The organism is Paucihalobacter ruber (genome assembly GCF_006494535.1).
GTDB lineage: Bacteria > Bacteroidota > Bacteroidia > Flavobacteriales > Flavobacteriaceae > Paucihalobacter > Paucihalobacter ruber.
Map to the genome: position 1 here is coordinate 230,686 of NZ_VHIQ01000003.1, position 115,343 is coordinate 346,028.

116 protein-coding genes and 1 tRNA gene (1 of these 117 running past the window's edge) are annotated in these 115,343 nt (G+C 35.5%); 61 read left to right on the forward strand and 56 right to left on the reverse strand.

All coding sequences use genetic code 11. The annotated features are described in order from the left end of the window. From FJ651_RS07255 to FJ651_RS07270, 4 genes are all read left to right on the forward strand, one after another. Nucleotides 1-928: the 3' portion of a DUF4350 domain-containing protein gene (locus FJ651_RS07255; protein WP_140989845.1), read on the forward strand. 416 nt of this gene lie to the left of the window's left edge; 928 of the gene's 1,344 nt are visible here — the last part of the coding sequence; its start codon lies off the left edge, out of view; the stop codon is at nt 926-928. Further along, on the forward strand, nt 928-1,992 hold the full coding sequence (locus FJ651_RS07260; RefSeq protein WP_140989846.1) for an AAA family ATPase: 1,065 nt from the start codon (nt 928-930) through the stop codon (nt 1,990-1,992). Before FJ651_RS07255 ends, FJ651_RS07260 begins: the two co-directional genes overlap by 1 nt. Beyond that, the gene (locus FJ651_RS07265) at nt 1,992-3,323 is read left to right on the forward strand and encodes a DUF58 domain-containing protein (RefSeq protein ID WP_140989847.1); all 1,332 of its coding nucleotides are present in this window, start codon (nt 1,992-1,994) and stop codon (nt 3,321-3,323) included. The genes FJ651_RS07260 and FJ651_RS07265 overlap by 1 nt, the downstream gene beginning before the upstream one ends. A gap of 179 nt (nt 3,324-3,502) precedes the next feature. Continuing rightward, entirely contained in the window at nt 3,503-3,916 is a 414-nt protein-coding gene (locus FJ651_RS07270) for a DUF2141 domain-containing protein (protein ID WP_140989848.1), read from the forward strand. Nucleotides 3,917-4,021: 105 nt separating this feature from the next. On the opposite strand, the gene FJ651_RS07275 is transcribed toward FJ651_RS07270, so the two are convergent. Continuing rightward, on the reverse strand, nt 4,022-4,501 hold the full coding sequence (locus FJ651_RS07275; RefSeq protein ID WP_140989849.1) for a Dps family protein: 480 nt from the start codon (nt 4,499-4,501) through the stop codon (nt 4,022-4,024). Nucleotides 4,502-4,603: 102 nt separating this feature from the next. On the opposite strand from FJ651_RS07275, the gene FJ651_RS07280 reads away from it, so the two are divergent. Further along, nucleotides 4,604-5,542: a LysR substrate-binding domain-containing protein gene (locus tag FJ651_RS07280; RefSeq protein ID WP_140989850.1), complete on the forward strand. Its 939-nt coding sequence runs from the start codon at nt 4,604-4,606 to the stop codon at nt 5,540-5,542. A 27-nt stretch (nt 5,543-5,569) separates the two neighbouring features. On the opposite strand, the gene FJ651_RS07285 is transcribed toward FJ651_RS07280, so the two are convergent. The 3 genes from FJ651_RS07285 to FJ651_RS07295 all read right to left on the reverse strand — a co-directional run bounded on the left by FJ651_RS07285 (nt 5,570) and on the right by FJ651_RS07295 (nt 7,274). After that, entirely contained in the window at nt 5,570-5,767 is a 198-nt protein-coding gene (locus tag FJ651_RS07285; RefSeq protein WP_140989851.1) for a hypothetical protein, read from the reverse strand. Between the two features lie 139 nt (nt 5,768-5,906). Further along, nucleotides 5,907-6,707 (reverse strand): TIGR00266 family protein, encoded by an 801-nt coding sequence (locus tag FJ651_RS07290; protein WP_140989852.1) that lies wholly within the window; start codon nt 6,705-6,707, stop codon nt 5,907-5,909. Between the two features lie 111 nt (nt 6,708-6,818). Beyond that, nucleotides 6,819-7,274 (reverse strand): DUF4442 domain-containing protein, encoded by a 456-nt coding sequence (locus FJ651_RS07295; protein ID WP_140989853.1) that lies wholly within the window; start codon nt 7,272-7,274, stop codon nt 6,819-6,821. Nucleotides 7,275-7,414: 140 nt separating this feature from the next. Here FJ651_RS07295 and FJ651_RS07300 point away from each other — a divergent pair, with 140 nt between their 5' ends. From FJ651_RS07300 to FJ651_RS07320, 5 genes are all read left to right on the forward strand, one after another. Continuing rightward, nucleotides 7,415-7,861 carry a DUF4870 domain-containing protein gene (locus FJ651_RS07300; protein ID WP_140989854.1) on the forward strand — a complete coding sequence of 149 codons (447 nt, stop codon included), beginning with the start codon at nt 7,415-7,417 and terminating at the stop codon, nt 7,859-7,861. 53 nt (nt 7,862-7,914) lie between these two features. After that, nucleotides 7,915-8,259: a PadR family transcriptional regulator gene (locus FJ651_RS07305; protein ID WP_140989855.1), complete on the forward strand. Its 345-nt coding sequence runs from the start codon at nt 7,915-7,917 to the stop codon at nt 8,257-8,259. After that, nucleotides 8,252-10,006, forward strand: coding sequence for a PspC domain-containing protein (locus tag FJ651_RS07310; protein ID WP_140989856.1), 1,755 nt, complete (start codon nt 8,252-8,254; stop codon nt 10,004-10,006). The genes FJ651_RS07305 and FJ651_RS07310 overlap by 8 nt, the downstream gene beginning before the upstream one ends. Before the next feature lie 100 nt (nt 10,007-10,106). Beyond that, nucleotides 10,107-10,829 (forward strand): head GIN domain-containing protein, encoded by a 723-nt coding sequence (locus tag FJ651_RS07315; RefSeq protein WP_140989857.1) that lies wholly within the window; start codon nt 10,107-10,109, stop codon nt 10,827-10,829. Between the two features lie 101 nt (nt 10,830-10,930). Then, nucleotides 10,931-11,767 (forward strand): GIN domain-containing protein, encoded by an 837-nt coding sequence (locus tag FJ651_RS07320; protein WP_216746103.1) that lies wholly within the window; start codon nt 10,931-10,933, stop codon nt 11,765-11,767. Here the strand turns inward: FJ651_RS07320 and FJ651_RS07325 are convergent. From FJ651_RS07325 to trxB, 4 genes are all read right to left on the reverse strand, one after another. Then, nucleotides 11,764-12,366, reverse strand: a complete 603-nt coding sequence (locus FJ651_RS07325; protein ID WP_140989859.1) for a YceI family protein — start codon at nt 12,364-12,366, stop codon at nt 11,764-11,766. The genes FJ651_RS07320 and FJ651_RS07325 overlap by 4 nt on opposite strands. A 96-nt stretch (nt 12,367-12,462) precedes the next feature. After that, nucleotides 12,463-13,728: a TonB-dependent receptor gene (locus FJ651_RS07330; RefSeq protein WP_140989860.1), complete on the reverse strand. Its 1,266-nt coding sequence runs from the start codon at nt 13,726-13,728 to the stop codon at nt 12,463-12,465. Between the two features lie 28 nt (nt 13,729-13,756). Beyond that, complete coding sequence (locus tag FJ651_RS07335) at nt 13,757-14,344, reverse strand: YceI family protein (protein WP_140989861.1); 588 nt, start codon at nt 14,342-14,344, stop codon at nt 13,757-13,759. Between the two features lie 157 nt (nt 14,345-14,501). Continuing rightward, nucleotides 14,502-15,482, reverse strand: coding sequence for a thioredoxin-disulfide reductase (gene trxB, locus FJ651_RS07340; protein ID WP_140989862.1), 981 nt, complete (start codon nt 15,480-15,482; stop codon nt 14,502-14,504). 140 nt (nt 15,483-15,622) lie between these two features. On the opposite strand from trxB, the gene FJ651_RS07345 reads away from it, so the two are divergent. Then, the gene (locus tag FJ651_RS07345) at nt 15,623-16,096 is read left to right on the forward strand and encodes a hypothetical protein (protein WP_140989863.1); all 474 of its coding nucleotides are present in this window, start codon (nt 15,623-15,625) and stop codon (nt 16,094-16,096) included. A 452-nt stretch (nt 16,097-16,548) separates the two neighbouring features. Here the strand turns inward: FJ651_RS07345 and FJ651_RS07350 are convergent. Beyond that, nucleotides 16,549-16,626, reverse strand: a tRNA-Pro gene (locus FJ651_RS07350). 241 nt (nt 16,627-16,867) lie between these two features. On the opposite strand from FJ651_RS07350, the gene FJ651_RS07355 reads away from it, so the two are divergent. The 15 genes from FJ651_RS07355 (at nt 16,868) to FJ651_RS07425 (ending at nt 32,135) form a co-directional block, all read left to right on the forward strand. Continuing rightward, nucleotides 16,868-17,971, forward strand: coding sequence for a PQQ-dependent sugar dehydrogenase (locus FJ651_RS07355; RefSeq protein ID WP_140989864.1), 1,104 nt, complete (start codon nt 16,868-16,870; stop codon nt 17,969-17,971). A gap of 47 nt (nt 17,972-18,018) precedes the next feature. After that, on the forward strand, nt 18,019-18,387 hold the full coding sequence (locus FJ651_RS07360) for a c-type cytochrome (protein WP_246085333.1): 369 nt from the start codon (nt 18,019-18,021) through the stop codon (nt 18,385-18,387). A gap of 52 nt (nt 18,388-18,439) precedes the next feature. Continuing rightward, nucleotides 18,440-19,060, forward strand: a complete 621-nt coding sequence (gene udk, locus FJ651_RS07365) for a uridine kinase (protein WP_140989865.1) — start codon at nt 18,440-18,442, stop codon at nt 19,058-19,060. Further along, nucleotides 19,047-19,370 carry an FtsB family cell division protein gene (locus FJ651_RS07370; protein ID WP_140989866.1) on the forward strand — a complete coding sequence of 108 codons (324 nt, stop codon included), beginning with the start codon at nt 19,047-19,049 and terminating at the stop codon, nt 19,368-19,370. The genes udk and FJ651_RS07370 overlap by 14 nt, the downstream gene beginning before the upstream one ends. A gap of 2 nt (nt 19,371-19,372) precedes the next feature. Then, a complete protein-coding gene (locus tag FJ651_RS07375; protein ID WP_140989867.1) occupies nt 19,373-20,740 on the forward strand; it encodes a methylmalonyl-CoA mutase subunit beta in 1,368 nt (455 codons plus the stop codon). Further along, entirely contained in the window at nt 20,730-21,374 is a 645-nt protein-coding gene (locus FJ651_RS07380; protein ID WP_140989868.1) for a hypothetical protein, read from the forward strand. Before FJ651_RS07375 ends, FJ651_RS07380 begins: the two co-directional genes overlap by 11 nt. Then, complete coding sequence (scpA, locus tag FJ651_RS07385; protein ID WP_140989869.1) at nt 21,374-23,515, forward strand: methylmalonyl-CoA mutase; 2,142 nt, start codon at nt 21,374-21,376, stop codon at nt 23,513-23,515. The genes FJ651_RS07380 and scpA overlap by 1 nt, the downstream gene beginning before the upstream one ends. 95 nt (nt 23,516-23,610) lie before the next feature. Continuing rightward, nucleotides 23,611-26,454, forward strand: a complete 2,844-nt coding sequence (locus FJ651_RS07390; protein WP_140989870.1) for a M16 family metallopeptidase — start codon at nt 23,611-23,613, stop codon at nt 26,452-26,454. A 157-nt stretch (nt 26,455-26,611) separates the two neighbouring features. Then, complete coding sequence (locus FJ651_RS07395; protein ID WP_140989871.1) at nt 26,612-27,379, forward strand: ParA family protein; 768 nt, start codon at nt 26,612-26,614, stop codon at nt 27,377-27,379. Beyond that, nucleotides 27,379-28,278 (forward strand): ParB/RepB/Spo0J family partition protein, encoded by a 900-nt coding sequence (locus FJ651_RS07400; protein ID WP_140989872.1) that lies wholly within the window; start codon nt 27,379-27,381, stop codon nt 28,276-28,278. The genes FJ651_RS07395 and FJ651_RS07400 overlap by 1 nt, the downstream gene beginning before the upstream one ends. Next, nucleotides 28,268-28,888 (forward strand): DUF5683 domain-containing protein, encoded by a 621-nt coding sequence (locus FJ651_RS07405; RefSeq protein ID WP_246085334.1) that lies wholly within the window; start codon nt 28,268-28,270, stop codon nt 28,886-28,888. Before FJ651_RS07400 ends, FJ651_RS07405 begins: the two co-directional genes overlap by 11 nt. A gap of 1 nt (nt 28,889) precedes the next feature. Beyond that, complete coding sequence (dapB, locus tag FJ651_RS07410) at nt 28,890-29,591, forward strand: 4-hydroxy-tetrahydrodipicolinate reductase (RefSeq protein ID WP_140989873.1); 702 nt, start codon at nt 28,890-28,892, stop codon at nt 29,589-29,591. Between the two features lie 43 nt (nt 29,592-29,634). Then, nucleotides 29,635-31,197: a signal peptidase I gene (gene lepB / locus FJ651_RS07415; protein ID WP_140989874.1), complete on the forward strand. Its 1,563-nt coding sequence runs from the start codon at nt 29,635-29,637 to the stop codon at nt 31,195-31,197. Between the two features lie 12 nt (nt 31,198-31,209). Continuing rightward, nucleotides 31,210-31,830: a WbqC family protein gene (locus FJ651_RS07420; protein ID WP_140989875.1), complete on the forward strand. Its 621-nt coding sequence runs from the start codon at nt 31,210-31,212 to the stop codon at nt 31,828-31,830. After that, nucleotides 31,827-32,135, forward strand: coding sequence for a DUF6122 family protein (locus tag FJ651_RS07425; RefSeq protein WP_140989876.1), 309 nt, complete (start codon nt 31,827-31,829; stop codon nt 32,133-32,135). Before FJ651_RS07420 ends, FJ651_RS07425 begins: the two co-directional genes overlap by 4 nt. Nucleotides 32,136-32,162: 27 nt before the next feature. Here the strand turns inward: FJ651_RS07425 and FJ651_RS07430 are convergent, their stop codons facing one another. The 7 genes from FJ651_RS07430 to FJ651_RS07460 all read right to left on the reverse strand — a co-directional run bounded on the left by FJ651_RS07430 (nt 32,163) and on the right by FJ651_RS07460 (nt 37,512). Then, the gene (locus FJ651_RS07430; protein WP_140989877.1) at nt 32,163-33,038 is read right to left on the reverse strand and encodes a rhomboid family protein; all 876 of its coding nucleotides are present in this window, start codon (nt 33,036-33,038) and stop codon (nt 32,163-32,165) included. 3 nt (nt 33,039-33,041) lie between these two features. Next, nucleotides 33,042-33,821, reverse strand: a complete 780-nt coding sequence (locus FJ651_RS07435; protein ID WP_140989878.1) for a rhomboid family intramembrane serine protease — start codon at nt 33,819-33,821, stop codon at nt 33,042-33,044. Then, complete coding sequence (mutL, locus tag FJ651_RS07440) at nt 33,822-35,651, reverse strand: DNA mismatch repair endonuclease MutL (protein ID WP_140989879.1); 1,830 nt, start codon at nt 35,649-35,651, stop codon at nt 33,822-33,824. Next, entirely contained in the window at nt 35,651-35,935 is a 285-nt protein-coding gene (locus FJ651_RS07445) for a riboflavin synthase subunit beta (RefSeq protein WP_140989880.1), read from the reverse strand. Before FJ651_RS07445 ends, mutL begins: the two co-directional genes overlap by 1 nt. Continuing rightward, entirely contained in the window at nt 35,922-36,152 is a 231-nt protein-coding gene (locus FJ651_RS07450) for a hypothetical protein (RefSeq protein WP_140989881.1), read from the reverse strand. Before FJ651_RS07450 ends, FJ651_RS07445 begins: the two co-directional genes overlap by 14 nt. A 96-nt stretch (nt 36,153-36,248) precedes the next feature. Beyond that, complete coding sequence (ribH, locus tag FJ651_RS07455) at nt 36,249-36,734, reverse strand: 6,7-dimethyl-8-ribityllumazine synthase (protein ID WP_140989882.1); 486 nt, start codon at nt 36,732-36,734, stop codon at nt 36,249-36,251. Nucleotides 36,735-36,747: 13 nt separating this feature from the next. Continuing rightward, entirely contained in the window at nt 36,748-37,512 is a 765-nt protein-coding gene (locus FJ651_RS07460; RefSeq protein WP_140989883.1) for a tetratricopeptide repeat protein, read from the reverse strand. 134 nt (nt 37,513-37,646) lie between these two features. Between FJ651_RS07460 and recF the strand changes: the two genes are divergently transcribed. The 8 genes from recF (at nt 37,647) to FJ651_RS07500 (ending at nt 44,148) form a co-directional block, all read left to right on the forward strand. After that, the gene (gene recF / locus FJ651_RS07465) at nt 37,647-38,726 is read left to right on the forward strand and encodes a DNA replication/repair protein RecF (protein WP_140989884.1); all 1,080 of its coding nucleotides are present in this window, start codon (nt 37,647-37,649) and stop codon (nt 38,724-38,726) included. Further along, nucleotides 38,723-39,142: a hypothetical protein gene (locus FJ651_RS07470; protein ID WP_140989885.1), complete on the forward strand. Its 420-nt coding sequence runs from the start codon at nt 38,723-38,725 to the stop codon at nt 39,140-39,142. The genes recF and FJ651_RS07470 overlap by 4 nt, the downstream gene beginning before the upstream one ends. Further along, nucleotides 39,139-39,435, forward strand: coding sequence for a DUF721 domain-containing protein (locus tag FJ651_RS07475; protein WP_140989886.1), 297 nt, complete (start codon nt 39,139-39,141; stop codon nt 39,433-39,435). The genes FJ651_RS07470 and FJ651_RS07475 overlap by 4 nt, the downstream gene beginning before the upstream one ends. Nucleotides 39,436-39,442: 7 nt before the next feature. Further along, nucleotides 39,443-39,982 carry a CIA30 family protein gene (locus FJ651_RS07480; RefSeq protein WP_140989887.1) on the forward strand — a complete coding sequence of 180 codons (540 nt, stop codon included), beginning with the start codon at nt 39,443-39,445 and terminating at the stop codon, nt 39,980-39,982. After that, the gene (locus FJ651_RS07485; RefSeq protein WP_140989888.1) at nt 39,979-42,393 is read left to right on the forward strand and encodes a penicillin acylase family protein; all 2,415 of its coding nucleotides are present in this window, start codon (nt 39,979-39,981) and stop codon (nt 42,391-42,393) included. The genes FJ651_RS07480 and FJ651_RS07485 overlap by 4 nt, the downstream gene beginning before the upstream one ends. Continuing rightward, the gene (locus tag FJ651_RS07490; RefSeq protein ID WP_140989889.1) at nt 42,394-42,756 is read left to right on the forward strand and encodes a hypothetical protein; all 363 of its coding nucleotides are present in this window, start codon (nt 42,394-42,396) and stop codon (nt 42,754-42,756) included. It begins immediately after the preceding gene. A 2-nt stretch (nt 42,757-42,758) separates the two neighbouring features. After that, nucleotides 42,759-43,385, forward strand: coding sequence for a peptide deformylase (gene def, locus FJ651_RS07495; protein ID WP_140989890.1), 627 nt, complete (start codon nt 42,759-42,761; stop codon nt 43,383-43,385). A gap of 76 nt (nt 43,386-43,461) precedes the next feature. Further along, nucleotides 43,462-44,148, forward strand: coding sequence for a hypothetical protein (locus tag FJ651_RS07500; protein ID WP_140989891.1), 687 nt, complete (start codon nt 43,462-43,464; stop codon nt 44,146-44,148). Here the strand turns inward: FJ651_RS07500 and rimO are convergent. Next, nucleotides 44,145-45,455 (reverse strand): 30S ribosomal protein S12 methylthiotransferase RimO, encoded by a 1,311-nt coding sequence (rimO, locus tag FJ651_RS07505; protein ID WP_140989892.1) that lies wholly within the window; start codon nt 45,453-45,455, stop codon nt 44,145-44,147. The genes FJ651_RS07500 and rimO overlap by 4 nt on opposite strands. Before the next feature lie 85 nt (nt 45,456-45,540). Between rimO and FJ651_RS07510 the strand changes: the two genes are divergently transcribed. Next, nucleotides 45,541-46,617: a serine hydrolase domain-containing protein gene (locus tag FJ651_RS07510; protein ID WP_140989893.1), complete on the forward strand. Its 1,077-nt coding sequence runs from the start codon at nt 45,541-45,543 to the stop codon at nt 46,615-46,617. A gap of 201 nt (nt 46,618-46,818) precedes the next feature. Here FJ651_RS07510 and FJ651_RS07515 read toward each other — a convergent pair whose 3' ends face one another. The 14 genes from FJ651_RS07515 to FJ651_RS07580 all read right to left on the reverse strand — a co-directional run bounded on the left by FJ651_RS07515 (nt 46,819) and on the right by FJ651_RS07580 (nt 60,903). After that, on the reverse strand, nt 46,819-47,823 hold the full coding sequence (locus FJ651_RS07515; protein WP_140989894.1) for a metal-dependent hydrolase: 1,005 nt from the start codon (nt 47,821-47,823) through the stop codon (nt 46,819-46,821). Nucleotides 47,824-48,113: 290 nt separating this feature from the next. After that, on the reverse strand, nt 48,114-49,829 hold the full coding sequence (locus FJ651_RS07520) for an amidase family protein (RefSeq protein WP_140989895.1): 1,716 nt from the start codon (nt 49,827-49,829) through the stop codon (nt 48,114-48,116). Nucleotides 49,830-49,927: 98 nt separating this feature from the next. Further along, nucleotides 49,928-50,881, reverse strand: coding sequence for a signal recognition particle-docking protein FtsY (ftsY, locus tag FJ651_RS07525; protein ID WP_140989896.1), 954 nt, complete (start codon nt 50,879-50,881; stop codon nt 49,928-49,930). Between the two features lie 163 nt (nt 50,882-51,044). Further along, a complete protein-coding gene (locus FJ651_RS07530) occupies nt 51,045-51,197 on the reverse strand; it encodes a DUF4295 domain-containing protein (protein WP_140989897.1) in 153 nt (50 codons plus the stop codon). Between the two features lie 51 nt (nt 51,198-51,248). Then, on the reverse strand, nt 51,249-51,437 hold the full coding sequence (gene rpmG / locus FJ651_RS07535) for a 50S ribosomal protein L33 (protein ID WP_140989898.1): 189 nt from the start codon (nt 51,435-51,437) through the stop codon (nt 51,249-51,251). 27 nt (nt 51,438-51,464) lie between these two features. Further along, the gene (gene rpmB, locus FJ651_RS07540; protein ID WP_140989899.1) at nt 51,465-51,701 is read right to left on the reverse strand and encodes a 50S ribosomal protein L28; all 237 of its coding nucleotides are present in this window, start codon (nt 51,699-51,701) and stop codon (nt 51,465-51,467) included. Nucleotides 51,702-51,780: 79 nt separating this feature from the next. Then, nucleotides 51,781-53,028, reverse strand: a complete 1,248-nt coding sequence (locus FJ651_RS07545; RefSeq protein WP_140989900.1) for a competence/damage-inducible protein A — start codon at nt 53,026-53,028, stop codon at nt 51,781-51,783. Further along, nucleotides 53,028-53,369 (reverse strand): Hpt domain-containing protein, encoded by a 342-nt coding sequence (locus FJ651_RS07550; RefSeq protein ID WP_140989901.1) that lies wholly within the window; start codon nt 53,367-53,369, stop codon nt 53,028-53,030. The genes FJ651_RS07545 and FJ651_RS07550 overlap by 1 nt, the downstream gene beginning before the upstream one ends. Further along, on the reverse strand, nt 53,370-53,981 hold the full coding sequence (locus tag FJ651_RS07555; RefSeq protein ID WP_140989902.1) for a fumarylacetoacetate hydrolase family protein: 612 nt from the start codon (nt 53,979-53,981) through the stop codon (nt 53,370-53,372). A 283-nt stretch (nt 53,982-54,264) separates the two neighbouring features. Continuing rightward, nucleotides 54,265-55,041, reverse strand: coding sequence for a 3'-5' exonuclease (locus tag FJ651_RS07560; RefSeq protein ID WP_140989903.1), 777 nt, complete (start codon nt 55,039-55,041; stop codon nt 54,265-54,267). A 69-nt stretch (nt 55,042-55,110) separates the two neighbouring features. After that, nucleotides 55,111-56,499, reverse strand: a complete 1,389-nt coding sequence (locus FJ651_RS07565) for a dihydrolipoamide acetyltransferase family protein (protein ID WP_140989904.1) — start codon at nt 56,497-56,499, stop codon at nt 55,111-55,113. 81 nt (nt 56,500-56,580) lie between these two features. Then, nucleotides 56,581-57,684 (reverse strand): glycosyltransferase family 2 protein, encoded by a 1,104-nt coding sequence (locus tag FJ651_RS07570; RefSeq protein WP_140989905.1) that lies wholly within the window; start codon nt 57,682-57,684, stop codon nt 56,581-56,583. Nucleotides 57,685-57,688: 4 nt separating this feature from the next. Beyond that, entirely contained in the window at nt 57,689-58,306 is a 618-nt protein-coding gene (gene recR, locus FJ651_RS07575) for a recombination mediator RecR (RefSeq protein ID WP_140989906.1), read from the reverse strand. An 89-nt stretch (nt 58,307-58,395) separates the two neighbouring features. Then, a complete protein-coding gene (locus FJ651_RS07580; protein WP_140989907.1) occupies nt 58,396-60,903 on the reverse strand; it encodes a T9SS type A sorting domain-containing protein in 2,508 nt (835 codons plus the stop codon). 135 nt (nt 60,904-61,038) lie between these two features. On the opposite strand from FJ651_RS07580, the gene FJ651_RS07585 reads away from it, so the two are divergent. Continuing rightward, a complete protein-coding gene (locus tag FJ651_RS07585) occupies nt 61,039-62,481 on the forward strand; it encodes a sodium:solute symporter (protein ID WP_140989908.1) in 1,443 nt (480 codons plus the stop codon). Here the strand turns inward: FJ651_RS07585 and FJ651_RS07590 are convergent. Together FJ651_RS07590 and FJ651_RS07595 are read right to left on the reverse strand one after the other, a co-directional pair. Next, the gene (locus tag FJ651_RS07590; RefSeq protein WP_140989909.1) at nt 62,452-62,814 is read right to left on the reverse strand and encodes a CoA-binding protein; all 363 of its coding nucleotides are present in this window, start codon (nt 62,812-62,814) and stop codon (nt 62,452-62,454) included. The two genes, FJ651_RS07585 and FJ651_RS07590, sit on opposite strands and share 30 nt — an antisense overlap. A gap of 187 nt (nt 62,815-63,001) precedes the next feature. Beyond that, nucleotides 63,002-64,012 carry a 3-oxoacyl-ACP synthase III family protein gene (locus FJ651_RS07595; RefSeq protein WP_140989910.1) on the reverse strand — a complete coding sequence of 337 codons (1,011 nt, stop codon included), beginning with the start codon at nt 64,010-64,012 and terminating at the stop codon, nt 63,002-63,004. A gap of 205 nt (nt 64,013-64,217) precedes the next feature. On the opposite strand from FJ651_RS07595, the gene htpG reads away from it, so the two are divergent. Beyond that, nucleotides 64,218-66,101, forward strand: a complete 1,884-nt coding sequence (gene htpG, locus FJ651_RS07600; RefSeq protein ID WP_140989911.1) for a molecular chaperone HtpG — start codon at nt 64,218-64,220, stop codon at nt 66,099-66,101. A 110-nt stretch (nt 66,102-66,211) separates the two neighbouring features. Here the strand turns inward: htpG and FJ651_RS07605 are convergent, their stop codons facing one another. Next, complete coding sequence (locus FJ651_RS07605; RefSeq protein WP_140989912.1) at nt 66,212-67,750, reverse strand: SulP family inorganic anion transporter; 1,539 nt, start codon at nt 67,748-67,750, stop codon at nt 66,212-66,214. A 249-nt stretch (nt 67,751-67,999) separates the two neighbouring features. On the opposite strand from FJ651_RS07605, the gene FJ651_RS15845 reads away from it, so the two are divergent. Then, a complete protein-coding gene (locus FJ651_RS15845) occupies nt 68,000-68,224 on the forward strand; it encodes a 30S ribosomal protein THX (protein WP_140989913.1) in 225 nt (74 codons plus the stop codon). Between the two features lie 55 nt (nt 68,225-68,279). On the opposite strand, the gene yaaA is transcribed toward FJ651_RS15845, so the two are convergent. From yaaA to FJ651_RS07625, 3 genes are all read right to left on the reverse strand, one after another. Beyond that, nucleotides 68,280-69,038 carry a peroxide stress protein YaaA gene (yaaA, locus tag FJ651_RS07615; protein ID WP_140989914.1) on the reverse strand — a complete coding sequence of 253 codons (759 nt, stop codon included), beginning with the start codon at nt 69,036-69,038 and terminating at the stop codon, nt 68,280-68,282. Nucleotides 69,039-69,131: 93 nt separating this feature from the next. Then, nucleotides 69,132-70,175, reverse strand: coding sequence for an RluA family pseudouridine synthase (locus tag FJ651_RS07620; RefSeq protein ID WP_140989915.1), 1,044 nt, complete (start codon nt 70,173-70,175; stop codon nt 69,132-69,134). Nucleotides 70,176-70,186: 11 nt separating this feature from the next. Next, complete coding sequence (locus FJ651_RS07625) at nt 70,187-70,789, reverse strand: PASTA domain-containing protein (protein ID WP_140989916.1); 603 nt, start codon at nt 70,787-70,789, stop codon at nt 70,187-70,189. Nucleotides 70,790-71,005: 216 nt separating this feature from the next. Here FJ651_RS07625 and FJ651_RS07630 point away from each other — a divergent pair, with 216 nt between their 5' ends. Together FJ651_RS07630 and coaD are read left to right on the forward strand one after the other, a co-directional pair. Continuing rightward, complete coding sequence (locus tag FJ651_RS07630) at nt 71,006-71,992, forward strand: D-alanine--D-alanine ligase (protein WP_140989917.1); 987 nt, start codon at nt 71,006-71,008, stop codon at nt 71,990-71,992. 49 nt (nt 71,993-72,041) lie between these two features. Further along, nucleotides 72,042-72,506 (forward strand): pantetheine-phosphate adenylyltransferase, encoded by a 465-nt coding sequence (gene coaD, locus FJ651_RS07635; protein WP_140989918.1) that lies wholly within the window; start codon nt 72,042-72,044, stop codon nt 72,504-72,506. Between the two features lie 289 nt (nt 72,507-72,795). On the opposite strand, the gene FJ651_RS07640 is transcribed toward coaD, so the two are convergent. The 8 genes from FJ651_RS07640 to FJ651_RS07675 all read right to left on the reverse strand — a co-directional run bounded on the left by FJ651_RS07640 (nt 72,796) and on the right by FJ651_RS07675 (nt 79,513). After that, on the reverse strand, nt 72,796-73,743 hold the full coding sequence (locus tag FJ651_RS07640) for a GSCFA domain-containing protein (RefSeq protein WP_140989919.1): 948 nt from the start codon (nt 73,741-73,743) through the stop codon (nt 72,796-72,798). 130 nt (nt 73,744-73,873) lie between these two features. Then, entirely contained in the window at nt 73,874-74,089 is a 216-nt protein-coding gene (locus FJ651_RS07645; protein WP_140989920.1) for a VF530 family protein, read from the reverse strand. Between the two features lie 66 nt (nt 74,090-74,155). Then, nucleotides 74,156-75,445, reverse strand: coding sequence for a DEAD/DEAH box helicase (locus FJ651_RS07650; RefSeq protein WP_140989921.1), 1,290 nt, complete (start codon nt 75,443-75,445; stop codon nt 74,156-74,158). 187 nt (nt 75,446-75,632) lie between these two features. Then, a complete protein-coding gene (locus FJ651_RS07655; RefSeq protein WP_140989922.1) occupies nt 75,633-76,142 on the reverse strand; it encodes a fasciclin domain-containing protein in 510 nt (169 codons plus the stop codon). Between the two features lie 364 nt (nt 76,143-76,506). Next, on the reverse strand, nt 76,507-77,415 hold the full coding sequence (locus FJ651_RS07660) for a TIGR01777 family oxidoreductase (protein WP_140989923.1): 909 nt from the start codon (nt 77,413-77,415) through the stop codon (nt 76,507-76,509). A 496-nt stretch (nt 77,416-77,911) separates the two neighbouring features. Then, complete coding sequence (gene mnmD, locus FJ651_RS07665; RefSeq protein WP_140989924.1) at nt 77,912-78,580, reverse strand: tRNA (5-methylaminomethyl-2-thiouridine)(34)-methyltransferase MnmD; 669 nt, start codon at nt 78,578-78,580, stop codon at nt 77,912-77,914. A gap of 1 nt (nt 78,581) precedes the next feature. Beyond that, nucleotides 78,582-78,971 carry a hypothetical protein gene (locus tag FJ651_RS07670; RefSeq protein ID WP_140989925.1) on the reverse strand — a complete coding sequence of 130 codons (390 nt, stop codon included), beginning with the start codon at nt 78,969-78,971 and terminating at the stop codon, nt 78,582-78,584. A 35-nt stretch (nt 78,972-79,006) separates the two neighbouring features. Then, on the reverse strand, nt 79,007-79,513 hold the full coding sequence (locus FJ651_RS07675; RefSeq protein WP_140989926.1) for a DUF4920 domain-containing protein: 507 nt from the start codon (nt 79,511-79,513) through the stop codon (nt 79,007-79,009). A 112-nt stretch (nt 79,514-79,625) separates the two neighbouring features. Here FJ651_RS07675 and FJ651_RS07680 point away from each other — a divergent pair, with 112 nt between their 5' ends. Continuing rightward, nucleotides 79,626-80,684, forward strand: a complete 1,059-nt coding sequence (locus FJ651_RS07680; protein ID WP_140989927.1) for a branched-chain amino acid aminotransferase — start codon at nt 79,626-79,628, stop codon at nt 80,682-80,684. Nucleotides 80,685-80,834: 150 nt separating this feature from the next. Here the strand turns inward: FJ651_RS07680 and FJ651_RS07685 are convergent, their stop codons facing one another. Further along, nucleotides 80,835-81,221, reverse strand: coding sequence for a pyrophosphohydrolase domain-containing protein (locus FJ651_RS07685; RefSeq protein WP_140989928.1), 387 nt, complete (start codon nt 81,219-81,221; stop codon nt 80,835-80,837). 122 nt (nt 81,222-81,343) lie between these two features. Here FJ651_RS07685 and FJ651_RS07690 point away from each other — a divergent pair, with 122 nt between their 5' ends. Together FJ651_RS07690 and crcB are read left to right on the forward strand one after the other, a co-directional pair. Beyond that, a complete protein-coding gene (locus FJ651_RS07690; RefSeq protein ID WP_140989929.1) occupies nt 81,344-81,529 on the forward strand; it encodes a hypothetical protein in 186 nt (61 codons plus the stop codon). A 49-nt stretch (nt 81,530-81,578) separates the two neighbouring features. After that, entirely contained in the window at nt 81,579-81,944 is a 366-nt protein-coding gene (crcB, locus tag FJ651_RS07695) for a fluoride efflux transporter CrcB (protein WP_140989930.1), read from the forward strand. On the opposite strand, the gene FJ651_RS07700 is transcribed toward crcB, so the two are convergent. Next, nucleotides 81,945-82,550, reverse strand: coding sequence for a DUF1684 domain-containing protein (locus FJ651_RS07700; RefSeq protein ID WP_140989931.1), 606 nt, complete (start codon nt 82,548-82,550; stop codon nt 81,945-81,947). Nucleotides 82,551-82,672: 122 nt separating this feature from the next. Here FJ651_RS07700 and FJ651_RS07705 point away from each other — a divergent pair, with 122 nt between their 5' ends. Together FJ651_RS07705 and FJ651_RS07710 are read left to right on the forward strand one after the other, a co-directional pair. Continuing rightward, nucleotides 82,673-83,866 (forward strand): MFS transporter, encoded by a 1,194-nt coding sequence (locus FJ651_RS07705; RefSeq protein ID WP_140989932.1) that lies wholly within the window; start codon nt 82,673-82,675, stop codon nt 83,864-83,866. Nucleotide 83,867: 1 nt separating this feature from the next. Continuing rightward, nucleotides 83,868-84,842, forward strand: coding sequence for a YpdA family putative bacillithiol disulfide reductase (locus FJ651_RS07710; protein WP_140989933.1), 975 nt, complete (start codon nt 83,868-83,870; stop codon nt 84,840-84,842). A 171-nt stretch (nt 84,843-85,013) separates the two neighbouring features. Here the strand turns inward: FJ651_RS07710 and FJ651_RS07715 are convergent, their stop codons facing one another. Further along, nucleotides 85,014-85,454, reverse strand: a complete 441-nt coding sequence (locus tag FJ651_RS07715; RefSeq protein ID WP_394348085.1) for an Lrp/AsnC family transcriptional regulator — start codon at nt 85,452-85,454, stop codon at nt 85,014-85,016. Between the two features lie 98 nt (nt 85,455-85,552). On the opposite strand from FJ651_RS07715, the gene FJ651_RS07720 reads away from it, so the two are divergent. Next, nucleotides 85,553-85,966 (forward strand): hypothetical protein, encoded by a 414-nt coding sequence (locus FJ651_RS07720; protein WP_246085335.1) that lies wholly within the window; start codon nt 85,553-85,555, stop codon nt 85,964-85,966. Between the two features lies 1 nt (nt 85,967). Here FJ651_RS07720 and FJ651_RS15730 read toward each other — a convergent pair whose 3' ends face one another. From FJ651_RS15730 to FJ651_RS07730, 3 genes are all read right to left on the reverse strand, one after another. Beyond that, nucleotides 85,968-86,105 (reverse strand): hypothetical protein, encoded by a 138-nt coding sequence (locus FJ651_RS15730; protein WP_216746105.1) that lies wholly within the window; start codon nt 86,103-86,105, stop codon nt 85,968-85,970. Between the two features lie 180 nt (nt 86,106-86,285). Beyond that, the gene (locus tag FJ651_RS07725; RefSeq protein WP_140989936.1) at nt 86,286-87,728 is read right to left on the reverse strand and encodes an SLC13 family permease; all 1,443 of its coding nucleotides are present in this window, start codon (nt 87,726-87,728) and stop codon (nt 86,286-86,288) included. A 19-nt stretch (nt 87,729-87,747) separates the two neighbouring features. Beyond that, a complete protein-coding gene (locus FJ651_RS07730; protein ID WP_140989937.1) occupies nt 87,748-88,680 on the reverse strand; it encodes a hypothetical protein in 933 nt (310 codons plus the stop codon). 73 nt (nt 88,681-88,753) lie between these two features. On the opposite strand from FJ651_RS07730, the gene pdxR reads away from it, so the two are divergent. From pdxR to FJ651_RS07800, 14 genes are all read left to right on the forward strand, one after another. Next, nucleotides 88,754-90,247 carry a MocR-like pyridoxine biosynthesis transcription factor PdxR gene (pdxR, locus tag FJ651_RS07735; protein ID WP_140989938.1) on the forward strand — a complete coding sequence of 498 codons (1,494 nt, stop codon included), beginning with the start codon at nt 88,754-88,756 and terminating at the stop codon, nt 90,245-90,247. A 105-nt stretch (nt 90,248-90,352) separates the two neighbouring features. Then, a complete protein-coding gene (locus tag FJ651_RS07740; RefSeq protein WP_140989939.1) occupies nt 90,353-91,990 on the forward strand; it encodes a T9SS type A sorting domain-containing protein in 1,638 nt (545 codons plus the stop codon). A gap of 46 nt (nt 91,991-92,036) precedes the next feature. Beyond that, entirely contained in the window at nt 92,037-93,041 is a 1,005-nt protein-coding gene (locus FJ651_RS07745) for a lamin tail domain-containing protein (protein ID WP_140989940.1), read from the forward strand. Nucleotides 93,042-93,051: 10 nt separating this feature from the next. After that, nucleotides 93,052-94,413, forward strand: coding sequence for a C4-dicarboxylate transporter DcuC (gene dcuC, locus FJ651_RS07750; protein WP_140989941.1), 1,362 nt, complete (start codon nt 93,052-93,054; stop codon nt 94,411-94,413). Between the two features lie 4 nt (nt 94,414-94,417). Further along, nucleotides 94,418-95,569, forward strand: a complete 1,152-nt coding sequence (gene iadA / locus FJ651_RS07755; protein ID WP_140989942.1) for a beta-aspartyl-peptidase — start codon at nt 94,418-94,420, stop codon at nt 95,567-95,569. A 10-nt stretch (nt 95,570-95,579) separates the two neighbouring features. Next, complete coding sequence (locus FJ651_RS07760; RefSeq protein ID WP_140989943.1) at nt 95,580-96,878, forward strand: porin family protein; 1,299 nt, start codon at nt 95,580-95,582, stop codon at nt 96,876-96,878. A 1-nt stretch (nt 96,879) separates the two neighbouring features. Next, nucleotides 96,880-98,421: a M14 family metallopeptidase gene (locus FJ651_RS07765; RefSeq protein ID WP_140989944.1), complete on the forward strand. Its 1,542-nt coding sequence runs from the start codon at nt 96,880-96,882 to the stop codon at nt 98,419-98,421. 11 nt (nt 98,422-98,432) lie between these two features. Further along, a complete protein-coding gene (locus FJ651_RS07770) occupies nt 98,433-99,653 on the forward strand; it encodes a hypothetical protein (RefSeq protein ID WP_140989945.1) in 1,221 nt (406 codons plus the stop codon). A 371-nt stretch (nt 99,654-100,024) separates the two neighbouring features. After that, nucleotides 100,025-101,065: a peptidoglycan bridge formation glycyltransferase FemA/FemB family protein gene (locus tag FJ651_RS07775; protein WP_140989946.1), complete on the forward strand. Its 1,041-nt coding sequence runs from the start codon at nt 100,025-100,027 to the stop codon at nt 101,063-101,065. Nucleotides 101,066-101,075: 10 nt separating this feature from the next. After that, a complete protein-coding gene (locus FJ651_RS07780; protein ID WP_140989947.1) occupies nt 101,076-102,320 on the forward strand; it encodes a GNAT family N-acetyltransferase in 1,245 nt (414 codons plus the stop codon). Next, the gene (locus tag FJ651_RS07785) at nt 102,320-103,477 is read left to right on the forward strand and encodes a GNAT family N-acetyltransferase (RefSeq protein WP_140989948.1); all 1,158 of its coding nucleotides are present in this window, start codon (nt 102,320-102,322) and stop codon (nt 103,475-103,477) included. Before FJ651_RS07780 ends, FJ651_RS07785 begins: the two co-directional genes overlap by 1 nt. 116 nt (nt 103,478-103,593) lie before the next feature. Beyond that, entirely contained in the window at nt 103,594-104,763 is a 1,170-nt protein-coding gene (locus FJ651_RS07790) for a GNAT family N-acetyltransferase (protein ID WP_140989949.1), read from the forward strand. 199 nt (nt 104,764-104,962) lie between these two features. After that, nucleotides 104,963-106,126 carry a GNAT family N-acetyltransferase gene (locus FJ651_RS07795; RefSeq protein WP_140989950.1) on the forward strand — a complete coding sequence of 388 codons (1,164 nt, stop codon included), beginning with the start codon at nt 104,963-104,965 and terminating at the stop codon, nt 106,124-106,126. Between the two features lie 76 nt (nt 106,127-106,202). Beyond that, complete coding sequence (locus FJ651_RS07800) at nt 106,203-106,838, forward strand: hypothetical protein (RefSeq protein ID WP_140989951.1); 636 nt, start codon at nt 106,203-106,205, stop codon at nt 106,836-106,838. 63 nt (nt 106,839-106,901) lie between these two features. Here the strand turns inward: FJ651_RS07800 and FJ651_RS07805 are convergent, their stop codons facing one another. Further along, nucleotides 106,902-108,041, reverse strand: coding sequence for an ATP-grasp domain-containing protein (locus tag FJ651_RS07805; RefSeq protein ID WP_140989952.1), 1,140 nt, complete (start codon nt 108,039-108,041; stop codon nt 106,902-106,904). Between the two features lie 397 nt (nt 108,042-108,438). Here FJ651_RS07805 and FJ651_RS07810 point away from each other — a divergent pair, with 397 nt between their 5' ends. Next, entirely contained in the window at nt 108,439-109,398 is a 960-nt protein-coding gene (locus FJ651_RS07810) for an SGNH/GDSL hydrolase family protein (RefSeq protein ID WP_140989953.1), read from the forward strand. A 22-nt stretch (nt 109,399-109,420) separates the two neighbouring features. Here FJ651_RS07810 and FJ651_RS07815 read toward each other — a convergent pair whose 3' ends face one another. The 4 genes from FJ651_RS07815 to FJ651_RS07830 all read right to left on the reverse strand — a co-directional run bounded on the left by FJ651_RS07815 (nt 109,421) and on the right by FJ651_RS07830 (nt 114,668). Next, entirely contained in the window at nt 109,421-110,872 is a 1,452-nt protein-coding gene (locus FJ651_RS07815) for an MBOAT family O-acyltransferase (RefSeq protein WP_140989954.1), read from the reverse strand. Nucleotides 110,873-111,306: 434 nt separating this feature from the next. Continuing rightward, on the reverse strand, nt 111,307-112,008 hold the full coding sequence (locus FJ651_RS07820) for an acetyltransferase (RefSeq protein WP_140989955.1): 702 nt from the start codon (nt 112,006-112,008) through the stop codon (nt 111,307-111,309). 325 nt (nt 112,009-112,333) lie between these two features. Further along, nucleotides 112,334-113,614, reverse strand: a complete 1,281-nt coding sequence (locus tag FJ651_RS07825) for a phenylacetate--CoA ligase family protein (RefSeq protein ID WP_140989956.1) — start codon at nt 113,612-113,614, stop codon at nt 112,334-112,336. Nucleotides 113,615-113,624: 10 nt separating this feature from the next. Beyond that, entirely contained in the window at nt 113,625-114,668 is a 1,044-nt protein-coding gene (locus FJ651_RS07830; protein ID WP_140989957.1) for a sugar-transfer associated ATP-grasp domain-containing protein, read from the reverse strand. Nucleotides 114,669-115,343: the final 675 nt, after the last annotated feature.

Genomic DNA, 115,343 nt, shown 5'->3' on the forward strand with positions numbered 1-115,343 from the left:
ACCAACGCTTCAAAGTTTTACAAATCCGCGATTAAAACCAAATGAAAAGTTATTTGAAGATGTTATCGAAAATAGCTTTTTCACATCCATTGACACTACCAATGCTGTAGTTTTGGGAACTTTTGAATTTGCCGATGAAGAATTAGTTGAATATTTAAAGAACTTGAATGAAGACAAACAACTCTTTTTAGAAAATCCAGATGGTAAATATGACACACAAGAATTACCTGAAGATGATGATTATGAAGATGATTACGATAGCTATCATTACGACGATTTCGACTATTCAAAAAACAAAATCAACTATATAAAAATGCCGGTTGGCAATAATGGTGGTGCTTTTTTAATACATACCAATCCTTTTGCATTTACCAATTACCACATGTTAAAAGATAAAGCCGATTATGCTGCCGGTATTTTAGCTTATTTACCGCAGCAAACCATTATTTGGGATAACTATTACAAAAGTGGCAGACGCGTTATTGGGAGTCCGTTGCGTTATATACTCTCTAATCCATCATTAAAATGGGCTTTTTACATGGTCATGTTTGGGCTTTTAATGTTTGTAATCTTTAGAGGCAAACGCAAACAACGGGTGATTCCTATTATTGAACCCTTAAAAAATGCCACGGTAGATTTTACCCAAACCATTGGCGATTTGTATTACCAAAATGGCGATTTTAGCAATATTATCAATAAGAAAATTGAGTTTTTCCTAGAATTTGTAAGATCACATTACTATTTAGATACCAATATCTTAAATGAACAGTTTCAAAACAAATTGGCCATTAAATCGGCTAATACAAAAGAAGACACAAAAACACTTGTAGATTATATAATGTTTTTAAAATCCAAATCAATACATACCGAAAAAGAACTCATAGAACTTAACAAGAAAATAGAATTATTTAATAAAACCAATTTATAATGGAAGAACAACAAGATAACAACCAAGAGCTGTCGCAAGATAACAATAACCAAACTGAAAGTAATCAAGATCAAATAACAGTCGAAACCAAAGACAGTAATTTTGAAAGCAGGCTCGACCTTGGGCCTTTACAGGAAGCGGTGGCTGCAATAAAAAGTGAAGTTGGCAAACTCATTGTTGGTCAAAACGAAATGATCGAGTTTCTAATTATTTCAATTCTTACCAATGGTCACTCGCTTATTGAAGGTGTTCCCGGAGTTGCAAAAACCATTACAGCCAAGCTTCTGGCAAAAACAATGGATATTGGTTTTAGTCGTATTCAATTTACGCCCGATTTAATGCCGAGTGATATTTTAGGAACCTCCATTTTCAATATCAAAACCAACGAATTTGAATATAAAAAAGGTCCAATTTTTTCAAATTTAATCTTAATTGATGAGATCAATCGTGCGCCTGCTAAAACGCAAGCTGCCTTGTTTGAAGTGATGGCCGAACGACAAATAACCATGGACGGCACCAAATACGAGATGCAACCACCATTTTTGGTGTTTGCTACTCAAAACCCCATCGAGCAAGAAGGCACCTATCGTCTACCCGAAGCGCAATTAGACCGCTTTTTATTTAAAATAGATGTAGATTATCCAAATTTAGAAGATGAAATTCAAATTTTAATTGAAAATCACGAACGTCAGGATCAATTCGATTTTAACAGCGTTAAACCGGTGCTTTCAGCCCAGCAAATTACGCACTATCAAGAACTGGTAAAGCAGGTGATTGTAGAGTCGCACTTGCTTAATTATATTGCTGCTATTGTTCACAATACCCGTACCAACGCCAACTTGTTTTTAGGGGCTTCGCCAAGAGCTTCGATTGCAATTTTAAATGCTTCAAAAGCCAATGCAGCTATTAATGGCAGAGACTTTGTAACGCCAGACGATATTAAAAGATGTGCCCGTGCCATCTTAAAACACCGTTTGGTATTAACTCCAGAACGTGAAATGGAAGCCTTTACTGTAGATAAAGTAATAGACCAAATTTTGGAAACCATTGAAATTCCGCGTTAGTGAAGCAATTATTTAAAAATACATATTTAGAATCCAGATTCTTTTTAGCCGTTACTTTGTTTGTGGTGGCCTATATTTTGGCGTATTTGTTTCCGGGTTTATTTGTAATTGTAAACACGCTGTTTTTTGTTTTTGCAGGGTTGGTAATTTTTGATTTGTTTTTATTATTCAAGCAGAAAGGCATTGATGCCAGCCGAAATTTACCTGAAAAATTGAGTAATGGTGACGATAATCCTATTCATATTTCGGTAAAAAACAAGTACCCGTTTAAGGTTGAATTACTGCTTATAGACGAGTTGCCCTTTCAATATCAAAGGCGCGATTTTGATATTTTAACCACCTTAAACCTTCAGCAGAAAAAGAACATTCACTATACGTTAAGACCTTTGCAGCGTGGCGAATATCATTTTGGGAATCTGAATATTTATGTAACCTCACCCATTAAATTAGCGGCGAGACGATTCCAATTTGGTAATAATGCCATGGTACCAAATTACCCTTCGTTTTTACAATTGCGTAAATATATGTTACTGGCCTTTTCAAATAAAATTTTTGAAAGTGGTCTCAAAAAAATAAGACGTATCGGGCATACCATGGAGTTTGAGCAAATAAAAGATTATGTTATTGGCGACGATATTAGAAATATTAACTGGAAGGCAACCGCCAAACGCAATCAGTTAATGGTTAATCAATACCAAGACGAAAAATCTCAACCAATTTATAGCGTGATTGATACAGGCCGAGTCATGAAAATGCCTTTTGAAGGATTAAGTTTATTAGATTACGCTATCAACGCCACTTTGGTAATAAGTAATGTAGCCATTAAAAAACAGGACAAAGCCGGAATGTTTACCTTTAGCCGAAAGGTGGAAAATAAAGTACTTGCAGAGCGAAGACCAACGCAGATGAACAAGATACTGGAAACCCTTTACAACATCAATACAGACTTTGCCGAATCTGATTTTTCAAGACTTTATGTTGATGTAAAGCGCAGTATTTCTCAAAGAAGTTTATTATTGCTTTATACCAATTTTGAAACCTTAGACGCGCTACACAGACAGTTACCGTATTTACAAGCCATGGCTAAAAACCACTTGTTGGTGGTTATCTTTTTCGAAAATACCGAATTAGATAAACTTACCAAGAAAGAAGCCAAAAACACCAGAGAAATATTCGAAAAAACCATAGCAGAAAAATTTATCTACGAGAAAAAATTAATTGTCAACGAACTGCTTAAACACGGTATACAATCAATTTTAACAACCCCTGAAAATCTTACCGTAAACACCATCAATAAGTATCTTGAGATAAAAGCGAGAGGGTTGTTATAGAAATTAAAATTCCAAATAACAAATTCCAAATAACAAATTCAACATTTCCTAAACTTTCTCGAGAGTAGATAAAACTAGATAACAATTCATCTTGAATTTATAACAACTCGGTAAGAACAATTTAATTTCACGAAGATCTGAGCGCATCTTTGTACTGTCTAATTTAAAAAACAAACATTATGCGCTTATTAATTACAATTTTAGCTTTGAGTTTAGGTTTAACAGGCAATGCTCAAGACACGGGTATATCGATTACCGTAACTATAGAAAACATTAAAAATAACGACGGTAAAGTACTGCTTGGTTTGCACAACAGCGAAACTTTTATGAGAGCTGACGGACTTGACAATTTAGAAAGTACTATTGAAAACGGGAAAGTTATATTGGTCTTTAAAAACGTCAAACCCGGAGACTATGCCATACTCGCAATGCACGATGAAAACGAAAATTATATGATGGATTTTGAAGCCAGTGGCATGCCAAAAGAATCGTTTGGATTATCTAACAACCCAATGAGTTTTGGTCCGCCACAATTTAATGAAGCCAAGTTCACAGTTAATGATAAAGACTTAAATCTCACGATTAGATTTTAATTCTCGCCAAAAACATTCATTTTCTTTAAATTAAAAAACCTCACAATCCTTAAATTTTAGGACTGTGAGGTTTAATAGTACAATTGGTTTGCAAATATATTGATGTTAAACACTTTCGCCTAACCAGGCTTTCAACATCCAAACCGTTTTTTCTTGTTCGGTGATAAAATCACTCATCATGGCGTTGGTACCTTCATCATTCAACTCGTCTGATTTATCTAAAATTTGTCTTTCAATCTTAAGTAAGGCAGTTAAAGAATCAACAATTAACCTTACGGCTATTTCATCTTCAGAAACATTTTTACCAACCGGTACTTTCGCGATGGCCGAATAATCTTCAAACGTATGTAATGGCGTGGTACCTAAGGTTAAAATGCGTTCGGCAATTTCATCAACTTTAAGGTTGGCGTCTGTATAAAGCTCTTCAAACTTTGCATGTAAATCAAAAAAACGTTTTCCTTTAATATTCCAGTGTACACCTCGTAAGTTTTGATAGTAAATTTGAAAGTTTGCCAATAAGTTGTTTAAATCATTCGCTAAATCTTTAGCTTTATTTTCTTTTAATCCAATACTGTTCAGTGTCATAATAATATGTTTTTTAATTACTTAAAGATAGTGAATTTTCTCCTCAATACCTCATAGTTTTTATAAATACTTTTTATATTTTTATAGTCTAAATTAATAGTCATGACCATTACCCAACTTCAATACGTTTTAGCCATTGCTGAGCAAAAAAACTTTACAAAAGCTGCAGAGAAGTGTTTTGTAACCCAGCCAACACTAAGTACTCAAATTCAAAAACTGGAAGATGAGCTTGATGTGATTATTTTTAACAGAAATAAAAAACCCATAGAACTCACCGAGGTTGGTAAAAAAATTGTAGATCAAGCAAGAAATATTGTAAGTGAAGCCGAACGCATTCAAGATATTGTAGACCAGCAAAAAGGATTTATTGGCGGCGAGTTTAGATTGGGAATTATTCCTACCATCATGCCAACTTTATTGCCTATGTTTTTGAATAATTTCATCCATAAATATCCAAAAGTTAAATTAAAAATTGAAGAACTTACCACCGAAGAAATTATAGACAGATTAAATGAAGGACATTTAGACGCGGCCATTGTTGCTACGCCATTGGCCATAGAATCAATAAAAGAACGTGTTTTATACTACGAGCCATTTGTAGCCTATATTCCTCAAAATCATAGATTACATCAAAAAGACAAAATTAAAGCCTCCGATTTAGACATTGAAGATGTATTACTCTTGGAAGACGGCCATTGCTTTAGAGAAGGCGTTATTAACTTATGTAAGTCATTCAAGAAAAATATTGAAAATAAATTTCAAATAGAAAGTGGTAGTATTGAAACGCTCATAAAATTATCTAATGAAGGTTTGGGAATGACGCTTCTACCCTATTTACACACCTTAGATATAAAGGAAAAACTAAGTGTAAATCTCAAACATTTTGAAGAGCCAACACCGGCGAGAGAAGTGGGCATCATCTATCATAAAAGCGAACTGAAAATGCAAATTATAGAAGCATTAGAAAAAGTAATTTCAGGCGTTGTTCGCGGGGCAATTGCATTTCAAAATGTAAAAATTATCAGTCCGACGGCCCAATAAAAAAGCGACCATTTCTGGTCGCTCTTATTACTTTTTCAAATAGATTAAACATTGGTTCAATTCCGGATTTCTGAGTATGAGTGACTGAATAAATAGTCGCAACTCTTCGATTTCGTAAGGCAGTAATCGCCGCATTGCTTTTTGAACTTCTTTGCAAAACAAACTTGCATCAAAACTTACTTTTTCAAGAACCGTCTTGGTGTATTCAAACATTGCTCTGGCCATAAATATTACAATTTTAATTAGTAAAGCGTAATTCTATTGTATAAGCATTAATTTAAATTTTATCAAAAATAAACAATTTAGCGACATTATTATTGTGATATCAATAATATTTAACAGCCTATTATGTTAAATTGATAATTTAGAAACGATTATCACCATCTAATAAATTACCTAAGCCGCCTAAAATACTACCTTCCCCTTTTTGTTTACCGCCAGCCTGTGGTGCTGCGGCAAAAACCCTTCCGGCCAGTCGGCTAAATGGTAGCGACTGAATATAAATCTTTCCCGGTCCGGTGAGTCTTGCAAAAAACAAACCTTCACCACCAAACATGGCGTTCTTAATTCCACCTACAAATTGTATATCATAATTTACAGTTTGAGTAAAACCTACCAAACAGCCGGTATCAACTCTAAGACTTTCGCCAGATTGTAATTCTCTGCTGGTAATGGTACCACCGGCATGAATGAACGCCATGCCATTACCTTCTAATTTTTGCATGATAAAGCCTTCACCACCAAATAAACCTCGTCCTAATTTTCTGGAAAATTCAATACCGATGTTCACACCTTTGGCCGCGCATAAAAATGCTTCTTTCTGACAAATAAATTTACCGTTGTACTCAGTTAAATCAATCGGGATTATTTTACCGGGATACGGTGCTGCAAACGACACCTTGCGTTTGCGTAATTCGGTATTGTAAAACATGGTCATGAACAAACTTTCGCCGGTTAAAACGCGTTTTCCTGCACCAAGTAACTTACCTAATAACCCGGAATCCTTTTGAGAACCATCGCCAAAAATGGTATCCATTTGAATACCATCTTCCATCATCATAAAATTACCGGCTTCGGCAACAACAGCTTCTTGCGGATCTAATTCAATTTCCACAAATTGCATCTCTTCTCCATTGATTTGATAGTCTATATCGTGTGCAGACATAATATAAGGGTTTAATGTTTCTGGTATTTGGATTTTGGTATTTGGATTTTGGTATTTGGTAATTAATTAGATAAAAGAAGTGTGAAAATGTTACAATAAGTCGCCCAATTTTTAACTTTTCAATTTGAGCGTCCATTCAAAATTAAACTTAGACACCTCAATACCATCGGCATTGGTTCCAGTGGCCTGCATCCAAACAGTACAACCTTCACCGGTTGAAATTGTGTGGGCAATGGCCTTATCTAACTGTGAACCGTCTTCGCATATAAAGGTAATTCTACCGGTGGCCTTTTTAGTAAAGGTAGCATTATTATTTGCCACCAGCATTGAGATATTTTTTCTGCTTTGCATAATTTTCTGCATCACCAGCGCACCTGTAGTAAGTTCTGCAGCCATACCTTGAACTGCCCAGAACATAGATTTAAACGGATTTTTGTTAATCCATTTGTGTTTGACCGTAACAACGCATTTCACATCATCGAGATATCTTGTTCTTACACCACACAGGTATGCAGACGGTAAATTAAATAGCAAATACCAGTTGAGTTTGTTGGGAGAAATATTCATATGTTTTGTTTCGCTAAAATTAATGAATATTTATAGGATTCTATTTGTTAATTATATGTTAAATATTAGTACTAGGTATTGCAATGTACCTTCTTTTGGATATATATTTGCATAAGAAACTATTATATACTTTTGAAATCATGTTAGACCAACATCAAAAAAACATCGCCACGTTCATTCATTTGTCTACATTCAGCAGATTTATTGTGCCTTTTGGGAATTTTCTCGGGCCGGTAGTGATGTGGATTTTACATAAAGAAAAGTCTAAGTTTCTTGACTACCACGGTAAGCAAATTATAAATTTTCAAATTAGTCTTTTAATTTATGCACTCATATTAGGCGCCATTAGCATTCCGTTTATATTATGGAGCTTCTTTGGTGGATTTGATTTTTTCAATTTTGGAAATTTCCCAGATTTTCATTTGGTCTTTAAAAAACCTTCAGCCTTTTTAGCTTTGGCGGGCGGACTCGGAGTTTTGGGTATTATAGCCTTTATAGTAGAAATTATTTTAATCATCGTGGCCAGCCTGGCAGCCAGAGACGGCAAATACTATCAATACCCGTTTACAATCAACTTTATTAAATAATCATCAATCAATCAAAAAAAATGAACAGTAACATTTTTAAAACAAATTAACAAATGAAGATAGAAAACACAAAAGCTCAAATGCGCAAAGGTGTTCTTGAATTTTGCATCTTATCGGTTTTAAAAGACGAAGATGCCTACGTAGCCGAAATTCTTGAAACCTTGAAAGACGCAAAATTGCTTGTAGTTGAAGGCACTATCTATCCGCTTTTAACACGGTTAAAAAATGCCGGATTACTCAATTACAGGTGGGAAGAATCCACTTCGGGTCCGCCGCGCAAATACTACGGTCTTACCGAAACCGGTAAACTGTTTTTAAAAGAACTCGATAACACCTGGAGCGAACTACAACACGCAGTCAACACCGTAACACGCCATAAAAACAAAAACAATGAATAAAACAGTTAACATAAATCTTGCCGGTATATTTTTTCATATTGATGAAGATGCCTACCTTAAGTTACAAAGGTATATAGATGCTATTAAACGCTCTTTTACCGATTCGCAAGGCAGAGACGAAATCATTACCGATATTGAAGCCCGTATTGCAGAACTTTTTACCGAAAATCTTCAAACCGACAGACAAGTGGTGTCTTCTAAATTGGTTGATAAGGTGATAGGTATCATGGGACAACCCGAAGATTATCTGGTGGACGAAGAAATTTTTGAAGATGAACCACAACCCCAAAATCCAAGCAGACCCATCAAAAAATTATTTAGAGATACTGATAACTCTTATATTGGCGGCGTTTCTGCGGGATTGGCGCATTATTTAGCTATTGATGCAGTTTGGTTAAGACTGTTCTGGATTCTTTTAGCGCTGGGTTCTGGAGGTTCTTTCATTCTTATTTATATTCTATTCTGGATTTTAGTGCCTGAGGCTAAAACCACCACCGATAAACTAATGATGAAAGGTGAAGAAGTGAACATTAGCAACATAGAAAAGAAAATTAAAAAAGGTTTCGATAACGTTGCCGATTCGGTTAAAAATGTTGATTACCAAAAATATGGAAGCAAAGTCAAATCCAGCTCAAAATCGTTTTTTGATACCTTGGGAGATATTTTTATGGTATTGTTAACCATATTTGCTAAATTTATTGGGGTTATACTCATTCTAATCGGTGCCATCACCATCATTGGTTTGGTAATTGGGTTATTTGGATTTGGATTTACCAATGCCATCAATTTACCTGTATTCGACTTTATTGAAGCTTCAGCAGTGAACATTATTCCATTTTGGCTTACAGCATTAATGGCATTTTTCATCGTTGGTATTCCGTTTTTCTTTTTGTTCTATTTGGGGCTTAAGATTCTCATTAACAACTTAAAATCTATCGGAAACATCGCTAAATTTTCGTTGTTGGGCATTTGGATTATTTCACTTTTAGGTTTAATTGCCGTTGGAATATTACAGGCTAACGAAATTGCTTTCGAAGCTAATACTACAAGTAAACATGAATTAGCTGTAACCACAGGTGATACATTGTACGTAAAAATGCAAGGCAATGCCAATTTTAGTAAAAGCCTTAGAAGAAATACAGGTTTTGATATTGTTTATGATGAAAACGATACACAACAAATTTTTAGCAGGAACGTAAGACTTGTAGTAAAATCAACCAAAGATTCATTGGCCTACATAAGCATTACAAAAATTGCCGATGGCCGAAGCCACGCAGCAGCCAAAGAGCGTGCAGGAAATATAAATTATGAATATATATTAGTTGATAACATTTTAAATCTTGATGGCTATTTCTTAACCGAAATGGATAATAAGTACCGTAACCAAAAGGTTGAAGTTGAGTTATATCTTCCTGAAGGCAGCATTCTAAATGCCGATGACAACACTTATACTTATCACAGCAATACGAGCAGCTACGGTGATATTTTAGACAATGGATTTGAAAATAAACATCTTCAAATTATCAACAATGGCATTAAATGTCTGGACTGCGAAGATGACACCTATAATATAGACATCAAAATTTCAAACGAAAAAGAAGGAATTCAACTAGATAGCAGTGGTGTAAAGATAAACGCTGATGACGCTGCTTTGGAAATAAATTCGGAAGGCGTTAAAGGCGAATCTAAAAACATCAAGGTGAACATCAACGAAAAAGGAGTTGAGATCAAATCAAAAAACAATTAACAATTCAGTGAAGAAATTTGACACTTGAGTCGCAATTCTTTCTGTATAAAAATTATAATTCATCAATTTGTACCGAACAATCAATCAAAATCAATTCATTATGACAACCTTAGTAAAAATGACCGTTTCTGCCATGTTAACCCTATTATTCTTGTCTTGCAATTTCATACAGGGAGTCACCGGTGATGGCAATGTAAAAACTCAGGAAAGAGAAGTCTCATCATCATTCACAGGCATCCATACCAGTAATGGATTAGATGTAATCTTAACTCAAGATGATGTCGAATCTATAAAAGTGCAAGCCGATGAGAATTTGCACGACATTATCACTACTGAAGTTGAAAACGGTGTACTTAAAATTTCCACCACAAAAAATATTGGTTACGCAAAATCAAAAAAAGTGATGGTATCTTTTAAAGATTTAGAGACCATTAAAAGCACCAGTGGCAGCGACCTTAGAGCCAATGGCACTTTAATTTTTAATAGCGTAGATATTGAAGCTACCAGCGGCTGTGATGTTAATTTATCTATTGAAGCCGAAAATTTAAGTGGCTCAGCAACTAGCGGTGCCGATTTAAAACTTAAAGGAATTGCAACTACAATTAACCTAAAAGCCACCAGTGGTGCTGATATCAATACCATGAACTTAAGCTCCAAAAATGCGGTGGTTAGCGTGACTAGCGGTGCAGACATTAAAGTTAATGCAACCCAATCAATTGAACTCAGCGCTACTAGTGGAGGAGATATTAGGTATTACGGAAATCCAGAAAATGTTATCAAATCCGAAGCAGTTTCAGGATCAATTAAGCCAGGTAAAGAATAAATTTTAAATATTAGTTATTTCATTATCAAACCATTTCAAACTTGTTGTAAAGTTTGGGATGGTTTTTGCATATATTTGTTATAACTAATATGTGTTTACTAATGAATAAAATTACTTACACACTTATCCTTTTTCTTGCTTTGGTATTTACAACTACTGCGCAAAACAAAGAAAAAATTAAAGGCAGCAGAATTGTTACCATTGAGCAGACTTACATAGATGAGTTTAGCAAAATTATAATTGCTGATAACTTACCTGTCGAAATTGTTTTTAACAGTAAAACCTCTGTTGAAATTGAAGCTGATGACAATTTGCATGAAGTCATTAAATTTGAAGTGACTGATGGTGTTTTAAACTTTGAAACAACCCAACAAATAACCGGTTCTAAAAAATTACAAATCACTGTCAACTACAGCAGCAAGCTTGAAGAAATTGAAGTTAACGGTGATGCTGAAATAAGATCACTGTCTACCTTAGAAATTGAAAATTTAACACTCAAAACAACAGGTAATTCGAAAGCATATCTTAATATTAGAACTAAAAACTTTAACTATACTGCTGCCGATAAATCGCGCTCGAGACTTAATGTAGTGTCCGAAAATGCCGAATTGATTATAAATGACAACTCTAAAATTGAAGCACTCTACACTACTAATAATTTTAAGGCAGATTTATATCAAAGAGCAGACTTATCTATTGAGGGCTTTGTGAAGTCAGCTCAATTAAGAATAGACAACTCTTCAAGTTTTAGCGGTAAAAATTTAAATATTGATGATTGTACCTTAAGTCTGGAAGGTGGCAGTACAGCTGTTGTTAATGTAGCCAAAACAATAATAATTGAAGCTTCCGACAAAACAGAAGTCTATCTTTATGGAAATGCTGCAATAACACTTAACAAGTTTTTAGGCTCGGCGAAATTGCTTAAAAAAGAATTTTAATTTGGAAGTGAAGCAACTTTAAGATCGAATACTATTTTTATGATATTCGAAACTTTTACTGCTCCCATTAATTTTTTTGGAGCTTCAAGTTCAAAATCGTTGATATCTAAATCCATGCTGCCACTATAAGATAATTGGTTAGCACCTGAAACATTTACCGGCACCAAATATCGCTTGGTATTACCAGCTAACGAAATATCAACCTCGGCCATGGCCTGATTTTTTTGAGAAGTTTTATGCACCTCAACCAATCCCAGTTTAATATGAGGAAACTCATCAGATTTAAGCAATTTTCTCAAATCTTTATTCATCATATTATTACCGCAGTCAAAACAGTCGTTATCTAACAATAATTGAGTGTTTCTAAACTTTAAGGCATTTTCTGATTCTTGAAAATTTACTTTTAAAGGATCGTCAATATTGGTGATTTCAAAAATGCAGTTAAATTTATTAACGTTTGTTTTACCTTGAATTTCCAAGGTACTATCCGGCATTAATTTAATTAAAGCTTCTCCGGTATCATAGGCATTGCCCTTAATAAATGAACTGAGAACCGGATAAAGTAACAGCAGTGCGATTTGAATTTTAAGGGTTTTCATAATTAGCTTATTAGAGAAACTTAATAAAGTTAAGAAAAAAGTCTCAAACTATGCTCATTTAATGAGAACAAAGTTTGAGACTTGTTATGATTAGTACTAGAAACTAATAACTGTTTCGAGCATTATACCATCAAATTTACCATCGTTAAAAATGCTGTTAGCATTGTAACCATCGTGTTTTTGAGAAACATATTCAAATTTGGCAAGAATATTTTTGGTTAAGAACCAACCGGCAGATAAGTTAAATCTAGTAATTTCAATATCATCTCCATTGGCTTCTTCTGAATCTACCTTGTTATATCTGGTACCTACATAGAATTTTTCGTTTTGACCAAATCTGTATATAAGTTCACCGGCCAATTGAGTGGCAGTTCTATCTTCTAATTCGTTATTGGCTCTACCTGTTGCATTTTCAAAAGTTCCAAAAAACTCTAATCCTCTATATTTCACGAATGGGTTAATCATTACAGCTGTGATTTTATTTCTTAAATTAGGATTATAGCGTCCAGATCTAAATTGGTTTGTTGGGTTGGCATCTTCATTTTCTAAAACCAGATAATATCTTGAACCAGCTCTATCGGCACTGTATAAATAAGACGTTTGTACTGCACCTGTATTATAAAGAGAACCGGTTAATCTAAATCTCAAATCGTCATTAAGTTGTTTGTCGTAACCTAATTTAGCCAAAAATGATGCACCACCGGTATCAGGGTTTGATACAGCTTGGTTCAATTTACCATTGGTAAAGCCTACCATACCAATAAAGCCATTACGTCTATAGTAAAGTTCAGCACCAACCTCAGTTGTAAAGGCGTCCATAATAAGGTTACCTACAAATGGGTTATATAAAGCTTGAGCGTTATCGCTACGTCTAAAATGAGCATCTCCATAGTTGTTTTCCATATGTCCAACTTTTAAAGTGGCATATTTCATAAAACCACTCATAAAGCCTTCGCTTACAAAATCTAAATTATCGATTTGAATGTAGCCGCCTTTTACATAAGGTTCCGGGTGGTGACGTGAAGACAAATAAGTTCTTAGGTGCATTCTAACGCCTTTCGCCAATGCCACATCTAAATCTAAGTTAGCAGTAGCCAAGTTAAAGTTATAACCTATTTCTTTAAGTGCAACCGCACCTGAATTTTCGTGATCTAAAGCCTGAAATTGAAGAGTTGACTGTCCACCAATTCTAACGTTAATACCGTCAAAAGTACTGATCGAATCTTTTGGCGCTTCAAAGACGTTAATACCACGTTGGTCTGGTTGTCTGTAGTTATCTAAGTCTCTTTTACTTTGTCCAAAAGAGGTAAAAAACACAGACAGGGATAAAAGTAATACAGTAATTTTTAATTGTGTTTTCATAATTGTTTGATTTTAGTTATTGGTTTTTTTATTTATTAAATTTTGAGTTAAATGAAATAGTGACTTCATCGCCTGTCTTGATGGTACCAAGAAGGGCTGTTGGAGGCTCCACTTCAAAATCGGTCATTTTGATAGTTTTCTTTCCGTTAAGTGTTACTTGATTATCTGATACATTAACATCTAAGCTCATTGGAACTACTTTAGTAACACCATTAATTTTGAGTTCACCTTGAATTGACAACTTATAAGAACCGTTGCTATTTTTTTCGGTAGCAGTAGTACCGGTATACTTAAACTCGATATTTTTATGAGTTTTGGTGTTTAAGGCCTTATAAGTGTTTTTGTCCATACCGGACTTTCCGCTTTTTAACCCTTCAGCTTCAATTATAATTTGAAGATTTTTTATGCCTTGGTCTGAATTTAAAACTAAATTACCTTCTTGGTTTTCGGCTTTAACTTCCCAGTCGTGCACATTAGAAGTTCCTAACACCAGTAAACTTGAATTATTTTTATCAAGTTTAAAATTCTGTGCAGTTATTGTTTGTGCAAACATTAATACCAGCACAAAAATTGAGGTGGTATAATTTGCGATTCTTTTAAAGTTTAATTTGATCATGGTTGTAATGTTTAATTCTGCGACAAAATTCAATCAAACTATCAATTTGAATTATGATAATTATCATGACTCTTAACTTAACACTAAGAAACAAGCAATTACAAATAAAAAAAGCCGAAAGAACGACTTTCGGCTATATTAAAAAAGGTAAAAACTGTTAATTGTAGGTAGAAGTGCTCACCTCAAAAGTGCTGTCTTTGGCCGCCAAATAGCGCTCAGCGTCTAATGCCGCCATACAACCTGTTCCGGCTGCTGTAATAGCCTGTCTATAAATGTGATCGGCTGCATCACCAGAGACAAACACGCCCGGGATGTTGGTTTTGGCACTTCCCGGTTTATTAATGATGTATCCGGTTTTGTCCAGTTCTAAATAATCTTTAAAAATATCGGTATTGGGTTTGTGACCAATAGCCACGAAAAACCCGGTAGCAGGAATGTCTGTCAATGCTCCGGTAATTTTATTTTTTACCCTAACACCGGTTACTACCTGGCCGTCGCCTAAAACTTCTTCGGTTTCTGTATTGTACAGAATTTCGATGTTTTTGGTGTTTTTCACACGATCTTGCATAATTTTACTAGCTCTAAATTCATCTCTTCTTACAAGCATGGTAACTTTAGAACACAATTTTGAAAGATAGTGTGCTTCTTCACAGGCAGAATCACCTGCGCCAACAATAACTACTTCCTGATTACGATAGAAAAATCCGTCGCAAATAGCACAAGCCGAAACACCTCCGCCTAGTTTTAAATATTTTTGCTCGGATGGTAAACCAAGATACATAGCCGATGCCCCGGTAGAAATAATGATGGTGTCTGAATGAATTTCCTTCTCATTATTAATCCATGCCTTATGAATATCACCTGAAAAATCAACCTTTGTAACCCAGCCATGTCTTACATCTGCACCAAACCTTTCGGCTTGTTTTTGTAGTTCTATCATCATTTCGGGTCCTGTAATACCATCGGGATAACCTGGGAAGTTTTCAACCTCGTTGGTGGTTGTTAATTGTCCGCCCGGTTGTTCACCCTGATACAACACAGGAAACATATTTGCTCTGGCTGCGTAAATGGCCGCTGTATAACCTGCCGGTCCCGAACCTATTATTAAACATTTTACTCTTTCAATTGAATCGCTCATATCTAAAATTTTATTTCAATACAAAAGTAGAATTTTTAGAACAAAACTTACGTTAAAAGCATTAAAAGACCGCAAATCCCATTCTATCTATAATTCACTTTTTTTTTGTATCTTTTCTACTGAATTTTAAAACTTACAACATGAAACTAAAGCTATCTTTACTTATAATCTGTGCATGTTTGTTTATATCATGCCAAGATCAACAGGCAAAAACGGAAATAACAACCGATACCTCATTCGAAAACACTCCATTATCATTAGAAGGCACATGGGAATTGGTTAGCTATCACAATTACCAAGGAAATGTAGCTGTAGACACTTTTGAATCTGACGATGAGCAAACACAAATTAAATTGTACACCAAAAATCATTTTATGTGGAGTAAAAAAGTGCCCCACGGAAACGACGAATGGCACGGATTTGGAACCTACGTTCAAACCGATTCTACTTTGTCTGAAACAATAAAATACGGTTCAGCGGCTATGCAAAACCTCATCTCTAACTCAGATCAGTTTTTTTACCAATTAAAACTTGAAAAAGACAGCTACTCTCAGATTGTTACCGACGATGAAGGTTATAGAATTTATTCTGAAAATTATAGACGGATTGAGTAAATATAGACTTAATCAACTTTTTTTACTTAAGAAATACTAAGACCTAATAGGTGTCAATATTTTTTATTTGTTTAATTTTTGAAAGTTATCAGTTCTCATATTTAGGAATAAAAACCGATATACCTTTAAGAACCGCTTTATAGATTTTTATTAAAAAAATTGAGCAAGCTCATGTTTTCAATAGGAGGATTACTATCATGATCCTATAATAGGGTCGATGCTCACCAAAATCCTTTAAAGCTCGGCTTTATGGTATTTTTTGTTTTTAAACTTTTATTAGAAAGCTCAACAGTTTAATTGCAGGATTACTGCGTGATCCTGAAGGGTGGTCGGTGCTCAACAAAACCCTTTAAAAGCTCCGCTTTAAGTTATTTTTAATTTCAAAAAACATTTGAGCAAGCTCATGTTTTTTGAAATTAAAAATCCCTTCCACTACGTGAAAAGGATTTTGTTGGTCGGGGTGGCAGGATTCGAACCTGCGACCTCCTGCTCCCAAAGCAGGCGCGATAACCGGGCTACGCTACACCCCGAGTTTTTAAAGTTTCTCGGAAACTTTTATAAATTTTTCTTTCCCTTCCATCGTCTCAGTTATATATAAACCATCTAACCTGCGACCTTCACGCCTTAGGCGTGACGCGATTACCGGGCAAAGTTGTTCCCAAATTTATTCGGGACTACCCCACAAAAATTTCAGGCTGCAAATATATACCTTTTTATAGGCATTAAGACAATTATTATAATTAATTTTAAGCCTCGTAAAATAGATGTATTATGCAACTCACATTCAAATCTCCACTAGTATTATTATTAATTTTCTTTCTGTCATGTGCTCAGGATAAAAACCCTGTTAACACCAATAACACTCACGAAGTTGTTGTACCCGAACTACAAATTCCGTGGGGTATTGCATTCTTACCTGACGGTTCAATATTATACGGTGAAAAAGCCGGAAAACTATACACATACAAAAACGGCAATAAAACCGAAATAGCAGGTTTGCCTGAAATTTATGTGCGTGGTCAAGGCGGATTAATGGATATTTTACTACACCCAGACTACACCGACAATGGTTGGATTTATATAACTTATGCCTCTTCAGATAACCCTGATGACGGCGGCAATACTACAGTAATGCGTGCCAAACTGGAAGGCAATACCTTAACAAATCAAGAGGTCTTGTACAAAGCTACTCCAGACACCAAAAAAGGTCAGCATTACGGTTCAAGACTAGCATTCGACGCGCAAGGCTATCTCTATTTCAGTATTGGCGATCGCGGTGAACGCGATGTGAATCCGCAAGATATTACCAGAGACAACGGTAAAATTTACCGCATTTATGACGACGGTCGCATCCCGGAAGACAATCCGTTTTATAATGAACCCAACGCCGTTAAAGCCATCTACTCTTACGGACACAGAAATACGCAAGGCATGGCTGTACACCCTCAAACAGGAGAAATCTGGACACATGAACACGGTCCGCGAGGTGGTGACGAAATCAATATTATTGCCGCAGGTAAAAATTATGGATGGCCTGTAATTAGCTATGGCATTAACTACAATGGTACATCTTTTACCGAGTTTACAGAAATGGATGGCATGGAACAGCCTTTGCATTATTGGGATCCGTCCATCGCCCCTAGCGGTATGGCTTTTATTTCAAGTGATAAATATCCCGGATGGGAAGGCGATTTGTTGGTAGGCTCCTTAAAATTTGAATACCTAGACAAATGCACCATTGAGAACAACAAAGTGGTAAAAGAAGAACGCTTATTAGATGGTTTGGGACGCATCAGAACCGTAGTTCAAGGTCCAGATGGCTATATATATGTTGGTGTTGAAAATGTAGGTATTGTTAAATTGCTTCAAAAATGAGATTAAAATATACAATTGTCATTGGTGCAATGTTTTTAGGTTTAAACATGAATTGCCAAAACACTCCTAAAAAAGTTAGCGCTAACCTAGCCGAAAGTATGGAAGAAGGCAAACTTATTTACAACGACTTTTGCATAAGTTGCCACATGGCCGACGGCGAAGGTGCCGGAGCCATTTTTCCGCCTTTGGCAAATTCCGATTATTTAAAAAACAAACAAATTGAAAGCATTAAGGCAGTTAAATACGGCATGTCGGGCGAGATACTGGTAAATGGCAAAACCTACAATAGCGTTATGTCTCCAATGGGCTTATCAGACCAAGAAGTAGCCGATGTTATGAATTACATCAATAATTCATGGGGCAACGATTATGGCGAATTTTACGCCAAGTCCGATATTTCAAAGATCAAACCATAATTAACACAGTGCAAATCACTAAATTTGCAAAAGTGAATTTAAAGAGTTAAAAATGCTAATTATTGGAATTGCCGGCGGCACAGGATGCGGCAAAACAACGGTTGTTAATCAAATTCTAAACGAACTTCCGTCGGGCGAAGTTGGTGTTATTTCACAAGATTCTTATTACAAAGACACCTCGCATTTAAGCTTTGAGGAACGCGTTGCCATTAACTTCGACCATCCGCGATCTATTGATTTTGAATTGCTGGAACAGCACCTTATTCAGCTAAGAAACGGCCAAACTATAGAACAGCCCGTATATTCATTTATAAAACATAATCGTACCGGTGATGTTATTTTAACACACCCCAGAAAAGTTATGATTGTTGAAGGCATTTTGATTTTAACACACCCTGAATTAAGAAATCTGTTCGATATAAAAATTTATGTGCATGCCGATAGCGATGAGCGCTTAATTAGAAGACTAAAAAGAGACATTAACGAACGTGGAAGAGATATAGACGAAGTTTTAGCCCGTTACCAAAACACCCTAAAACCAATGCATCAGCAATTCATAGAACCTACTAAAGAATATGCAGACATTATTATACCAAATAATAAATATAATACCGTTGCCGTAGATATTGTTAAAACCATTATTAACGAAAGGTTAGTTTATGACCACAAATAAAAACACAACAAAATTTCTAAGCATTCTTAAGAAACCATTTGTTTTGATTTTATTGATATTTTTAATTTGGATGTTGTTTTTTGATGCCAACTCCTATCTAATTCACAGAGAATTAAACAAGGAAATTAACGAATTGGAAAAAGAGAAAAACTACTATCTCAGGGAAATGGAAGCCGATAAAAAAATCATCAAACAACTCTCAACCGATGATGGTATTGAAAAACTGGCCAGAGAAAAATATTATATGAAAAAAGAGAACGAAGATATCTACATCATAGAATACGAAGATAGCATCGTTAAAAATAAATAGTTATGACAAACCGTCTCTTTGAAATGTTTCCCGAAGTAACCGCAGCACAGTGGAAACAGCAAATACAAGTAGATTTAAAAGGTGCTGATTACAATCAGACACTTATTTGGAAAACCCTGGAAGGTATTGACGTAAAGCCTTTCTACCATCCTGACGACATTTCAAATCCCAAAAATTTAAACATACCAACGCAACCGTGGCTCATTGGCCAGCACATTTATGCCAAAACAGCCAAAAGCGCCAATAAAAAAGCATTAGAAGCTATTAATCGCGGTGCCGAAAGTATTATTTTTTCAATTGATAATTACAATGTATCGATAACCGAATTACTTGAAAACATCAATCCAAGTGATGTAAACATCATTACTAATTTTAAATTTTTAGCAGATGACTACATTAAAAACATTCCCTATGAAATTCTTAAAGAAATAATTGTTGTAAACGATGTTATACATCACTTATCGGTATCGGGTAACTGGTATACCAATTTAAAAACAGATATGGAAGCGTTTTCAGGTATTGTACAAAACAGTGAGTGCCTTACCATAGATTTAGAACATTATCAAAATGCCGGTGCCAATATTACACAACAACTAGCTTATGGTATGGCTCAAGCCTGTGAGTATCTCAATGATCTCGATTCAAAATTAGAAAAGCCTATAAAGCAGCAATTAAAAATTGTCTTTAAGGTAGCCGTAGGAAGCAATTACTTTTTTGAGATTGCAAAAATAAGAGCATTAAAATTACTTTGGAGCACGGTCGCCTCTGAGTTCAATGTGAATATAAATTGCAAAGTCATTGCAACCCCAAGTAAACGAAATAAAAGTATTTACGATTACAATAACAATATGTTGCGCACTACTACAGAATGCATGAGTGCCATATTAGGTGGTGCAGATGTTGTGTGTAATTTACCTTATGACGCCATTTATCATAAAGACAATGAATTTGGAAGCCGAATTGCCAGAAATCAACTACTCATTCTAAAACACGAAAGTTATTTTGATAAAGTTGAAAATATTGTTGAAGGTAACTACTATATTAATGACATTACGCATCAACTGGCTGAAAAAGCTTTAAATCTTTTGAAAGAAATTGAGCAAGCCGGAGGACTGTTAGAACAACTTAAAAATGGTACAATTCAGAAAAAAATAAAAGATAGCGCCAATAAAGAGCAGGCGCTATTCAATGAAGGTGCTTTGGTATTGTTGGGTGCCAACAAACAACCCAAAAAAGACGAAACTGTAAAAAACAATCTGGATATATATCCTTTTGTAAAGTACAACCCGGTAAAAACAATTATTGCACCAATCATTGAAAATAGATTGGCCGAACACCTGGAAAAAGAAAGACTTGAAAATGAAAAGTAAAAAGTTAATTTTAGTAGTGACTATCATCGCTGCCATAAGTTTTAATTCTTGTGTTGACGCTATAAAAGAGTTTAACAATTGGGGAGCCACTGAAGATATTGAAGAACTACCCGGTAAATATCACTTTCTTGAAAAAGAAGGCATTAAGGTGTTTTTACCTGAAATTTTTGAAAGAACATCCATGGCAGAATACCTCGAACTTGTAAAAACAATGGGCACAAAAGATGAATATGCCTTCGAAGTCAATCAGTTCAAATCCCGTTCAAGGATGGATGGTAATTTCTACATCTATTTCGATAAAGATTCCGGTTCTACCTATTCCATCTATACAAGACCTTATTTGCAACTGTATCAAGAAGAGGCAGCTAACTTACTTGCTGTTATTAGGGCCAATCAAGATGAAGCAGCCAAGGGACTTCCAAGAAAATTCACGAAAATTACAGCCAAATTTGACGACAGTCGTGGTCCGCAAATATTTAAAGCGGTTTACAAAATAGAAAACACCAAGAAAAAAACCGAAGTCTTTCAACACAGTTATATCGTGTCTAGCAATGATCATACGGTTTTCATCAACTTAACAACACCATTCCAAGACGTTAATTTTGATGTATTTCTTCAAAAAATGGTAATGTAATGAAACGAAAAGACCTTCAACACATTCAAATTAAAAACACTGTTGTTAGTAATAACGGTGTAACCGGTAATCCCTCCAACTTTAAAACCGCCGAAGGTATTGCCGTAAAAAGTAAATATACCGAGGCAGATATCGAAAACGCAGAACACCTTAATTATGTAGCCGGTATTGCACCATTTTTGCGTGGACCATACAGCACCATGCATGTAATAAGACCTTGGACCATTAGGCAATATGCCGGATTTTCAACAGCTGAAGAAAGCAACGCTTTTTACAGAAGAAATTTGGCCGCAGGTCAAAAAGGTTTATCGGTTGCGTTTGACTTAGCAACTCACAGAGGTTACGACTCAGACCACGAGCGTGTAGTGGGAGATGTTGGTAAAGCTGGCGTAGCCATAGATACTGTTGAAGATATGAAGGTATTATTTGATCAGATTCCCCTAGATCAAATGAGTGTTTCTATGACTATGAATGGCGCCGTTTTGCCAATATTGGCATTTTACATTGTTGCCGGCGAAGAACAAGGCGTAAAACCCGAACAGCTTTCTGGAACCATCCAAAACGATATTTTAAAAGAATTCATGGTGCGGAATACCTATATCTATCCGCCAACACCATCCATAAAAATCATTTCAGATATTTTTGAATATACCAGTAAGCACATGCCAAAGTTTAACAGTATTAGTATTTCAGGTTATCACATGCAAGAAGCCGGTGCCACCTGCGATATTGAACTGGCTTATACCTTGGCCGATGGATTGGAATACATTAGAAAAGGCCTCGAAGCAGGTATGGATATCGATACCTTTGCTCCAAGACTTTCTTTCTTTTGGGCCATTGGCATGAACCATTTTATGGAAATTGCTAAAATGCGAGCTGCCAGAATGCTATGGGCAAAACTGGTAAAACAATTTAATCCTAAAAATCCAAAATCGCTCGCTTTAAGAACCCACAGCCAAACATCGGGATGGAGTTTAACCGAGCAAGACCCGTTTAACAACGTGGCCCGAACCTGCATTGAAGCTGCTGCCGCGGCATTTGGCGGCACACAGAGTTTACATACCAATGCTTTAGATGAAGCCATTGCCCTACCAACCGATTTTTCTGCAAGAATTGCCAGAAACACTCAGTTATATCTTCAAGATGAAACCTTTATAACCAAAACCGTCGATCCTTGGGCAGGTAGCTACTATGTTGAAAACCTAACACACCAAATTGCTCAAAAAGCCTGGAAACTTATCGAGGAAGTAGAAGAACTCGGTGGCATGACAAAAGCTATTGAAGCCGGAATTCCGAAAATGAGAATTGAAGAAGCTGCAGCGAAAAAACAAGCGCGTATAGATTCAGGTCAAGATATTATTGTGGGTGTTAACAAATACAGATTGGCAGAAGAAGACCCAATTCACACCTTAGAAGTAGACAACCAAACCGTTAGATTACAGCAAATTGAAAAATTAAATAACCTCAAAGCCTCCAGAAATAACGACAAAGTTAAAGTCGCTCTTACAAAATTAACCGAAGCCGCTAAATCAGGTAAAGAAAATTTATTAGCTTTAGCTGTTGAAGCAGCACGCCAACGCGCCACATTGGGCGAAATAAGCGATGCTCTAGAAACTGTATTTGGAAGATACAAAGCAAAAATTCAATCTTTTTCAGGTGTGTATAGTAAAGAAATAAAAGACGATTCGCTGTTTAAAAAAGCTCGCGAACTGGCCGATAAGTTTGCCGAACAAGAAGGTAGACGACCCCGAATAATGATTGCCAAAATGGGTCAGGATGGTCATGATCGTGGCGCAAAAGTAGTGGCTACCGGCTACGCCGATTTAGGTTTTGATGTAGATATTGGTCCGCTATTCCAAACACCTCAGGAAGCAGCCAAACAAGCGGTAGAAAACGATGTTCATATATTGGGAGTTTCTTCGCTTGCGGCAGGACACAAAACACTGGTTCCACAAGTTATTGAAGAACTTAAAAAATATGGCCGCGATGACATTATGGTTATTGTTGGCGGTGTCATTCCAAAACAAGACTATCAATATCTCTTTGATGCCGGTGCAGTAGCCGTTTTTGGTCCCGGCACCAATATTAGCGAAGCTGCAATTTCAATTTTAGACATATTAATCGATGAGGTGAATTTTTAAGTTTTAAATAAAATAAATGTTAAAAAAAGGCGTTAAAGTCTTCGGTATAAAAATAATTACTACATTTATTATCAACTTTTTAAAACTTTTAATATATGAAATCCCTCACAAGTAAAGCACTGCTATTGCTTAGTGCGTTCACACTTATTTTTGCAGAAATTTCAGCACAACAAAGCACCACTGTTTCTGCTGCAAAGATTGACCTCACCGAAAAAATTCCAATAGACCCTAAAGTTAAAGTCGGGAAATTGGAGAACGGACTTACATATTACGTACAAAGTAATCCCAAACCTGAAAACAAGGTAGAATTACGATTAGCTATCAATGCAGGATCGATCCTAGAGGACGATGACCAACAAGGATTGGCGCATTTCATGGAACATATGAACTTTAACGGAACAACCAATTTCAAAAAGAATGAACTAGTTGACTATCTTCAAGGCATTGGTGTAAAATTTGGAGCCGATTTAAATGCTTATACCAGTTTTGATCAAACTGTTTACATTCTTCCAATTCCTAGCGATGATCCTGAAAAATTAGACAAAGGCTTTCAAATTTTAGAAGACTGGGCATTTAATGCACTTCTTGAAGATGAAGAAATAGATAAAGAGCGCGGCGTAGTTTTAGAAGAATTACGCATTGGCAAAGGCGCCGACGAAAGAATGAGACAGCGCTATCTTCCAAAAATGATGTATGGGTCTCGCTATGCCGAACGCCTTCCTATAGGTAAAAAAGAAATTATCGAAAACTTTGATTACGATGTTATTAGAAGATATCACAAGGATTGGTACAGACCAGATTTAATGGCTGTTATTGCGGTTGGCGACTTAGACGTTGAAACCTTGGAAGCAAAAATCATCGAGTATTTTGGTGATGTCCCCGCTGTTAAAAATCCAAGAGAAAGAAAAGAATACGATTTACCCAACCACGAAGATACTTTTATTTCAATTGAAAGTGATCCTGAGGCATCATTCACCAATGTACAAATTATGTACAAAGACCGCGAGAATAAAAAGCCTACCGAAACCATTAAAGATTTTAGAGACAACCTTGTACGCTCCTTATTTTCGCAAATGATCAATAACCGATTAGACGAATTGAGAAATAGTCCCAATCCACCATTTGTGTTTGGTTCTTCTTATTACGGAGGTACTTTCGCTAGAAATAAAAATGCCTACCAATCCAGTGCCTTTGTGGATGCTTCTAAACAATTAGAAGCTTTAAAAACATTGTTAGTTGAAAACGAACGCGTTAAAAGACATGGTTTTTTTGAAGGCGAGTTTGAGCGTGCCAAAAAAGACTTAATTGCCAATTTAGAAAGAGCATATAAAGACAGAGACAAAACAGAATCGGGCAGAATAGTTGGTGCGTATATCAACAATTATTTAGATCAAACACCCATAGCCGGTATCGAATGGAATTACAACATGATGATGACATTGCTACCGGGTATTAAAATTGAAGAAGCCAGCCAACTCATTGAAAATTACATCAAAGAAGATAATCGTGTGATTATTTTAACCGGACCCGAAAAGGAAGGTCTTAAAAAAGTAACTGAACAAGAAGTTAAAGACCTACTGGCTGCCATTGATGATATGGAAATTGAACCTTACAAAGATGCCGAAGTAGCCGAAAGCCTTATTACCAAATTACCTAAAAAAGGCAGTGTTATTGACTACAGCTTAAATGATGAACTAGATACCAAAACCATAACCTTGAGTAATGGTGTAAAAGTAACCTATAAAATTACCGATTTTAAGAATGACGAGGTACTGTTCGATGCATTCAGATATGGTGGTACATCTTTATATTCAGATGAAGATTATCTGGCTACTGCTAATGCTAATGGCGGCTTAACCGAAGCAGGTGTCAATGGTTTCAAAATAAACGATATCAATAAAATACTGTCAGGAAAAATAGTGAATGTAAGACCATCAATTGGCGGATACAGCGAAAATATTTCAGGAAACTCAACACCCGATGCACTCGAAGAATTGTTTCAACTAACGCATCTTTATTTTTCAGCTTTAAATAAAGACGATGAAGCATTTCAGTCTTTTGTCAATAAACAAAAGGCGTTTGCAGGAAATTTACTGGCTAACCCACAATTCTTTTTTCAAATTGAATTGGGTAAGTTTCTAAATGAAGGAAATCCGCGCTACGTTCCATTTCCTACTGCCGAAAGCTGGGAAGAAGCCAATTACGATTTGGCCCACCAAAAATATATGGAGCGTTTTTCGGATGCCTCCGGATTTCATTTTTACTTGATAGGTAATTTAGACGAAACAAAATTGGTTGATTTATGTGAAACCTATTTAGCGAGTTTACCAAGCAGTAACAAAGAACATTCATACAACGTTCCGGATTACAGACCCTTAACGGGCAGTCATAAAAAGGTAATTAAAACCGGAACAGACCAAAAAAGTAATGTGAGACTCATTTACAACGGCCCAACCGATTACAGTCCTGAAGAAAATTTAGCCCTAAGAAGTGTAGGCGAAGTACTTACCATTAAACTCATTGAAAAATTAAGAGAAGAAGAAGGTGGCGTTTACGGTGCCGGAGCAGGCGGAAGCATCAGCAAAATTCCATATGGTTGGTACAGATTTACAATCAGCTTCCCTTGCGGACCCGAAAATGTTGATAAACTTACAAGTGCAGCACTTGCTGAGTTAGACCTCATCATAAAAGATGGTCCAACAGAAACTGATCTTAATAAAGTTAAAGAATCGCTCAAGCTAAAACACAAAGAAGATTTAAAAACCAACAGATATTGGTTAGGTTTGTTAAGAGGTAGTGATTATGAGCAAAAAGATGCTAACAACATGCTTGAATTTGAAAAAAATGTTGAAAATTTAACCGTAGCCGATCTACAAAAAGTAGCCGAAAAATATTTAACAAAAGGCTATATTACAGCCATTCAAATGCCTGAAGATTAAAGTTTAGTGTGATAATTTAGAAAGCAGCGAGAATAAACTTGTCGCTGCTTTTTTATTGGTTTTAATTTAATGATAACCCTTGTATAACTGTTAACAAATTGGGTTTTATAAACTCATAATTAATTGTATTTTTACCTACTCAAAACCAAATCAATTAATGGGTAAAATCATTGCAATTGCCAATCAAAAAGGTGGTGTTGGAAAAACCACTACCTCAGTTAACTTAGCCGCTTCTCTTGGTGTTTTAGATAAAAAAGTGCTACTCATAGATGCCGATCCGCAAGCCAATGCCACTTCTGGCCTGGGCATAGACGTAGACAGTATAGAGATTGGTTCTTATCAGTTATTAGAACACACTGCAAAAGCAGAAGACTGCATTATACCTACCAATTCGCCAAATGTTTCAATTATTCCGGCACATATAGACTTAGTGGCGATTGAAATTGAACTTGTTGACAAGGAAGACAGAGAATACATGCTGAAAAAAGCCGTATCACATCTTAAAACCGAATACGATTTCATCCTAATAGATTGTGCACCGTCGTTAGGCTTACTAACTTTAAATGCCCTTACAGCAGCCGATTCGGTTATTATTCCGATACAATGCGAATATTTTGCATTAGAAGGATTAGGAAAACTACTCAATACCATTAAAAGCGTACAAAAAATTCACAACGCCGCCTTAGACATCGAAGGCATGTTACTCACTATGTACGATTCCCGATTAAGGCTGTCGAATCAGGTGGTTGAAGAGGTGCAAAAGCACTTTAGCGATATGGTGTTTGAAACCATCATTCAGCGTAATGTAAAACTCGGTGAAGCACCAAGTTTTGGTGAAAGTATCATTAACTATGATGTTGGTAGTAAAGGCGCCACTAATTATTTAAGCTTGGCGCGCGAAATCATTCAAAAAAATGAGAGCTAATGGCAAAAGCAACGCAAAAACAGGCGCTTGGTCGCGGACTTTCGGCTTTATTAAAGGATCCGTCAAACGATATTAAAAGCATTCAGGATAAAAATGCCGATAAGGTAGTTGGTAATATTGTAGAGTTGGAATTAGAGGCCATTGAAATTAACCCGTTTCAACCACGTACCAGTTTTAATGAAGAAACGCTCAAAGAACTGGCTACTTCAATAAAAGAATTAGGTGTAATTCAACCAATTACAGTTAGAAAAGTTGGATTTAATAAATACCAGCTCGTCTCGGGAGAACGCAGATACCGCGCCTCAAAACTGGTTGGTTTAACCACCATTCCGGCATATATTAGAATTGCCAACGACCAGGAATCTCTGGAAATGGCGTTGGTTGAAAACATTCAGCGTGTTGATTTAGACCCTATTGAAATTGCGCTTTCCTACCAAAGATTAATAGATGAAATAAACCTTACTCAAGAACAATTAAGCGACCGTGTTGGAAAAAATCGTTCAACCGTCGCCAATTATATGCGATTGTTAAAACTAGACCCAATAGTGCAAACAGGAATGCGCGATGGTTTTATATCTATGGGTCACGGTCGGGCATTGATTTCGGTTGAATCTCAGACCCTTCAGCTCGACATTTACGAAAAAATAATAAGCAATCAACTATCTGTTAGACAAACCGAAGCACTCGTAAAATCGCTCATAAATCCCGAAAGTAAGCCACCCAAAACCGAAACTGAACTTCCAAAACACATTAAAAAAGGTATCAAAGAATTTTCTGAATACTTTGGTCATAAAATAGACGTTAAAGTAGGTAAGAATGGCGCAGGTAAAATTTCTATTCCTTTCCATTCAGAAGAAGATTTTAACAGAATTAAAAAACTTTTAAAGGGTGCCAAATAAGCTGTTCTTATTTTTTTTTATTGCGCTCGGCTTCTTGCAATTTACTTGGTCTCAAACAGAAACCGATAGTATTATAAGCAATAAAGACGAAAAACTTATTCTTATAAGAGATACCATTGTTTCAAGACAAATTGATCCTTTAGCACCTTCAAAAGCGGCTTTTTACTCAGCCATATTGCCTGGATTAGGTCAAGCCTACAATAAAAAATACTGGAAAATTCCCATTGTTTATGCCGCCATTGGTACGGGCGTTTATTTATATATAAATAACACCAATGAGCTCAACAGATATCGTGACGCTTATAAAAGCAGATTGGCCGGTTTTAATACAGATGAGTTTTGGGGTACAGATGCCAACGGCATACCATTAGCTGCACCTAGAATTGAAAGCGACGGACTCATTAGAGCCCAGCAAACATTTAGACGTAATCAGGAACTTTCGTTGCTGGTTACCATTGGTCTTTATGCGCTTAATATTATAGATGCGAATGTAGACGCACATTTAATGCAGTTTAATGTAGATGAAAATCTGGCTGTAAAACCCCATTATAAGTACAACCAAATGGACAATACAACGGATTTGGGTTTAACCATTAATTTTAAATTTTAAGATGAACATTGCACTTTTAGGCTACGGCAAAATGGGAAAAGTTATTGAAGGCATTGCCATAGAGCGAGGTCACAACATTGTTTTAAAAGTAGATGCAGATACCAAAAGTTACAGTTTAGAAAATATAGATGTTGCCATCGATTTTAGTGTGCCGTCGGCAGCAGTTCAAAACATTTCTAATTGTTTAAATAATAACGTACCGATAGTTTCAGGCACTACAGGTTGGTTAGACCATTACAATGACATGGTAGCACTTTGCATGGAGCGTAACGGTAGTTTTTTGTATGCGTCAAATTTTAGTATAGGCGTTAATATCTTTTTTGAGATCAATAAAAAATTAAGTGGATTGATGGGAACACAACCGTCATACAGCGTAGCCATGGAAGAAATTCACCACACTCAAAAACTCGACGCACCCAGCGGTACAGCCATATCATTAGCCAACGATATTATTAAGAACACGTCGTACACCGGCTGGAAACTAGAAAATCCCTTAGCATCTGAATTTCAAATTGTAGCCAAACGAATTCCCGATGTACCGGGAACTCACGAAGTAATCTATAACTCTGAGGTAGACAGCATTTCAATAAAACACACGGCACACAGCAGACAAGGTTTCGCCCTTGGCGCCGTAATAGCAGCAGAATGGCTTAAAGATAAAAAAGGTGTGTTTTCTATGAAAGATGTACTAAACATTGGCTAATTAGCTTATTTTTGAAACATTAACTATCCATAAATTCTAAAAAATGAGTTTAAACAACTGGTTTTTATTTATTCTTGTCATTCAAATTATTCATGGCCTAGGCACATGGAAACTTTATATAAAAGCAGGTAGGAAAGCCTGGGAAGCCTTTATTCCTGTATACAATGCCTTCATTTTAATGAAAATAATCAGCAGACCTTGGTGGTGGATTATTTTACTGTTTTTGCCCATTGTGAACCTGATTATGTTTCCGGCAGTATGGGTTGAAACCGCCAGAAGTTTTGGTAAAAACAGCCTCACCGATACCATTTTAGCAATCGTTACATTAGGATTTTATAACTATTACCTCAACTATATTGACAATGTCAATTACGTTGTCAACAGAGATTTAAAACCTACTTCGGCAGCAGGCGATTGGATTAGCTCTATTCTATTTGCGGTTGTTGCGGCTACTATTGTGCATACTTATTTCATTCAGCCGTTTGTAATTCCAACTTCGTCCTTAGAAAAATCACTCTTGGTTGGTGATTTTTTGTTAGTAAGCAAAATGCATTACGGTGCGAGAGTGCCAATGACAACCATCGCGGCACCCATGGTACACGATACACTACCCGTTTTAAAGGTGAAATCATATCTGCCAAAATTTGAACTGCCTTACCTTAGGTTTCCGGCTTTCGAAAAAATAAAAAATAACGATATTGTAGTATTTAACTGGCCTACTGACACCATGTTGGATATGCGCCATACAGACAAATACTATTACAAACCTATCGATAAAAAAACCAACTATGTAAAACGATGCGTGGCTATAGCAGGCGACACACTCGAAATTAAAAATGGTTATGTTTGGATTAACGGAAAACAAAATCAATTGCCCGACAGAGCGCATATTCAATTTTCTTATAACCTCACATTTAAAAGACAATTGGCGCCTATGGACATGTACCGTATCCTTGAAAAATTTGACATTACAGATGGCCTAGGTATCGACCAACAACAACAAGTTTACATCATTCCTGCCGCAACAGAAGCAAACGTAGCGAAGCTTAAAAATCATCCTGATGTGGCATCAGTAAGCGTAAGAAAAGCAGTTGAAGGTCAGCGTTCATCGGATATTTTCCCAAGTGACCCAAGTTATAACTGGAATAACGACTATTTCGGACCTTTATACGTTCCAAAAGCCGGCACATCCATTCAGCTTACTGTAGACAATCTACCCTTGTATAAACACGCCATCACCCATTACGAAAATCATAAGATAGCCGTAAATGGCAATCAGGTATTAATAGACGGGAATCCTACAAATAGTTACACCTTTGAAAAAGATTACTACTGGATGATGGGCGACAACCGTCATAACTCACAAGATTCCAGGGTTTGGGGATTTGTACCGCACGACCATATTATTGGAAAACCTGTGTTTAAATGGATGAGCATTAAAGGCATTAACGACGGCATAAAAAATTGGAGTATTCGTGGCGAACGCGTTTTCACAACCGTTAGCGGTGAAGGCGAACCTCGCTCCTATTTTATACATTTTGTTGTTGTACTGGGTTTAATATATGGATTTAGCATTTGGCGAAAGAAAAAACAACAGGCTAAATAAAAAGGCCCAAAAATGTCTTCTCTTTTACATTTAACTTATTTTCCAAATGTGGCTCATATGGCAGTCATGTTAAAAAATAATGACTGTTTTATTGAAGCTCACGATACTTACCTCAAACAAACCTACAGAAATAGAACCTGTATATACGCTGCTAATGGAAAATTACAGTTAAATATTCCTGTAATTCACTCGCAAAACAACAGACAATTGTACAAAGATGTAGTGATTAAATCTGAGGAAAACTGGCAAATCAATCATTTAAAATCCTTGGAATCTGCTTACAGAAAATCGCCTTTCTTTGAATATTATATCGATGATATTTTGGTGTTGTTTGAAATGGAAGCGCAAAACCTTTTCAGTTTTAATTTGAAGTGTTTAGAAGTCATTTTTGAATGTTTACAACTACCTTACAATTTTAAATTTACCGAAAGATTTGAGCATCATCCGAAGGAAATTGAAGATTTTAGAAGTTTGGTATACTGTAAGAAGGAAGTTCAACAAAATTTTGACTCCTATACACAGGTTTTTGAAGATAAGCAAGGTTTTATTGGCAACTTGAGTATTCTAGATTTAATTTTTAATGAAGGACCAAATACCGTTAATTACCTAAAAGCTTTAAGAGTAAAAAAATGATACAGGCCTTTATTCATTATGGGATTCATTTTTTAGGACCACTTTTAGTGGCTTTGCTATTTTACAAGAAGCAGTGGAAAACAGCCTATGGCATCATGCTTTTGGGTTTATTGATTGATTTAGATCATCTGCTGGCCACACCAATTTTTGAAGCAGGAAGATGTAGCATTAATTTTCATCCGTTGCACAGTTATTACGCCATTGGTGTATATTTTTTAATGACCCTATTTAGAAAGACAAGACTTTTAGGTTTGGGATTATGTATTCATATTTTAGCAGATGCTATGGATTGCTTTCTGATGTAGACTTGATTTTGAATTAGTTGAGATCTACTAATCTTTTCCCGCTTTAAATAAAAATTCCTTTTCTTCTGCAGATAGACTATCGTAACCACTTTTACTTATTTTGTCTAAAATGGCATCTATTTGCTTTTGCTTATTCAGGGCATTAAATTCTTTTTTAGCCACATCGGCTGTTTTCTTGACTTCAGATTTATAAACCGTTCTCATTCTAACCTTTCGTTTAGGTTTTGAACTGAACAGATTCTCGAAATAATCCATAATCCCCTGAAAGCTCAAACCAATGTCATTGCCCTTCTGAAGTTGTTTTGCATAGACATAGCCCAAAATAAAACCTCCAATATGCGCTATATTGCCACCTTGATTGGGGCCAAGCAAACCAATAACATCAAAAAAGATAAAAGCGTACATAATGTAAAGTAATTTAACATTAAAGGTAAATATCCTAATTTGAGTGTAAGGTAGATAAATACAAATAAACATCAGTAATGCGCTCACGCCGGCAGAAGCCCCCACCACCGAATTCGTTTTAACCACCATACTTTCAGGAGCCAGATTGTAAAAGGTTAAAAATGCCAATCCGCCGGTAACAATTCCCATAAAAAAGACACTTAGTACAATTTTTTCATTTAATAAATTAAGCAAGATTCTGGCAAAATAAAACAGCATCAGCATGTTAAACAACACATGAAATAGGCCTGCATGTAAAAAACCGTAAGTGATAATTGACCAAGGCTGCAATAAAAAATCAAAAAAATCGGAAGGCAATGCAAACCAGTCTTTAATAAAAGTAAGTTTGGCTACCCCTAATAGAAGTGTGATTATAAATATAACCGCATTAACTACGATGATTTTTTCAAGCGCATTAAGATTAGAATACTTGTATTTTAAGTCGTTTATCGTTTTCATCTTTTAATTCCACCTGTATTTATCAAACTGATTTTTTTTCCAAAACCACATGATTAACGCCCCAATAACCGCACCACCAACGTGTGCCAAATAGGCGGTATTACTCGGACTAAAAAACGATTGTCCAGTAAATGCCGAAACAATATCTAAAATAATAATACCGGGTATAAAATACTTGGCCTTAATAGGAATTGGCAAAAATATCAGCATCAACTCTGCATTGGGATTCATAATACCAAAAGCTGCCAATACCCCCATAATACAACCTGAGGCACCAACCATTGAAGTTCTGTGAATGTTATATAATTCTCTTAATTGCGATAATTGAACTTGAGTAATTTCCTTATCTATATCCCTCAATGCAAGTATTTCATGGATTTCAGATTGTAGTAACCCAGATTGAATTAATTCTGTTTCTATTGGAAAATATTGAAAATAATAGAAACCCAACTGAAACAATACAGCACCCAAACCAGCCGATATATATAGAAATAAAAATTTCTTAGAACCCAATCGCTGTTCAACTGCTGTTCCAAACATCCATAAAGCAAACATATTAAATAAAATATGTGCTATACTAAATTCTTTGGCATCAAGGCTAGCACCACCATGCATAAACATATGGGTAATAATTTGCCAGGGCTGAAACAGACTGTTTTCAGGAAAATACAAGGCGAACCAACGGTAAAATAATTCGCCGTTACCCACAAACATGGTTCCTAAAAACATAATGATGTTGATAATCAATAAATGTTTAACAGTATCTGTAATACCTATTCTCATTTAAATAAATTTTTTGTCAAGTTTACCGGTTTCAATAGTAATAAAAGTTGGTTTGTTATCTGGAGACACCGACGGTTCTTTGCAAGCAAATAAACTATTTAATAAATGCTCCTGCTCTTCTCTGCTTAGTTGTTGACCGCGTTTTACCGCTAAACTCTTCGCCATAGATTTGGCCAATAAATCGGTAGTACTAAAATTGGCTTCGGGAACTTCATTTTCTATATCGCTTATGAGCTGCTCAAAAATGATAGGGATTTCGCTGTCGGACACATTAAATGGCACTCCAGAAATTTCGATAGTTTCGTTACCAAAACTTTCAAAAATAAATCCGCTTTGCTCTAATTCGGTTTTTAAAGATTTTAAATTTTCTATATCGCTACTTGAAAAGTACAACTTTAAAGGAAACAGCAATTGCTGACTCACAGCTGATTTTACAGTCATATTTTTCAAAAAAGATTCATATAAAATCCGCTGGTGCGCCCTATATTGATCTACGACCAACAAACCTGATTTTAAAGAACTCACTAAATACTTATGCTGTAATTGAAAAACGGCACTAGCTGGAGTTTCTTCAGAATTTTGAAATAATTGTTGCTTTACAGCTTCACTTTCAAATTCCATTTCATTAGGTAATTCAATTGAAGGTGCAGGTTGTGTATCAACATATAAACTTTCCCACTGGGTAACATTTTGTCTTTGAACAGATGATTTATAACCTGAATCTTTAAAAGGATTGTAATTTCTATCCACCTGAATGGCTGGTGCAACAGCTTGTCTGTCTTTATAACTATAGGGTGTGTCTAAATTGGTATCACTGTCAAAATCTAAAACCGGGGCCACATTAAACTGACCCAAGCTATGTTTAACGGCCGAACGAATTATGGCGTACAAAGTGTGCTCGTCTTCAAACTTAATCTCGGTTTTGGTGGGATGAATATTGATATCAATACTATGCGGATCTACTTCAAGATTCAGGAAATAACTAGGGTAATAACCTTCCTTAAGCAAACCTTCAAAAGCAGCACTCACAGCATGATTTAAATAGCCACTTTTGATAAATCGATTGTTTACAAAAAAGAACTGTTCTGATTTGGTTTTACGCGAATATTCGGGTTTTGCCACAAAACCTGTTATTTTCACAATCTCAGTATCTTCGGAAACGGGCACCAATTTATCGTTTATCTTGGAACCAAACACATTGACGATGCGCTGGCGATAATTACTTTTGGGTAAATTAAACAATTCGCTTCCGTTGTGGTACAGTATAAATTCAACAGAAGGATGCGCCAATGCTATGCGATGAAATTCATCAACAATATGCCTGAGTTCTACTGTATGAGACTTTAAAAAATTGCGTCTCGCCGGAATATTAAAAAACAAGTTCTTTACCGAAATGGATGTGCCTTGTGGCGTCACCACCACTTCCTGAGATTTTACTTCGCTACCTTCAATAACAATGGCAGTACCAAGATCGTTGTATTCTAATTTTGTTTTGAGTTCCACATGAGCGATGGCGGCAATACTGGCAAGTGCCTCGCCACGAAAGCCTTTGGTTTGTAATTGAAATAAGTCATCGGCCGATTTGATTTTTGAAGTGGCATGGCGTTCAAAACACAATCTGGCATCGGTTTCGCTCATACCCTTGCCGTTATCAATCACCTGAATTTGGGTTTTTCCTGCTTCCTTAACTATAAGTTTGATACTGGTAGCATTTGCGTCTATGGCGTTTTCAACCAATTCCTTAACCACCGAAGCAGGCCTTTGTACAACTTCTCCGGCCGCAATTTGGTTAGCTACATGATCGGGTAACAATTGTATAATATCTGCCATTAACGCTGCTTTACAAATATTGATAAATCAAAATCAATGATGTACATAAAGATTAGTACCAAAATTGCAACAATTAATAAAACCCGCTTATTGGCCTTTTTATCGGGGTTGGTTTTATAATCGGTTAATGCATTTACAAAACGTTGCTTAACTCCAATACTCTTATGATCGTTAACTCTAAATTCGCTAAACTTTCGTTTGACCTCATAAGGGCTTCCTTCGCCTTTATAGAAGCGAGGTTTGTAGTTATAACTTTTATTTTTTAGAGGTTTAAAATAACGCATAGTCATCTGAAATATTAGACAGCACATACATCAAAATTAATACCACTACTAATAAAATGAGTAATAATGTTAATCTTGACATCTTAAAAGTTTTGTGCCGGTTGCCTTGTCTTTCGCGCAGCCATTTGTCTTCAAAACTTTCCTTTTGAGAATCTTTACTGCCGTCTTGAAAACGCGGTTTATAATTAAATCGCTTGTATTTTTGTTGTTTTAACACCAAATTTTGCTGAATACATCTGCATACGAAATTACTTAAAAACTAAGTAAAAGGTGAATGAATACTCTTAAATATTTGAAAAATTAAGCCCTTAAATTAAGCTTTCATTCTCAAATCTGCCATTTGTACGGCAGCTACCGCAGCTTCTACGCCTTTATTGCCGTGTTTACCACCGCTACGATCGATAGACTGTTGTTTATTATTATCGGTTAAGACACAAAAAATAACGGGGGTTTCGCGGTTAACGTTCAAGTCTTTAATGCCCTGTGCTACCGCATCGCAAACAAAATCAAAATGCTTGGTTTCACCTTGAATAACGCTGCCAATAGCAATTACGGCATTGACCATTTGCTCTTGCATTTTTTTGCAACCATAAATAAGTTCGAAACTTCCGGGAACTTCCCACTTAATAATGTTAACCGGTTTAACACCTAGATCTAAAAGTGTATCGAAAGCGCCTTTGTACAAAGACGATGTAATATCTTCATTCCATTGCGACACCACAATACCAACACGAAACTTTTCGCCGTTTGGCAATAAAGCTTTGTTATAACCCGATAAATTAGTTCCTTCGGTAGCCATAGAATTTAGGCTGTTAAAGTTTTGCCTTGGCTTTGGCTATGAACACATCAATATTAGCGGCCTCGGTTGAAGTGGAAAACTCAGTTTTAATACGTTCAAAAAACTTAAGCGCCTTATCGTTTTTATCTAAGCTCAACGCCAGCTTTCCTGCCTTTGACAAATATAATGGTGTTGTAAAATCGTTAGTTGAAGCGGCGATGGCTTTTTCGTAGTACTCCAATGCTTCCTCGGGCTGATTAATTTGCACAAATGCATCACCAATAGCACCTTTTGCAATTGGGTTAAGCATTAAATCGTCACTCTTAAATTTAGTAAGGTATTTGATAGCATTTGGATAGTCTTTCAAATTTAGATAAGACATACCGGCATAATAATTTGCCAAATTTGCAGCAGGGGTCCCACTGTACTCTTCTACAATGTCAAGCATTCCAAATTTTCCTTCACCACCACTTAGAGCCATATTGAATAAAGAATCCCTTTCAACACCATTAACGGCCTGATCAAAATACTGTTGCGCCTTAAACATCTCGTTCATAGCTTCTTCTTGCTTAGGCTCTAAAATATATTTTTGATAACCCAGGTAACCCAAAATTATAACAGCAACCGCTGCGACAAAACCAAAGATATAATTCTGGTTTTTTGCAACCCATTCCTCAGTTTTTGATGCCGACTCGTCTAATGTATTAAAAACTTCAGCCGTAGTTGATTGCTCCTCAATGGCTTCGTTCTTTTCTTTTTGTGTTTTTGGTTTGTATCCTCTTTTCTTATAAGTTGCCATATATTCTCATTTTCTGCGCCGCAAAAATATAATTTTTATTGGTATTTAAAAGCTTATTTATTTGTTATTTTGCAAAGCACTTGCCCTATATAGGCTAAATTAGTTTCTAGATAAAAATTGCTCAATCTTATTTAATGATTTTAAAATCGTTATCCTTACTAAATTACAAGAATTTTGAAAGCGAATCTTACCGATTCGACAGTAAAATTAATTGCTTTGTTGGTGCTAACGGACAAGGTAAAACAAATATTTTGGATGCTATTTTTCATCTGGCTTTTGGCAAAAGTTATTTCAATCCAATTACCACCCAAAATATTAAGCACGGTGAATCTTTTTTTGTGATTGATGGTGTTTTTGATAAGCATCAACAGGAAGAAAAAATTGTGGTATCCTTCAAAAAAGGGCAGAAAAAAGTTATCAAACGCAACGATAAAATTTACGACAAATTCAGCGACCATATTGGTTTTGTGCCTTTGGTAATAATTTCTCCGGCAGACCGCGACCTGATTATTGAAGGCAGCGACACCAGACGAAAATTTATAGACACGGTGATTTCGCAAAGCAATAAAACCTATCTGCAAAACCTTATTAATTACAACAAAGTTTTGGCGCAGCGCAACGCCTTACTAAAGTATTTTGCAGCTAATAATACATTTAACGCCGATAATTTAAGTATTTACAACGAACAACTCAACGGCTATGGGCAGCAAATTCACCAGGTAAGAAAAGAATTTCTTGAAATTTTTATTCCAATTTTCAAAAATCGTTATGAAGTGATCAGTGATAACAAAGAATCAATTGACATTCAATATAAAAGCGATTTATTTGAAGGAGATTTTTTAAGCTTGCTTAAAACCAATCTTGCAAAAGACAAAATTTTACAATACACCGGTGTTGGCGTCCATAAAGACGATTTGAATTTTGAAATAGACACACATCCTATTAAAAAATTCGGTAGTCAAGGCCAACAAAAATCGTTTTTAATTGCCTTAAAATTAGCTGAATTTGATTTTATCAAACAGCAAAGTCATGTCGCACCACTACTCTTATTAGATGACATTTTTGATAAATTAGACGAGAACCGCGTAGCACAAATTATCAAACTGGTAAACGATGAACATTTCGGACAAATATTTTTAAGCGATACCCATGCTGATAGAACCGAAGCAGTCGTTAAACAAATTCATCAGAGTTATAAAATATTTAAATTATGAAAAACTTTTTAGTATTAGCTTTGGTTGCAACCTTATTTTCATGTAGCCAAAATCCGAAAAAAATGCTCACTCACCTTAACGGCTATTGGGAAATTAGTAAAGCACAAATGCATGACGGACTGGAAAAAGAGTATAATTTTAATGCATCTATAGACTATATCATGGTGAACGATAGCTTAAAAGGTTTTAGAAAAAAACTCATTCCCAATATCGATGGCAGCTACACCATGTCTCAAGACGCCGAGGCTGTTCAAATAAAAATTGAAAACGATAGTTTAAATTTATATTACAAAACACAAATGTCAACCTGGAAAGAAACAGTGTTAAAAGCCACTGAAGACGAACTAATGATTATAAACTCCAGAAAAGATGTGTATCTTTATAAGCGTTATCAACCTCTTGATTTAGATTTATGAGCAAGCGTGAAAACGAACATTTACCAATATCTCAACTGTTAAAAACCTTTGTAAAAGACAACAAACTGGAAGCCGGTTTAGACCAGGTTGAAGTGCGTGAAGCATGGGCCCAACTTATGGGCAATGGCGTTGTTAACTATACCGAATCCGTAAATCTTCAAGGCCATAAGCTACATATAAAATTAACTTCAAGTGTATTAAGAGAAGAACTGAGCTATGGAAAAGAGAAAATCATAGCAATGCTCAATGAGCATTTAGGTAAAGTATTAATCAAGGAAATTTATTTGAAGTAACCTAAAGATGTCTTTTAAAACTATTGTTTTTCTTACCTTTTTACCCTTACAACTCATGTCGCAAACTCAAATTTTTAAATTTTCAAGTGATTTCAAAACTACAGATTGGATTATTGTTAACGACGGTGTGATGGGTGGCATTTCAACCAGTACCATAAAACTAACAAATGAACAAAATGGTATTTTTAGTGGTACGGTAAAATTAGAAAATAATGGCGGTTTTGCCTCTGTGCGACATTCAGTAAAAAACACTAACGTTTCCAAACATTCAAAATTTATATTAAAAGTTAAAGGCGATGGTAAGGTCTATCAATTTAGATGTAAATCGAATTTATACGACAGGCATAGTTATGTATATGAATTTAAAACAACCGGCGAATGGCAGGAAATTGAGATACCATTTTCTGAAATGTACCCAAGGTTTCGAGGAAATCGCTTAGATATACCTAACTATAAAGGTGAATCATTGGAAGAAATTGCTTTTTTAATTGGCAATAAAAAACCCGAAACTTTTCAACTCATCATAGATTACATAGTTTTACAATGAAATTATTTAAATTTTTACTATCACTCATAGCAGTGATTGCTGTTTTTTACGCTTTGAACAATAAATTTGGTGACGTTCCACCGTTAGGACATTTTTTAAGTCCGCAAACCGGCTTCTGGCAAAACGAAGAAAGTGACTTACCTGCTGAAACCTTAAGCATTGAGGGCTTACTGGATGAAGTGAAGGTTTATTATGACGATGACCTGATTCCGCATGTATTCGCTCAAAATGATGCCGATTTATATACAGCGCAAGGATATATTACCGCCCAACACCGTCTTTGGCAAATGGAATTTCAAACCCATGCTGCAGCCGGTAGACTCTCTGAGATTATAGGTGAAAAAGCACTTAATTTTGATCGTACTCAACGACGAAAAGGTATGGTTTATGGTGCAGAACAAGCCTTAGCTAAAATGGCACAAGATCCCGAAACCATGTCATTGATTGATGCCTATACTAATGGCGTTAACAACTATATTAATTCTTTAAACCCTTCAAAATATCCCGTTGAGTACAAGTTGTTAGATTACAAGCCTGAGCTTTGGACACCTACTAAAACAGCTTTATTGCTAATGTATATGACAGATATGCTGGCAGCGCGAGACTATGATTTAGAATTTACCAACACTTTAAGAAAATTTGGAAAACAAAATTTCGATTTTTTATTTCCTGATTTTTTTGATGTCAACGACCCTATTATTCCAAAAGAACGGGACTGGAGTGATATTAACCCTGTAAAGGTTGAAGTGCCTTTTTCAGAATTACCAAAAGATGCCATTGCCAATACTTTTGAAAAACCCGATCCCAACAACGGTAGTAATAATTGGGCTGTTAGTGCCGCAAAATCGGTATCAGGAAATCCCATCTTAGCTAACGATCCGCATCTAAGCCTCAATATCCCATCTATATGGTATGTTATGCAATTGGCTACATCTGAGCGCAATACTTATGGTGCTACGCTTCCGGGCGCATTAGGTATAGTTATTGGTTTCAATAACGATATTGCTTGGGGCGCTACCAATGCTACAAGAGATGTAAAAGATTGGTACAAAATAACATTTAAAGATAGTACTCGACAATCGTATTTACACGATAACCAATGGAAACAAGTAACCTACAGAACCGAAATTATCAAACAAAGAAATGCCGATAGCTATATTGACTCCGTTGCTTATACGCATCATGGCCCCGTAAGTTACGACAGCAGTTTTAACACTAATAATGAACTTGTTGGTTATGCCATGCAATGGACCGCACACATTGGTGGGAATAATCAACGTACACTTTTAGAACTTAATAAGTCCAAAAATTATAACGATTACAAAGAGGCCATTAAACATTTTGTGGCTCCGGCGCAAAATTTCGCTTTCGTTTCGCGTGAGGGTGATATTGCACTATGGATACAAGGACAATTTCCAAATAAATGGGAAGGTCAAGGAAAGTTCCTGATGGACGGTAGCAATCCGGAGCACGATTGGCAGGGATTTATTCCTCAAGAACACAACGCTCATATCTTAAACCCTGAACGCGGCTTCATAAGTTCGGCCAATCAACATCCCGTAGATAAGAGTTATCCTTACTATGTCTTTAACGACGGTTACGAGGCCTACCGAAATAGAATTATAAATGACTTTTTAAGAAGTAAAGAAAAATTTGATATTGAAGACTTCAAAAATCTTCAAAACAATAACTTTAGCCTAAAAGCTTCCGAAGCATTGCCTACCATGCTAAATTATATTGACCCGAACAAACTATCTGCGGAGCAGAAGCGCATATTTGATGAAATTTCAAATTGGAACTACCTAAACAACACCAACGAAGTTGGAACCAGTATTTTTGAGACCTGGTTTAGCAAATTATACGAATTAATGTGGGATGAATTTGACAGCGAAGCGCAAGCCCTTAAAAAGCCCTTTACATACCAAACTATTTATATTTTAAATAACTATCCCGACCATGAATTTATGGACATTGTTGACACACCGCAGAAAGAAACTGCCAAAGAACTGGTGCATCAATCATTTATAGAAACTGTCAATACCATCACAGATTGGCAAAATAAAAACGGTAGCTACAACTGGGAGCGTTACAAAGCCACCTATGTAGGACACTTACTTCAAGGTCTGCCGGCCTTTAGCAGATTTAATTTACCTATTGGCGGTAATGGTGATAACGTGAATGCTACTAAGAAAAATCACGGTCCGTCGTGGAAAATGATTGTTGAAATGAGTAATCCTCCAAAGGCATTTGGAATCTATCCGGGAGGGCAATCGGGTAATCCGGGCAGTAAATATTACGACAACTTAATTGATGACTGGGCGGCAGGAAACTATAGAAAAATTATTTTTATGCAATTTCCAAATGAGCCGGAGCAACCTATGAATAGCCAAACGTTAAAACCAAAAAACTAAATGATGAAATCAATTCATAAAAATTTTATCGCCACTCTAATTTTAGGTCTTTTATTTAGCTTCTTTTTACCTTGGTGGAATGTAATGGTTGCTGCTTTTGTTGCCGGTATCCTGTTTCCGTTGAAAAAGTGGCTTGCTTTTTTTACTCCATTTTTGGCTATCTTTATCCTTTGGAGTTTTCAAACAAGCATTATTAGTGCAAGTAATGATTTTATTTTAGCCAAAAAAATAGCACAACTACTCTATGTAAACAATACTATTTTACTGATAATTTTAACCGGAATTATTGGAGGTTTAGCCGCAGGCTTAGCCGGCGTTTACGGTAAACAATTTCTGAATATTTTGAAAAACCAACCTCAATAATTATGAAACAAATCTTTCGCTTTGGCTTATACCTTTTTATTGTCAGCATAGTATCTAGTTGTGCCGTAAAAAAACAAAATATAAAGGAAGCTACTTCCAATTTTAATCAGCAACAACGCTCAATGATTTTAAATGCTGATGGTGATAAACCCATGCGTGTATTTAAAATCAATAATGTGAAAGATTCGCTGTTGTTGAGACAAAAAAGTGAAGACGTTGTTATTACCAAAGGTGATACTATTTTAAAACATTTCACCAACAGATTGTATGCCACCGTTAGAGATAGCATTTCGTTAGGTGTTGGCATTGCGGCACCACAAGTCGGCATATTAAAAAATATTATTTGGGTACAGCGTTTTGATAAAGAAGAATTTCCTTTTGAGGTTTATCTAAATCCTAAAATTGTGCAATATTCTCAAAAAAAGCAAACCCGCGCCGAAGGATGCCTATCTATTCCTAACAGAAGAGAAACGCTTAATTGCAGAGCTTATGCTATTTTATTAGAATACGATACTTTAGATGGTGAACACAAAACCGAAATGGTTGAAGATTTTACAGCCATTATTTTTCAGCATGAAGTTGATCATCTCAATGGTGTTTTGTATATTGATTTAATGGATAAATTTTAAAAAATTTAAATTGAATCAACACAAGGCTTAAACCTTATGCATTAAAAGTTATAAAATAAACAACCCATTTTAATCGATGCCCCAAACAACAGTCATTTCATTTTTTAAATACAGAGGCTTTGCCAACAAATGGAATGCTTTTGTGAGAATGGGACGTCCGGCTCTGTTAAATCAAACCATTGAAGGTCTAACTTTTTGGAAAGCGCTTGGCAGTGGCAGTGGTAACGGATTTTCAATCTGGCCTGATTTTTCGGTGTTTGGTTTGTTAACGGTGTTTAATTCTGAAGAAGCCGCTGATCAGTTTGTAAACTCGAACATCCTTAAAACATACACCAATACAGCTGAAAGATCTAGTCATATTTATATGCATAACATCAAGGCTCACGGCCAATGGAGCCAACAAGAACCATTTATTGCCACAGCAAAATACGACGAACAAAAACCCATGGCAGTGATTACCCGAGCCACCATAAAACCCAAACTGGCTTACAAATTCTGGAAGCATGTACCGTCAGTCTCCAATTCGATGGATGGTTATGACGGACTCATTTTTACCAAAGGCATTGGCGAATGGCCTATTTTAATGCAGGCTACTTTTTCACTTTGGAAGCAAGGTTCGCAGATGATGGCATACGCCTACCAAAACCCCAAACACGCCGAAATGGTTAAAAAAACGCGCGAGTTAGGCTGGTATTCAGAAGAGATGTTTTCGCGATTTCACCCGTTTAAGATTGAAGGCGATTTGATTGATTACCGCATTTAGGAATTGCTTACCACTTCTGCATACAAATCAAAATCCTCGGCAGCTGATATTTTTACCGTAGCAAACTCCCCGGTTTTTAAATAGGTATCGGCAGCATTGATTAAGACTTCGTTGTCTACATCTGGGGAATCAAATTCCGTGCGACCCACAAAATAATTGCCTTCCTTTCGGTCAATGACTACCTTAAAAATTTTACCAATTTTTGATTGATTGAGTTCCCATGAAATTTGAGATTGCAACTCCATGATTTCGTTGGCGCGCTGTTGTTTTACTTCTTCAGGAACATCATCTACCAAATTAAAAGCATGCGTATTTTCTTCGTGGCTGTAGGTAAAACATCCCAACCGCTCAAAGCGCATCTCTTTTACCCATTGTTTCAGCTCTTGAAAATGCGCCTCGGTTTCACCGGGATAACCTACGATTAAAGTAGTTCTAATAGTCATACCGGGTACGTGTTCTCTAAATTTACGCAATAAATTAGTGGTTTTCTCTTTAGTGGTACCACGACGCATACTTTTTAGGATATCATCAGAAATATGTTGTAAAGGAATGTCTAAATAATTACAAATTTTAGGTTCGCGATTCATCACATCTAACACATCCATAGGAAATCCTGTTGGAAAAGCGTAATGCAATCGTATCCATTCAATACCATCTACTTTTACCAAAGCTTCAAGGAGTTCGGCCAAATTGCGCTTTTTATATAAATCGAGTCCGTAGTAGGTTAAATCCTGTGCAATTAAAACCAGTTCCTTTACGCCCTTGGCTGCTAATTTTTCGGCTTCACTCACCAAATCTTCAATCGGGGTAGATTTATGCTTTCCGCGCATTAATGGTATGGCGCAAAAGCTGCAAGGTCTGTCGCAACCTTCGGCAATTTTTAAATAGGCGTAATTTTTGGGTGTTGTGGTTAGTCGTTCACCTATTAACTCATGTTTGTAATCGGCACCCAAAGCTTTCAATAATGATGGTAATTCGGTTGTGCCAAAATACTGGTCAACGTTAGGAATTTCCTTTTGTAAATCGGGCTTGTAACGTTCGCTTAAACAACCTGTAACAAATACTTTATCGACTTCGCCGGCTTCCTTTTTTTGCATAAATTCCAAGATGGTATTGATGCTTTCCTCTTTGGCATTATTAATAAATCCACAGGTATTAATCACCACAATATTGCCTTCTTCTTCATGCACAACATCCTTGCCACTAGCTTTTAATTGCCCCATAAGCACCTCGCTGTCGTAAACATTTTTACTACAGCCCAGTGTGACTACATTAATTCTATTCTTTTTTAACGATTTAGTACGCATACCATCAATTTGAAGTTGCAAAGATACAACCAATGTTAAACCTTTTATATATTTTTAAGTCTTATAAAGAAAATTCTACACGGCCATGTCAATCAAATTCAAAATTATACCTTTTTTAATATTGGCTCTTTTCACTTGTTCCTCTGAAGACGACAATCCGCCAACTGTTATCATTCCGGAGGAAGAGATTTATTTTCCGCCTATTAATTCGGATGTATGGGAAACCAAAAGCATCGCAGAATTAGGATGGAATAACAACGAATTACAACCACTACTCGATTTTTTAGAAGAAAAAAACACGAAAAGTTTCATGGTTCTACACAACGGAAAAATAGTGATTGAATCGTACTTTAATAACCATACAGCAACTTCGCCTTGGTATTGGGCCAGTGCCGGAAAAACGCTTACCACGGCCATTACCGGTATTGCCGAAAGAGAAGGATTTATCAACATCAACAACAAAGTATCTGATTACATAGGAACCGGTTGGACCAGCGCACCCTTAGAAAAAGAAAATTTAATTACCTGCAAAAACTTACTGTCCATGACTTCAGGCTTAAACGACGCCTTAGGCAATAATGTATCGCCTGATAATTTGCAGTACACTGCCGATGCCGGAACGCGTTGGGCGTATCACAATGTTTATAAGAAACTTCAGGATGTTGTTGCACAATCAACAGGTCTATCATGGGACAATTATTTTAATAGCAGGTTAAAAAACAAAATTGGGATGTCCGGCGCCTGGATTGCAAGTGATGATTTTAATGTCTATTGGAGTAATACGCGAAGTATGGCGCGTTTTGGTCTATTAATTTACGCCGATGGTAAATGGGAAAATGATCAAATCATTCCACAAGATTTTTTAAATGATGCGGTGAATACCTCTCAAAATCTCAATCAAGCTTATGGCTATATGTGGTGGTTGAATGGAAAATCGACTTACAGGCTGCCACAAACACAATTTCAGTTTAACGGTTCACTCATACCCAACGCCCCAAATGATATGTATTGTGCTTTGGGCAGAGACGACCAAAAAATATACATTGTACCAAGTAAACAATTGGTTGTGGTTAGAATGGGACAACCTGCAGACGAGGCTAATTTTGCGTTGTCGGGTTTTGATAATGAGTTGTGGTTGCGGATTAATGCGCTTTCAGATTAGAAGTAATTTTTAGGCGATTGACTTTTTCCAATATGCTATCCGAAGTTTTCAACTTAGTACTATTTTGTCTAAGCTATCAACGTACCAAATTACACAACGATAAAAAGAAAGATTAATATTACGGCTTTGCTTAAAGATAACTGGCGGTTTTTTTCGAGAAGCTATGATCTTCCAAGAGTTAGTAATACTTCTTCTGAATTATTAATTACCCTTAACTCTCTCCCACAAATCCCCCAATAATTTTTGAGCATCTCCCCTATTTTTTTCAGTTTCTTTGGCATAGATAATACCTTCTTTCTCGTATAACAGATAAGTAAATGCAAATTCAGGATTTTTTGGATTGTTGTTTAGGAGTCCAAAGCGCAAATCGTTAAAATATAATTGATCTTTCTTTTTAGAGATGGTAAACCATCCATTTTCTGTAATCTTTATAAGTCGTTTTACATTCGGATTTTGAATCCAATCACCCAATAAATGATGATTTTTTGGAAATGAATGAAAGGTAATGGGTTTTGAATCAAACAGGGAATAATCACCGATCAGAAAAGCATCCTCTGTTTCAACATTGGCATACCAAAGAACAGTATTTAAAGGAGCCGGTTTGGTTTGAAGCTGGTTGTATGCAATTTGTTGTTCTTGCAATGCTTCTTCAAATTTTGCGTAGGTTATTCCCTTTAAAATAAGCGTAATTAGAAGATAACTACTGCTCACTGTTAATCCCAAACGGTTATAAAAACGGCGTTTTGGTGAAGTGCGCTTTTGAAACATTGTTAAAATCAAAAACAATAAAAAAGGGAATGTGTAAAGTGGGTCGATCACAAAAATGGTTTTCAAGGCCACCCGGTATTCAAAAGGCCAAAAAAATTGGGTACCCCAGGTGGTGAAACCGTCCAAAATTGGATGGGTAATTAATGCCCAAAAAAACAGCCAGCTCCAATGTTTCCAACTCAGTCCCGATTTTTTTTCAATATTGGAAACCAACCATCCAAAAATGGGTGCAAACACCACCGAAAAGAAAATAGAATGGGTAAAACCTCTGTGTATTTCAATAGCCGTAATGGCGTCTGTTAAAAGGTTGGCTACAATGTCCAAATCAGGAATGGTCCCTGCTATAGCGCCATAAAACATGGCCTTATTGCCTACTTTTTTTCCTAATACAGCTTCTCCAACAGCAGCACCTAAAACGATTTGAGTTAATGAATCCATTTAATGTTCCTAGTTTTTTGACTTTGGGGGTTCTAAATAAAATAGGGCCTTGTAAATTTTTATTTCTGATTTATGCCTTTCTTTAAAATTATTACACCCCTAAAGTCCCCTCAAGGGGACAATTAACGGAAATTGCAAGGCATCTATAGTATTTATGTTAAGTAATAACCATTCGTCGCATGCAACATAGCCACATATTCATCTGAAATTTAATAGGACTTTTTTATTGTTGATATCCGATTTCTCTTTCATCGATATAACAACCAAAATTGAGTAAATTTAATTGAACTTTAATTATAATTTTTAGGTGCAATTCGCTTTTTACTAGCCTGCTCATAAGACTTAGCCCATTTTAACAAGTTCTTTTCCTGATTTGGTCTGGCTATAAAAGTTAAACCTTTTGGTGCGCCATTTTCGGCATAACCCATAGGAACTGTAATTGCGGGATATTCGGCAACCGCAGCATAACCGGCATGGTAATTATTTATTGACAGAAAGCCGTCTAAATTATCGGCATTAAACGGTTGTTCAAAAAACTTTCGGCCATTGGTTTTAAGCGTATCTCTAATGCGTCTTAAATATTGGGTGTCGCCTTTATCGGATACAATTCCTCTGAATAAGGCTTGTCCGTAGGGCATAAAATTAATAGAATCTAGACTATTAAAATTAATCACATCCTGAACGTTAGAAATTTTAACCGACGGATTGGCATAATTACTCATATATGCCGGTAAATCTTTTTTCATATCGAGATTGAGCAATCTTAAAAAGTTAGGCAAACTCGCTTCAGTCTCATCAATTTCCACAATAGTTGCTCCTAATTCTTTCAACTTCTCAACAGCTTCAAGATATAAACTATCTTCCATCAAGCGCTTAACTGCGGCAAAACGTTTTCCTTCCAAAGCATTTTTTTCAAGGTTGCTATAATAAAAACCTTTGGAGTGGTTGGTGCGAATAGCCTTCTTATCGTCTTTATCATAACCATACATGGCATCTAATAAAATAGCGGCGTCGCCTACCGTTTTAGCTATTGGACCGGCAGTATCGAGGGTTTCAGAAATTGGAATGACACCACTTCTACTTACCAAGCCTACAGTAGGTTTTAATCCAACCACAGAATTTTGACTTGAAGGCGATAAAATAGAACCTGAAGTTTCTGAACCAACGGCAGCCGCACAGAAATTGGCAGCTACTGCCACAGCACTGCCTGAGCTAGATCCGCCGGTATCAATCATTTTTCTTCCATACGGATTAAGCGTTTGGCCGCCCAAAGCGCTATAACCACTGGGACAATTGCCACAGAAAAAATAAGCCCATTCACTCAAATTGGCCTTGCCTAAGATGAGTCCGCCAGATTTTTTAATCTGTTGTACCAAAAAAGCATCAGAAGTCCGGTTGTCTCTAAGTGCTACAGCTCCTGCCGTTGTTGACATACCAGAAGCATTAACATTATCCTTCAACAAAATTGGCATACCGTAGATGGCGTGTCTGTTTGGGTTGTATTTTAACTCTTGATCTTTCATTTTAGCTTCTACAATCACCGTAGGATTTATTGAAATCACAGAGTTAAGAGATAAATCGTTTTCTCTGTCAAATTCCCTGATACGATACAAATAAAATTTTGTTAAAAGCTCATATGATAGATTACCCTTGGTAATATGCGATTGTAATGTAAGGATATCCTGATCTAAAACAAGAGGCTTTAAGCGCTCGTAGTCTTCGGCTGTGAAATCGCTCATTGCAGAGTTGATGGGTGTCCAAATATCAAGTCTTGAAATATGCCTTGAGTCTAAAACTTCAAATTCTCTAAATTGCTTGGTAGAAATTGCGCTGATATCAGTACTATCATCTGATTCAGAAACCTCAACATCTAGAGCTTCTTCTTTCTTATTATTGCTATTTTTACATGAACTTAACAAGAAAACAAATACTAATAATATTAATACTTGACTAACACGACTAAAAAAGTTGAAAGCGTTATTGATTTTTAAAGTAGCTAAAGGCATAGGTTTCATTTTTTCTCTAAAATAAGAAAAATGAACATACAGAGCGTAAAACGTATCATTAAAAAGTGGCTGAATTTCTATAAATAATTCAATAATAATTATTTGAAAAATGAATCAACAAATTCAAATTTATTAAATACCTGTAATTGCTCAATACCTTCGCCTACGCCAATATACTTAACAGGAATTTGAAACTGGTCTGAGATACCAATAACCACACCGCCTTTTGCGGTGCCGTCTAGTTTTGTGACTGCAAGCGCATTGACTTCGGTAGCAGCGGTAAAATGTTTAGCTTGCTCAAAGGCATTTTGACCGGTAGAACCATCTAAAACTAATAATACTTCTTGTGGTGCATCGGGGACAACTTTTTGCATCACGCGTTTAATTTTGGTTAGCTCATTCATCAAGTTAACTTTGTTATGAAGTCTTCCTGCCGTATCAATTATAACAACATCGGCATTTTGATTAACGGCACTTTGCAGCGTATCAAACGCCACAGAAGCAGGATCACTACCCATATATTGTTTAACGATTGGTACACCTACTCTATCTGCCCAAATTTGTAATTGGTCAATAGCAGCAGCTCTAAAAGTATCGGCTGCACCAAGAACAACGCTGTAGCCCTGTTTTTTAAATTGATAAGCCAATTTTCCTATGGTAGTTGTTTTACCCACACCGTTGACACCAACCACCATGATTACATAAGGTTTATGCACGCTATTGATACTAAAATCTGTTGCATCACCACTATTGGTTTCAGATAATAAAGCCGCAATTTCTTCTCTTAATATTTGATTGAGTTCTTGCGTACCCAAATATTTATCTCGGGCTACACGAGCTTCGATACGCTCAATTACTTTTAAGGTTGTTTCTACGCCTACATCACTTGTAACCAACACCTCTTCAAGGTTATCGAGAACATCGTCATCAACTTTAGATTTACCCGCGATTGCTTTGTTAAACTTAGAGAAAAAGGAGGATTTCGACTTCTCTAATCCTTGGTCTAACTGTTCTTTTTTATCGGAAGAAAATATTTTTTTAAAGAAACTCATATAGCAATAATTAATTCTAAAGGCCAATTTAGTGCGCTTCAGTTTAAGAAGACAAAATTAGTATTTTTAATAGTTAAAACTAAGCATTAACATACTAAATAAAAAGCAATAAAAAAGCTGTTCCGTAAAACGAAACAGCTTTTAATATTAGGATTATAAAAACTTAGTTACTCTTTAAAAAATCGTCAACTAGTTCCGGAGACATAACAGACTCAACAAATGTATAAGCACCGGTTTTTGGTGACTTAACCATTTTAATAGCTTTGGTTAATCTTTTAGATCCTGTTTGTAAAGTTGCTACTGCTTTCTTTGCCATGATTCAAATGTGTTGAATTTGAAATTTTTACAAATTGTAAAAACTTCTAAATTATTTAATTTCTTTGTGAACAGTCATACGCTTAAGAATTGGATTAAATTTTTTAATCTCCATTCTTTCTGGCGTATTTTTTTTATTTTTTGTAGTGATATATCTTGAAGTTCCCGGTTGACCAGACTCTTTGTGCTCTGTGCACTCTAATATCACCTGTATTCTATTTCCTTTACTTTTCTTTGCCATTGTGACGGTGTTTTAGCGCTTTGTAAATTATTTTAATAAACCGTTAGTTCTAGCTTTTTTTAAAGCAGCTGAAATACCGATTTTATTAATGGTTTTTAATGCCGATGTAGATACTTTTAAAGTAACCCACTTATCTTCTTCGGGAATGTAGAAACGCTTCTTAAATAGGTTAGCCTCAAATCTACGCTTGGTTTTATTCATAGCGTGAGAAACATTGTTTCCAACCATTGCTTTTTTCCCGGTAAGTTCACAAACTTTAGACATTTCTTTCTAACTTTAGGTATGTTATTTTAAAACAGGGTGCAAATTTAGCAAAACTAATTCATTCAACAAACTAAAGTTGTTAGTTTTTTAAAATTTCTTTTAGTAGCATTTCCAGTGCCTTATTAACACCTTTATCTATCACCTTTTCACGATGATTTCCAAAGTTGAAATTTTCAACAATTACTTGGCTTGGGCCTGCTACCGCGATACAAACTTCACCTACCTCAGCTTGCTCATCTCCTTTTTCGGGTCCGGCATTGCCTGTAGTTGCTGCAGCGTAATCTGTTTGAAATAATTGTTTGGCTGCAATTGCCATGGCTTTGGCCACCTCATTACTAACTACGCCATAGGCTTTGATAATTGTTTCATCAACACCTAAAATATTAATTTTAGTTTCGGTGGCGTAACAATTGATGCCACCTTTATAAAACTTAGACGCACCTGAGTGTTTTGTGATGAATTCAGAGATTTTTCCACCGGTAAAGCTTTCGGCTAATGATAATGTTTGCCGGCGCTCCTTTAACTGCGCACCAATGATGGTTTCAATGGTTTCTTCGCCTTCAAAACCCACAAAAATATCTTCTATTTGAGGAATGAGCAGTTCGATTAGCCGTTGCATTTGGTCCTCGATAGCTTTTTTATCCATGCCTTTGGCCGATAGTCTCAATCTAACCTTTCCTAAATTTGGCAGATAGGCCAATTTAAAATTTGAAGGCAAACTATCTTCAAAAGCTTCAATACGATTGGCGATAGCGCTTTCTCCAAGTCCGTAAGTGAGTAAGGTTTTGTGCAGAATATAAGGAAACTTAAAAGTTTTTCTAAGATTTGGTAACACTTCGTTAGTAACTAAAGCTTTCATCTCATAAGGTACACCCGGCAAAGAAATAAAAACCTTCTCTCCTTTTTTAAACCACATTCCGGGAGCCGTACCGTATTTATTCATCATAACCGTGCAAGTTGACGGTACTAAGGCCTGTTTCCTGTTTAAATCTGATATGGGTGTATTGATATATTTTTCGAAAAGCATTTCAACATTAGCCAACACTTCTTTGTTGGTTACCATATGGTCACCAAAAAACTCACAAAGCGTTAATTTGGTAATATCATCTTTGGTTGGACCCAAACCGCCGGTCATAATAATTATATTGGCGTTAGACTCGGCTTCGGCCAAGGCCTTTAAAATTTGTGTTTTATCGTCCTGAACCGAAGTGATTTGATAAACAGAAACCCCAATTTTATTGAGTTCTTTGGCTATGAAGGCTGAATTGGTGTCAATAATCTGCCCAATGAGAATCTCATCGCCAATAGTTATAATTTCGGCTAGCATTACAGATTAAAATCCTGTTTAATTTCTTCGGAAGCGTTGGTAATAGCGTTTAAAACCACTTCTAATTCGGCGGAAACATCCTTATCGATTTGTTCAAATTTACCCCAATCTTGAACGATAATTAATTTATCTAACACGCCCAATTCAAACAAATCAACGGTTGGTTTCATTTTGTGAGCGGCTTGATACGCGTTGTAGAAATCTTTTTCGGCTACTGCTTTTTTGAGTCTTTCGGCGTCTTCAGGCACTTCTTCCAGAAATGCTACGGCTATAGCCATAATGAAATCTTCATCGCCCTCGGCCATTTCTTTAATTCGGTATAATTTATAATTCTGTTCCATTTACTTAACTTTTATAGAAAACATTTCAGTTTCTTCAATAAATCCTTGAAGCACATCGTTGGCCGAAACCTTTCCAACTCCTGCCGGCGTGCCTGTAAAGATAATATCTCCGATTTTTAAAGTGAAATATTTTGATACATATTCTATAATTTCATCAATTTTCCACAACATATAGGTTGTATTTCCCTTTTGAACAACCGCTTCATTCTTTTTCAGACTGAAGTTGATGTTGTTGACATCGGCAAAATTTGACTTTGGCAACCATTTTCCAACCACGGCAGCACCATCAAAAGCTTTGGCTTTTTCCCATGGTAAACCTTTGGCTTTTAATACCGATTGCACATCTCTTGCTGTAAAGTCGATACCCAGACCTATTTCGTCGTAATATTTATGTGCAAATTTTTTATCGATGTGCTTACCTATTTTATGGATTTTAACCAAAATTTCAACTTCGTGATGTACATCGTTTGAAAATTCGGGAATAAAAAAGGGTTGTTTTTTAAGCAAAATTGAAGTATCCGGTTTTAAAAACACCACCGGATCTGTTGGTTTTTCGTTTTGCAACTCGGCGATGTGTTCTGTGTAGTTGCGGCCTATGCAGATTAATTTCATAGTTTTAAAGTAGGTTTTTCATAATAATTGAAACTTGTTGGTTTTAAAACACAAACTTCAGTTAATTTATAAGTTCTAAGGATTTGAACTTGATTTAATGGATCCCATTTTTTATCATTCATTTCTGACTTTCAATTTTAGAATCAAAGTAGATGTTTAAATTTATAGTATTATTTACACCCCTAAAGTCCCCTCAAGGGGACAATTCAAATAACAATAATTCCCTCATCTCGATTTAAAATTCTCTATCTTTTCTCTTTTCTTTGTTCTCTTTTCTATCTTCTCAAATTAACTTGTTATTAAACGCCCTTAGCTTTATTGCTGTCAGTACTTTTTTGGTGTACAGCGGAAAATCGGCATCCAGCAACCATCCAAAATAACCGGGTTCTTTCTCTAATACTTCGTTAACAGTTTTTCCTTTGTGTTTGCCGAAAGAGAAACACTCTTCACCATCTTTGTTGTAAATGATAAAACCGGCAAAATCGGCAAACTGTTTTCTGGAACTGAATTCTGCTAAAAATTTGGTGTCGTTTTGAAGCTCTTCGTATTTCTCGATTTGTGCTAATAAAACCTCGTAAGTAGCTCGAGTATCGGCTTCGGCACTATGGGCATCGTCTAAATTTTTATCGCAATAAAATTTATAGGCCGCGCTTAAGGTGCGTTGTTCCATTTTATGAAAGATGGTTTGTACATCAACCGAAACACGATTTTTCATATCAAAATCAATACCTGCACGCAGCAGTTCTTCGGCTAATAGTGGAATATCAAAACGGTTGGAGTTAAATCCGCCCAAATCGGCATCTTTAATAATGTTGTACACCTCTTTTGCCAATTCTTTAAAAGTTGGTTTATCGGCCACATCAGCATCTGAAATTCCGTGAACCAATGTGACTTCAGCCGGAATGGGAATGGTTGGATTCACTCTCCAGGTATGACTTTCTTCCTTTCCGTTGGGATGTACTTTTAAAATCGAAATTTCAACAATCCTGTCTGTAGTGATGTTAACACCGGTGGTTTCGAGATCGAAAAAGCAAATTGGTTTTGTGAGGTTTAAGGTCATTTTATTGATTTCTAATACAAAGATAAAAAAGCCCCACACATGGCAGGGCATTCATCTTGTTGATTCTATTTATATTTCTCTGTTAACGTCAAAATTCTCGAGATATTCGGCCACACGCTTCACAAATTGGCCGCCCAAAGCACCATTCACTACTCTGTGATCGTAGGAGTGCGACAAGAACATTCTATAGCGAATGCCTATAAAATCGCCTTGAGGTGATTCAATCACCGCCGGCACTTTTCGAATAGCGCCCAAAGCCAAAATGGCTACTTGTGGCTGATTGATAATTGGTGTGCCAAAAACACTACCAAAAGTTCCAACATTGGTAACGGTGTATGTTCCGCCCTGAGTATCGTCTGGTTTTAATTTAGAAGTTCTGGCTCTTTCGGCTAGGTCGTTAACCGCTTTGGTCATTCCTAATAAATTAAGCTGATCGGCATTTTTGATGACAGGAACAATTAAGTTGCCATCCGGCAAAGCGGCTGCCATTCCTAAATTGATATGTTTACGCTTGATAAGTTTATCGCCACTCACCGAAATGTTAATCATAGGGAAGTCTTTAATAGCCTTTGCCACAGCTTCCATGAATATGGGTGTGAAGGTTAATTTTTCGCCCTCACGTTTTTCGAAATTGTTTTTAACCTTATTTCTCCAGTTCCAGATATTGGTGACATCAACTTCGATAAACGATTGCACATGGGCGGATGTGTGCTTACTTTCAACCATGTGGTGGGCAATGAGTTTACCCATTCTGGTCATTTCAATAATTTCGTCTTCACCACTAACAGGTACCATTACTTCTTTTGGAGATGCAGCAGGCTTTGGCGTTGCTGTAGCCGCCGGTTGTGGCGAAGCTGCTTGCTCTGGTTGTACCTCTTTCACCGGCTGAGATACCGGCTCTGTTTTAACAGCCGCAGGTTGTGCTGATCTGTTTTCGATATAGGCCATAACATCGTTTTTAGTTACTCGACCATCCATACCTGTACCGGGGAGCGCATCCAATTCGGCTTGTGTAATGCCTTCTTGCTTGGCTATATTTCTAACTAAAGGTGAATAAAATCTATCTTCGGAAGAAGCTACCGGTGCTGGTGCGGCCACTGCTTCTTTAGCAGCCACAACAGTTTTAGCTACTTCTTGTACCGCAGGAGGCGTTACCTCAGGAGTTGGGACTGATGTCGGTTCGGGTTGCGCTGCTGCCGCAGTCTTGTCAACCTGAGCATTGGTTTCAATAATGGCAATGGTTTGACCTACCTGTACCACATCGTCTGCGTTGAATAATTTTTCAACAAGCACACCTTCAACTTCGCTTGGCACCTCGCTATCTACCTTATCGGTGGCTATTTCCAAGACTGCCTCATCGGCTTCTATGGTATCACCAACCTCTTTTAACCATGAGGTAATGGTTGCCTCAGCAACACTTTCGCCCATTTTAGGTAACTTTAGTTCAAATTTTGCCATATTAATAACAAATAATGCGTTTATATATTTTCGGTTGCAAAATTAATGATAATTAAGCAATATTTCTGAGATTTATTCAAATTATAAATCTGTTAATTTAGTCACAATACCTCTGGAACTCGCGCTATGACTACCAACGATAAAGTTAGCATTTTTAGGAAGTATTTTAAAACATCTGTGTTCTTTTATGTAATTTGTTCCCATTAAATTTATAATTGATTTGTATGTCAAAGTATTAGCATCAAGTATAAGTGTTTTATTACTTTTGATATGCGACGTATTTGTGATAATCTCAAACTTTGATAATATAGAGGTTGTATTTTTGGGATTTGCAACAGAAAATAATTGAATTGATTGCGGACAATTAATAGTTTTAGCAATGGGCACTTTTATTATGGCTCCTAAATTAATAATCGCATTCGCCATAAGGTTTATCAAAGGGTTTTGTTTGAAATGTTTTTTGTAAAACAATTTCATTGCTCCAAAAAACCTTTCTCTGTAAAGTTTATTTTTCAAGGTGCTTTCACCTTTAAAATGCAATACACAGAGCTTCCCTACATACCAGCTTTTATAACCCAATTTCTTTGACCTGTAAGACAAATCCACATCTTCGCCATACATAAAAAAATCTTCGTCAAAGCCTTTAAGTTCTTTATAATGCTTACGTTTCATCAACATAAAAGCGCCAACCAAAATATCAACTTCACCACAGTCGTCGGGTTTTAAGTTGTTGGCATAATAATTTTTAGACCAGCCTATTAGTTTTTTTAATGCCACCCAAGGTGTTGGAATATGGCGTTTACTTTCAGGTAAAAAATTACCGCTACCATCAATAAGCTTGCAGCCCACAATACCTAAGTTTTCTTGATTTTTAGAAAAGTTTAAAAGTTGCTCAAATATATCTTCCGGGACCATGGTGTCTGGATTCAAAATACACACATATTCGCCTTTAGCGTTTTCAACGCCAATATTGTTTCCTTTTGAAAAACCAAAGTTCTCTTTATTTTCGATAAGTTTTACCTCAGGATATTTATCACGAACCATTTGGCAGCTGTCATCGGATGAATAATTATCCACCACAATAATTTCGGCCTCAATATTGGCAGTTGCAGCTTCAACACTTTGAAGGCAAAGGTCTAAAAATGCCGAAACATTATAATTGAGTATCACTACCGACAGCTTCATCGGTTTATAGTTTCAAAGATGATTCAAACGGAATTCTGTTCTGGATGCTTCGGCTTAGGGTTACCTCATCGGCATATTCCAGTTCGTTTCCAACGGCGATACCTCTTGCTATTGTTGAAGTTTTAACAGGTAAATCACCCAGTTGTTTATAGATATAAAAATTGGTGGTATCGCCTTCCATAGTAGCACTTAAGGCAAATATCAGTTCTTCAACATTGCCTTGTTTTACTCTATTAATCAAACTTTCTATATGAAGGTTATTGGGACCAACACCATCCATAGGAGAAATTTTTCCTCCTAAAACATGATATAACCCGTTAAATGAGGAAGTGTTTTCGATAGCAAGCACATCTCTAATATCTTCAACAACACAAATCACAGTTTGGTCGCGTTTATTGCTGTTACAGATATGACAAATCTCGGCATCACTAATGTTGTGACATTTTTTACAAAATTTGATCTCGGATCTAACTTTATTTAATGCTGTTGTAAGTTGCTGGGTTTGGGTTTCAGATTGTCTGAGTAAATGCAATACAAATCTCAATGCCGTGCGCTTGCCAACGCCGGGCAGTTGAGACATTTCGTCTACAGCGGTTTGTAAAAGTTTTGATGAAAATTCCATAGTGCGAAAGTACTATATTTTTGTGCAACGTACATAAAAAAACTGCCTCTCACAAATAATGAAAGGCAGTGAATTTAACAGTGAATATTTTATTGTTTGATTAATTTTTTAGTGACTTCGCCTTGAGAATTGCTAACGCGAACAAAATACATACCGGCTGATAAAACGGCGGTATCAATCCTGTAAGGCTGAAGTGCCGTTACATTTTTAGCAAAAAACACAACTTTCCCTTGGGTGTTAAATATTTTAATATCAATGTTCTCAGATTGATTCCAGGCAATAAAAACTTCATTGCTTGCAACATTTGGATACATTTGAAGGCTTTCAAAAACAACCTTATCTACATTCAAGCTAGCACTGCGGGTATCAGAAACCCACAATCCACGTCCATAGGTACCTGCGTAAATTTTATTTTCTGTAAAATTAATTTCAAGTTCGTTCACAATTACATTTGGCAAATTATTTCTATAAGGCAACCAACTGTTTCCGGTAGTGCTGTCATTATAATAAATTCCTTGATTCATTGCCACATATAAACCTTGCTCCGCATTATTATCCCAAGCTACATCAAGTGGCGCTAGGTTTGGCAAATCCAATCGCATTGGTGTCCAGCTAATCCCCGAATTGGTACTCACATACACTTTTTGGTTGTCATTTACTACAATGGCTATTTTTTCAGGATTTGTAGGATGCACGGCAATACCATTTATAAGTCCGCTAAATGTGGCAGGCGATTGAAACCAATTGGCACCACCATTAATAGACGCATGAAAAGTACTATTAACAGCCATATATATGTGATTGCTATTCGAGGGTGCAATTTTAAGATGGTCTATAGGTGTGCCATAATTTGGCGAAATAGATTCCCATGTTGTACCATCGTTTGCTGAACGAAAGAGCTCATCATATGCCACATAGATAACTCCAGAAACTTGTGGATCTTGTTCAAATGGGGTCACCCAATTCCAGTCAGCATTACCTCCTTTACCAACGGGTCTGGGAACATTTACTACATTGTTACCGGTATTAGTGCCTTTGTATAGCACCCCAAATTGCGATGTACCGTAAAGCACTGTTGGATCGTCTTTATCAATAAATCCTTCCATACCATCAGCGCCAAGCCAATCGGACCAGTTACCGGAAGTATCAAAAACCGATGAACCATTATCTTGAGATCCACCGGTAATTACAACCGGAGACGTTTGGCTCACACCTATTTTATAAAATTGTCTAATACCCATACCGGTGGTTAAATCGGTATAATAATCTGATGTTACCATTTGTGGATTATCTGCCACAAAAATTCCACCATCGGTGCCAACGTATAATTTTCCGTTTACGTAATCCATAATGTCAACATCGGCATGACAATAGCCTATCCCTGCGGCATTGGCATTTTGAGGAACCCATTGCGAAGTAATCCCAAAGTTAACACCACCATCAACAGAACGCCAGGTATTTATTCCGGCAATATGAACCTCATTAACATTATTGGGATTCACTACAATATCCATATCTCGCGGCGCCTGACCTAAATCATCGTCGGCTGCCGAACTATAACCAAAATAATTTTTGTTGTCGTGATTGAGTTGAGTAAATAGCAGACCTTGAGTGGTGGATTTATACAAGGCGCTAAATAAGCCGTTTTGAGCTTCAACAACGTAAACCACGTCAGGATTGTTAGCCGAAACACCTATCATTTTTGGTCCCACTGATGTTATTATTGGCGATTGCAAAAATGTATTACCACCATCATCTGATCGATAAAAATTACTACCAGACGCATAAATCACACTAGTATCATCCGGTTTAAATTCTACATCAAAACCGGTAGTTGCATTTGCCGTAATTCTAGTCCAGTTAACACCGCCATTAGTGGATTTGTAGATACCACCATTTTGCACCGAACAATACATTTTACTGGTGTTGTTTGGGTCTATCAAAATTTTATTAACGGTGCCATTCCCGGTATCGGCCAGAAAATTCCAAGTAGCACCGGCATCTGTGGATTTGTATATAATTCCGCTAGTTGTTCCCCAATAATATACATTTGAGTTTCCAGGTTCCATTGTGAGTGCATAAACAAAAAGCGTTGAAAAACTATCGGTTAAGACCGTCCAACTCACACCGCCGTCAAGCGTTTTCCAAACACCGCCGGTTTCGGCTCCGGCAATAATGTGATTGGTATTTGAGGGATCAATTGCCATTGCAGTAATTCTTCCAACACCCGGATTCCATCCACTGGTTTGATTCCAATAGGTTGGACCTAAATCTTTCCATGTGCCGGTGGTACTTCGTGCAGCAAAACCATAGGTATTATTGATGTAGCTATTATAAGATTCCATTTCATTCACATAAAATTCAGGATCTTTCAAATAGCCTGATTCATCCATCATACGTTCAGCCAAATATTCCCATCGTTTGTAGGCTTTGAAACCTGTACCGCGACCGTAACCTTTTTCGGCAAAGTAATTATTAGCAGCTTCTTTAATTTCTTGAACAGTGTAGGTGCCATCGGCAATCATTTCCTGATAGCTTTGCGACCACGATAAAATAAAAGACGTGAATGCAAAAATTAGTAAATAAATCTTTTTCATATTTTTTGTTTAACAAAAGTTTTATCACAAAAAATGCCCATCGGGTAAGCATTTATGAGATTTTGACTATTATTGCGTTGATTTTTTTTCAAAAATAATAGAAATTTCTTGTATTTAGCTCATAACATATAAATTATGTCGCCCATTTTTATCATCGCCCTAATTTTATCCTATTTTGCACTGCTCATCGTTATTTCTTTTCTTACCGGAAAGACCGAAGGGAATGATGCTTTTTTCAAGGCTAACCGACAATCTCCATGGTATGTAGTTGCATTCGGCATGATTGGCGCCTCGCTATCGGGTGTTACGTTTATTTCTGTTCCCGGATGGGTTGAAGCTTCTCAATTTAGCTACATGCAAGTAGTTTTAGGGTATATTTTAGGGTATTTGGTTATTGGTACAGTTTTACTACCCTTGTACTACAAGCTCAATCTAACTTCTATTTATACTTACCTCGAAGGTAGATTTGGCAATTATTCCTACAAGACAGGAGCCTCATTTTTTTTAATTTCACGGGTGGTTGGCGCCAGTTTCAGACTGTATTTGGTAGCTAGTGTTTTACAAGTAATTTTGTTTGATGAACTGGGTATCGCTTTTTGGCAAACCGTAACCATAACAGTTGCCCTTATATGGCTGTACACTTTTAAATCAGGCATTAAAACCATTGTTTGGACCGACACCTTCCAAACCTTATTTATGTTGATTTCAGTAGGTGTGGCTATTTATTATGTTAGTGAAGATTTAGGTATAAAAGGCAATGAGCTACTGGGCTTTGTTTTAGAGAATGATCTTTCAAAAACCTTTTTCTTTGAAGATGTTAAATCGGCTGAATATTTTTGGAAGCAATTTATCTCGGGTGCATTTATTGCTATTGTGATGACAGGTTTAGATCAAGACATGATGCAAAAAAACCTCACCTGTCGTAGTTTAAAAGACGCCCAAAAAAACATGTTTTGGTTTACTATTGTGCTTACCGTGGTGAATTTTATTTTTCTAAGTCTTGGTTTGTTACTTACCGTATATGCACAACAAAACGGGATTGATGCTCATAAGGATGATTTATTCCCTTTATTAGCAAAAAACAATCTGGGTGTGGGCGTTTTTGTGTTCTTTTTAATTGGTTTAATTGCCGCAGCTTACAGCAGTGCCGATAGTGCATTAACTTCTCTTACAACTTCCTTTAGTATTGACATTTTAGACATAGAGAAAAAATATGATGTCCCTAAACAAGTCCGCATAAGAAAGAGAATTCATATATTAATTTCACTTTTGCTAATTGCGGTGATCATCATTTTTAAATATGTCATTAAAAACGAAAGTGTGATAGCCAAATTATTTGTTTTTGCCGGATACACTTACGGACCTTTACTTGGATTGTATGCTTTTGGTTTGTTCACCAAGTGGCAAGTGAGAGATAAATTGGTACCACTAATTGCCATACTCTCTCCAATTTTATCTTATATTATTAGTGTAAACAGCACCAAATGGCTGGGCTTTGAATTTGGGTTTTTTATTTTAATTCTGAATGGTTTTTTAACCTTTTTGGGTTTAATACTGATTAGTTCCAAGCAACACTAAAGTACAAGCCACTTCAACTTCAATACCCGAAGCTTTTAATAAATTATAAAATTCCGGATTTTCGGTACCTGGATTAAAAATAACGCGCCTTGGTTTTAAATTGATGATGTAGTTGTAATATTCTGGTTGATTAGAAGGACCTAAATATAACGTAACTGTGTCGATATCGGGATAATCTACAAGCTCATTATCGATGGCAACATTGCCAACTGTTCCTTTCTTCAACCCAAACGCCTTAACAGATATATCATTTTGAACCAAACGTTCAATAGCCATATAAGCATATCGCGCCGGATTGGTTGAAGCACCCATTACTAAAGTGTAAGTTGACATGAAAAGATTGGTTTTTGTTAATTACTAGTTAAATTTCAAATGCTATGTAATAAAAGAACAAATATTACGTCTTTATATTAAGTAAGTTTAAATAGTTAAACTTTAAACAAAATGTTTAATAGTTTAGTGTTAGTTTAAGTTGGTTAATAGCTGAAAAGCCGAAGTTTTGTAAACTTCGGCTTTTTTGTTACCATTTTATAATAACGCTTCCCCAGGTAAAACCACTGCCAAAGGCCGCCAGGACTACGGTATCTCCTTCTTTTATCTTGCCATTTTCCCACGCTTCTGTTAAAGCGATTGGTATGGATGCTGCTGTTGTATTACCGTATTTGGTGATGTTATTATACACCTGATCGTCCGATAATCCGAATTTCTTCTGTACAAACTGAGATATTCTAAGATTAGCCTGATGTGGAATCAACATATCAATATCTTGTGGTCCAAAATTATTTTTTTGCAAACCTTCCATAATCACTTCACTAAATCTTACCACGGCATTTTTAAATACAAATTGGCCATTCATATACGGAAAATAGCTTTCGTCGTCAGGATTGTTGTCTTTTAAAATATCGGTCACCCAACGCAAGCCCATTCCGGGTGCTGTTACTACCAATTCTTCGGCGTGTTCTCCCTGAGAATGTAAATGGGTTGATAAAATACCCTTTTTAGGATTTTCTTCACGAGTTAAAACTGCCGCTCCGGCGCCATCGCCAAAAATAACCGAAACGCCTCTACCTCGAGTAGTTTTATCTAAACCACGAGAATGCAATTCACTCCCAATCACCAAAACATTTTTATACATACCTGTTTTGATGAAATTGTCGGCTACGGATAAACCGTAAACAAAACCTGAGCATTGATTTCTAATATCAATAGCACCAACAGTTTTTATATCTAAGGCATGTTGTACTTGCACGCCCGGCCCCGGAAAATAATAATCGGGGCTTAAGGTGGCAAATACTATAAAATCTATGTCGTCTTTCGTAATTCCGGCGCGTTCAATGGCAATTTTTGCTGCTTTTACACCCATTGACGCCGTTGTATCGGTTGAATTTTCTGAAATCCAACGACGCTCTTTAATGCCCGTGCGCTCTTGTATCCATTCGTCGCTGGTATCCATCATTTTGGATAATTCGTCATTAGTTACCACGTTATCAGGAACATAATAACCCAATCCACTTATTCTAGAATTGTACATGTAATTTTTGATTTAGTCTTGCAATTTAGCTATTTGCCTACATATAATATTGGCATATTTAAATCATTCGTTATGCATGCATAGTAACTCAATTCGTTATCTGACATAAAAAATGCCAGTTTGTCACAATCAAAATGATGGTACTTTTTTTGATTTCAAACAGTTCGTTAAATACACATAACTAATTTTTATAAATTGAAACATTATGACAAAAGGAACCATTAACGTATCGGTTGAAAATATTTTTCCGCTGATAAAAAAATTCCTCTACAGCGATCACGAAATATTTTTAAGAGAATTGGTAAGTAACGCTACCGATGCAACACTTAAACTCAAACACCTTACCAGTATTGGAGAAGCCAAGGTAGAATACGGAAGTCCAATTATTGAAGTTAAAGTTGACAAAGACAACAAAAAAATTCATGTGATTGACCAAGGTTTAGGTATGACAGCCGAAGAAGTTCAAAAGTACATTAACGAAGTGGCTTTTTCCGGTGCCGAAGAATTTGTAGAAAAATACAAAGACAAAATTAGCGACTCGGGCATTATCGGTCATTTTGGTTTGGGTTTCTATTCTGCCTTTATGGTAGCTGAAAAAGTAGAAATCATTACCAAATCTTATAAAGATGAACCGGCAGCACACTGGACTTGCGATGGTTCTCCAAATTTCACCATTGAAGAAGCCGACAAAACAAACAGGGGTACCGAAATCATCCTTCATATTGCCGAAGATTCAACCGAATTTTTAGATGAATCTCGCATTAAAACTTTGTTGTTAAAGTATAATAAGTTCATGCCTATTCCAATTAAGTTTGGCACTAAAGAAGAAACCTTGCCATTACCCGAAGGTGCCGATAAAGATGCCAAACCTGAAAAAGTTACTGTAGACAACATTATTAATAATACCAACCCGGCATGGACAAAACAACCTACCGATTTAAAAGATGAAGATTACAAATCTTTCTACCGGGAGTTGTACCCCATGCAGTTTGAAGATCCATTATTTAATATTCACCTCAATGTAGATTATCCGTTTAACTTAACGGGAATTCTATATTTCCCTAAGCTCTCAAACGATTTAAACCTTCAAAAGGACAGAATTCAATTATATCAAAACCAAGTTTTTGTAACCGATAATGTTGAAGGCATCGTTCCTGAGTTTTTAACCATGTTACGTGGTGTGATAGATTCACCAGACATTCCGTTAAACGTCTCGCGTTCGTATTTACAAGCAGATAGTAATGTAAAGAAAATTTCATCTTACATTACCCGAAAGGTAGCCGATAAGCTGAAATCTTTATTTAGCGATAATCGTGAAGATTTCGAAAAGAAATGGAACGACATTAAAGTGGTGATTGAGTATGGTATGCTATCTGACGAGAAGTTTTTTGAAAAAGCCGAAGCCTTTGCATTGTATCCAACAGTAGACGACGCTTATTTTACATATGACGAATTGTATAATAAAATAAAAGCCAAGCAAACCGATAAGGACGATAAGCTAGTTATTCTTTACACCTCAGATAAAGAGGCGCAACACAGCTATATTGAAGCTGCCAAAGCTAAAGGCTATGAAGTGTTGTTAATGGATTCGCCAATTGTGAGTCATTTAATGCAAAAACTGGAAACCACTAAAGAAAAGGTGAGTTTTGCCCGCGTTGACGCAGATCATATAGACAAGCTTATTGACAAAGACGAGGCTAAAGTTTCTAAATTAACCGAAGAGGAAAAAATTAGCTTAGAAGACTTATTGAAAGAAGTAATTCCTTCAGAAAAATTTATGGTACAATTAGAAACCATGAATAGTGACGATGCGCCATTTATTATTACACAACCCGAGTTTATGCGCCGAATGAAAGAAATGCAACAAACCGGCGGCGGTATGTTTGGTATGGGTAACATGCCCGAAATATACAATTTGGTAGTCAATACCAACTCTGATTTAGTTTCTGAAATTATCAACACTAAAACCAGAAAAAAACAAGAGCGATTAATTAGCCAAAGTTTAGATTTGGCCAGGTTGTCGCAAGGTTTATTAAAGGGAAAGGAACTTTCTGAATTTATCAAACGCAGTTATGAGATGATTAAATAGCAATATAACAGCAATTTCAAAAAAGCCAATTAGTAACTTACTGATTGGCTTTTTTTATGCTCTATAGCAGATTCACCTTAATAATTTATTAGTTTTTAGAGCAATACCAGCTAAGAAAGATCGTCGGCTAGCACCTTATAAGTAGGATCTTCTAAAACATTGACATCAATAATTGAATCAGCGTTTTGAAGTAATTGCCTGCAATCGGGACTTAAATGTTTTAAATGTAAAACCTTACCTACTTTTTGATAACGTTCGGTAATTTTATTAAGCGCTTCAATAGCCGACATGTCTACTACTCTACTTTCGTAAAAGTCGATAATTACCTCATCCGGGTCGTTAAGTACATCAAACTTTTCACTAAAAGCAGCTACAGACCCGAAAAACAACGGACCGTAAATTTCGTAATGCTTTATACCATTATCATCCACATATTTTCTGGCACGAATTCGCTTGGCGTTGTCCCATGCAAAAACCAAAGCAGAGATAATAACACCTATAACAACAGCTAAAGCCAAATTATGCAATACTGCGGTTACCAAAGTTACCAAGACCATGACAATAATATCAGACTTTGGCATTTTATTCAAGGTTTTTACACTTGCCCATTCAAAGGTACCAATTGCAACCATAATCATGAGTCCGGTAAGCGCTGCCATAGGTACCAACTCAATTAATCCTGAGCCAAACATTACAAACATAAGTAAAGCCACCGCAGCAACAATACCCGACAATCTTGCTCTTGAACCCGAAGACACATTTATCAAACTTTGTCCTAGCATGGCACAGCCACCCATACCGGAAAATAAACCAGATAACATATTTGCTGCGCCTTGTGCAATAGCTTCTTTATTGCTACGACCGCGTGTTTCGGTAATTTCATCTATGATGTTTAAGGTTAATAAACTTTCAATTAAACCAACGCCTGCTACAATTGCAGCATAGGGGAAAATGATGCTTAGCATTTCAAAATTAAGCGGCACTTGAGGGATGTGAAACGGCGGAAAACTTCCTTTTATAGAGGCAATATCACCCACTGTTTTAGTATCTATCCCTAAAAAAGCTACCAAACCAAAAACAACTAAGATAGCCGTTAATGATGCCGGTACAACTTTGGTTAATTTTGGTAACCCGGCAATAATTAACATGGTAAGCAATACCAATCCCAATAAAATGTATAAAGTTTGACCTGTTAACCAATTACCCGAGCTGTCTTTAAATTGATCTAATTGAGACATGAAAATGATGATGGCCAGTCCGTTAACAAATCCAAAAATTACGGGATGCGGCACTAATCTTATCAGTTTACCCAATTTAAAAACTCCGGCCAAAACCTGAAATATTCCTGCTAAAATAACGGTTGCAAAAATATATTCAACACCGTGCGAGATTACCAGACTAACGAGTACTACGGCAACAGCTCCGGTAGCTCCTGAAATCATCCCCGGGCGGCCACCAAAAACTGCGGTTACCAATCCCATTACAAATGCTGCATACAACCCGGTTAATGGCGACAAACCTGCGATAAGCGCAAAAGCCACAGCTTCTGGTACTAAAGCCAATGCTACTGTTAAACCTGCCAGTATTTCGGTTTTATAATTTACTTTTTGCGATAAATCAAATAAATTCAGGTGTTTTTTAAACTTCATAATCTTCCCGTTTTTTAAACTTTTTATGGTTAAAAATCAAGTCGGCAAAATTAGAACATTATATGGGCTTACAAAGACAAATAGTGTATTTAATCACGAAAAGCATTGAGTAACAAACTTTAAATTAGTCAGCATTTTCGACAAAACGCAAATTCTTTTCACATCAAATGGAAACCAATAAATACAAAGCTTGATATATCTCGCGATATTTTGTAACTTCAGCCATGTTTAATTTTAAAAGAAAAGAATATGGGTAAAGGAGATAAAAAAACAAAAAGAGGTAAAATCATTTCGGGTAGTTATGGTGTTTTAAGACCGAAAAAGAAAGCACTGCCAAAGTTGGTTTCAAAGCCTAAAAAAGAAACTCAGGTGAAGGTAGTTGCCGAGGCTGCTGAAAAGACTGTTAAAAAACCTGCCGCAAAAAAGACAAGCACCAAAAAAGCCTCAACAAAAAAAGCTGAGGCAGTGAAATAATTTAATTTAAACTAATTATTTTGGGCGATTTCACTAACTGGAATCGCCTATTTTTTTATCGTGTAAATACTAATTTATTAGTAGTTGATAAATTAGCATCGAAATTGTAGTTATCTAAATCAAAAGCCTTTAAATCTTCTACATTTTCAATTTGATGCTCAACTACATATCTTGCCATTAATCCTCTGGCATATTTAGCAAAAAAACTAATGGTTTTATAAGTACCATTTTTAAATTCTTTAAAATCTACATCAACCACATTAGCTTTGAGTTGTTTTTTGTCAACTGCTTTAAAATATTCGTTACTGGCAAGGTTAAGCAACACTTCGCCTTCGGTCATTTCGTTATTTAAAAAAGTAGTGACCTTAGATTTCCAAAACTGATATAAATCTTTACTCTTTCCAATGGGAAATTTAGTACCCATTTCCAATCTGTACGGCATAATTAGGTCTAATGGTTTTAAAATACCGTACAATCCTGATAAAATTCTTACCTTATTTTGAAGGGTATCGATTTTATCATTATCAATAGAATATGCATCCAAACCTCTGTAAACATCACCATTAAAGGCATACACCGCCGGCCTTGAATTGGTTGCCTTAAAAGGCAATTGCCAGTCCTGATTGCGTTGATAATTCAACTCACTCAAATCGGGTGAAATGCTCATGAGTTCACCTAACTTTTTAACCGATTGTTTTTTAAGAAGCTTATTAATTTGAGCTGCTTCATCTAGAAATACAGCTTCAGATTGTTTCTCTACAGGTAATTCTGTATCAAAATCAAGAGATTTTGCCGGTGATAAAACTAATTTCATTATATTAATTTTTATAAGGTATAAAGTTACAATTTACCTCAGCTATTATCAAGTTGAAACAGAAGTAAAATTCAATAGTGAAATAGATGATAGTTATATCAAATCCTGATGTTTGGCATAATCTCGCCATTTGGTGATACACTCTTGCATATCCTGCGGCACCTCGCATTCAAAAGACATCATTTTGCCGCTTACCGGATGTTTAAACCCTAGCGTCTTAGCATGTAATGCCTGCCTTGGTAATATTTTAAAACAATTATCTACAAATTGTTTGTATTTGGTAAAGGTGGTTCCTTTTAAAATAGCATCGCCACCGTAACGCGCGTCGTTAAATAAGGTATGACCAATGTGTTTTAAATGTACACGTATTTGATGGGTACGTCCTGTTTCTAATTTACAAGCTACTAAAGTGGTATAGCCAAAGCGCTCTAATACTTTGTAATGTGTAATGGCGGGTTTACCTTTATCGGCATCATCACCCTCATATACTGTATTTTGAAGTCGGTTTTTAGGATGTCGACCAATATGGCCTTCTATGGTTCCAGCATCATCTTCAACATTTCCCCAAACCAAGGCGATGTATTCGCGTTCACTACTTTTATCAAAAAACTGCTTAGCCAAATGCGCCATGGTACTTTCGGTTTTGGCTACCACTAGCAAACCACTGGTGTCTTTATCTATTCTATGCACCAAACCCGGACGGTTACTTGAATTATTGGGTAGATTTTCAAAATGATATACCAGTGCATTAATTAAGGTACCCGAATAATTACCATGTCCCGGATGTACCACCATACCAGCGGGTTTATTAACAACAAGCAATTCTTCATCTTCAAAAACAATATCTAAGGGAATATTTTCGGGAGTTAGCAAATACTCATAAGGCGGATGCTGAAACATCACCCTAATATGGTCGTTGGGCTTTACTTTATAATTAGATTTTACCGCTGTACCATTTACATAGATACACCCTTCCTTGGCAGCACTTTGAATTTTATTACGCGTAGCGTTTTCAACAAAATTCATTAAATATTTATCTATTCGTAACGGATTTTGACCTTTTTCAACCAAAAAGGTATAATGCTCATACAACTCATCATCGTCTTGAGCTTCGGGTGAAAATTGTTCTTCTAACATAACTACCAACCTTACTGGTTATCTTCGGCTAACTGTGAATTTTGAGATTGCGAATCGCTGCCTTTTCGGGTTCCGTTGCCCAATACAATGTCTATTTTTGAAGTAAGTGGCAATAAATCGCCTGCACTGAGCTTGTCGCCTTTATACGAAATTTCTAAAACTTCATCTTTACCCAAATCGTCTTCATAAATAATTTTACCTATCTCAAAACCAAGCGACTCCAAAGTTGGCTTCGCCTGTCTGTAAGTTCGCCTGATGACATTAGGTACTAGAACTTTTCTATAATCGCTGGGATTCAAAATCAAATAAATTTTACGATCCCTTTTTACCGATGAACCTACCAAAGGATACTGCTCTATTACAGCGTATTTCGGATAATTTGGGTTGTAATTGGCAGAATCCTGAACCTCTAATTTTAGATTCAAATCTTTAAGTTGAATTTGAGCTGTTTCTAATGACAAACCGGATAAATCAGGTACTGTAATATATTCGCCATGGTTAGTAGTAACTTTTAACCACTGTAAAATTACATATGCCAAAACCACTACTATTACCAAAGCCAAGGCTATTTGTTTCAAAAAAACTTTACTGGTTAAAAACTTGAAAAAACTCATGATTTAGCAATAAAACATCTATAATTAAAATACGGTGGTAAATATAAACAATAGCATTTAAAAAACGGATTTACAACATTGAATTGTCTTTGAAATAAAAATGTTATTCAGCTTAAAACCTTTCAATTTAAATACTACTTTAGTATTGTTAAACATGAAATACGGATATTTTTGTAATTCGGATGTTTTAAAAACTTATTAAAAAATAATTTAGATATGAAGCATATAGCCATAATTATGGGAGGCTACTCGAGCGAGTACGAAATTTCGCTTAAAAGCGGCAATGTGGTGTACCAAAAATTAGACAAATCAAAATACAAGGCTTATCGCATTCATATTTTTAAAAACAAATGGGTTTATGTAAATGACCACAATGAAGAGTTTCCTGTTAACAGGCATAATTTCTCTATTGATGTAAACGATTCCACCATAACATTCGACTGTGTTTTTAACGCAATTCACGGCGCACCGGGTGAAGACGGTTACATGCAGGCGTATCTTGAACTCTTAGGAATTCCGCACACCAGTTGCCCAATGTATCAAGCGGCACTTACCTTTAACAAAAGAGATTGTTTGAGTGTGTTAAAACCCTACGGAATTAAAACAGCCAAAAGTTACTACCTTAACAAAGGTGATAATATAGATGTTTCGAGCATTATCAATACCGTAGGTTTACCATGTTTTGTTAAAGCCAATAAGGCAGGCAGCAGTTTTGGTATCACCAAGGTTTACAAGGTTGAAGACATACCAAACGCATTGGAAGTTGCCTTTGCTGAAGACAATGAAGTACTAATTGAAAGTTTTTTAGATGGTACAGAAGTATCGGTTGGTGTTATTACCTATCAAGGTGAAGTCACTGTTTTACCCATTACGGAAATAGTGAGCAACAACGATTTTTTTGATTACAATGCCAAATATTTAGGTGAGTCACAGGAAATTACACCCGCAAGAATTCCTGAACATTTAGCCGAAAAAGTGAATGTAACCGCCAAAAAAGTATATGAAATTTTACAACTAAAAGGCTTTAGTCGAAGCGAATACATATTTAAAGACAACGAACCGCATTTACTCGAGATCAATACCGTTCCGGGTTTAACAGAGGCTAGTATACTTCCGCAACAGGCACAAGCGGCAGGCATAACTTTATCTGATTTGTTTTCTAATGCTATCGAGGAAAGTTTAAGAGGCTTTGATAAAGCATAATAAAGGCTACATTTTTGTATCTTTGACCTAATTGTAACTTACACTCATCATGAAACGCGCACTCTTTCCCGGATCTTTTGACCCCATTACTTTAGGGCACTTTGATATTATAAAGCGTGGCGTTCATTTATTTGATGAAGTTGTGGTTGCCATCGGTATTAATGCCGATAAAAAATATATGTTTAGCGTTGAAGAACGACAAGGTTTTATTGAAGACGCCTTTAAAGATGAACCAAAAGTTAAAGTAGTTACCTATGAGGGCTTAACTATCGATTTTTGTAAATTAATAGACGCTCAGTTTATATTGCGAGGTCTTCGTAATCCGGCCGATTTTGAATTTGAAAAAGCCATTGCACATACCAATCGAAAGCTTTCTAAAATTGAAACTGTTTTTTTACTAACCGCTTCTAAAACCTCCTATATATCATCGTCTATTGTTAGAGATGTTATAAGAAATAGTGGTGATTATACGGTTTTAGTACCAGAAAGTGTGCGAGTTAAACAGAAGCGCTAAATTCAAATCTTCTAATAAGTTGTAGTTAAAACAACTAACCTCATACGGCATTTTATAAAATAAAAAAGCATCAGTTCCCAGTGTTGTTAAAACCGTTCAGACTGACGCTTCTTTATAAAAAATGATTAATAGCAGTACGAATATATGGCTATTTACAATTGTCATTTTATTTTTTCGATGACACGTAATTAAAAAGGACAAAAAACAAGTCCATGTTTTTATGTCGGTAATGCTATACTTTTCATCGATTACCAGACTAATAAAAAACAGCCCGAGTCAAGATGTAGATCTAAAAGTTGATGTGAGGAAAAATCTGTTTTATAGAATTTTGCTCTTTTTCAAGTTGCTCCAAAAATGACAAATATGCTTCTGACTTTGGATTAAATGGTTGATGTTGTATAGATTTTTGAACCTTATCAATTCGATTCATCATGGCTTTTGCCGAAGTGTGAATCCAAGATTCTGAAAATTTTTCCCAGATGTAGTTAATGGCTACCTCATTGGGATGAATCATATCCGGTTTGTAAAAGCGATAGTCGCGTAATTCGTCCATCATCATTTCAAATGAAGGGAAATAATCGACATGATGAAATGACTCATTTATTTGATGTACTGCCTGAATTAAAACTGATTTACTCAAGGTGTTTTGAGTAAATCCATCCTTTAAATGCCGAACCGGCGAAACTGTAAAAACAACATGTGCATCCTGATTGACAATACGAATTTGTTCTATAAGGTTTTTTAAAGATTTGGTTACAGTTTCAACCCTAAGCAGCGATTTGGTAAATTCTATTGATGGAATTTTATGGCAATTGGCAACAATGTCGCCTGATTTCATATATTGATAAACCCAAGCAGTGCCTAAGGTAATTATAACATGACTGCTATTTAAAAGAAATTCTTTAGTAACCGATAAATTGCCGTTTAAAGTATTTAATAACTCTTCAGGTTTTGATGAGCTCAATTGAGAATGGGCATCCAGGCAATGCCATTGTTCATTGTTAAAAACTAACTCGTCCTGAATATAAAAGCGATTATTTAATGAACGATACACTAGCTTTTCTATGGCCAATGGATGAAATAAAATCCCGAACGGATTCAATAAATTTTGAAATTTAAAATAATCGAATTTATCACCCATCGCAGTTGCAAAACAAGAACCAATGAGTAAAATTGATGAATTGTAATCTATTGGATTTTTGCTCTTTGGAATATTTAGTTTGGTTGTGAGTTCCATACTAGTTATAATGTCATGAATGAAGCAAATTTTAATGTTTAATTAGATTGATATTTGCAACGTAAATTTAAGACAACAATTAAGTAATTAAATCATCAAATCACATTAAAATCTTCATTAAAAAAGAACCTCAACTTTTTATCATCCTTAAATATAGCGATTCAACTTTGGCTCTCGCCCAAGGTGTCTTTCTTAAAAATGTTAAGCTAGACTTGATAGATGGATTACTTTTAAAACAGTTGATGTTAATTTTTTCAGATAAATATTCCCATCCGTAACATGCTACCAGTTCATTAAGAATAAGCTCTAATGTTTTGCCGTGTAAGGGATTGTTAGATTGTTGCATTGTTGAATAATGTAAATGATTCAATTTCCAAATATCAAGAAAATAAAAAAAATGAGAAGACACAAGTTATTCTGAGCGTCTATTGGAATTGCTGTTAAATCTTCGTCTGTTATTTCTATTTTTATTATTTGAGGATTTTGCTTCTCCATTTCCGGTGGGCTTTGAGCCTCTTTGTTGCGAACGCTGTTGGCGTTGCGGTTTTTCAATTTCGGTTGATGCGTTTGGATCTGGTGTAAAACCTGAGATGACATCACTTTCAACTCTCATTCCAATGAGTTTTTCGATGTCTCTCAAGTAAGTCTTTTCGTCGGCACTAACCAATGAAACAGCTATACCACTGGCTCCTGCTCTACCGGTTCTGCCAATGCGGTGTACATAATCTTCAGGAATGTTTGGCAATTCAAAATTTACCACATGTGGAAGTAACGGAATATCTAATCCACGCGCAGCAATATCGGTAGCAACCAAAACTCTAATATCACCTTTTTTGAATTCATGTAAAGCCTTAGTGCGAGCCGCCTGACTTTTATTACCGTGGATGGCTAAAGCTGAAATATTACTGCTAATCAGTTTTTTGGTTAATTTATTGGCGCCGTGTTTGGTTCTTGTAAATACCAAAACCTGTTCCCAATCTCCATCTGAAATTAACTTTACCAAAATATCGGGCTTATCGGTTTTGTTGACATGATACACTTGCTGATTAATTTTTTCAACTGTTGTATTCTCGGGTGTAGCCTCCACAAGTACGGGATGATTTAAGATATCATTGGCCAAGGCTTTTATATCTTTGGAAAAGGTAGCCGAAAACAATAAATTCTGTCGTTTTGAAGGCATTAACGCCATGATTTTTTTAATATCACGCAAAAAGCCCATATCAAGCATCCTGTCGGCTTCATCTAAAACAAGAATTTCAATTTTATTGAGATTTAGAAGTCTTTGATTGTGCAAATCCAGTAATCTGCCCGGCGTGGCAATTAAAATATCAACACCTTGGCGCAAGGCTGACACCTGCGGATTTTGATTAACACCGCCAAAGATTACGGCACTTTTAATATCTAAAAACGCACTGTAATCTTTAACATTACTGTAAACCTGCGCTGCCAGTTCTCGGGTTGGAGTAAGTACCAAAGCTCTTACAGGTCGATGACGAAGCGCGGGTTGTTGCGATAAAATTTGCAACATTGGCAATGTAAATCCTGCAGTTTTACCCGTACCGGTTTGAGCTGAGGCTAAAACATCTTTTCTCTCTAAAATTAAGGGAATTGCTTTTCGTTGAATTGGTGATGGTTGTGAATAACCTTGAATACTGACCGCTTTTAATAGGGCGTCAGACAAACCTAACGAAGTAAATGACATAAAATTTGTTTATAAAATGACTGAACAAATTGATGTGTCATTTTTATATTAGTTGCAAAGGTACGGCTATTGTTACTTTAAATGCTACTAATACAGTTTTATTGTAGTTTTCAAACTATTAAAAACAGAAAGCACCTGCCAATTGGCAAGTGCTTTCCTCCTTTTCATAGCAATTTTCGAGTGAAAATTACTTTGGCATTACAACGCTATCAATCACATGTATCACACCGTTTGATCCCATGACATCTGTAGTAACGATTTCGCTGTAATTTCCGTTTTGGTCTTGTAACCAAATTTTACCGTCTTTCTGTAAAACAGTTAAAGTTTGTCCGTTTAAAGCTTTTAATTCAACTTTACCTTTTCCTTTTTTAAGCGCAGCAACTACATCGGCCGCAGCTAATTTTCCAGAAACTACGTGAAAAGTTAATATATTGGTTAAAGCCTTTACATTTTCCGGCTGTAACAACGAATTTAACGTAGCAGCATCAATTTTTGCAAATGCATCATTTGTTGGAGCAAAAACTGTAAATGGTCCATCTCCTTGTAAAGCACCCACTAAATCTGCAGCTTTTAAAGCCGTTACTAAAGTTGTGAAGTTTTCATTTGATACCGCAGCATCAACAATAGTCTGCGAATTGATAGTTTGACTTGCTGCAAAAGCAAATAAACAGGTTACAATGGTAAAAATCTTTTTCATAATAATTTTGTTTAAGTATTTATATTTTTTGTTAAACAAATATATGAAGAAGATTGTCAAATAAGAGATTACGGTTCAATTTTTAGCCATACTTTAACACATCAAGTATAAAATAGGAACACGAAACTGAAAAAATGCTATTGAGATGTTTAGATTAGAGACTTGGTGAAATTACAGTGGATTATTAAGTATTAAGACGAGAGTATTAAGTATTAAGACAAAAGACTGCCTTGACAACATTAACTTATTGATATTTTGAAAATTGAATGTTGAATAAATCCATATAATAATCAGTCCGTACAAAATTGTTACAACAATATAATTTTCGATATGGAACAAATTTTTTTTAAGATATGATACTTCTTTAGGCCTTTAGTAAGTCCTGTAGTGCAGGTCTGATATTGTGGAAATCAAAGTTAAAACCTTCTTCTTCAAGTTTTTGAGAGCAAACTCGCTGGCTTTCAAAAAGTAAGATATGCATTTCTCCTAATGCAAGTTTCATAACAAACCTTGGGATGTTAGGTAAGAATAGTGGCCTTTTAACTGTTTCAGCAACGGCCTTGGTGAGTTCTTTGTTGGTTACTGCGTTAGGCGCCACAGCATTAAAAACACCTTCTAACTGATGTTGGGCGATAAATAAAAATATTTTAGCCAAATCTGAAATATGAATCCAACTTTGCCATTGCTTACCGCTACCAAAAGCTGCACCAACGTACATTTTTACAGGCTTTATAATTTCGGGTAATGCACCTCCTTCGGCAGACATTACTAACCCAATTCTTACTTTGGTTACTAAAGCACCAGTAGAAGTAAATTGATCGGCAGCATTTTCCCAAGCCTCAACAACTTCACCTAAAAAAGATGAGGCTACTTCTTTGCTTTCTTCGTCGTAATAATTGGTAATAGAACTAGGATAGATACCAATGGCGCTGGCCGAGATATAATGAGAAATATTGATGTTGCGATCTTTAATGCAGTTTAAAATACAATTGGCACCATCAATTCTACTGTTTAAAATTTCTTTCTTGTAAGCTGAAGTCCAGCGCTTGGAAATAGAAGCTCCGGCCAAATTAATAACAACATCAACCTTGTTAAAACACTTTGAATCTATTTCATTGTTTGCCGGATCCCAGTAATAACCGGTATAATTTTTATCGGTAGATAGTTTTGATTTATTAGTAGTAAGGTAATTAACAGCAATGCTCTGTTGATGACAAAGTCTCACCAATTCCTGACCAACCAAACCTGTAGCTCCTGCTATTAAAATTCTCATTATATGTTATTTTGGTCAAAATTAGAGAATAAGTAAAATTAGTATTGTTGGTTTAACAGTATTTTATATTCATCATTAACTACAAACTGCCGTTTCAGTGCGATTATTCCCTTCAACCTTCATCTAAACCAAAGCATTACAAGAAAAGCCTAAATTGTTGTTAATTTGATAAATAACCATATTGCTTAGCACAAGGATTGCTAAAAAGTATGAAATTTCTAAAATAATAATGACGACACACAAAACTACCAACAATCGCTTTCTTGAATTCTTACAAATAGCCTTCGGAAGTATTTGAAATGGTAAGATGTTGGTTGATGAGCCTGCCCGCCGGAGCTTTAGCGTAGGAGGGTTTTTGAGATGGTGAGTCTTTGAGTTTTTGAGTTGATATGTTAAGAGCGCTTTTTTTGCGCTGGACATTTAGCTCCCTAAGGTCGCTGAATGTTAAGAGCGCTTTTTTTGCGCCGGGCATTTAGCTCCCTAAGGTCGCTGAATGTTAAGAGCGCTTTTTTTGCGCTCTTAACATTTCACGTTTGCCTGGTGGTCCCGGTAGTTTTTCTACTAAAAATCCGGCCGATTGCATAGCGCGTCTCACGCTTCCTTTGGCTGCATAGGTCACTAAAATTCCATCATTTTTTAAGGCCTTGTACATGCGTTTAAACATAGCTTCATCCCAAAGTTCAGGTTGTACACGAGCGCCAAAAGCATCGAAATAAACAAGATGATAGGCATCTGAATCGTTGATGTCATCAAAGAATTTTTGCTGTTTGGTAAGTTTGAAATTTTTAGTGATTTGAAAAGCTAATTCCCAATCACCTCGGTGAAGTCTCCAAAAATCTTCAGTTCGGCCATCGGCATTTAAGGTCGATGCATAATTAAGTTGTGCCAACTCGTCCTCAAGAACCGGATAAGCTTCTACGCCGGTATAATTTATTTTTATTTGATTTTTATCAGCTTCAAGTAAAGTGATAAAGGCGTTCAAACCGGTACCAAAACCAACTTCCAATATGTTGATGCTATTTAATTTTACGGCATGCAATCCGTGTTTTATAAAAACATGTTGAGCCTCTTGCACAGCGCCGTGAATGGAATGGTACTGTTCGTTCCAGTCTTCAATCTGAATGGTTTTAGACCCGTCGGCCGTAGTGATAATTTTCCGTTTCAAATTACTGTATCAGTAACTTTTTAATACGCGGAATTGGTCCGGTACATTCGGTTTGATGACAGGTAATACAAACGTTGACCATATTGTTAAAATTCTGTTTTACCAGAGTGGAATCGGTTGTAGTGTGAAATGTTTCCTGAGCTTTCAAAAACACTTCCGAAAAACTGTTAAATACCGTGTTTCGGCTTTTCCCATTGGTCATTTCAGCTTTGTGAATTTCCAAAAACTCCATAGGAAAATGGGAGGGCATGTTACCATTTAAGATACTGTCTTTAACCGCCAAATTGTAATTATACATCTCATTCATGAGATTGGCCATTTCTGAAGGCTCATACAAATCGAACTCAATTTTTTGAGCAGTTTCCTTCTTGGGTTGTTCAGTACAACTCATAAAGCAAACAACTACGCATACAACAAAAATTCTCATTATTGTTTAATTAGTACGCCGTCGGCTTCAAATGAATAGGTTCGTTTTGGTTCGGTGATAGCCGCTATTTCTTCGGTTGATTTACCGGCGTCTTCGGCGTAGTGACGTAGCTCTTCCACAGGCATTTCATTTACAAAAGCTTTACCGTTAACGATCACTTCCATCCCGGCAATATTCTTTGGCATAAAGAAACCGTAGTCTTTAAACTTCACCATAATTTCTTTATCGTCATCAAGGTTTAAACGCATCCAGCAACCTTTGCTCTGGCAAACCTCTTCTACTTTGGCTATTACTTTAGTGTGAACCGTATCTCCGGCTTTTAAATTCTTGTAAACTTCGGTCATTTGAGCAGCCGACAGCGCATCTGCATCTGTTATTTCACCTCCAAATGATGCATAGGCAATTTCTTGTTTTTCAACATTCTGAACTTCATCTTGGGTAGACGTGTTATTTTTACAAGACGCGAATAATAAAGCTACAACAATTAAAACATAAATTGGTTTCATAAACATCTGATTTCATTAAGTTTCAACAAAAATAGTACTTTTTTAATAGATATTTATGTTTTTATTGCGCCTTAAAATAGCTACTTTTGCCGCAGTTTTAAAGCATTAACCTATGGCAACCACAATAAACATTACTAAAAGAACAGATACAAAAATCAACAACGTAGATTTTAACAATTTAATTTTTGGAACTGTTTTTACAGACCATATGTTTTATTGCGATTATAAAGACGGACAATGGCAACAGCCGCAAATTACGCCCTATCAGGCCATGAGCTTTGATCCCGCAGCGCGCGTATTTCATTACGGACAAGCAGTTTTTGAAGGGATGAAAGCCTACAAAGACGAGGAGGGCAAAATTTTCTTGTTCAGACCCGATCAAAACTTTAAACGCATTAACAAATCTTCGGCAAGATTGGCCATGCCCGAATTTCCTGAAGATTTTTTTTTCGAGGGATTAACCGAATTATTAAAATTAGACAGTGCTTGGATAAAACCCGGTGTTGGTAATTCTCTATATCTAAGACCATTTGTTATTGCTACCGAACCTGCTATTTCGGCTTCACCGGCAAAGGAATACAGATTTATGATTATTTTGTCGCCTGCAAAAGCTTATTACGCCGGAAAAGTACGTGTTTTATTTGCCGAAAAATTTAGTCGTGCCGCCAATGGTGGTGTTGGTTTTGCAAAGGCGGCCGGCAACTATGCTGCACAATTTTATCCAACAAGTCTGGCTCAGAAAAAAGGCTATCAGCAAGTGATTTGGACAGATGCCAATAGCCATGAAAATTTGGAGGAAGCCGGTACCATGAATGTGTTTTTTAGAATTAATGATACTTTAATCACAGCGCCAACGAGCGATAGAATTCTAGATGGTGTTACCAGAAAAAGTCTGATTCAGCTTTGTGATGATTTGAATATTAACTGCGAAGTTAGAAACATCACCGTATCAGAAATAAAAACGGCCGCCAAGAACGGTAGCTTAAAAGAAATTTTTGGTGCGGGCACGGCAGCTGTTATTAGTCCGGTAGAAGCTTTTGAACATGCTGAAGAACTATTTGAACTTCCGGAAATTGAGAATTCCTACGGCAGTTTACTAAAAGACAGCATGCTTAAAATTCAGCACAATTTAGCTGAGGACAAACACGGCTGGCGTTATGAGGTGAGATAGTCTTTTTGAGTTATGAGTTATAAGTGAGTTATGAGTTGTTAGTTGTGAGTTGGTAAGGTCTAAATACCAAATTTCAAAGCACAAATTCCAAATTACAATTTACAAATACCAAACTCCAAACTCTGAACTCCAAACTTTATCAACTTATTTCTATTTCTCCAAAATCGACATGATGTTTGGCTGGAAGTAATTTGGGCCTTTTAAAACCTTCCCATCTTCGCGATAAATGGGTTCGCCGTTTTCACCCAGTTTGCTCATATTGCTACGCTGAATTTCGTTAAAAACTTCCTCTATTTTGTGTTGCAAACCATGTTCAATAATGGTCCCACATAAAATATAGAGCAAATCACCCAAAGCATCGGCTACTTCAACCAAATCGTTGTTATTGGCAGCATCGAGGTATTCTTCATTTTCCTCTCGCATCAATTTATACCTGAGTAAATTTTTTGAAATTCCTAAATTGGCCTGAGGTGTTTCTCGGTAGCCTAATTTAAAAGCCGTATGAAAAGCCTTTACGGCATCTATTTTGTCTTGCATAAAAAATTAGTTTCTAATATTTATGCGCAAATTACAAAATCTAAAAAGTAATATTTTTAATAATGCCATAAATTAATGGTATTAATATTTGTAACTTTGTAATAGCACCAATTTAAGGATTTATGTTTACTAACGGACAAATTACTTTTGGCATTTTGTTTGCCATCGCTTTTATTATTGTGATGATATACACCTACCGAAAAGACATGAAACTTCACCGTAAATATTACAAAGGCAGTGTTTGGATTTTAATTGCCTTTATTGCCTTTATTGCCTTTATTGGTTTTGTTAAGTTTGTGTTTATGTAATCTACTTCGCAATTATTTGCATATTTTCGTATGACTCAATTGAATTAATTTGAAACACATCCTACTAGTTTTTATTGGCGGTGGCATAGGCAGCGCATTGCGTTTTGCCATATCAAAATGGCTAAATAACAACAGTTACCATCTGCCTTTTGGTACCTTTACTGTTAATATTTTAGGCAGTTTCTTGATAGGTATTCTTATTGGGATGGCAAGTAAAAACAATCTGTTGAACGAACAACAAACCTTATTGTTAATTAGTGGATTTTGTGGCGGATTTACAACCTTTTCAGCCTTTGCATTTGAGAATTTCAACTTTATAAAAACCGGTGATTATAGCAGTTTAATTGTTTATACCATTGGAAGCATTGTTGTTGGTATATTGGCTGTATTTTTGGGATTTCTATTGGCCAAATAATTATTCCTTTTTATAATCCTTCATTCCTGCCTTTACCTCAATTTCCAGAAAATTGTCTCTCGGCACAATGGGACAAGAATACTTTTTGTTGTAAACGCATAAAGGGTTATAAGCTTTATTAAAATCAAGCTCCACAATATCACCGTCGGGAATGCGCAAGTCAATATACCTACCACCGCCATAAGAGGTCTCACCATTTGTTAAATCTAAAAATGGTAAAAACAAGTAATCTACAAATTCGGGGTCTTCTAAATTATCTTTGCCTTGATATACATTGAGTTTAAAAGTTGTTCCCTGCAATTCAAAAGTTAAAATACCATACACACGCTCTTCAGTTAGTCTGTCGGTAGTTGTTTTCATTTTAAAAAACGGCGTTTCGGGTGTGCGCTCTAAATGTGCGTTAACCAAATAACTACTATCTGCCTTAAAAAACTCTAGAGATCGAAAGGTCTTTCGGTCTTTATCGGTTAAAGGTGATTTTGAAGCATCTTTAAAATTGGCATTTTGTTGTCGCTGCCATTCGGTTTCACCTAAAACAGGTTGTTTTTTGGGTTCGCAACCTATCCACAAAATAGTGAGTAGGATTAAAATCTTTACATATTTCATTGGTTATTATTTTTCGTTTCAAAAATACAACATACCTATAATTTACATAGATTTGGTTGCAATTTAAGATGTGTTGCAAACTTTTTTTAAAACTAAAAAGGTAAACAATCTTCGACAAAAAAATGAAAGTCCTTTTTAAAAATTACATTGACACTTTCGGCGGACTTTCAAAAGAGGTTTGGTGGCTGGCGCTTATTACGTTGATTAACCGTGCGGGCACGATGGTGATTCCGTTTTTGAGTTTATATCTCACTACCAGTTTAGATTTTAGTTTTTCGCAGGTTGGCTGGATCATGTCGGCCTTTGGTCTTGGCTCTGTTGCAGGTTCATTTTTAGGCGGCAAGTTAACCGACGTATTTGGCTATTACAAAGTCATGGTATTTAGTTTATTCACTACCGGTTTGCTGTTTATTGCGCTTCAACTAATGAAAACATTCACAGAGTTTTGTGTTGGTATTTTCCTGGTAATGCTGGTAGCCGATATGTTTAGACCTGCCATGTTTGTGGCCTTAAATACGTACAGTAAAATTGAAAACAAAACGCGCTCTGTAACTTTAATAAGATTGGCTATTAATTTAGGTTTTTCGGCCGGTCCGGCTGTTGGCGGTATTATTATTACCACCATAAGTTACGCAGGTTTATTCTGGGTAGATGGTATTACCTGTATTTTAGCAACCATACTGCTCATTTTTACTTTAAACCCTAAAAAGGCAAGGATTTTAGATAGTGAAGTTTCTGAAAGTCCGGTATCGGCCTACAAAGACAAACCATTTCTTATTTTCCTTATTGCAATTACCCTATTTGCCATTGTATTTATACAGTATTTTTCTACGATGCCTTTGTTTTACAAAGAAAAGGCCAACTTAACCGAGTTCGATATTGGCTTGCTTTTAGGACTTAACGGATTTTTAATTTTTCTATTTGAAATGCCATTGATTAAATGGTTAGAAAATTCCAGATACCGCTTTAGTATTCTAATGATGTTTGGTGCTGCCATAACCGGTTTGAGTTTTGTAATTTTGCTGGTAAGTTACTGGATAGGCATTATCTTAGTTGGAATGTTATTGATGACACTTGGAGAAATGATAGCATTTCCGTTCTCAAATGCCTTTGCCATGAAACGCTCAAAACGCGGTAAACAAGGCCAGTATATGGCACTTTATGCGGTTTCTTTCTCGGTGGCGCATTTGGTTGGTCATAATTTAGGACTACAAATGGTGAACCAATTTGGCTTTAATACCACCTGGTTATTTATGGGATTATTGGCTGCCTTGAGTGCTGTTTTATTGTTGATGTTGAAAAAAATGACAGATTGAAATGACAAATTTTCAAGTAATTATAATTGGCGGCGGACCCATTGGCATTGCCTGTGCTTTAGAATGTGAAAAACGAGGGTGGCATTATACCATTATTGAAAAAGGCGCACTAACCAACTCCATTTATAACTACCCGTTAAACATGAGGTTTTTTTCTACTTCGGAAAAGTTAGAACTGGACAACATTCCGTTTATTAGTAACCAACCAAAACCAAATCGGGATGAAGCTTTGGAATACTACCGACGCGTAGTTACATCTAACAATTTAAAAATAAAATTATTTGAAACCGTTGAAGCCGTTGAGAAAAACCAAAATAAATTTGTAATAACCACCGATAAAAATCAATACCTGTCAGAAAAAGTAATTATTGCCAGTGGCTTTTACGATCTGCCAAAAATGTTAAACGTACCCGGTGAAAACCTACCGAAGGTGAGTCATTATTTCACCGAAGCACACCCTTATATTTTACAAAAAGTAGCGGTTATTGGTGCCAGTAATTCGTCAGTAGATGCGGCGCTTGAAATTTGGCGAAAAGGTGGTGATGTCACCATGATTGTTAGAGGTGAAGCCATTGGAGAACGCGTAAAATATTGGGTAAGACCCGATATGGTTAACCGAATTGCCGAAGGCAGCATCAAAGCCTATTTTAATGCCGAAGTGACCACCATTGACGAAAAATCAATTTCATTTAAAACCACTGAAGAAGAAATAACCATTGAAAACGATTTTGTTTTAGCCTTGACAGGTTATCGGCCTAATCTGGAATTTTTAAAAAACATTGGTATTGAATTCTCCAACGATAATTTGGAAAAACCGGTCTATAATCAAGACACCATGGAAACCAATATTAAAGGATTATATCTGGCCGGCGTTATTTGCGGCGGACAAGAAACGCATAAATGGTTTATTGAAAATTCGAGGGTACATGCTAAACTAATTGCAGAGCATTTGGATGGTATATTGATTGAGGGTTGAACTTCCCTGATTAGAGTTGACCGTTATTAAACATTAATTTTTGAAATTTTTGTTAATTAGGTTTACACCCCTAAGGTCCCCTCAAGGGGACAATTCGATTTAAGATAATAATTTACCACTAACCTCTCAAAGGCTCACAAACTAATAAACTCACCCACTCACCACTGCCACCTACTTCACCGGCTTCACTTCATTATTCTTAACCACTTGAGACAAGACTATTTGAGTTTTAGATTCGCCATAAACAATTAACTGATCAATAAACGACTCTAAGTGCTTTTGATTTTTGAGAACAACTTCCATTACAATGTTTTCGTTACCTGTAATTCTATAACAATTAATAACCTCATCGTAAGTTTTTACTTTTTCCAAAAAAGGTTTTAACATTCCCATAAAAGCCCGAAGTGTAATAATGGCCTTTAATTGATAGCCTACTTCGAACGGCGAAATAGTAGTTTGATAGGCCTGAATAATACCGGCGTCTTCCATTTTTTTTATGCGTTCTGCTACCGCCGGCGATGATATACCAACCTGTCTGCCGATGGCTGCATTAGATTGCCGTGCATTTTTTTGAAGACATTTTAAAATATGCTTATTGATACTATCCAACATAATTAAAGTTTAAAGTAATAAATATATACAATTTAATGTAAAATATCGCTTTTACTTTAAATATTAAGGTCGAGTCTCAGAACTAGTGATTAATTTTGATGAAAATTGCAAATAATATGACTTATCAGTTCCCCAAACACTTATCTGATTTGCCTATTTACAATAAGGCCATAGAAATATTTATTTTATCGAGAAGTATTTCATCTTATTTAAATCAGGATTTATGTGGCTTACATCCCGATGGTAGTGAAGACCCAAACATTTACTTTTCCGGAGATATCGTACAACAAAGTGAATCTTTGGCTCCCGAAATCTTAAAAGCAGAACAAGCGCGTTTTTCAGACCACAAATACAGACATATCCATACACTAAATTCTTTAACCCGAAAACTCTACAACAATTGCAAACGTCTTGAAAATAGCAATAGCGATGGTAGAGATTTTCTTAAGTTATTAAGAAAAGAAATTGGGCACTTCAAACAATTACAGCGTACTTGGATGTTGAGCTTATAGTTTAAGCCGCCGGTTTGTCGCAGTTACCCACTGCAAAACCTTCATATAAATAATACTTTTCAGACTTGATAACATTAATCATCCAATCCAGGTGATTTTTAGACTTTCTTTCAAACGGATAGTTAAGTGTAGTTTCCATAACTTTTTGTTTTATAGGTTAAACATGTTGTAAATTGAGACGATGTAAAATTATGCTCAACCACGAATTCCGCATAAATTTTAAGATTAAATTTGTTGAAATAACCTAAAAAACAGACCAATGTATAAAATTGTCAAAAAAAATAGATAAAACGCAGTTATTTCGGTGAAAAAAGATGTATTAATCTAGATTCCATATAATTGGAAGTACGTAATAGATAATAATTGATAAAATAGCTATAGAAATAACGTTCATCCAAATACCTTTTCTTACCATATCTTCAATACTTAAATAACCAGACCCAAAAACAATAGCGTTAGGTGGCGTAGCGACCGGCAACATAAATGCACATGAAGCCGCAAGTGTTGCACTTACCAATAAAATATACGGATGAACCTCCATACTAACGGCCAGTGGAATGAGAACAGGCAATAACATGGCTGTGGTAGCCAAATTAGATGTGATTTCGGTTAAAAAGTTAACAGCTGCAATTAGTATTAGTACCAATAAAAATATGGATATACCTTCAAGTAAAGTCAGTTGCCCGCCAATCCATGCCGCCAATCCGGTTTTATCAAAACCCAAAGCAAGCGCCATACCTCCACCAAATAACAATAAAATACCCCAAGGTAATTTTACGGCATCCTGCCAAACAATTAACTTTTTGCCCTTTTCACTTGCAGGAATGATAAATAAAGAAATGGAAGCGGCTACTGCTATGATGGTATCATCAATCTTCGGAAGAAATTTAACCAATACAAAAGATCTGGTTATCCAGGCTATAGCAGTAATCGCGAAGACTGTAAGCACCAGCTTCTCTTCTTTGGAAAGTTTACCTAATTTATTAAGTTGTTTATTAATTTCGGTTGCTCCACCGGGAAAGGTAGCCTGTTCGAATTTAAAAGCGAACTTGGTGAGATAGATCCAACTCACAAATAATAAAACGATACTCACAGGAAACCCGAACATGAACCATTGGGCGAAGGTAATTTCGGTATTGTATGTTTTTTCAACCACACCTGCCAGCACTAAATTTGGCGGTGTACCAATAAGCGTTGCCATTCCACCGATTGAGGCGCTGTAGGCAATGGCCAGCATTAAAGCTTTACCAAACTTCAAATTTTCGTTTTCAACCGTATTTGGATTGTCTTTTAATTGATATACTATGGCCAATGCAACCGGAAGAATCATCACAGCTGTGGCGGTATTCGAAATCCACATCGACAGCAAGGCTGTTGCCATCATGAATCCTAAGATGATTCGGTTCATATTGGTACCAACCAGTTTGATAATATTTAAGGCGATACGTTTGTGTAGATTCCATTTTTCTATGGCGATGGCTAAGATAAATCCGCCTAAAAATAAAAACACATATTTATGTCCGTAGGATGCCGTGGTGTCATTCAATGACAATGCGCCACTTAAAGGAAACAAAATTATGGGCAATAAGGCTGTGGCCGAAATAGAAATCGCCTCGGTAATCCACCAGATGGCAATCCATGCTGTTGATGCCAGAACAGCGTTGGCCTCATTGCTTAAACCTTCGGGATGAAAAAGGTATTTTATTAAAATGAAACTAATCGGGCCGAGGAATAAACCGATGTTCTTTTTTGATAGCGTCATAGTATGGTTTGAAGCAAATTTAGTTAAAAAGAGTGACTGCTGCATCTTGTGCAGCCGAAGTATAGTCGTGATCGGCATTAGGCCTTAACGAAAAACTCCAGTTAAAGTCTACATTAAGGGTTTGTGCACTTTGTACGCAAAAATTATAATAATTCACAGCTCGTTCCAGTCTGTTGATTCCCTGCATGTCTACTGTAGTATTATGTCTTAAACCAGCAGCATTTGGGTTGTTGTCATTTTCTCCGATTTGCACTGTAACATTTTTTGAGAAAAGTATTTCTCTTGAACTAGTTTGAAGCATACTATTTTTAAATCCATAAGGAAAATTAACGGTTAAATCCGGAAATGTATACCACCCGGCGGCAGATATAACCGTTTGCTGTGATCTGTTATTGGGCTTAAACATGAGAAATCGATGTGCAAATTGAGCACCTGCCGAATGTCCAAAAATTTTGTAGGTGTTATTGGTATTACCCAGTTGTGTTTTTACATAATCAAAAAGCGTTTCAATAATAGAGAAGGTCCATTCACTTTCGGGATTTAAAGTATTGGCTGTTGGGTTATCGCCATCAACGTAAACATTACCCAAGTTGTATTGGTCGCCACCGGGAAAATTAGCCTCAGAAAATTCGGGTACAATCACAATAAAATTGTATTCATTAGATTTTGCAATTAGTGTATTTCTGTAATCGGATGCATTGCGATTGGCGCCGTGAAACACCATCATTATTTTCGTTGAAGGTGTTTTAGTTACCGGAATATGATAAAAAACCCTCAAAGTTTTTGAACTACTTTCTGTTGTGTAATCAAACTCAAATATGCCGGAACCTGTAGTGCTTTCGTTGAAATTTGGGTTAATTTCAGAAGTATCATCTGTACCATTATCGCATGCCGTTAACATGAACATCAATAGCAAAGCGATGGTGAAATGTCCAATTTTTATGTTATCCATTTAATTTTCTGTTATAGAATAAACAAAGTAATACTTATTTTGATTAGTTTTATCATACCAGTTTTTCCAATAAATGAATACCAATTACAAATTTGCCATCGACAGAATTTCCAAAGAACTGGAAGTTCAGACACAACAACAAAATAAATACATTGCACTATACCAGTCTATCAAACAATGTATATTAAAGGTTGAGTTGCCCAATCACTGGAAATTACCTTCAACCCGGATTTTAGCGGACGAACTCAAGCTCTCAAGAACCACCGTATTAAAAGCCTACGAATTACTGTTACTGGAAAAATTGATTGAGTCGAAACCAGGATCGGGGAATGTAGTTAGTTATTCTTCGGGAAATTCACAAGCCAAAATTGTAGAAAAACCTAAGTCCACAATTGGATTTAACTATCCTAAAATATCTGAAAAAGGCCAATCATTTTTAAAAAATATCGAACTCATCAACAGACTTCCAAGTGATAACCTGGCCTTTAGACCGGGTTTACCACCTATTGATGTATTTCCTGTAAATCAATGGAAAAAACTATTAAACTCCTATTGGCGGCATGTGAAGGCCTCAGGACTTTCGTATTCACAGGCCACAGGATTAAACGAATTAAAAGAAAGCATTTGTAATTACCTCAACGTGAGCCGTAACATCAAATGTATTCCCGACCAGCTCGTTGTTGTATCCGGGTCGTTACAGTCGCTGTTTCTTATTGCAAGTACAGTTTTAAACAAGGGTGATGATGTGGTGGTTGAAAATCCAATATTTCCTAACGTTCACTCTGTATTTAAGAGTTCTCAAGCCAATCTAATCCCGATTTCATTAGATAATGAAGGTATTAACATCAAAAACCTTGCTAGCTCGGGTCGCAAAAAACCCAAAATCATTCATGTAACACCATCTAATCATTATCCTTTAGGCATTAAAATGAGTTTAACGCGGCGACAAGAGTTACTTAGCTGGGCTTCTAAAAATGGCAGTCTCATCATAGAAAACGACTATGAAAATGAAATTGCCAATTTAAACGAAACCCTGCCTTCTATTTATAGTTTAGATAAGGAAGACCGGACCATTTATATGGGAACCTTCAATAGGTTACTGCATCCATCGATAAGGTTAGGATATATGATTGTACCCAAATATTTACTCCCGGCTGTTGAGGCCTTACAAGAACATTCGCACAGATTCGTATCGCCATCTATTCAGGTGGTAATGAATCAGTTTATAGAAAAAAACTATCTCTATCAACACATAAAAAATTGTGTTGTTGCCGCTAAAGACCGGCACGATTTATTTAAATTGGAATTTTCTAAAAAGATCAAAAACATGTATCTTCAAGAAAAGCCATTTTCCAGCTTCCATGTGGTTGCCTATTTTAATCAAGAAAAAACAGCGAAGGAAGAAAAGGAAATCATTCAAAATTTAAAAGCCGCCGGAATAACTGCCTTTTCATTGAGTAAGTGCTATATAGGTATACCTGAGAAAACAGGCCTCATTTTTGGTTACTCGGCCGTACGACCGGCGATTCTTAAACGGAAAATGGAAAAAATGAGTTCTTTGCTCTAATTATAATTGGTATTTAGTTTTTTTAAAAACTGGTATCTTAATTAAGAGGTTTTGATTTTTACTTTTATATCCTACAAAGTTAGGTTTAACTCTAAACAATTTATTATGAAACAACTTTACATTTTATTACTATGCTTTTCAAGTTTAAGCTGGGGACAAGTAACTATATTTTCTGAAAATATAGGAACGGCTACAGGTACTTTAGCTATCGAGGCTAATACTTTCGAAAACTCAGGAGATCCCAACATCTCCTTCTCAGGTAATGCCGATACTCGCTCTACAAGTCCATCGGATGGCACCTATACAGGGGCGTCCGGCGGAAGGAATGTATTCTTTGGGACCGGAAGCGGAATTAACGCCAGAGATTTTGTTATTTCAGGCATTAGTACTGAAAATTTTTCAGATGTAACATTATCATTTGGAATGAACTCTAACGCCAATGTGAGTCTTCTGGTAGAATACAGTACAGACGGAACCACCTTCACTCCTATTACTTTTGATGACGTAGCCGATGCCGGATGGAAATTAATATCAATTCCAAGTGGAGTCATCCCATCTGTAGCAAATTTAACTTTACGATTTAGTAAAGATGATGGCACTACCTATCGGGTGGATGATGTCGTATTAAGTGGTACCGCAACTATGCCTATTCTTTCGGCTTCAACAAGTGCCGTTTCCGGATTTTCTTATGTAGTTGATGCCGGTCCGTCTTCATCACAATCTTTTAATGTGTCAGGAGCAAATTTAAATGGCTCTGACGTAACTGTTTCTTTACCGGGTGCTTCATCATTTGAAATTTCCAGTAGCGAAGTGGGGACTTATGGTTCTGCAGTCACCTTAACCGCTTTTAATGGTAGTGAAACCAGCATTTTTGTTAGACTTATAGAAGGTCTTACCATAGGTGAGTACAACGATGTTGTTACCATTTCTGGGGGTGGTGCTGAGGATATAACAGTCAATGTTTCTGGAACTGTTATCCCAAACATATTCCTTATTTATGAATTTACTACAAACGAATTAACAGCCACTCAATTTCCGGAAAATGTCACAACCTCTGAATTTCAAGTAACTGGCACAACACCAACTTTTGGTACCGCACAAGCATCTACATGGACAGGATCTGGGGTTCCTTACGCTCAAAGTGGACAAGGCTGGGAAGTAGATAACTCAGAGAACGCTAAATATTTTTTCTTTACTTTAGAAGCAGATAGTGGCTTTGAAATAGACATCACTAACATTTCATTTGAATGGAGAGCTACCGCAAACGGACCTTCTGCCATAACAGTTGAAATCAATGGTACAGAAATTTCCACATTTGATGCACCTGGTGATCAAACATCACTTTTTTCTGCTCCTGTTTCCTTTGAAAACGAAACTCAAATAGAGGTACGTATAAAAGGATGGCTAAATGGCTCTCGAGATAATACTAATGGCTCAGGAATTTTAAGAATTGACGATGTGCGTTTAGATGGATCAGTAGAAGCGAGTTTGAGCATCGACGACTTTAATAGTAATAAAGGAATCTCTTTATACCCTAACCCTGTCAACCAAGGCAACGTTACCATTCAAACCGATTTAACAGGCAACAAACAAATTGAAGTATACGATGTAAATGGCAGACAAGTGTTAAAAACCACCACAACAGGAAACAGTTTTAATGTGGATAATTTTAATGCCGGATTGTATCTGGTTAGAATTTCGGTTGATAACGTTTCTAAAGTCTCTAAACTCATCATCAACTAATATTCAAAAAGCAGTCAAAGTAATTGTTCCTATAAATATCATAGAAATGAAAAAAAATCTTCTCTACCTACCGACACTTTTTACCGGTATTTGTTTAATGCTGTTTACATGCACCACCGACGATATTTTGCCGGCCTTAAATGTAAGCCTTAGTAACAATTCACTTAGTGAAGAAAGCGGGACGGTTATTTTGACTGCTTCTTTAAATGGAGCGGCTACTCAACAAATTGTTATTCCACTAACTTTCTCAGGAAATGCAACTCTTGATGCAGACTACTCAATAAGCGCTAATGCCATTACAATTAACAACGGCCAAACTTCGGGAAGTATTACCATTACAGGTTTGGTTGACGGACTCATTGAAGGGGACGAAACTATAGATATTAGTATTGGAAACGCTTCAGGTGTTCTTCTTTTAAGCGAAACCAATTTCACAATTACCATTTTAGATGCTGATATTGATTCTGATGGCGATGGCGTGCCTGACGCTTCAGATGAATGTCCGAATGTACCTGGCGACATCAACAATAATGGCTGTCCGTTTGTTGGTTTTATCATTAACGAAGTCCTCTATGATCCGGCCGACGGTATTGCCGGCGACTCAAATTTAGACGGCACCAGAGATCCGTTAGCAGACGAATTTATCGAGTTTTATAATTCTACTGCCAACAGTTTAGATTTAAGTGGTTATACCATTTCAGATGCCTCTCAAGTTAGACACATCTTTCCAGCGGGTACTGTTGTACCTTCTAATGGCGTGATTGTTGTGTTTGGCGGTGGTAATCCAACAGGAAGTTTTGGTGGTGCGATAGTACAAACTGCTTCTGAAGGTCAATTAAATATGAATAATGCCGGTGATTTTGTTACGGTTAGAGATGCCGCAAACAATGCCATATTAACTTTTGATATCAATCCGTTATCAGGAAACCCCAACGAGGCTTATACCAGATTCCCTGACATTTACGGTGATTTTGAACGGTACTCTAATATTCCTGAAGCTAATGGCGCTCTTCATACTCCGGGAACCAAAGTTGATGGGAGTACGTTCTAAACACTAAATAATGGAAAGCCTAGGACCAATATTATCGCTGCTTTTTATTGCAGTAGTGGCGCGTTTGTTGCTTAAAAAGTACCATCCGCACGCTGTCTTGCTATTTGCAGGACTCATCATGTTGGCACTTTCTTTATTGCTTAAAAAAGACTTACCACCACTTTCAATACCAACAGGCTTTACAGGATTTGATTTATTTAAACTCATAAAAGAATCGTTTAGCGAAACCAACGCCGGTGTAGGCCTCATAATTATGTCTATTGGTGGCTTTGTGGCCTATATTGATCACATTGGTGCTTCTCGAGCATTGGTTCATATAGCCATGAAACCCTTAGGGCTTTTTAAATCTAAACCTTATTTAGCTGCTTCTTTGGTAATTCCTATAGGTCAAATGCTATTTGTTGCTATTCCATCTGCTGCAGGTTTATCGCTATTATTAATGGCTTCACTATTTCCAATACTTACCAATTTAGGAGTGAGTAAATTGTCGGCAGCATCTGTGATTACTGCCACAACGGCCTTTGGTATGGGTCCGGCCTCGGCTATTACCGCCAGTGCAAGCAACATCATCGGAATGGAATCTGTTAACTTTTTTGTAAACCATCAAATACCTTTGGTTTGGCCATTAAGTCTTTCAATGATGGTGACCTATTATATCGTAAATCGGTATTTCGACAAAAAAAACAACCTAGACAATTCTAAAAATAACCAAAAAGAACAAGTAGTTGATGCACCCATTATTTATGCGGTTATTCCTATTCTACCGATTATTATACTCATTGTTTTTTCTGAAATATTTAATTTTTTCAAAACACCTATAAAACTAGATACAACTACTGCAATGATTATTAGCCTTTTTGTAGCTGTAACTTTTGAATTAATTAGAAAACGAAGTTTTAAAACTGTTTTTGATTCTTTTAAAGTTTTCTGGAATGGCATGGGTAACATTTTTAAAACGGTGGTGACATTGATCATTGCAGCTGAAATTTTTGCTAAAGGTTTAATAAGCCTTGGATTTATAGATGGCCTTTTGGCAGTAACTCAAAGTTTAGGTTTAAATGCGGTTGGTATTAGTATTGTTATGACCGTTATGATTTTCCTGGCCTCAATGCTAATGGGCAGTGGTAACGCTTCGTTTTTTGCCTTTGGACCGTTGGTTCCAAAAATAGCGGACAAAATGGGTGTAGAAAGTGTCTCAATGATTTTGCCTATGGAATTCTCAGCCAATATGGGAAGAACTGTCTCTCCAATTGCCGGAGTAATCATTGCTGTCTCTGAAATAGCCGGTGTGTCTACCTTACAAATTGTAAAACGCAATCTCATTCCGTTAGGAGTTGCCTTAGTTATTATGCTCATCTATCATTTTATATAGCCACATGCTGAAACTACTTAAAAATACTAATCTATATGCACCCGAACATCTTGGCAAACAAGATATTTTAATCGCTAACGATACTATTGTTGCTATTGATAAAAATCTTGATAATTATAAAGCAGTAGCCGATGTCTATGACCTTTCCGATTGCATCGTCACGCCGGGTTTAATTGATCAGCACATTCATATTACGGGTGCCGGCGGAAAAGATGGTTATGCCTCTATGACTCCAGAAATTAGTTTAAGCGAACTCATTGCCTGTGGCACTACCACGGTTGTAGGATTATTAGGCACCGATGGCACTTTAAGAAGTATCAGAACCTTATATGCCAAGGCCAAGGCTCTGGACCAAGAAGGCATTACGGCCTATATGTATTGCGGTTATTACGGTGTAGATTCGGTGACCATTACCGATAACATTCAGAGCGATATGATTTTTATCGATAAGGTATTGGGATGTAAAATTGCCATTAGCGATATTCGTTCGTCTTATCCCACCGCTTTAGAATTACTCAGAAAATTACGAGATATCCGCGTTGGCGGTAGTTTGGCCAACAAAAAAGGGATTTTACACATTCACCTCGGCAATTTGGAGACCAAAATGGATATCTTGTTTGAATTGGTCAACAAATATCAGTTTCCTATACAACATATTTCACCAACCCATGTGGGCCGTACCAAAGAGTTGTTTGAACAAGCCATTGAATTTGCCAAATTAGGCGGCATTATAGATATCACCACAGGTGCCTCAAAATATACAGATCCTTATCAATCGGTTTTATACGCTTTAGAAAAAGGTGTTTCAATAAACAACATGACCTTTAGTTCAGATGGCCATGCCGGACTCACCAAATTCAACTCTCAAAAAGAAGCTATTGGTGTAAAGAATGCACCATTCGACCAAAATTTATTTGAAGTCATTCAGCTTATCAAAAAAGGCGGCGTAGCGATTGAAGATGCCTTTAAATTAATAACCACCAATCCGGCCAAAAATTTAGGATTAACAAACAAAGGACGCCTAGCGGTTGGTTGTGATGCAGATATCTGCGCATTTAATCAAGAACTTGAATTAACTCATGTGTTTGCGCGCGGCCGGCACATGATGAAAGACCAACAAATTATAGTTAAAGGAACTTTTGAATCATCCATGTAATCATAACCACATGAAGTCAATAAAAATATTACTCAGCTTTGCATTATTTATTTCAGCCTTGTATGGTTTTGGCCAGGACGTCAAACTCAGCTCTTATCAGTTTGGTGAAGGTTTAAGACTAACAACCAACGAAGGTCACGAAGTAAAAATTACCAGTTATCTGCAACCCTATTTTGAAAGCAAGCAATATACTGAGGCCGATTTAAATGCTGCCAATCGTTTTAGAATGCGTCGTGCCCGTTTTAGATTAGACGGAGAAACCGCCAATAAGCGCTTTAGTTACAGATTTCAATTTGATTTAACCGGTAATGGCGAATTTGAAGAACAACAAGGACTTTATTTACTCGATGCCGTTATTAATTACGAGCTTACCAACCGCATCACGGTTTCGTTTGGTCAGCGTGCCACCTATACAGACAACCGTGAATTGTTTATGTTGTCCAACACCTTACAATTAGTTGAAAGAAGCCGACTTACCTCAGCCTTTGCCTCTATTAGAGAATTTGGACTCTTTGTAAACGGTAACTTCAGAACCGGACGCGGCTCTTATTTAAGACCCTATTTTGTGCTTACCAATGGTGATGGCGGTAATGTGTTTAACGGCGATTTTGGAGGCCTGAAAGTTGGTGGCAGAGTTGATTATTTACCCTTTGGTTTGTTCACTAATTTGGGCCAATTTAGACAAGCAGATGTGATGCGCGAGCTCACACCAAAGCTGGTGATAGGTGCAAATTTTAGTCATAATAACGGTATTAGCAGCAGACGTGGTCGAGAAAGTGGTGCCATATTATATCTCAACGATAATAATGATTTTTCTCTACCCGATTACACCAAGTTCGGGATTGACTTTTTGTTTAAATACAAAGGATTTTCGGCGTTGGGCGAATTTGTCAAAGCCACAGCTACTGTGCCTGATGATATTACCCAACGTATTAGAAATGACGGTTCTATTGCAACCACTTTTCCGGTCAATGGAATTGACGATGTTGAAAATTACGTAAAAGGAAGAATGATGTTAGGCGAAGGCTTTAACCTGCAAATGGGTTATTTGTTTAAAAGCGGTTTTTCGTTAGATGCCAGGTACACACACCTTAATGCCGATGAGCACTCTTTTTTAAACAACCCTACGTTTTACAGCAGACCTAATTATTACACCTTTGGTGTGAGTCAGTATTTAGCCAGAAATTACGGTGCCAAAATTCAGGCTGATATCACTTATGTAGATGGCGACAATATTAACGATAATAATAGCAATCCTATAGAAGGTAATGAATGGATTGCACGTATCATGCTTACTTTTTCACTATAAAATGAAGGTATATTTTTACATATTGGTTATTCTGTTCAGCTTTTTAGAGTTGTCTGCGCAGCTCAATCCTGAGCCCAAGAAAGTAACCCAATTGTTCTTTCCGGATAACGAAAGCATTGAGAATGTTACGCCCGCACTCCAAAAGAAAAGAGGCTTTACCGATTATGACGAACTGATGTCATTTTTAAACACCGAAAAAAGCAAGCATGCCGATTTGGTTCGCGTGGAATTTATAGGAAAAAGTCAGAAAGGTTACGACATTCCCATTATCTATATTCACAACCAGAGCTCACAAAAGGATAAATTAAAAGTCTGGTTGCAAGGCGGTTTACACGGTAACGAACCTGCCAGTACCGAAGGTGTGCTGTATCTCATATACCAATTACTTAACAATGCTGACTATTCGTATTTGTTAGACCAACTGGAATTTGCCATTGTACCCATGGCCAATATTGACGGTTATTTAAAGTTAGATCGTTATGCGGCGAACGGCCTGGATTTGAACAGGGACCAGACCAAGCTTATGGCTCCCGAAAGCGTTATCATCAAACAAGCCTACTCCAATTTTAATCCTGAAGTAGCCTTAGATTTTCACGAATACAATGCCTACCGAAGAGACTTTGCCAAAATGGGCAGTTTTGGCATTACTTCGGCTTACGATGTGATGTTTTTATACAGCAGCAATCTCAACGTACCTGATAACATCAGAACAGTAATTGACACGTTATTTGTAGAAAGTGCCCGAAAAACAATGGATAATAACAACTTAAGACATCACGATTACATGTCGACCGGCACCTATTCCGGAGATATTCACTTTAACATGGGCTCTACCAATGCCAGATCCAGTGCCACCAATTTTGCGCTCACCAATACCATTTCGGCCTTGATTGAAGTTAGGGGTGTTAATTTGGGAAGAAACTCATTTAAACGTCGTATCAACACCACCTTCTTAGTAGGAATGGCTTGTATAGAAACAGCTTACAACCATGCTGAATTGATTAAAAACACCATACAAACCGCCACCCAACCAGCCAACAATGTTACCGTAACCAGTAAGCAAAAGGTGTATCAAAAAGACATTTCGGTGATAGATTTAGACAGTTATGAACTCACAGATATGACCGTTACGGTGCGAGATTCGAAACAGTCAGCAGCGACATTGATAAGAGACACACCCGAAGCTTATATTATTTTACCCGAGCAGAAGGATTTGATTGAGAAATTAAAAGTATTGGGTGTAGCAGTTGAAACGCTTGAAGCACCCACGGTTTTAACTGTTGAAAGTTATTTGGTTTCGTCGTACAGTCGTGATGAAACCACCTATGAAAAAATGAACTTACAAACCGTTGAAGCGACTGTTGTAGAAAAAGAAATGACCTTTCCGGCAGGAAGCTTTAAAATAAGTACCCATCAAAAAAATGTTGGATTGGTCTACGAGATATTAGAACCCGAAGCGCCTAACAGCGTGGTAAGCTTTGGTGTTTTAAAAACAGAATTGAATCAAGAATTACCCATATACAGACTCTCTAAAACAAATTAAAATAAGCAACCATGAAACATCTAATTTGTATTTCCCTGTTGATTTGCACCTTCGCACTAAAAGCACAGGAAAAAGAACCCAAAAACGCCGCCAATTTTGAGCTGGGCAAAGGCATTACCTTTAATTTAAACGATGGCGATTATCAATTTTTCATCAGTGGTTTCATTCAGCCCAGCGTATCTTACGATAAGCAAGAAGGCAGCGATGCAGACTATCGTTTCAACGCGCGCCGGTCGTTTTTTATGCTAGGTGGCACAGCGGTTAAGGAAAAAGTGAGCTTTTTGGTTCAAACAGACTTTAGCAGCAGAGACCCGTTATTAGACGCATGGATTGCCTATCACCCTTTTTCATGGTTAACCGTTACGGCAGGACAAAAACAAAATTTTGTAAACAACAGAGAAATGCTGTACAGAGAAGACAGACTGCAGTTTACAGACCGCAGTTTGAGTAGCAGAACCTTCAGCAGAACCGGTAGAGAGTTTGGTTTGTTTGTTGAAACTAATTTTGAAGTTGGTAACGGTATTATTATTGCGCCAAAGGCCTCTTTAACATCGGGTGATGGCCGAAATTCGTTTGGTGCCGACTCCAGAGACACCGATTTTGGAGGTGTGAAAATAGGCGGTAGATTAGATTTGTATCCGTTGGGTGCTTTTAAAGAAGGAAATGACTTGTACACAGCCGATTTGAAACGCGAAGAACAGCTTAAACTACTGGTAGGTGCAGCCGTGAGTCAGAATAACGGCGCCAGTCATCCGGCCGGCGAAGGTCATGGCGATTTCTTACTGTACGATTTAAACGGCAACATTGAACTACCCGATTATTCTCAGTTTTATACCGATTTACTTTTGAAATATCGCGGATTCTCTGCGCTGTTTGAATACACCAATGCCGCAGCCTCAGGGTTAGACCGATTATACACAGACCAAAATGCCACTGCTATTTTAGCACCAACACAAATTAGTGAGTTCTTGGTGTTAGGCGATAGTTTTACGGCACAGGCAGGCTATGTTACCACCGGTGGATTAAGTTTTGATTTTAGATATGAAAATTCAACCCCGGAGTTTAATAACAATGCCGCTTCAGTATTATCGGAATTTAGCAATTATACCTTTGGTATTACCAAATATTTTGACGGTAATAATCTAAAATTACAAGCCGCCATTAGCACTACAGATTTTGCGCAGGGTAACAATATTACTACGGGCGAATTGTTGTTTCAGATAGTTTTTTAAATTGCTAAATATTAAACCTAATTTAAAAGAATCTGTCTTAAAAAAGGCAGATTTTTTTATGCCGTTAATTTTCAGAAGTGCCCAAAGTAGTATTACAGCGTAAAGAAATACCATAGCCTTACAGATTTTTAATATGAGTTATTTGATAGTACCCAGAACGGAACTACTGTTTCGAATGGAATTCTATTTTAATTATAATAACATCATAATTTTTTAAACCAATCAATAGTTCCAGTGGTTTATAATCTAAAAAACAAGTAATTGAAATAATATTTAGGTAATTGGTCTAAATTATTTATCAGCTATTCGAATTATTGAGTAAATTTGACATTGGACTAATTCCGAGCTAATTCACTTAACTACAAATTATAATGATCCAGGTAATTACCGATAAATCTCAGTGGGATGAAGCCTTAAAACTTGCCGACCATTCAGATTTTTATCACACCTATCATTACCATCACCTTTCAAAACAACATAACGAAAATCCTGTTTTAATTAAATATCATTATCAAGATAATATCATTTTGTTGCCGTTATTGTTGAGGCCTATAGAAGACACAGACTATAGCGATGCTACTTCAGTATATGGTTACGCAGGTGTTTTGACTGCAAATAATAATAAAAACTTCAATCATCTAAATTTTAAGAAAGAGCTTAATAACTTGTTTCATACTTCCAAGATTGTTTCTGTTTTTTCCAGATTACATCCGTTTTTAAGTTATCAAGAAACCATTCTTTATGGGCTCGGACAAATTACCAGTCCGGGCAATGTTGTTTATATAGACCTTACAAAATCGTTAGAAGCACAAAAATTAGACTATAGTCGCAGACTAAAAACCTATTTGAATAAAGCAGAAAAGCACTGTTACATTGAAGAAGGCACTACTCCTAAGGATTTAGACAAATTCATTGAATTGTATTATAACAATATGAAAAGAGTTAAGGCTAACAAGTACTACTTTTTTTCCACTAATTATTTTGAACAGCTTTTAAAGAGTGAAGATTTTAAAACAGAACTCTTGTTATGTAAGCTTAAAGAAACTGATGAAATTATTTCTGCAGGCTTATTTATAAAAACTGATGAGATCGTTCAATACCACCTTTCCGGAACTAATGAATTATTTGAAGACTTAAACCCCGTAAAATTTTTAATCGACTATTCAAGAATTAAAGCCACAAATGAAGGTTTTCAATTTTTTAACCTTGGTGGCGGAAGGGCTAGTAAAGATGATTCTTTATTCAGATTTAAATCGAAATTCTCGAAAGATATAAAACCCTTTAAGCTTTGGAAATACATTGTCAACCCCGAAGTATACCAAGACTTAGAAACTAAGTTGAACGTCGAACAATTACCGCTACAGCCGGATCCTGATTACTTTCCAAGTTACAGACGTGTTTTAACAAGTTAAAAAAAACATTGTGATTCAACATAATCCTTTTACCTCAAGTCTTTTTATATCGGTTTGGTGTAAAAATTTTAATATCAACACAACGACCTATAACTTCAAGCCCATAAACGGACTTCATTTTTTTAAATCTAAAGGTGAATTATTTATCAATACAGGAAAAAATTTAACGAAAGGTATCACCTACGAAATAACAGAAACAATTGGCAACAATTTCAAAAATCAGGTGTGCTTGATCTACGACGTGCCAACGTATGCACAAGCCAAAACCACTAAGATTCCAAAAAATCTTGTAATCAAAAAAATTAAACAATACCCGGGATTTTTAATTCATTTAAACCAATATACTGGTATTGAAAACTATTTAAAAAAAACTTTTAGTAAAAATAGTATTCAAAAACTCATACGTTATAACAAGCGTTTGCAAACCTGTTTTGACATCGATGAGAAAATGTTGATCGGTAATTCTGTAGAAAAAACGGAATACGACACCGTTTTTAATCATTTTCATAAGTTACTCAACAAACGTTTTGAAGATAAACAAATAACAAACAATAACTTAAACCCTGAAGAATGGCGTTTCTATCAAGCTGTGGTTTATCCTCTTATTTTAGAAAATAAGGCTGCCTTGCATGTTATTTATAATAATGACGTACCTATAAGTGTAAGGCTATTATATTTTTCTGAACATATTATTTTTGACGCTATTACAGTATTTGATATTGATTACACCAAATTTCATATAGGAAAAATTTCCATTTTGAAAATGCTGGAATGGAGTTTTAATAGCAAATATGAAATATTTGACTTTTCGAAAGGTTATTTTGATTATAAAGAAAGTTGGAGCGATTTAAAATATGATTTTGAATACCATATTTTTTACAATACAAAATCTCTAAAAGCTTCGCTACTCGCCAATACTATTGCACTGACTTTTAAAACAAAACAGTATTTAAGAGATAAAAAATTCAATGAGAAACTCCATAAAATTACTTTTGCTTTAAAACGGGGCTCAAAGAACAATCCTATTAAGGTAGAAATTCTACCACACAACAAAGAAGAAATCAATAAATATGATTTACAAGAAATTGAATTAACCGACGATATATTATATTTAAAAAAATATATTGTTGATTTTCAGTTTTTAAATAGCGAGCATCAAAAAAATATAAAACTATATCAAATAGCTAATCAAAACAATACATTGTATTTAATTAAAGGAAAACATAACTATCAATTACTATCTGTTAGTCATTAATGAGTTTTATAAAACTACATAAAGAAAATTTCTATGAAAACTTATTTGAACGTAAGAAAATTTCTTCTTTGTTACAAATTGTGTCCAATAAATATTCTAATGAAAAAAGCACCCCTTATAATTTATTCGGAAAAAATATAATATCAGATCTTGATTGCATCTATTCTTTTGAACTAGTTCCAGATTATTTAAATATAAAAACTAATGAAGGATTCATTGAAAAAAAGGTATTTCAAAAACATGGTTTTGCTATAAATTTAAGCCAACATACCAGTTTAGAAAATTTTATTGCCGCTCAATTAAAATCTAACTACAAAAAAAATTTATCAAGATCTATTAAAAAATTAGAAACATGTTTTAATATTACTTATAAGTTTTATTATGGAAACATTACAAAAGATGATTATAACAATTACATGAATTCCCTTCACCAAATGCTGATTGCTCGTTTTGATGAAAGAAACGATAGAAATAAAGTTTTAGAGAATTGGGAATACTATTTAAATAACACTTACGAACTTATAATTCAGAAAAAAGCATCTCTTTTTGTTGTTTTAAGTGATAAAGACTCTATTGGTTTTTCTTTGAATTATCATTACAACTCAATACTATACAGCGCTATAGCATCTTATAATTTAAGCTACTCAAAATTTAGTGTTGGGAATATCATCATTTATAAATTGATTGATTGGTGCTATTTAAATCAAGTTGTTTTTTTAGATATGGGTTATGGCGACTTAAGTCATAAACGCTTATGGTGCAATATAACCTATAACTTTAATAATTATATTATTTATAAAAGCGAAAATATCTTAACATTTATCTATAGAACGTTTACTAAAATTAAATTTAAGACGATTAATTATTTGATAAAAAAAAATATCAACAGAACATATAGAAACTTAAAGAATTATACACTTAGGAAAAAAAAGCTTAAAGTATTAGCTTATCATATATTAAACAATGACAGTGTAGAAACAGACTTATGTCCAATTAACATGAATGATGATAAGTATAAATTTATCAAAAAACCCGTTTACGAATTTTTATACTCAAATAATGTACATATTAACAATGTACAAGTGTTTGCACTAGACAAAGAGAATATCTATATCATCAAAGGAGCTAAGAATCAAATAAAAATTAAAATTGATTAATTACTAAAATATGTCATAAACCAAGGGAGAGCAATTCATGTGGAATTCTAAAACTCACAAAACGCCTGTATATGGTGTTCGAAAAAATAACTATTTTAAAATTATATATTCTTTAAATGACCTTTATTAAAAGAGAGATGTTTATCTGGGATTTTTTAAAAAAAGAAATGATCCCTAAAAATGTTGAAAGTGTTACTTTTAATAATATCACATTTGATAATAGTAATATTTGTGAAAAATCGAAAAACCAAGTAACTACAATTAGCTTAGTGCCTAGCTATGTAAACTTAAACTTTAAGAATAAAGAATTATTTAAAGAAATTAAAATTACTAATACCAATTTAGATGGTTCTGGTATCACTATTAATGAAAATGACACCTTAGAATCGTACCTTCAAAATACATTAAGTAGACATACAAGAAAAAATTTACAACGTTTTTGGAACCGATTAAACCAATCATTCAATATAAAAGTTAACTACTATCACGGGCAGATCTCGAGAGAAACATTTACATTTTTAATGTCAAGCCTTTATCACTTTTTAATTAAAAGATTTAATGATAAACAAAAAATTAATAGCTATTTAATTAATTGGGATCAAAAAACTGAACCTGCTTTTAATTTAATAAACAATAAAAAAGCTTCGTTATTTGTAATATATAACGAAGACACGCCTATAAATATCACTTTAAATTATCATACGTTTAACACCATTCTATTCTCAGAGATAAATGGCTTCGACACCAACTACTATAAATTTGGCTTAGGCCACATTGACCTTTATTTACACTTAAAATGGTGTTTCGATAACAATTACAAATTTTTAGATTTAGGTAACGGCACCTTAGATTACAAAAAGAAATGGTGTAATACCTTCTATAACATACAATATGTGTTGCTTTACAAAAAAGGGAGTATCCTATCCAAAACCTTATTTATTGCGGAAAAAAATAAACTTAGTGTAAAAAATTTCTTAAAAAAAATAAAGTTGGATGAATTGATTTTAAAGACAAAGTACTTGTTAAAATATTCGAAAAACACAATCAAAAAAACTAGCAATCATAAATTATTTACTTTAGAAAACCTAAGCAACGATGCAGATTATAATTTAAATAATGCAGCTGTTATTGATTTAAAAACAAATACTTTTTTAAAAAACCCAGTATATGACAGTTTGTTTAATAGTAACGAGCACATAAACGATATTACCATTTACATGATTGCTGAAAACACCTATGTTATAAAAGGTAAAAAATCCTTATTAAAAATTAAGACTACAACATGATAAGCTCTGAATATTGAAAAATGATAAAGCAATATATTTATCCAAAGATAAATTATAATAATTTTTATGAAATCACATTCATTTTAAGAATAATCATATCATTATTTGCAAATTATAAAGAGGCCGATATTTTTGTTTTAAAGGGTAAAAGCCTTATTATATTAAAATCAAAACAATTAATTTATACGCATGATAAATTATGAGTATTTTAAATTCTGTAAAAAAAGAAGATTTTTACCTTCAGATAACCGAAAAAAATAATGTTTTAAGTGGATACGAAAGTTTAAAATTTCGCCACGATAACTCTCACTTATACAATAACAACGATCTCTTTTACCCGGAGCACGTGGTATCTGTGCAACTCTTTCCTTTATATTTAAAACCAACATTCTGCCTAAAGCCTAATAATTATGTATCTAAAGTATCTCAAGATAAAATTAATGGTTATGCCATTGTTTTAAAAGAAAACATCCATTTTGAAACTTTCTTTACAAAGGAGTACAGTAAAAGTTTTAGAGCCAATATTAAAAGGTTTGTATCGAGATTTGAGACCTGTTTCAATGCCGGTTATAAAATGTTTTACGGGTCTATTTCTGAAAATGACTATCAGATATTAATGCATGCGCTGCATAGTATGCTCACCACACGATTTAATCAAAGAAACGATGACAATAAATTTTTAAAAAACTGGAAGCATTATGAATCCACAACCTATGAGTTAATAAATAACAGAAAAGCATCACTATTCGTTATCTACAATAATACGGTACCTGTTCATGTTTGTATCAATTATCATTTTGACGATATTCTTTTTGTATCAATTCCTTCATATGATATTGATTACGCCAAGTTTGCCTTAGGAAACATTTCTATTTACAAATTGCTTGAATGGTCTATTAATAACAATTACAAAATGCTGGATATGGCTTATGGCGATTTAGAATATAAACGCAGGTGGAGCACCCTCATATATGCCTTTGAACACCATATTTTTTATACTAATAATGCAAGACAGAAGCTCTTAGCCAGGGCTGAAATTGGAAAAATCAAATTTAAAAATTATTTGAAATCTAAAAATTTAGACGACAAGTTAAAGTATTTAAAAAACAAGTACTTGAAACCTAAAAATAATTTTATTGAAGCCTCTTACACAATAGAATCCATTGAGTTTATCAATAATAATTTTCATGAGATAGATTTTCAAACAGAAAATTTTGAATTGAGTTTTTTAAGAAAACCTATCAATGATTTCTTATATTCTAACAAAGAACATGTAAACGATTTAAAAATTTTAGAAATAAATTATAAAAAAGTATATATATTTGAAGGTAAGGAAGTAGTGAAAAAATTAACGCTTCATTAACACCGTGAAGTTTGGGAATAGAATTTCAATAAAACCAATGAATATTTCAATTAACAATACTTAATTAAAATGAACCATGTCTAAAAAATATAAGTTTATCGCCACTTTAATTTATACGCTTGGAATTTTTTGTTTATTAGTGGTTTTTGTTCTAGGAAAAACCTACAATATACCATATGAAAAATTTACAGGAGACCCGGCATATATTTATAAATCAAATCCTTTTAATGGAGTAATTTCAAACATCGGTGCTCTTTTTTGGTGTACAACTGCTAGCATCTGTTTATTTTCAGGAAGACTTCTTTGGTCGTTTGGCAGCAAAAAGCAAGCAGTTTTTTTATTCTATTCAGGTGTTTTTACCACGATACTTCTAATAGACGACTTCTTTATGTTTCATGACTTTGCTGTCTATTACATAGTAAAACATGATTTTGCCCAATACTTTGTGCTACTTTCTTATGCTATATTTTCAATTTGGTACCTATTAAATTTTTACACTACAATTATGAAAGAAAACTATATCTTCATAAGCTTAGCGTTCTTCTTTTTAGGTACATCTGTTATAATTGATATCATATTTGAAAGCGAAGGATTGCAATATTTAATTGAAGACGGTTTTAAATTTTTAGGCATCATCAGCTGGATGTTGTTTTATACAATAGCATCGCATAGATTAGTGTTAGAGAATTATAAAACTATTAATCAGGCTTAAAATATTTACAAAAAAATAGCTTCTTCAAATTTCACGAACTCGTTTCAATTTTATTTTTTAAAATTAATGATTGTTTTGTAAATCCTTTTTTAGTTTAGAATAGAGAATATAAAAAAAAGGTTTTGGGTCTTTTATAAAAAATTTTAAGGGCGTATTGTTAAGTAAAAATTTTAGGTTAAAAAGAAACCACTTGTTCTGTTTAATTGTTCTTTTTAAACCTAATAAGTTCAAATATTTTACGTGATTATATTTAGGTATCTCAAATACAATCCCTTTACTTGCGATACAATAAAAATATGTAAAGTCAACACCGGCAATTAGCGATGCGTCTATTGACCCCCAAAATCTAGGGTTGATTTCAATAACTTTGAATTTTTTATCTGTTATATCAAAACGCATGTCTACATGGGCAACACCTGACCAATTAAGCGATTTCATTAATTTTTTTACAACCTCATATACATCTTTCTCAAATAAAAACTCAACACCCACTTGAGGCACAAAATCACTTACTCCTTTCATTGTACCCTTTTGTATTGTGAAAGCTAATATGTCACCATCTTTGCATAATACACTACAATCAATATCGTAGCCTTTTATATATTTCTGAATTAAATAAGGGCCTACTACAGTATTATTTTTAAAAAATAGATTTAAAGATTCACTATTATTAAAGACCTGTATTCCACTACCACCACCAATATGACCTTCAAATAACTTCATAATTACCGGAAAACCAAATGAAGGAGTTTGTTCACAAATTTCGTTTTTATCAAATAATAATGTTTCGGGAGCCGGTAAATCAATATCTAAAAGTAACTTAGATAACTCTCCCTTGTGATCTGCCTTATCAAAACTCTTTAATGGGGGCAATAAGCCTAATTTATCGGGATCTTTAATGTATGTTCTATTTTTTAACAAACATCTAATAGCAAATACATCAATTGGCATAATAATATCAATATGATGCTTTTCAGCAATCGTATTTAAATTTTTAATCCACTCAATTTCATTAGACTCATTAAGGGGTTCAGTTACAAATATTTCATTTATATACTTAGAATGCGTTATTTCTTTATTTTTATGCTTTTCACTTAAAACAACAAACAATTTATAACCTTTGTTTTGAGACAAACAATGTATCACAACAATAAGGAGATCACTGTCTCCATCTGGTATTAAAACGGAATACTTCTCTTTCATAAAATAAGAATTGAAAAAGATTAAAAAATATTTAAATAAAAATTAATTATCTAATTGACATTAAAACATCTAAAAGTACTAATATGGCTATTAAGTTTAACAAAAAATAAAAAAACCTTTAAATCACATAAATTTTCTTTAAAAAACAATAATTACCATATTAACAGTAAGTTTCGTGAGAAACTTGCGAACATAAGTTAACCTATTAGTTAATGACAATATTCTAGACCTTAACTTTTGATTTGTTTTTATTGTACAAATTTCGAATATTTCTTATCTGTGTTAGCTGAGATATTAAATATGTAAAAAGGATTTTTATGTATACATCTTATTATGAATACGAGTTAAATACTTTTTTATTTAACTTTATAGTCGATTAGTACAACATATTTTTATCATGAAATCACTAATTCTTAAATTTATTCTTTACGCGGTCTTAATTGGTATCTGTTTAGAAATAATAGTCCGCGTATTTCACTTACATCAAGAATACCCCCAATTTATTATAAATGATTTAAATGTTAAAACTTATGCGCCCAACCAGAATGGGTACTATACTATAGGAAATAGAAGAATGAATTTTGCTGAATTTCAAATCAATAAATCCGGCTTTAACTCTTATCGTGAATTTACTCCATCAGAGAATAAGACAAATATTGCGCTTATTGGAGATTCTTTTATCGAAGGCCTTCATCAAAACTACTATAGATCTATTGGCAAAAAAATTGAAAGAAAATTAAATGACAGTGTTAACGTTTTTGAATATGGTCATTCCGGGTATGATTTAGCAGATCAACTACATCTTATAAAAGCCTATAAAGACAAATTTGATGAAATAGATAAAATCATTATTTATTTAAAATTTGAAAATGACTTACAACGCGATTTTTACGAACCGGATCAGTATTGGATAGATTCTCAATATTTTATGTTTTCTAAAATTAAGAAGAATGTCAAACTATTGTCATATATGGATGGTATTGGCGCTTTAGAACCTTTAAGGGAACTTAAAACACGGTTGATCTTTATTAAAAATCCAAAACAAGTTAGTTCTAAAAAAGAAAATGAGGATATAATTATTGAACGTAATGAAAGATATTTAAATAATTTTAAAACATTAATTGATTTATACGACTTCGACAAAACTAAAACTTCGTTTTTGTTGGATGTAAGAACCACAAGCGAACAATTTTTAAAGTACTGTGATTCTTTAAATTACAACTATATCGACTTTGGAAAAGCATTTGAAAAATCAAAAACTCCAACAACCCTAATTTATGATATGCACTGGAATAACCATGGCAGGGATATTATGGCATCGGTTATAGCCGATTACATACGAAAAAACAGCCCATAACAAAACAAAATTTAATACTTCATTAAAACTGAAAGTAAATAAACGATCGATCAACACCATCGTCATAAAAGAGTAACATCGTTAAAATTACAAGGGTATATATAACAAACCTAACTACTCTGGATTTAAATTCAAAAGGTGAACGTTCGTCTTTTCTAATGAGGTATTCATAAAAAACAAATAGTGCAATTAAAATATAGTAATCCAGCATTCTATAACCCATAGGATGCTGATAGGTTTCATAGGTAAAATTTGAACTTATTTGTTTTATAAATCCAAAAGCATCAGAGATTGATTCTGATCTAAAAAATATTCTTGAAAACGTAACAATCCCAAAGGTTAACAATACTTGACCGATTTCAATGAAACTTGGAAAAATAGAGTTTTCTCCTACCACAGAATCTTTGTAAATAGTATTTCTACTCATTAAAAAAACGGGTATAAAAGCCAAGGCATGAAAACCACCCCAAAAAATAAAAGTCCAATTAGCACCGTGCCAAAAACCACTTACTAAAAATATAATACAAATATTTCTTACCGATTTCAATTTACTAACTCTTGAGCCACCTAACGGAATATATACATAGTGCCTGAACCATGTAGATAAAGACACATGCCATCGTTGCCAATACTCTGCTACATTTCTAGAAAAATTAGGGAATTTAAAATTCGACATAAGTTCTACTCCAAAAAGCTTGGATGTGCCTATAGCTATATCTGAATATCCACTAAAATCTCCATATACTTGGAAACTAAATAAGGTAACCCCTAATACTAGTGTAGAAGCCGGGTACGTAGAATAATTTGAAAATATATCGTCTACTATTGGTGCAATGGCGTCTGCTACTGCTATTTTCTTAAATAGCCCCCATAGTATAAGCTTAAGCCCTGAGACTATTTGGGTTTTGCTAAAAGTTCGCTTATTTGTTATTTGCGCTAATAAATTAGATGCTCGTTCTATGGGTCCTGCAACTAATTGAGGAAAAAAAGCAACGAAGGTGGCAAAGGATAAAAAGTCTTTTGTAGGTGATAATTTTTTATAATAGATGTCAAAGGAATAAGACATGGTTTGAAAAGTATAGAAAGAAATACCAACCGGTAAAATAACATTTAATGTCCACGAACTTTTAATTTCGTAGCCAAAAGATGATATCATATCTATCCATGAATCAACAAAAAAATTGTAATACTTAAAAAACCCTAAAAGTCCAACGTTAAAAATAACACTCACCCACAACCATAATTTTCGTTTGGATTTTTGTTCAAAAGAATGAATTTTTAGGCCTACAAGGTAATCGACTATCGAACTGAGCAATATTAGAGATAAAAATCTCCAATCCCATAACCCATAAAATACATAACTGGCAATAAGAATTAAAAAGTTTTGTGCTTTTAAACTCCTTTTTAATACAAACCAATAAAGTGTAAATACAATGGGTAAGAATATAAAAAAATCTAACGAATTAAAAACCATGTAACCCTATGAAAAATTAATTTTTAAAATTAAAATTTTATATGAATAAAACTCTACTTTTTTTATCCAGACATCAAAAAAAATCTTTGATGGGCTAAATATTACTATTATTTTTAAAATAGCAGATTAAAAACTAAAAAGGCTCTTAACTAGAGGCCTTTAAATACGTTATTTAATAAGTACAAAGCTAAATTAAAAGTAACAATAATTGATTTTATTATTAATAATTTCACTAGACGAGGTCATGTTTCAAAATCGTATAACTCACTAAATAAATTAGGGCAAACATCGCCTCAACTTTATTTTGAGAAAGGTTATAAATTATCTTGTTTAAGTTTTTAACACTATTTTATCCTATATTTCTCTTCTATCTAGTTCGGGTTTTTTAAAAAATACATCTCCAATAAAGCTATATTCATAATTGACCTTATCTTTCACCTTTTCACATAATCACTCGCGGGATAGAGGTACTTTTCGCCTTTACTGATTTTTCTTATAAACTTTGCCGGAACCCCGTACACCAGGTTATAATCTTCAATATTTTTGTTCACCAAAGCTCCGGCACCTACTATGGAGTGCTTACCTATTGAAATATCTTGTATAATATTAGCTCCCATACAAATAGCGGTGTAAGATCCAATAGAAACATTTCCGCCAACTGTAACGTTGGGAGCTAAACTGGAATAATCTTTCATCTCACTATCATGCCCTAACGATACCTTGGTGTTAATAATACAACATTTGCCAACTTTTGCAGCACTATTTATGATAGCACCCGGCATAACCACGGTACCATTACCAATTTTAACCTGTTTACCGATCACAGCACTCGGATGAATCGCGGTTATCAACTCAAATTCAGGAACTAAATTCTCTATTTTTTGGTGTATAACTTTACGTATCCAATTATCGCCTATGGTTATAATACCGGCATTAAAATGATACTTTTTAGTGAGTTCGGGTAAATCATCTTCGGTACCAATTACTTTATATTCAAAAATTTGAGTACCAATTGGTTTAAAAGAATCAATTAAACCAACAATGGTAAATCGGTTTAACTTTTCAATAATATCTATTACAACCTTGGCATGACCTGAAGCTCCTATTAGAACTATATTTGAATTATTTTTTAACATAAGTAGTTTATGTTAGCTATCAATCAATCAATTAGTAAATACCTCAGTTCTCTGCACTATACCACATTTTTTGTACCCTTTTCAGTTTGTGAACTTCAATTACTACTATCACATCACATATCATACGTAAGTTACGGTGTTTTATACATAGAGATGTTTGCACAACATACCTCAACTTAGGCGACCCTTTTGCCAAAAGGTTATAGATGTTATAGTAAATTTAAGGCAAAATTTTGTGTTATTCAGTATATGCGGATGTTTAACACATAAAAACGTTAAAATTCCTTTCAATTTTATGCGGCACTACAAATGCATGGGTGATTAGTTAGCTTTGATTAATTTCATTCACCATCACGCGTCGTTTACCTGATGCTAATAAGGGTATTTCATTGACGTAGGCTATATCTATCACGGCATCAGACCCCAAGTAAGTCTTAAACTCAGCAATAAATTTAGCTTCGTTATTAAATGGTCCGTCAATATTTATTTTGAAAAGATATTGCTTATCGGCTTTTTGAATTAATTGGCATTGGTTTAATTCGTGGTACTTGTTTAACAATAACAAAATATTATTGGCGATGATCTCGCCTTTGGTGTTGGTGATGGCATCAATTTTTCGGCCTTCAACACTTGTTAATACTAATTGATTGTTTATTAATTTCATAGCGCCAACATCGCCGGTATCATATCTAATTAAAGGCATGGCGTAATTAAATAAATCGGTCACTACAATACGACCTGTTTGGCCATGTTGGAGAGGTTTGTTAGTGTTAATATCTAATATCTCTACCACATAACTTGCGGTATTGATTAAAAAATAAGAGGTGTTGGGCAGTTGTTGTGCGATGATACCGTTCTCTACATTTGAGTATCTTGAGACCGTATTCACATTAAAATATTTTTTTAAGGTTTCTTTTGTGTAAGGCGCTAAACTCTCGGAAATTGCAATGACCGATTTTAAATTACAATTTATAGGAGTCGCATTTGTTTTGTCTAAATATTTGCATAAGGTTTCGAAGGTTGAGGCATAACCCAACCAGCTTTTTTCAGTCTTATTTAGCCGTAACTTTTCAAAGAAGGTTTTTAAATAATCGTCTTTTAAATCAAAAACATCTACTGGCACCATGTTTAATGCCCATCTGGATAGTAAACCTTTTTTTTCAAAGGCATTCCACATTCTAAAATAATACAATTTATTACCTAAGGTATAGCCTGCAAGCTGAGAGAAATAAAGATTATCGGCCGCGTTTCTGGATACTTTATTCTTATTTTGAACTACTTTAAAAGGAGTTCCGGTAGAACCACTGGTAGCTACTATTCGGTTGTTTTTATGTTTGAAAGTAGTGGATTGAAAATTGGTGTAATTAGCTTTGATACTATTTTTATTAATTACGGGAAACCCTTCTAAGCCTTTGCTTAAGTCTACACTTTGATAAAATGGAGTGGTGTTGTGGGCGTACTCTAATATTTTTTCAAGTTGGTAGGTATTTATTTGTCCACTCCCGATAATTTGTTGAATTTCTTTAAGGTGTTTTCTCTGTTTAGAACCTTTCAGCGTATCGAGGGCGTGAAATAATATTTTTCTCAAATTCATTTGAAACGCCATCACTCTAAAATTAATCTTTTATTTCTTTTAAAATCTCTTGAACTATAGGTAGCTTACATAAACCTCCAAAAGCAACATCGGCCATATGAAGCGATGTATTTGAATTGCCTTCAATGATGATGGGGCCTTTAGGGGTAATGGCAACGTCCCAACCAATAATACGTGTTGGAATCATCAAAGCGGCTTGTTTAACTAATTGTAGCGATTCTTTAATAAAAGGCACCTTAAAACCGTCCAGAACTATTTTAGAATCCGGATGTTGGTCATGAACCATTCCTCCCTTCTCCATGCTTTGCATTCCCTTACCTTTTAACGTTTCGCTTTCTAGGTCGATTCCAATATAAAACCCTCCCGAACTTTCGTTATCTGTTACCATGTTACCTGATCCAAATCGCATTAGGGCCGAAATAATATGACATTTCCCATGTTTGTCTAAATAGGTATTGATGCGAACGGTATTTATAGAGTTAGAATAAATATTGGAAATGCCGTCGTGCTGTTTTATTTTTTCCTGATGTATAAAATTGTTTAATAAGAGCTCATCGCCGTGTTTTAGAATTTGCTGTTCTAATTCCTCTTTATTTAACAGGATACAACCTTTACCACCAATGCCACTTATGGGTTTTATAAAGAGAGATATTTCATGGGTTTCGTTAAAAACCTTAGAGAAAAAACTTATTAATTCAGTGTTGGTGTTGATATGATGAACCTGAGAGTTATAATAAACGTTCTTATTAATATTATAACTAATCGTTTTTGGAACAGGCAAATGGTGGTAATTGGCAAATAACGAAAAACTCAACTTGTTTTCGAGAATTGAAGCCATATCCCGAACCAATATTTTTTTGGATTTAATAATGCTGAAATACTCATTTAAACTTAGGTAAGAGGTGATATCTGTTATTTCGTTTCGGTATAAAAACTTTCTAAAATAATCAGTAGGCCATTCTTTTTTCACCCAACCATACATAAATATTTCTTTTAGCATGGTAATCCCATTTTTCTTATTGGGATCTTTAAAGAAATTTTTTAATGGTAAGATTCTCGAAATCATAGTTGCTGTAGATTAAATTAGATACCAATACAACTACACAAATGTATGGAAGTTGATTGATAATAAATATTAATCTTCGTTTAGAGATTTGTTTTGACACGGATTGCACAGATTTGCACAGATTAACTTTGGATTGATTGTTCACCACGGAGGCACAGAGGGCACAGAGTAAATTTGGGAGACCTTTGAATGAGCTTCACCATTTTTTTTGATGTTGGGTTCTCACAGATTGCACAGATTTGCACAGATTAACTTTGAATTGATTGTTCACCACAGAGGCACAGAGGGCACAGAGTAAATTTGGGAGACCTTTGAATGAGCTTCACCATTTTTTTTGATGTTGGGTTCTCATAGATTGAACAGATTTGCGCAGATTAACTTTGGATTGATTGTTCACCACAGAGGCACAGAGGGCACAGAGTAAATTTGGGAGACCTTTGAATGAGCTTCACCATTTTTTTTGATGTTGGGTTCTCACGGATTGCACAGATTTGCACAGATTAACTTTGGATTGATTGTTCACCACGGAGGCACAGAGGGCACAGAGTAAATTTGGGAGACCTTTGAATGAGCTTCACCATTTTTTTTGATGTTGGGTTCTCACAGATTGCACAGATTTGCACAGATTAACTTTGAATTGATTGTTCACCACAGAGGCACAGAGGGCACAGAGTA

Bases quoted from the DNA above. Each gene is read 5' to 3' on its own strand.
- FJ651_RS07560 (WP_140989903.1), bottom strand. From the start codon at position 55,041: ATGACCTTAAACCTCACAAAACCAATTTGCTTTTTCGATCTCGAAACC.
- FJ651_RS07460 (WP_140989883.1), bottom strand. From the start codon at position 37,512: ATGGCAACTTATAAGAAAAGAGGATACAAACCAAAAACACAAAAAGAA.
- FJ651_RS07375 (WP_140989867.1), top strand. From the start codon at position 19,373: ATGACAAACCGTCTCTTTGAAATGTTTCCCGAAGTAACCGCAGCACAG.
- FJ651_RS07435 (WP_140989878.1), bottom strand. From the start codon at position 33,821: ATGAGAATAGGTATTACAGATACTGTTAAACATTTATTGATTATCAAC.
- iadA (WP_140989942.1), top strand. From the start codon at position 94,418: ATGCTGAAACTACTTAAAAATACTAATCTATATGCACCCGAACATCTT.
- FJ651_RS07380 (WP_140989868.1), top strand. From the start codon at position 20,730: ATGAAAAGTAAAAAGTTAATTTTAGTAGTGACTATCATCGCTGCCATA.
- FJ651_RS07270 (WP_140989848.1), top strand. From the start codon at position 3,503: ATGCGCTTATTAATTACAATTTTAGCTTTGAGTTTAGGTTTAACAGGC.
- FJ651_RS07345 (WP_140989863.1), top strand. From the start codon at position 15,623: ATGAAACTAAAGCTATCTTTACTTATAATCTGTGCATGTTTGTTTATA.
- FJ651_RS07430 (WP_140989877.1), bottom strand. From the start codon at position 33,038: ATGAAAACGATAAACGACTTAAAATACAAGTATTCTAATCTTAATGCG.
- FJ651_RS07285 (WP_140989851.1), bottom strand. From the start codon at position 5,767: ATGGCCAGAGCAATGTTTGAATACACCAAGACGGTTCTTGAAAAAGTA.
- FJ651_RS07680 (WP_140989927.1), top strand. From the start codon at position 79,626: ATGGCAACCACAATAAACATTACTAAAAGAACAGATACAAAAATCAAC.
- FJ651_RS07370 (WP_140989866.1), top strand. From the start codon at position 19,047: ATGACCACAAATAAAAACACAACAAAATTTCTAAGCATTCTTAAGAAA.
- FJ651_RS07275 (WP_140989849.1), bottom strand. From the start codon at position 4,501: ATGACACTGAACAGTATTGGATTAAAAGAAAATAAAGCTAAAGATTTA.
- rpmB (WP_140989899.1), bottom strand. From the start codon at position 51,701: ATGTCTAAAGTTTGTGAACTTACCGGGAAAAAAGCAATGGTTGGAAAC.
- FJ651_RS07720 (WP_246085335.1), top strand. From the start codon at position 85,553: ATGAAAATTGCAAATAATATGACTTATCAGTTCCCCAAACACTTATCT.
- FJ651_RS07800 (WP_140989951.1), top strand. From the start codon at position 106,203: ATGTCTAAAAAATATAAGTTTATCGCCACTTTAATTTATACGCTTGGA.
- FJ651_RS07655 (WP_140989922.1), bottom strand. From the start codon at position 76,142: ATGAAAAAGATTTTTACCATTGTAACCTGTTTATTTGCTTTTGCAGCA.
- FJ651_RS07660 (WP_140989923.1), bottom strand. From the start codon at position 77,415: ATGAGAATTTTAATAGCAGGAGCTACAGGTTTGGTTGGTCAGGAATTG.
- FJ651_RS07790 (WP_140989949.1), top strand. From the start codon at position 103,594: ATGACCTTTATTAAAAGAGAGATGTTTATCTGGGATTTTTTAAAAAAA.
- FJ651_RS07630 (WP_140989917.1), top strand. From the start codon at position 71,006: ATGAAGCATATAGCCATAATTATGGGAGGCTACTCGAGCGAGTACGAA.
- FJ651_RS07745 (WP_140989940.1), top strand. From the start codon at position 92,037: ATGAAAAAAAATCTTCTCTACCTACCGACACTTTTTACCGGTATTTGT.
- FJ651_RS07775 (WP_140989946.1), top strand. From the start codon at position 100,025: ATGATCCAGGTAATTACCGATAAATCTCAGTGGGATGAAGCCTTAAAA.
- FJ651_RS07555 (WP_140989902.1), bottom strand. From the start codon at position 53,981: ATGAAATTAATCTGCATAGGCCGCAACTACACAGAACACATCGCCGAG.
- FJ651_RS07480 (WP_140989887.1), top strand. From the start codon at position 39,443: ATGTCTTTTAAAACTATTGTTTTTCTTACCTTTTTACCCTTACAACTC.
- FJ651_RS07620 (WP_140989915.1), bottom strand. From the start codon at position 70,175: ATGTTAGAAGAACAATTTTCACCCGAAGCTCAAGACGATGATGAGTTG.
- FJ651_RS07725 (WP_140989936.1), bottom strand. From the start codon at position 87,728: ATGACGCTATCAAAAAAGAACATCGGTTTATTCCTCGGCCCGATTAGT.
- FJ651_RS07545 (WP_140989900.1), bottom strand. From the start codon at position 53,028: ATGCTAGCCGAAATTATAACTATTGGCGATGAGATTCTCATTGGGCAG.
- FJ651_RS07530 (WP_140989897.1), bottom strand. From the start codon at position 51,197: ATGGCAAAGAAAGCAGTAGCAACTTTACAAACAGGATCTAAAAGATTA.
- FJ651_RS07500 (WP_140989891.1), top strand. From the start codon at position 43,462: ATGCCCCAAACAACAGTCATTTCATTTTTTAAATACAGAGGCTTTGCC.
- FJ651_RS07810 (WP_140989953.1), top strand. From the start codon at position 108,439: ATGAAATCACTAATTCTTAAATTTATTCTTTACGCGGTCTTAATTGGT.
- FJ651_RS07425 (WP_140989876.1), top strand. From the start codon at position 31,827: ATGATACAGGCCTTTATTCATTATGGGATTCATTTTTTAGGACCACTT.
- FJ651_RS07330 (WP_140989860.1), bottom strand. From the start codon at position 13,728: ATGAAAACACAATTAAAAATTACTGTATTACTTTTATCCCTGTCTGTG.
- FJ651_RS07470 (WP_140989885.1), top strand. From the start codon at position 38,723: ATGAAAAACTTTTTAGTATTAGCTTTGGTTGCAACCTTATTTTCATGT.
- FJ651_RS07645 (WP_140989920.1), bottom strand. From the start codon at position 74,089: ATGCAACAATCTAACAATCCCTTACACGGCAAAACATTAGAGCTTATT.
- dapB (WP_140989873.1), top strand. From the start codon at position 28,890: ATGAACATTGCACTTTTAGGCTACGGCAAAATGGGAAAAGTTATTGAA.
- FJ651_RS07395 (WP_140989871.1), top strand. From the start codon at position 26,612: ATGGGTAAAATCATTGCAATTGCCAATCAAAAAGGTGGTGTTGGAAAA.
- FJ651_RS07295 (WP_140989853.1), bottom strand. From the start codon at position 7,274: ATGAATATTTCTCCCAACAAACTCAACTGGTATTTGCTATTTAATTTA.
- pdxR (WP_140989938.1), top strand. From the start codon at position 88,754: ATGAATACCAATTACAAATTTGCCATCGACAGAATTTCCAAAGAACTG.
- def (WP_140989890.1), top strand. From the start codon at position 42,759: ATGAAACAAATCTTTCGCTTTGGCTTATACCTTTTTATTGTCAGCATA.
- FJ651_RS07305 (WP_140989855.1), top strand. From the start codon at position 7,915: ATGAAGATAGAAAACACAAAAGCTCAAATGCGCAAAGGTGTTCTTGAA.
- FJ651_RS07795 (WP_140989950.1), top strand. From the start codon at position 104,963: ATGAGTATTTTAAATTCTGTAAAAAAAGAAGATTTTTACCTTCAGATA.
- FJ651_RS07315 (WP_140989857.1), top strand. From the start codon at position 10,107: ATGACAACCTTAGTAAAAATGACCGTTTCTGCCATGTTAACCCTATTA.
- FJ651_RS07700 (WP_140989931.1), bottom strand. From the start codon at position 82,550: ATGAAATATGTAAAGATTTTAATCCTACTCACTATTTTGTGGATAGGT.
- FJ651_RS07420 (WP_140989875.1), top strand. From the start codon at position 31,210: ATGTCTTCTCTTTTACATTTAACTTATTTTCCAAATGTGGCTCATATG.
- FJ651_RS07520 (WP_140989895.1), bottom strand. From the start codon at position 49,829: ATGCCTTTAGCTACTTTAAAAATCAATAACGCTTTCAACTTTTTTAGT.
- rpmG (WP_140989898.1), bottom strand. From the start codon at position 51,437: ATGGCAAAGAAAAGTAAAGGAAATAGAATACAGGTGATATTAGAGTGC.
- FJ651_RS07805 (WP_140989952.1), bottom strand. From the start codon at position 108,041: ATGAAAGAGAAGTATTCCGTTTTAATACCAGATGGAGACAGTGATCTC.
- scpA (WP_140989869.1), top strand. From the start codon at position 21,374: ATGAAACGAAAAGACCTTCAACACATTCAAATTAAAAACACTGTTGTT.
- trxB (WP_140989862.1), bottom strand. From the start codon at position 15,482: ATGAGCGATTCAATTGAAAGAGTAAAATGTTTAATAATAGGTTCGGGA.
- FJ651_RS07815 (WP_140989954.1), bottom strand. From the start codon at position 110,872: ATGGTTTTTAATTCGTTAGATTTTTTTATATTCTTACCCATTGTATTT.
- ftsY (WP_140989896.1), bottom strand. From the start codon at position 50,881: ATGAGTTTCTTTAAAAAAATATTTTCTTCCGATAAAAAAGAACAGTTA.
- FJ651_RS07765 (WP_140989944.1), top strand. From the start codon at position 96,880: ATGAAGGTATATTTTTACATATTGGTTATTCTGTTCAGCTTTTTAGAG.
- FJ651_RS07625 (WP_140989916.1), bottom strand. From the start codon at position 70,789: ATGAGTTTTTTCAAGTTTTTAACCAGTAAAGTTTTTTTGAAACAAATA.
- FJ651_RS07320 (WP_216746103.1), top strand. From the start codon at position 10,931: ATGAATAAAATTACTTACACACTTATCCTTTTTCTTGCTTTGGTATTT.
- FJ651_RS07640 (WP_140989919.1), bottom strand. From the start codon at position 73,743: ATGGAACTCACAACCAAACTAAATATTCCAAAGAGCAAAAATCCAATA.
- FJ651_RS07585 (WP_140989908.1), top strand. From the start codon at position 61,039: ATGTCGCCCATTTTTATCATCGCCCTAATTTTATCCTATTTTGCACTG.
- FJ651_RS07785 (WP_140989948.1), top strand. From the start codon at position 102,320: ATGAGTTTTATAAAACTACATAAAGAAAATTTCTATGAAAACTTATTT.
- FJ651_RS07550 (WP_140989901.1), bottom strand. From the start codon at position 53,369: ATGGAACAGAATTATAAATTATACCGAATTAAAGAAATGGCCGAGGGC.
- FJ651_RS07820 (WP_140989955.1), bottom strand. From the start codon at position 112,008: ATGTTAAAAAATAATTCAAATATAGTTCTAATAGGAGCTTCAGGTCAT.
- FJ651_RS15730 (WP_216746105.1), bottom strand. From the start codon at position 86,105: ATGGAAACTACACTTAACTATCCGTTTGAAAGAAAGTCTAAAAATCAC.
- FJ651_RS07510 (WP_140989893.1), top strand. From the start codon at position 45,541: ATGTCAATCAAATTCAAAATTATACCTTTTTTAATATTGGCTCTTTTC.
- htpG (WP_140989911.1), top strand. From the start codon at position 64,218: ATGACAAAAGGAACCATTAACGTATCGGTTGAAAATATTTTTCCGCTG.
- FJ651_RS07325 (WP_140989859.1), bottom strand. From the start codon at position 12,366: ATGAAAACCCTTAAAATTCAAATCGCACTGCTGTTACTTTATCCGGTT.
- FJ651_RS07565 (WP_140989904.1), bottom strand. From the start codon at position 56,499: ATGGCAAAATTTGAACTAAAGTTACCTAAAATGGGCGAAAGTGTTGCT.
- FJ651_RS07485 (WP_140989888.1), top strand. From the start codon at position 39,979: ATGAAATTATTTAAATTTTTACTATCACTCATAGCAGTGATTGCTGTT.
- recR (WP_140989906.1), bottom strand. From the start codon at position 58,306: ATGGAATTTTCATCAAAACTTTTACAAACCGCTGTAGACGAAATGTCT.
- FJ651_RS07710 (WP_140989933.1), top strand. From the start codon at position 83,868: ATGACAAATTTTCAAGTAATTATAATTGGCGGCGGACCCATTGGCATT.
- FJ651_RS07740 (WP_140989939.1), top strand. From the start codon at position 90,353: ATGAAACAACTTTACATTTTATTACTATGCTTTTCAAGTTTAAGCTGG.
- FJ651_RS07670 (WP_140989925.1), bottom strand. From the start codon at position 78,971: ATGAGTTGTACTGAACAACCCAAGAAGGAAACTGCTCAAAAAATTGAG.
- FJ651_RS07400 (WP_140989872.1), top strand. From the start codon at position 27,379: ATGGCAAAAGCAACGCAAAAACAGGCGCTTGGTCGCGGACTTTCGGCT.
- FJ651_RS07310 (WP_140989856.1), top strand. From the start codon at position 8,252: ATGAATAAAACAGTTAACATAAATCTTGCCGGTATATTTTTTCATATT.
- FJ651_RS07825 (WP_140989956.1), bottom strand. From the start codon at position 113,614: ATGGCGTTTCAAATGAATTTGAGAAAAATATTATTTCACGCCCTCGAT.
- udk (WP_140989865.1), top strand. From the start codon at position 18,440: ATGCTAATTATTGGAATTGCCGGCGGCACAGGATGCGGCAAAACAACG.
- FJ651_RS07570 (WP_140989905.1), bottom strand. From the start codon at position 57,684: ATGAAGCTGTCGGTAGTGATACTCAATTATAATGTTTCGGCATTTTTA.
- FJ651_RS07355 (WP_140989864.1), top strand. From the start codon at position 16,868: ATGCAACTCACATTCAAATCTCCACTAGTATTATTATTAATTTTCTTT.
- FJ651_RS07770 (WP_140989945.1), top strand. From the start codon at position 98,433: ATGAAACATCTAATTTGTATTTCCCTGTTGATTTGCACCTTCGCACTA.
- ribH (WP_140989882.1), bottom strand. From the start codon at position 36,734: ATGGCTACCGAAGGAACTAATTTATCGGGTTATAACAAAGCTTTATTG.
- FJ651_RS07690 (WP_140989929.1), top strand. From the start codon at position 81,344: ATGTTTACTAACGGACAAATTACTTTTGGCATTTTGTTTGCCATCGCT.
- FJ651_RS07515 (WP_140989894.1), bottom strand. From the start codon at position 47,823: ATGGATTCATTAACTCAAATCGTTTTAGGTGCTGCTGTTGGAGAAGCT.
- FJ651_RS07595 (WP_140989910.1), bottom strand. From the start codon at position 64,012: ATGTACAATTCTAGAATAAGTGGATTGGGTTATTATGTTCCTGATAAC.
- FJ651_RS07675 (WP_140989926.1), bottom strand. From the start codon at position 79,513: ATGAAACCAATTTATGTTTTAATTGTTGTAGCTTTATTATTCGCGTCT.
- FJ651_RS07445 (WP_140989880.1), bottom strand. From the start codon at position 35,935: ATGCGTTATTTTAAACCTCTAAAAAATAAAAGTTATAACTACAAACCT.
- FJ651_RS07590 (WP_140989909.1), bottom strand. From the start codon at position 62,814: ATGTCAACTTACACTTTAGTAATGGGTGCTTCAACCAATCCGGCGCGA.
- FJ651_RS07760 (WP_140989943.1), top strand. From the start codon at position 95,580: ATGAAGTCAATAAAAATATTACTCAGCTTTGCATTATTTATTTCAGCC.
- FJ651_RS07730 (WP_140989937.1), bottom strand. From the start codon at position 88,680: ATGGATAACATAAAAATTGGACATTTCACCATCGCTTTGCTATTGATG.
- FJ651_RS07490 (WP_140989889.1), top strand. From the start codon at position 42,394: ATGATGAAATCAATTCATAAAAATTTTATCGCCACTCTAATTTTAGGT.
- lepB (WP_140989874.1), top strand. From the start codon at position 29,635: ATGAGTTTAAACAACTGGTTTTTATTTATTCTTGTCATTCAAATTATT.
- FJ651_RS07605 (WP_140989912.1), bottom strand. From the start codon at position 67,750: ATGAAGTTTAAAAAACACCTGAATTTATTTGATTTATCGCAAAAAGTA.
- FJ651_RS07260 (WP_140989846.1), top strand. From the start codon at position 928: ATGGAAGAACAACAAGATAACAACCAAGAGCTGTCGCAAGATAACAAT.
- mutL (WP_140989879.1), bottom strand. From the start codon at position 35,651: ATGGCAGATATTATACAATTGTTACCCGATCATGTAGCTAACCAAATT.
- recF (WP_140989884.1), top strand. From the start codon at position 37,647: ATGATTTTAAAATCGTTATCCTTACTAAATTACAAGAATTTTGAAAGC.
- FJ651_RS07830 (WP_140989957.1), bottom strand. From the start codon at position 114,668: ATGATTTCGAGAATCTTACCATTAAAAAATTTCTTTAAAGATCCCAAT.
- rimO (WP_140989892.1), bottom strand. From the start codon at position 45,455: ATGCGTACTAAATCGTTAAAAAAGAATAGAATTAATGTAGTCACACTG.
- FJ651_RS07360 (WP_246085333.1), top strand. From the start codon at position 18,019: ATGAATTGCCAAAACACTCCTAAAAAAGTTAGCGCTAACCTAGCCGAA.
- FJ651_RS15845 (WP_140989913.1), top strand. From the start codon at position 68,000: ATGGGTAAAGGAGATAAAAAAACAAAAAGAGGTAAAATCATTTCGGGT.
- FJ651_RS07300 (WP_140989854.1), top strand. From the start codon at position 7,415: ATGTTAGACCAACATCAAAAAAACATCGCCACGTTCATTCATTTGTCT.
- yaaA (WP_140989914.1), bottom strand. From the start codon at position 69,038: ATGAAATTAGTTTTATCACCGGCAAAATCTCTTGATTTTGATACAGAA.
- FJ651_RS07715 (WP_394348085.1), bottom strand. From the start codon at position 85,454: ATGTTGGATAGTATCAATAAGCATATTTTAAAATGTCTTCAAAAAAAT.
- FJ651_RS07685 (WP_140989928.1), bottom strand. From the start codon at position 81,221: ATGCAAGACAAAATAGATGCCGTAAAGGCTTTTCATACGGCTTTTAAA.
- FJ651_RS07705 (WP_140989932.1), top strand. From the start codon at position 82,673: ATGAAAGTCCTTTTTAAAAATTACATTGACACTTTCGGCGGACTTTCA.
- FJ651_RS07290 (WP_140989852.1), bottom strand. From the start codon at position 6,707: ATGTCTGCACACGATATAGACTATCAAATCAATGGAGAAGAGATGCAA.
- FJ651_RS07580 (WP_140989907.1), bottom strand. From the start codon at position 60,903: ATGAAAAAGATTTATTTACTAATTTTTGCATTCACGTCTTTTATTTTA.
- FJ651_RS07650 (WP_140989921.1), bottom strand. From the start codon at position 75,445: ATGTCATTTACTTCGTTAGGTTTGTCTGACGCCCTATTAAAAGCGGTC.
- FJ651_RS07475 (WP_140989886.1), top strand. From the start codon at position 39,139: ATGAGCAAGCGTGAAAACGAACATTTACCAATATCTCAACTGTTAAAA.
- FJ651_RS07390 (WP_140989870.1), top strand. From the start codon at position 23,611: ATGAAATCCCTCACAAGTAAAGCACTGCTATTGCTTAGTGCGTTCACA.
- coaD (WP_140989918.1), top strand. From the start codon at position 72,042: ATGAAACGCGCACTCTTTCCCGGATCTTTTGACCCCATTACTTTAGGG.
- dcuC (WP_140989941.1), top strand. From the start codon at position 93,052: ATGGAAAGCCTAGGACCAATATTATCGCTGCTTTTTATTGCAGTAGTG.
- FJ651_RS07335 (WP_140989861.1), bottom strand. From the start codon at position 14,344: ATGATCAAATTAAACTTTAAAAGAATCGCAAATTATACCACCTCAATT.
- FJ651_RS07280 (WP_140989850.1), top strand. From the start codon at position 4,604: ATGACCATTACCCAACTTCAATACGTTTTAGCCATTGCTGAGCAAAAA.